Source organism: Lysinibacillus boronitolerans JCM 21713 = 10a = NBRC 103108 (assembly GCF_000772935.1).
In the GTDB taxonomy this organism is placed as follows: Bacteria; Bacillota; Bacilli; order Bacillales_A; family Planococcaceae; genus Lysinibacillus; species Lysinibacillus boronitolerans.
Window position 1 is genome coordinate 1 of sequence record NZ_JPVR01000077.1, and the last position, 115,343, is coordinate 115,343.

Genomic DNA, 115,343 nt, shown 5'->3' on the forward strand with positions numbered 1-115,343 from the left:
TTGCCTCTTGTGAAAAATCTGTGAATGGTTCGTGTTTGTATGGAATCATACTTAATCCTCCCTTGTGAGATGTGTTTGGGTATGCAAAAAACATTGACGCAAAATATCTTTGCGTATAAAATATTCTTACACTTATTATAATGCAAAATTTCGTTGCATATTTCAAGTAAAAAATTTTTGAGGTGCACATTTTTATGAAAAATTCTGAACCTTTACTACCTTTTTATGAGTTTATTGCAACAAATGTATCCGTTGGTATTCATGCAGTAGACCTATCTGGCAAAACAATTATTTACAATACGAAAATGAAAGAAATTGAAGGATTTCATTTTGATGAACTTGCAGACCGTTCCATTATTGAAATGTTTTCCTTCCGTCAACATGAAAGTACATTAATGCGTGTTTTACAAACAGGAAAGAAAGAAATTAATGTTAAACAATCCTACTGGAATAAAAATGGTCATGAAATTACAACAATTAATGATACTTTTCCACTTTTTGCTGATGGAAAACTGATTGGCGCAATCGAATTTGCACGTGATATTACCTCACTGGAAAAGCTTGTTTATCAACCCCTTCGTCGTTACGATGAACCATTAACATTTGATATGATTAAAGCTGATTCTGAATCCATGAAGCAGGTTATCGACAACGCTAAAAAAGCAGCTGCTGTAAAGTTACCAGTATTATTAATTGGCGAATCTGGCACAGGGAAAGACTTAGTAGCAGAGGGAATTCACCACGCGGCTTCACCTGATCCTGATGCCTTTGTAACACTCGTTAGTCGCCGTTCAGCTCAATCGGTGCTCGATAAACTACAGCAATTATTAGAAGAAGATAAAGACTATACCTTTTTCTTTGAACGGATAGATTTTTTAAGCTTAGACATTCAAGAGCAACTTTTAGATATACTACATTCGCTGCCACAGTCCAAATATATGCTGATTGGAAGTGTAGGCAGTGATCCTATTACATTGATTGCCGAAAAAAAGCTGTCAAAATCTCTTTATTATTTCTTTGCAACAATGGCGATTACCATTCCAAATTTAACAGATCGAAAAGAAGACATTCTTCCATTTGTTGAAGATTATTTTAGTCGACATCGAGAACGATTTGCCTCACAAGTCACTGAACTTGCACCAGATGTACAGGAATTATTTTTACAGTATGATTGGCCAGGAAATCTAAAGGAGCTTGAGCTACTACTGGATGAAATTGTTTCATTTATGACAACGGAAACCACTGTTACTTCAGATTTATTACCTTTACATTTCCGCTTCAAAGTGCAACAGCAAGATACAAATAATCGTGAGCCAGAATTTTTTATGTTCCATCAAAATCATAATGTTATGCCACTCGATGCCTATTTGCGTGAAGCCGAATCATATTATGTGCAAAATGTCTTAAATTTATATGAGGGCAATATTACAAAGGCAGCGAATGCGCTTGGTATGAGCAGACAAAACCTACAATATCGAATCCGTAAAATAAAAAAGCAATAGAAAAAAACGAGGATACCTTCATTCGAAAGCATCCTCGTTTTTTTATTGACCAGATTGTTCAATCCAGTCCTGCAATTTATCTTTTAAGGAATTAAAACCATTTGCATCCGATTCATCTACACGGTCCTGCAATGATTTACGTGGTGGTGCATCTTTTTTTCTTACTGTTGCTGGGCGATCCTGTAGCGCTCTCATCGATAAACTAATTTTTTCGGCCTCTTCATCGATTTCAAGAATTTTGACTTCTACTTCTTGCCCAACAGCTAAAAATTCACTAACGTCCTTCACAAAGCCGTATGTTATTTCCGAAATATGCACAAGGCCTTGCGTATTGTCATCTAATGCAACAAATGCACCGTATGGTTGAATACCTGTAACTTTTCCGGTCAACACGTCTCCTAATTCATATTTTTTTACCATAACCTTTGCCCACTTTCTTTTGTTTGCTACGTATATATCGCTTAAATTATAACATACGTGTAAAAACGGGGCAAAAAATCATCTCATCAATCCATGATACCAATTATACGGTAAAAACCGTCTTCATTTTGAGATAATCTAAACAAAAGTTGCTTGCCATACTCTTTTTGATGTTCTTCATCAAGTCGTACAGCCACCATTGGATAATTGCCGTTGTATTGCGCCATTTGGCTAATAATAGATAAGTTCTTCACTTTGTTTAAAAAATCCGACTCTATTTCTACATTTGATAGGATTACTTTCTCTTGCAATGATTCATCTCCAATAGAAATTGCATATAAATAAAGGGAAACCATATTTAAAGGACTAAGCTGATTAATAAATGGTTCAGGGTCACTTTTCAAATACTGATCATAAATTTTCTTAATTTGTGCAATCTCCGCATCATCGATGTCTACAATATTAAATTCTTCAACTGCCGTATCTTTCCTAATTTGCAAAATGGCCGTTGAAATATCTTGTTTGGACAGCCCTACTAACGTTGCTGAGTTGTTATATTGGTGTAATTCATTTAAAATAGTTGCCGCATTCTTTGTCATTACCTCCCCATACTTTCCATTAGCAACTTTTTGTAAAAAATTCAGGTATTCTTTATTAACGATTCCCTTGTCAGTATACACTTGATAGTTAGTGGTTCCTTTCATTAGAGCTAACCAAGTATTTTCAAATACTGCCTTTAATTCCTTATAAGTAGCATTCGCCGTATTGATATCAAACAACAATGAACGCTCCATAATTTTCAAGGATTCAGCTGTTTCTTCTCGTGTATATCTCAAGTCTTCTTCTCTTAATAAAAATCCTTTTTGTAAAAACTCAAAGTAACCAAAAATATCAGGGTGCATGTATTTTATAGGCTCAAAAGCAAATTCCCCATCGATGGGATTAGCTTTAAAATAATAAGAACCATCCGTATCCATTTGTAGTTCCATATATTGCTTGCTTGCTGTTTCAATGATTGCTTTTAAATCTGATGGATACTGACTACGATCTATCTTTTTCTTGAAAAACTGTTCATAAGGTTCAAGTAAAGAATTAAAATACACTTCTATGTCATTAAGCGGTTGCTTATATAAGCTAAAGATTCCATAAGATTCATTAAAGGATAATGGCCCATATCCTTTGATTGTCTCTAAGGCTCGTCTTGGGGTCATTAATCCGTCTAAAATTTCTTTCTCCATTATTTGCAATTCCCAATCCTCTTTTATTGGACGTTCATAACTCGTATAGAAGGCCAACAGGGAATCTGCATTTTGAATATATGAAAAAGTATTTAGTTCTTCTACTGAAACTTTCAACTCCCTGCTAATATCTTCTTTCACTCTCTTATATTTCTTGGTGATTCGCTCTACCCATTGTTCATACGTCTCTATCCTGTTGTCATCATTTTCTTGAGAAATCTGTTTATCATTACTATTGTAAGTTTCAGGTTGTCTAATCATATATGAAGTTCCTAATAAACCCACTAATAACACGCTCGCAATACTTACAAACCAAACAACCGACTTTTGCCATCTTGAGGGGCGCTGATGAACTTTATTGATATTTTCAAAAGATAATTCCTTTGATGTATCCTCTTCTTCAATTTGTTTAAAGACAGTATCAGGATCAAGCTTCGGTTCCATTCGTTCATAGGATTTTTTCAGTAGTGCCATGCGTTGGTCAAATTGCTTATCATCCATTTTCAACACTCCCATCTTGCATTAATGCTGCCTTTAGCTTTTCCTTCGCACGTAATAATCGCACTTTCACCGTCGATAACGAAATGTTTAAGACCTCAGCGATTTCTTCGTATTTTAATTCGTGGAAATAATACAACACGAGAGGATAACGGTATTTTTCATTAAGGGCCTGAATAGCACAATGTAGATGCCTGTCCTCTTCAAACAAAAGAACATCCTCTTCAGCAGATGAATGAGTCTTTTGCTGTTGGGCTTGTAACTTGTCCTCTTTTGCCTGCTGCCGTTGTTCCTTACGATAATAATCACGCGTAGCATTTAATGTGATTTTATAGAGCCATGTGGTAAATCGATCCTGTTTAAATTGGTGTAAAAAGCGATACAGTTTGACAAATACCTCCTGTGAAACATCAGCTAAATCATTTGTATGTACACCACATTGAAAGGCAAACTTTTCAACGGTTCGTTGATGTATGCGGATAAGCTCTATATAGGCATCTTTATCTCCTTGCTGCGCCCTTGCTATTAGTTCAACCTCTGTCATAGCTATCCCCCCTTTTTGATAATGAAACGAAGCATTCTACCTAATTGTTACATAATTTAGATGTCTTTCCTTATATGTTATCATTCTAGATTTTTACTCCATCAAATGTCTTCCTATCCACCATCAATTTTCTGATATTTGCTTGTTTTATGAGAAGATTGAGGTAAAATAATACTTTAGTATAAGGAGGATTTATTTTCGTGTCATCGAGGGATCAATTTACAACAAAAATTGGGTGTTATTTTCATTCAGGGGATTTTGCCTTTATTTAAATAAGTATTAGCCTCAATGATTCCATTAAAAAAGAGGTTGTCCAGTGACAACCCCTTTTTTTATAAGGAATATGCAAAATATTTTAAATAATACATTTCGCTTCAAATTTAATCGCAATTAGTTTGTAAGAAATGGCGACACAGTCTTCAAATGGTATCCATTGCTCAAACGAATGCTCATATGTTTCTTGAATAACTTTTGCAAGTGTCGATGGATCATCAATCCCTTGCAATGCTGCTACTACATCTGCTGTTTCTGTATCATAATGGTCTGGACCTAAGTGGAATGGATCCCACTCCTCTAGCAGATGGACAGCTGCTTGATTCATTTTTATATTTTCCAAAATACTCACCTATTATCCTTTGATCATACTCGTATGATACCATAGTAAAAAAAAAAGAAAAGAGTGATTTGCTTGTCTATTTTTGATCAAACTATCAAACGTCGATGTACAAACTCTGTAAAATGGGACGCAATGGAAAAGGTTTATGGCCTAAACGATGCCTCAGATATCTTACCAATGTGGGTAGCCGATATGGATTTTGCTGCTCCAGCAGCCGTTTCAAAGGCTTTACAGCAACATGCCGAACATACTATTTTTGGCTATAGTTATATGAGTGAAGAAGCGATTCAATCCATTGTAGACTGGCAAAGTAGTCGCCATGACTGGCACATTGAGAAAGAAGCCATTCTATTCTGTAATGGTGTTGTGGCTGCATTAGCTAACAGCATTGTTGCCCTAACTAACCCTGGTGACAAAGTACTCATTTCACCTCCAGTTTATCCGCCATTCTTTAACATACCAAAAAGTAATGGTCGTGAAGTTGTAAGCTGCCCATTGGTTGAAGAAGATGGAATGTTTGTCTATGATTTTGAAGCCTTTGAGCAGGCTTTAGCACAAGATGTGAAAGCCTACATACTATGTAACCCGCATAATCCAGGAGGCTATGTATGGGATGAAGCTACTTTAAAGGAAATTGTACGACTATGTGCTAAGTATGATGTCATCATTATTTCTGATGAAATCCATGCTGATTTAATGATGAATGGGGATAAACATATTCCTTTAGCTAAAGTTGCAGGTGATGAAATCAATCGCATTGTTACGTGTATGGCTCCTACTAAAACTTTTAACTTAGCAGGAATTCAAGTTTCATATATGATCGTAACAGATAAGAAAAAACGCTTGAAGCTAGAGGCCATCAATATGGCAAGTGGTCAAGGCTCATTAAATACATTTGCCTCTGTTGCCCTTCATGCTGCTTATACAGAAGGGGCTCCTTGGTTAGATGAATTACTCCCTTATATTTCTGCCAATATGGAGTATGTGAAAGCTGAGTTAGAGCAAATTCCAGGCATTCGTGTTACGATTCCTCAATCCACTTATTTAATCTGGATTGATTACCGAGAGCTGGGGCTTGAAGAGAAGGAGATCATGACTCGCTTACTTGAAATCGGAAAGCTAGCACTAGAACCAGGAACAAAATATGGAGAAGAAGGCCGTGGCTTCCTACGTATGAATGTTGCTTGTTCATTTGATACTGTGAAAGATGGCGTCGAGCGTTTTAAAAAGGTCTTTGCACAATAATAATGGTTGAAAGGATATCTCTCTTTTGGAGATATCCTTTTCCATGTTTAAAAGCTTAAATTTGTGGAAAAGGTTCTTATCAATCGGATTTATAAAGAGGTGTTTTACATGGACATTGTCCCATTAACGATTAAACGTGCCTATATGACCTTCCTTTTTCCCTTCGCCTATTCCGAAAAAAATCGTCAAAAAATCAGTGATGTACTATTAGATGAGGACTTTTCTTTTTTTACCTTGAAAAATACATCACTTGAAGACGCCTTTTATGGTGATATGACGATTATACATGAGGAGCTTGCCCAATTTTTCTATCCTTTTTTGGAGGATAAATTATTTCCAAACGAAATGAATAGCCCTGACTTTATTCGTTTTTCCAAAGCTTTTTATACACAAGGCGCCTTACACCTTCAAGAAAGTCAAATCAATTATGATTACGAAGTGATGAGTATTGATGTGACATTATGTCCTTTTGGGAATGGGATTATAACAGTAAGAGCAAATATAACCGATCAATCACATGATCTAAGTGATATATTAAATTTTATCCACTATTTTAGAGTATTAGAGGCCAAACTACGAGAGGAGAAAGGTGCCAGTCATCATTTTTCATTTGGTCATTGTTCTTCTACAAGTGAATTGTTATTTAAGTATTTTATACCTTATTTACAGCCCTTTCTATTACATCAACAAGACCATAGCTATGAAGGCTTACCGTTCTTTGAAGATGAGCGAATGTTTGCCTCAGCATATTTAATTGCTGAGGAAGAAGCTAAAATTATACCTGAGCATTTATTTCGATTGGGACAAGTAGATGGTAGGACACCTGCTGGCAAACCCTTTATTTCTAGCACTAATCCTGAATATATCTCTAATTATGTACAAGAGCATGCCCATACACGTTGGGCTCCGAACAGTTATATTATCACCTCGTCACAGGCACAAATAACGATGACAAATAGGCCGTTTGCCAAATGTACACATAGTATTCAAGAATTTATGGGTACGCACTATTACAATTTGTTCATTCATTATTTTTATAAAATGATGCTCTTAAAGCTTTCCTATGAGTATAGTGAAATAAAGTGGGGCAAAGATAAACAGGTTGTCAATGAACTAATCGAGCTCATTACAAAGTTTTCTGCACGCTATTATTTTGAAGAAGTCATCGTACGAACAGAAGGCAGAGAAATTTCTCAATTGCTACGAAAGTATTTCCGTATAAATGAACATTATGTCGAAACGAAAGAAACATTGAATAGTTTGTATCGAACACAGGAAGATCAGTCTGATAATCGAAGTAATAATTTACTATTTATTTTAACAGTCTTTACTGTAATATCAGGCATTTATGGGATGAACTTAGTCATTGAAGGTTGGAAAGATAGCAGTGATTTCGATAGCATCGGTAGTTATACACTCTTTGAATGGGTAGCCTTTATTACTGCATTGAGTGGGATTGGTTTATCCCTTGTCCTTGTTTGTGTCACTGCCTTTAAAACACTACGAAACATGGTGCGTCGTGCTAAAAAAAAATATAAATAAAAAGAATCTGTCTCCAGGGAGGCAGATTCTTTTTATTTAAATATTCTGTTGGTTATTTGTACTTTTCTTTTCTGCTAAAATCCGTGCTTCAATTTCCTTAGATTTCATTTCTTGCTTCTTAGAAATTTTTCTAAAAAGCGTAAACACGATAATACATAGAATAAGCATAATTAAAAATTCAAATGCCGCTGGAATATAACCTGATTTGTCTTCTGGGAAATATAAAAATTGATACATAAAGTTTTGCATTTCTACACGTCCTTATACGTATTATTCAAAGACTGTAATTGACTCAATTTTCACATCTTCTAATGGTTTGTCACGGAAATCTTTTTCCACATCCGCAATTTTATCCACAATGTCCATACCTTCTACTACATGACCGAATACTGTGTGTTTATGGTCTAACCAAGGTGTACCACCGTTTTGAGCGTAAGCTTCGATGATTTCTTCAGGGAAGCCTGCACCCTGTAATTGACGAAGCATATCACTTGGAAGGTGCTTCATTTGTACAATAAAGAATTGAGAACCATTTGTGTTTGGACCTGCATTTGCCATTGAAAGCGCTCCACGTAGGTTAAACAATTGCTCTGAGAACTCATCTTCAAAGGAATTACCCCAAATTGATTCTCCGCCCATACCAGTACCAGTTGGGTCGCCACCTTGAATCATGAAGTCTTGAATAACACGGTGGAAAATAATGCCGTTATAGTAGCCTGATTTAGCATGACCTAAAAAGTTCTCAACCGTTTTTGGTGCGTGCTCAGGGAATAATTTAATTTTGATAGCACCTAATGTTGTGTTCATTTCTACAAGCACTTCGCCTGCTTGTACGTCTGTTGTTAATTGTGGAAACATGGAAGTCTCTCCTTTAATGATAAATTTCAGTTTCAATGAAAAAGATGCCTGTGCACCCTTTCTGACCTCATTTTAGTCTAACATACTTCCTACCAGTTTTCTCCCTCAAAGTATTGACGATTTTTGCACTTTTACTATTCCTTTTTAAAACTATATAAATAGGTCCGAGCGAGTATTTGGAATCTATCCAAAATATGTTATTCTGATGAAGGATTTATAGTAAGAGTGGAGGCACACATGAAAAAGGCTTTTGGTTTTTTTATTATCGTTCTATCCCTTCCTGCTTTATGGTGGATTAGCACAAACATTAAAACAGAAATCCATATCGCACAAGCACATGAGGAACAAATGACTAATGCTATACATTTACCTGAGGTAGAGGCCCAGCTACCTGTTACCCTTATTGATCGAAATGGGCAAACATTTAGTGAGGAATATGTCGAATGGCGGCAGCCACTAAGTTTACAAGAAATTCCACAAATTGCCCAGGAAATATTCATTACCAGTGAGGATGCTGATTTTTATACGCATATTGGCTTTGATTTAAGTGCGATTATTCGTGCGGTTGTAGCCAATTCAAATAGCAACACAACCTCTCAAGGTGGTAGTACAATCACGCAGCAGCTTGTTCGGATGCGTTATTTATCTGAAGAAAAAACATATGAACGGAAATTAACAGAGCTTTTTTATGCATATGAATTAGAAAAGGAATTTGATAAAGAAGCCATTTTAACGATGTACCTGAATGAGTCCTATTTTAGCAATCAAGTTTATGGCATTGGCGGAGCAGCCACCTATTATTTTCAAAAGCCACTCCAAGAATTATCCATAGCTGAAATAGCCTTCATTGCGGCCATCCCAAATAACCCCTCCCTTTATAATCCTTTAAAGAATTATGATCAAACTAAAGCAAGGCAGGAGCGCTTGTTAGATACCCTTGCAGCAAATGGGGCTATTACAGAGGAAGAGGCAAAAAACTATAAGGCTGATTCCATTACACTAAATGTGAAAGATAAAATTCAAAGTTATCCAATGTATAGTACTTATGTTCTTCAAGAGTTAAAATGGCTTGTTGCAGAAAAAGAAGGCTATGCGGATCGACTAGGCTTTACAGATAATGAGGAAGAGAAGAAAAAAATTAAAGCGCAATTAGATAATCGACTCAATACATTATTTCAAAATGGACTCATCATTCACACAGCGCTTGATCCAACTAAACAGCAGCATGATGAGGAAAAAATGTCAGCTATTTTAGGAACTAGCCCATTGCAAGCAGCAGGTGCAGCTATTGAGAACCAATCAAGAGAAATAGTTAGTCTGTATGCAGGGAAGAACTATGAAAAATTTGATTTCCATCGTGCATTTCAAGGAACACGCCAACCAGGGTCAGCCTTTAAGCCTCTGGCAGTCTATGCACCGTTCTTCGAAACAACAGCTCATACACCTGATTCGATTGTCAACGGTGGTCGTTATTGTGTTGGCTCGTTTTGCCCACAAAACTATGGGGGCTATACGTATGGTGATGTGTCAATTCGTACTGCTTTTCGACACAGCTATAACACATCTGCACTTCGCCTCTTTCAAACAGTTGGGGTTGAAACAGCCTTTGATTACCTTAATCGCTTTCACTTCCGCTCGATTGTAGAGAAGGATCATAATTATGCCGCATCATTAGGAGGGCTCACCTATGGTGTAACAGCATTAGAACTCGCAGATGCTTATACTAGCTTTATTGATGGCTCTTATGTACTTGCTCATAGTATACGCAAAGTCACAGCTTTCGATGGAACAGAACTTTATAGTTGGGATACACAGCGTGAACAAATTTGGTCTCCTAAAACAGTAAAATACATGCGTGAGCTCCTTGCAGATGTTGTAGCAAACGGTACAGGTCAAGGTGTCTATAGTAACAGCAGCTATGTTGGGGCAAAAACAGGGACAACGAATGACTATCGTGACTACTGGCTTGCTGGACTCAATGACGATTATACCGCTGCCGTATGGTTAGGGTATGATAAACCTCAATCAATGCAGCAATTAGAAGAATACAAAATTCATCATCAATTATTTAATGTTTTGCTTGAGTAGTGAAACAACCAAAAGGTAGTAGTCTTAGCGACTACTACCTTTTCAAAGTGTTAAAAAACAAACCATTAATAAAATTTTTATGAAAGGTGGAAATGGTTTTCCGTTACAGGCTACTTTCTTTCCTGTGGGCGAGCCGGAGTCAAAATGTTAGCTTTTTAGCAACAGTTTTCAAATAAAGTGAAAGTTTCATTATTCTTTATGGAGGATGCTGTTAACATTTTAATAGTATGTATTAATTTGCAAACGGCAAACTTGCCAAAATGCCATTATAGAGCTTTAATACGACATAAACAACTAGTGTTAAAAGAATCGTCCACATAAAAAGCTCAAAGATTAATAGACCGATTGTGCCTCCCATTGATATAAAATGACTCATTTTATAAATCAGGTAAATAAAGTAGGTAAATATTGTGATGACAAAGATACCAATTAAAACATAAATAAATTGGATGGCAAATGCAGAACACATAGCACCTACAAATAAGATAATATAGCCACCTCGAGCCTGACTAACTGTGGCCCCTTCGTTATCCTTTGAAAAGAACAGCATTCCTACCTCATGAATGGTTTCTCCAACAAGCTTAAGGGCAGAAAATAACATAAAAAAAACAATGGCAAAAACAATGAGTAGAAATACACGTAATTCAAAATCTGATAAAAACTCTCGCATTCCCGAATACACACCGATGGCTTGAAAAATCTGTAATGATTTACCAACAGCATACATACCAAATGTCAAACTAAACAATAAAATTGTAATTAATGGTAGATAACCATAGATATATGGGTTCCTCATAAAAAATTTTTTTCCTTTATTTTTATTGATAACTTCCTATTTATAATATAACGAAAATTCTCCAACGACCGCAAGCTAAATCCCAATAGTGCATATGCATTCCCAATTAAAGTACGTTATAATTGATTTACTTACCTGCATAAAGGAGGGTTTTTTTGTTACAAGTACTTTATATTTTTATTCCAATGCTTGTTGCAATATTAGTGCCATTATTATATAAACGCATGAATAATATTCACACAGGTTGGTTTGTTCTTGCTGTACCTGTTACGCTTGCTGTTATTTATACAACATATATTGCTCAAGTTTCTAAAGGTGAAGTATTTACTGCAGAGCTACCTTGGATTCCATCTCTTGATATTTCCATCATCTCATATTTAGATGGACTTAGCTTATTATTCTCATTACTCATTACTGGAATTGGCTCGTTAGTTGTGCTTTACTCCATTTTTTACTTAGATAAACATAAAGAAAAATTACATAACTTTTATGTTTACTTACTGTTATTTATGTCAGCCATGCTGGGAGTAGTACAGTCAGATCATTTAATTACACTCTATTTCTTCTGGGAGCTAACATCCATATCATCATTTTTACTCATCGGCTATTGGTATAATCGGGATGCCTCACGCTTCGGAGCATTAAAGTCTATGATGATTACAGTTGGCGGCGGTTTAATGATGCTAGGTGGTTTCGTTCTTCTTTATTTAATGGGAGGAACCTATTCCATTCGAGAATTGATTGTTATGGCCCCAAATTTAGTAGACCAACCTTTATTCACTTGGTCACTTGTCCTATTACTCTTGGGAGCATTTACAAAATCCGCGCAATTCCCATTCTACATTTGGTTACCAGATGCCATGGAGGCGCCAACACCAGTAAGTGCATACCTTCATTCAGCTACAATGGTCAAAGCAGGTATCTATTTAGTTGCACGATTTACGCCGATATTTGCAGCCTCTGAGCTTTGGGTGTGGCTTGTAACGGGTGTAGGTATCTTAACTTTATTCTGGGGCTCCTTCTTTGCAGTGAAGCAAACTGATTTAAAAGGTATTCTAGCCTTCTCCACAGTGAGTCAGCTTGGACTTATAATGTCACTACTCGGGGCAAGTGCTGTTGCTTTTCATGCAAATGGCTCAGTCGATACCATTAAATTTGCTGCATTTGCTGCCATTTTCCACCTTATCAATCATGCAACATTTAAAGGCAGTCTCTTCATGATTGCAGGCATTGTTGATCATGAAACAGGAACTCGAGATATTCGTAAACTCGGTGGTTTAATGAGTATTATGCCAATTAGTTTTACTGTGGCTGCAATAGGAAGTTTATCAATGGCCGGTCTTCCACCATTTAATGGCTTCTTAAGTAAAGAAATGTTTTTAACAGCCATGCTTGCACTTCAAAAGTTTGAATTCTTCGGCTTTGAAACATGGGGAGCACTCTTCCCTATTGTTGCGTGGATTGCTAGTATTTTTACATTTATCTATAGTTTCTATTTTGTTTTCCGAACATTTAATGGGAATTACAAACCAGAGCAGTTAACTCATAAACCACATGAGGCGCCGATCGGTATGCTAATTTCGCCTATTCTTTTAGCGGCTTTAGTTGTGACAATCTTCTTTATTCCAAACTTTATCGGTAATACCTTTGTAAAACCAGCCGTTCAAGCGATACAGCCATTTTTGTATGATTCACCCCAAGCTGTTGATATTCATGTATCTGCTTGGCACGGCATCACCCCAGAGTTATTGATGACAGTTGGGATTATAATAGTTGGGGTATTGTTATTTGTTGCCTTACCAAAATGGCAGGGGATGTATCAACGATTCCCGCAAGCGTTAACATTAAACAATGCCTATGACAAAATCATGCAGGGATTAGATGTTGGCTTAAATCGTATTTCCCGACGCTATATGACAGGTTCTATGCGTCACTATTTACTTTATATGTTTAGCGGAATAACTATTATTGTAATCGGGTCTCTATTCGTGAAAGATGCATTTAGTATTTCATTCCAAGGAGCCTCCCCAATTAATTTGTATGAAATTATCTTGATCGTCGTTTTATTAATTGGTACGGCCATCACCATCTTGGCTAAATCACGTTTAACAGCCATTATTGGGCTTGGTACTGTAGGCTATACAGTCGCCTTATTCTTTGTCATTTTTAATGCACCTGATTTAGCGCTGACACAGCTCGTTATAGAAACGATTTCAGTAGCACTATTTTTATTAGCATTTTACCATCTACCTAAGCTTGGTAAACGCGAGGAGCGAATGAGGTTCCAGTTAAATCGTGCCATTGTTTCCATTGCAGTTGGTGTGATGGTAACACTTGTTGCGCTGTCAGCTCATTCCCAAAAATTAATTCCGTCTATTGCTAAGTACTACGAGGAAACCGTCTATTCATTAGCGGGTGGTGGAAATATTGTAAACGTAATTTTAGTAGACTATCGTGGTTTCGATACATTGTTTGAAATTACAGTACTCGGCATAGCTGGCATGGCCATCTTAGCTATGATTAAGTTACGTATGAATAGAAAGGAGAACACTCATGAAAACAAATGATGTGATCATACAATTTACAGCTAAAATTGTATTTTTCATTATTTTCTTCTTCTCCATTCATATTTTTTTAGCTGGTCACTATACGCCTGGTGGAGGCTTTGTAGGGGGTCTGTTAACATCAAGTGCACTGGTTCTTTTAGTGTTAGCCTATGATATCAACACAGTCCGTCATATTCTACCTATTAATTACACATATTTAACAGCCATTGGCTTACTATTAGCCCTTGCTACTGCGGCATACCCCATGTTTGTGGGCAAACCGTTTTTCACACATTTCTTTGATTATTTCGATTTACCGCTTCTAGGCAAACAGTCATTACACACGGCTATGCTTTTTGATAGCGGTGTCTATTTGGTTGTTGTCGGCGTTACGATGACCATTATTCAAACGATTGGAGAGGATGAATAATGGAAATAATTATGGCCTTTGTGATCGGCTTTCTTTTTATGGCAGCGGTCTATTTAATCCTATCAAAAAGTTTATTGCGCATTATTATTGGAACAGGTCTGTTAAGTCATGGTGCTCATCTACTCATCTTAACAATGGGTGGTCTTGGTGGTGAAGCTCCACCCGTCTTAAACGAAGGAGCCAAAACATTTGCTGATCCCTTACCCCAAGCACTTATTTTAACTGCGATTGTTATAAGCTTTGGGGTGACAGCATTCTTCCTTGTACTTGCCTACCGTTCCTATCAGGAGCTTAACACGGATGATATTAGCTTAATGAGAGGAAGTGATGAGGATGAATAACTTCCTACTATTACCCATTATCATCCCGTTTTTCTTCGGTATGATTTTAATGTTTGGACAAAAAAATCTAACTTATCAGCGATCATTTTCATTACTTGGGATTGGACTAGCCCTCCTCTCTGCCCTTTCACTGCTTTTAACAGTGAAAGAAGATGGTATTCAAAAGGTCACATTTGGAAATTGGCCTGTTCCTTACGGTATTACAATGGTATCTGATATGGTGTCTGCATTGCTCGTTACAACGACATTGCTTATTGCGCTATTTGTTGTTTGGTATGGCTTCGGTTCTATCACGAAGGAACGCGAACGCTTCTTTTATTACCCTGGTATTATGTTTATTTTAACTGGGGTCAATGGTGCCTTTACAACAGGCGATATTTTTAACTTATTTGTGTTCTTTGAAGTATTGCTAATGGCTTCCTATTTACTCATCGTTTTAGGTGGTGAGAAGGGGCAACTGAAAGGGTCTATTAAATATATTTTAATTAATGTTATTTCTTCGGCCTTATTTGTTATAACAGTTGCCTATTTATATTCTGTAGTAGGGACATTAAACATGGCCGATATTGCGGTAAAAATTGCAGAAATTAATCAACCAGGGATTATTACTGTTATCGCCGTCCTATTTTTAATGGTATTTGGACTAAAAGCAGCCATTTTCCCATTATACTTTTGGCTTCCTACTTCGTATGCAGCAGCCCCGATCCCTGTCTTAACACTATTTGGCGCTCTGCTCACAAAGGTTGGGGTATATGCCATTACACGTACCTACACACTATTTTTTGTACATGATTTATCCTATACGCATGATTTACTAATGGCATTAGCCATTGCAACAATTGTGGCTGGTTGTATTGGAGCACTCGCTTATTTTGATGTAAAACTCATTATTATCTATAACATTGTCATTGCAGTAGGTGTCATTTTATTTGGTGTCTCTCAAATGAATGAGACTTCATTAAAAGGAGCTATGTTTTATTTAATTCACGATATGCTCATTAAGGCAGCACTCTTTATGTTAATCGGCATTGTCATCTATATTACTGGCACATCGGATTTGCGTAAAATGGGTGGGCTTATGAAAAAATACCCTGCACTTGGTTGGTGTTATTTAATAGCAGCTTTTGGCTTAGCTGGAATTCCTCCACTTAGCGGGTTTGTTGGAAAGCTGTTAATTGTTCAGGGAGGCTTTGAGGCTGGAAGTATGTGGAGCAGTATTTTCATTTTGGCATCTTCATTGCTTGTTTTACTATCCGTGATTCGTATTTTCCTTTATGCCTTTTGGGGTGAGGAAAAAGAAACACAAGGTACAATCGACAAATCTACCTATAAAATGCTGTTTATGCCTACTGCCGTTTTAGTACTTATTACTGTCGCATATGGTGTCGGTTCTGAATGGATTACGCCATTTATGGATGATGCCGCAAAACTATTAAATGATCCATCTATCTATATAGATGCTGTCATGAAGGAGGAGTAACACTATGGCATTTCAAATGATTTTAAATTTTGTACTTGCCTTCGTCTGGATGTTCCTTTCCTCTAATTACACAGCAACTGGTTTTATCATTGGATTCATTATGGGAATACTTTTACTTATTCTCATGCGGAGGTTTTTCAAGTCTCGTCTTTATGTCTATCGATTATGGGCTCTGCTAAACTTAACGTTATTGTTCTTTAAAGAATTAATTCTAGCAAATGTTCAAGTGTTGAAAGTAGTGTTAAAGCCTAAGCTGGACATGCAACCTGCCTTTTTTGCTTATCCAACTGTTCTAACACAAGACTGGGAAATCACGTTATTGTCGAGTCTTATTACTTTAACACCAGGAACAGTCGTAGTGCATGTATCGGATGATGCGAAAACATTGTATGTACATGCAATTGATATTAACGATGTGGATGAAGCCATTGCTTCCATTCGAGATTCATTTGAAAAAGCGATTTTGGAGGTGAGTAGATCATGACAACATTTATTATTGCTGTAATCGTAGTGATTTGCTTATCGATGATAGCGGTCATTTATCGAATGGTAAAAGGTCCTTCCGCATCCGATCGTGTTGTTGCCTTGGATTCACTTGGTGTTTCACTCATTTCCCTAATCGGACTATTTTCGATTTTAGTGGAAACAAGCTTCTTTCTTGAAATCATTTTATTGCTAGCAATTTTATCGTTTATCGGTACGATGGCTTTCTCTAAATTCATAGAGAAAGGAGATATCATCAAACGTGACAATTCTCGCTAATAGTTTAGTTATCTTTTTTATTACTGTTGGGGTACTCTTTATTGTCGTGACAGCTATCGGACTTGTCCGCTTACCTGATTTGTATACACGTGCCCATGCCGCTTCAAAAAGTGCAACACTTGGCGTCATGTGTGTGCTTATCGGTGTATTCTTTCACTTTTGGCTGATTGAAGATCATTTCAACCCTCGTATTTTACTGGGAATACTCTTTCTCTTTATCACTGGTCCTGTTGGCGGACACATTATGACGCGTTCTTCCTATATTGCTGGTGTTAAGCCATGGAAAGGTACCGTACGTGATGAACTAGGTCCTGAAATTGACAGAATGAAAAAGGAACAAGGTGTAAAATAAACATAAAAATCTGCCCGATTACTAAATCGAGCAGATTTTTTTAGTTAAATATATCCTTTGGCAGTTAAAATATTTGTCAGTTGCTCCACACATTCTTCTATGGAATGCTGTTCTGTATCCAAAATAACTTCTGGGTTAATTGGTTCTTCATATGGAGCGCTAATCCCTGTAAAATTAGCAATTTCAGCATTCCTTGCTTTTTTATACAAACCTTTCGGATCTCTTTTTTCACATGTTTCTACTGAACACTTTACATAGACCTCTAAAAATTCACCATCCTCTACAAGTGCCCGAACTACCTGGCGATCTTCTCGATAAGGTGAAATAAAAGCCGTTAGCACAATTTGACCGCTCTCTATAAATAACTTTGAGACTTCACCTATTCGACGAATATTTTCCTTGCGCCCTGCCTCATCGAATCCTAAGTCACTATTTAAGCCATGGCGCACATTATCACCATCTAATACGAAGGCTTGATTGCTCCTTTCAAATAATCGACGGGCAAAAGCATTGGCCACGGATGATTTCCCTGAAGCAGATAAACCCGTAAACCATAAAATAAAGCTTTGATGTTTATTTTTTGAACGACGTTCCTCTTTTGTAATGGAGGCTTCATGCCAAACAATGTTTGAACTCATTTTACTACCTCCTTACTCATGCCTTTAATTAAAATGTCTACAACTTCTTTACGACTGAATGTACTTGGTGGTACTTCTCCATTTCGTAGCATCTCACGTACCTTCGTTCCTGATAGAATGACATGGGCAGAGCTATCATGTGGACACGTCTTTGTCGTAGCCATGCCTTCACATTGCTGACAATAAAAGCTATGCTCAAACTTTAGTGGGACAATTCCTAATTCATCTTCAGTAAACTGTTCAAAAATCTTTTGTGCATCATATGTGCCATAATAATCACCAACACCTGCATGATCACGACCAACAATAAAATGAGTACAGCCATAATTTTTTCTAACAAGTGCATGGAAAATAGCTTCCTTTGGTCCTGCATACCGCATAGCGGCTGGAAAAATACCTAATTGTACACGACTTTCAGGATAATAGTTTTTTAATAAAACCTCATAGCTCTCCATACGTATAGCAGCTGACACATCATCTGATTTTGTTTCACCAACAAGTGGATTTAGAAATAACCCATCAATCGTTTCAAGTGCTGCCTTTTGAATATATTCATGTGCCCTATGGACTGGATTACGTGTTTGGAAGCCAACAATCGTTTTCCATCCCTTGTCAGCAAATAATTGTCGCGTTTCTACTGGGTCAAATGAATAAGCAGGGAACTTTTGTGTAAGACGTTTAATCAACGTAATTTTTCCTCCGACATAAATGGCAGGTCGATCAAAGAGCTTTTGAACGCCAGGATGTGCTAAATCCTCTGTTCCATAGACAAGCAAAGCCTCTTTTCGTTTATTCGGCTCATAAATATCTGCCACTTCAATAACGCCATATACCTCATCACCATAAACAAGCTTCACCTCATCACCAGGCTGTAAGATGGACGCTTTCTCTTTTGTAACAGGTAATGTAATCGGAATACTCCATACTACGCCTGATGCTAAACGACTTTGTTCCACGACTGACTCATAGTCTACTTGTGTTAAAAAACCATCGATTGGGCTATACCCCCCTATAGCAATTAACTCTAAATCACTTAACGAAATCGCATCCAGCTCAATTTCCTTATGAATAGTAGTGATTTCCTTTTCTGGATCAAATGCTTGCACAAGTAGCCCACCATGTGGTTGTAAACTCATTAAAATCTCCTCCTAATTCTAGTTAAATACTAAGTTTTATAGTCAAAATCTAGTGATGACACGATTCAATTTAAATGCCTTCACCTGCATCATAGATAGACTGCTCTTCTTCACGCATCGTACGCATCAGACTAATGACTCCTAGCGTCCCAACGATAATACTGCCATTCAAAATAATGGTATAAAGGTCCTTTTCTAAAAATAACTGCACTAAAAAATAAGAAATGACTAACGAAAAGATGGGTGATACAATCCAAATGCGTATAATTTTTTTCACAATATGCTTATGGAAGATTTGCTTTCCGTTTTTGGCCATCCCCATCCCGATGATGGAAGAAGAAGTGACTTGTGTTAATGGGACTGGAAGCCCAAAAACTGAGCTTATGCCAACAAGCAGGGCACCTGTACTTGAAATGAGAATGCCCTCTGCCTTTTGAAAGCGCACTATTTTTTTACCGTTTGTTTCAAGCACTCGTTTACCAAGTAGTAGAGCACCTATTGCGACAAATGCACCGCCAAGCACAATGCCCGTTGTCACATCCATCATTCCTGCTCCCACCAACGGTCCAACTGCATTGGCAACATTATTCATCCCCGCTGAGAATGCTTCGAAAAATCCTGCTAATACGAGAAGAACAGTTAAAATTGGATGATCTTTCAGCAGTCCTCTGATTTGTAACTTATATAAAAATTTTCCACATACAAGAGCAATGACAAAGGCAACAAGTGGTACAATCACCCAAAATGAAATGATGACAAGCAGCGAATTAACGAATAATACTTTATAGGCAATTCCTACACCTACAACAGCTCCCACAGTTACTTCACTCGTTGATAAGGGTATGCCTAAAAGATTGGCGAAAAATAACGAGCTTGTCGCAGAAATCAAGATAATAATGACAACCTTTACCGTTATATATTCCTGGGGCATAATACCTGAGCTTATCGTTTTGACTACTTCTCCTCCGCCTAATACAGCCCCACTGTAGACGCCTATCGCGCATAAAAGCAATGCTTGCCACGCTTTTTTAATGGCACCTGCCCCATAAGCAACACCCATTGAGGCTGCTGCACCGCTTGCTCCTATGTTCATCGCAAAAAATAAACTAATAGCTATTGCAAAATATTCAAGCATGGCAGAACTCCTTTATTCATGTAACCCACACTCGGTTTTACCAGAACCTTGCCATCTACCTGAACGTAAATCCTCCATTGTAAATGCTGGTTTCGTACAATGCTCACAGCCGATGCTTGGATAGCCTTGATCGTGTAACGGATTGTATGGCAAACTGTGCTTTGAAACATAGCGCCAGACATCCTTCCAAGTCCAATGAATCAATGGACAAACTTTAATTGATTTAAATTTATCATCACGATTTAGAAAGTTTGTTTGTTGACGTGTTGGTGATTGCTCACGACGTAAGCCTGATATCCAAGCCTTTTTACCTGATAAGGCTTCGTGTAAAGGTTTTATCTTACGAATATCACAGCACTTATTTGGGTTGGACTTCCATAGTTCGTCACCATGTTGTGTAGCTTGTTGCTCTAGTGTAAGAGCTGGCTTTTTCATGACAATGTTGAGTTGTGGATATTTTTCTTTGACTTTATTAATGGTTTCATATGTTTCTTTAAAGTGTACATCTGTATCCAAAAAAACAATCGTAGCGTTAGGCTTTACCTTTGAAATGAGATCAATTAAGACAATGCCCTCAATACCAAAGCTACATGCATAGACGATTTCATCTCCATATTGCTGATAGCTCCACTGTAAAACCTCTAGTGCAGCCTTATACAAATCATCAACCTGAAAATCAATGATCGGTTCTTGCCAATTTTCATAAGTTAACATCGAATCCCCCTCATAGCAAAAAGGCGTTCTAACAAAAGACACAGAAAAAACAGGTCTTTGTTAAAACGCCTCTAGTTTGACTAGCCAGCTCTATATTTAATGATTGTTTACTAGTAGTTGCTACCTCGTTACACAATCATTCTTCTTATTACCAAATATATACTAAAGTACACCAAGCAGTCAACTAGGTTTTTGAAATATCTTTCCCATACACCCACTTGTTCCTGTTCTCTGCTGCATATGATGAGTGGTATCTAGGACACTCGCATTTAATTTTCAAAATAAATAATCTTTTTTATAATTCCTTGTTGACTAATAGGAAATATATGTTTAATGTATTACTAAAGCTTTAACCTAAATAAAAAAACGCTGATCAGAGGATCTGAAGGCCATCTCCCCATGTTGTCATTTCATTGTGGGTGATGGCTTTTTGCATTCTTAAGACAGAAAAGGGGCGAAATAATGATGAAAAAAAGGAGCTATGTTCTCCAATCATTGGCATTGTTAACTATGCTTACGCTTAGTTTAGCTGGCTGTGGAAGTGCTAACTCAGATGAAAAAGCAAGCGGTCAGGAAGATAAGAAGTCTGTAGAGCTACTAAATGTCTCCTATGATCCAACACGCGAGCTTTACGAGGAGTTCAACAAAGATTTTATAAAAAAATGGAAGGATGATACCGGCCAAGATGTCACAATCAATCAATCACATGGTGGATCTGGTAAACAGGGGCGTGCAGTTATTGATGGTCTTGAAGCCGACGTAGTGACACTTGCACTTGCTTATGATATCGATGAAATTGCTCAAACACGCGAGCTGCTGAATAAAGATTGGCAAACCGAGTTTGATCATAATTCGACTCCCTATACATCTACAATTGTGTTTTTAGTACGCAAGGGCAATCCAAAAAACATACAAGATTGGGATGATTTGATTCAAGACGACGTGTCTGTTATTACGCCTAATCCCAAAACATCTGGGGGTGCGCGTTGGAACTACTTAGCCGCTTGGGCTTATGCCGGAAAATTATATAACAATGATGAAACAAAAATAAAAGAGTTTATGAAATCACTTTACAGCAATGTAGAAGTACTTGATTCTGGCGCTCGTGGAGCTACAACAACATTCGTAGAACGTAAAATTGGAGATGTCTTAATTGCGTGGGAAAATGAAGCATACCTCTCTCTCAATGAATTAGGTAAGGATGAATTTGAAATCATCACGCCTTCATTAAGTATTTTAGCAGAGCCACCAGTTGCAGTTGTAGACAAAATCGTAGATAAAAAAGGGACACGTGAAGTCGCTGAAGCTTACTTGCAGCATTTATATAGTGATATCGGGCAAGAAATTGCGGCGAAAAATTATTATCGACCACGTAATGAAACAATTCTAGCAAAATATAAAGAGCAATTCCCTCAACTTGAACTTGTCTCAATTGATGATTTTGGTGGTTGGGCAAAAGCACAAGCAACCCATTTTAAAGATGGTGGTACCTTCGATGAAATATACGTACCACAATAAGGAGCGTTTTGATGAGTAGTTTAATCATTCCTAAAAAATCGCGGCGAATTATTCCAGGCTTTCATTTATCTCTTGGATATACAATGCTATACGTAAGTTTACTAGTGTTACTACCACTTTCAATGATTTTCATTCATACCATGTCCTTAAGCTGGTCAGCATTCATCGATATCATTACAGATCCTCGTGCTGTTGCTTCCTACAAAGTGAGCTTCAGCACTGCGCTGATCGCAGGCTTACTAAATGTGATTTTCGGTACGATTATTGCATGGGTTCTCGTCCGCTATCAATTTCCCTTTAAACGAATCATTGATGGGCTTGTAGACTTACCCTTTGCATTACCTACTGCTGTTGCTGGTATTGCTTTAACATCTCTCTATGCACCAAACGGTTGGATCGGTCAATTTTTTAATTTTAAAATTGCCTTTACACCTCTTGGCATCATTATTGCTTTAACCTTTATCGGGCTACCCTTTGTTGTACGTACAGTCCAACCCGTCTTACAAAATATTAGTGCTGAGGTGGAGGAAGCTTCGGCAAGCCTTGGAGCCAACCGTTTACAAACCTTCCGTAAAGTTATCTTACCAGAGCTAGTACCTGCTATTTTAACTGGCTTTTCCTTAGCCTTTGCGCGCGCTTTAGGTGAATATGGCTCGGTTGTTTTTATTGCAGGAAATATGCCGATGAAAACGGAAATTACGCCATTAATTATTATGACAAAGCTTGAGCAATATGATTATGCTGGGGCAACTGCCATAGCTGTTGTCATGCTTGTGACGTCCTTTATTTTGTTGTTCACCATTAACTTGATACAATGGCTAGCCAATCGTCGGTTTGTACATTAGGAGGTACGATATGGAACAATCAACTTTTATTCAGCAGGCTAGTACAAAAAAAAATAAAGCAGCCACACAGTCTGCTGCCTTACAGGAGCCTCGTATTATTCGCTATACGTTAACATGTATTGCTTTAGCTTTTTTAGCTTTCTTTATCGTACTACCTTTAGTATCTATTTTTATTACAGCTTTTCAAAAAGGAGTCGACGTTTACTTTGCTGCGATTACACATCCAGATGCATTAGCTGCTATTAAGCTCACTTTAATCGTCGTAGCTATTACTGTACCTCTCAATGCGATCTTTGGCGTAATGGCTGCATGGGCACTCACAAAATTTAATTTTAAAGGGAAAAATCTATTACTTACTATGGTAGATTTACCTTTTGCCGTTTCACCTGTTATCGCAGGTTTAGTGTTTATTTTATTATTTGGCTCACAGGGACTATTTGGTGATTGGTTGTTTGCACATGATATTAAAATTGTTTTTGCACTTCCTGGCATTGTCCTTGCCACAATTTTCGTCACATTGCCCTTTGTTGCACGTGAATTAATACCGCTGATGCAAACCCAAGGCACATCTGAGGAGGAAGCGTCTATTTCATTGGGGGCAAGTGGCTTTAAAACCTTTTGGTATGTCACGTTACCCAATATTAAATGGGGGTTGTTCTATGGTGTGATTTTATGTAATGCACGAGCCATCGGGGAATTTGGGGCTGTCTCTGTTGTATCCGGCCATATCCGTGGGATGACTAATACGATGCCCCTTCATATCGAAATTCTCTATAATGAATATCAATTTGCAGCAGCCTTTGCAGTTGCTTCCCTAATGAGCGTTATGGCCATCTTTACATTAATTGTGAAAGACATTATTGCTTGGAAATCAAAATCTAGTTAAAAGGAGATGGTCTCAATGAGTATACAAATTCAAAACGTATCCAAAAAATATGGTTCGTTTCAGGCACTAGAGGATATATCCGTACATATTCAGTCTGGGGAGCTAGTAGCGTTGCTCGGCCCTTCTGGATCAGGAAAAACCTCTTTATTACGTGTTATCGCTGGGCTTGAAACAACAGATGTCGGTAACATCTTATTTGATGGTCAATCCATCACAGATCGCCATCCAAAAGAACGCAATGTAGGCTTTGTCTTTCAGCATTATGCCCTTTTTCGTCATATGACGGTCTTTGACAATGTAGCCTATGGGCTGAAGGTGCGCCCTCGCAAAAGCAGACCTTCAAAACAGAAAATCAAAGAAAAAGTGATGGAGTTATTGCGACTCGTGAAGCTTGAAAATTTCTCTGACCGATATCCAACACAGCTTTCAGGTGGGCAGCGGCAACGTGTCGCACTGGCAAGAGCGCTTGCCGTGGAGCCCAAGGTACTGTTACTAGATGAACCATTTGGAGCTCTCGATGCAAAAGTACGCAAGGAGTTACGTCGCTGGCTCCGAAAGCTGCACGATGAGTTTCATATTACAAGTATTTTTGTGACACATGACCAGGAGGAAGCTTTGGATGTTGCAGATCGCATTGTAGTCATGAACAATGGCAAAATCGAGCAAATTGGCAGCCCAGACGAGGTCTATACAAATCCCAAAAGTCCATTTGTCTATGACTTCTTGGGCAATGTCAATCTATTTAAAGGGCGCTTACAAAATGGTAAGCTCATGCAGGGTGAAGTTGCACTTGATGTACCTGATGCCCTGACCCATTCAGATGACAATGCGATAGGCTATGTACGTCCTCATGATATTCAGATTGAGAAAACAAGTATTTCAGGTACAGTTCCTGTTAAAATCAGCCACATTCATTTGCTAGGGCCTATCGTTCAAATTGAACTACGCCGTGAGGATCTTGATGAATTTTTAGAAGCGGAGTTATCAAAGGAACAATTTCATCTTCTTCAACTGAAAGTGGGCGACCAGGTATTTGTAAAGCCGAAACAATTAAAGGTGTTTATTCCTGAGGATTATTCTATATAAAAAAACCATGTAGCAAAGAAAAGTTTGCTACATGGTTTTTATTTTTAATGAAATTCTCTTCCATCATAAACAGCTGTGACATAGCCTGCACGAATGACAAAGTCTCCAAAATGCTCGCCCTCTAAACGATCCTTGGCAAAATGCAGAAGAATTGGACGTAGCTCTGCTAAAATTTCCTCTTCACCAATATTTTCACGATAGATTTTATTTAAGCGATTGCCTGTAAAACTTGCACCAAGGTACATATTGTATTTCCCTGGTCCTTTGCCGATAAAGCCGATTTCACCCATTGCTGCACGTGAACAGCCATTTGGACAACCAGACATGCGAATAACAATTTCTGTTTCATTTAAGCCAGCCTCATCAATAATGGCATCAATTTTTGTTATAAGAGAAGGTAAATAGCGTTCTGCTTCTGCCATGGCTAAGCCACATGTCGGTAATGAGACACAGGCAATGGAATTGCGGCGTAAGGCAGAATAATGCGCACCGTCTGTTAGCTTGTATTGTTCAATAAGCGTATTTATTTTTTTCTTTTTCTGGGGTGTTACATTGCTAATCATTAGGTTTTGGTTCGGTGTTAAACGAAAATCACCCGTGTGCACCTTAGCTATTTCACGTAAGCCAGTTAACAACTGATAATCCTCAAAGTCTTTTACACGGCCATTTTGAATAAATAACGTATAATGCCAATGACCATCTGCCCCTTTAATCCAGCCAAATTCATCACCTGTACGCTCAAATGTATAGGGACGAGCCTGCTGAATTTCCCAGCCTAGACGACGTGTTAATTCCTCTTGGAACCATTCAAGTCCTCTCGCATCAATCGTGTATTTAAATCGTGCATTTTTACGGACAGAGCGATTCCCATAATCACGTTGAATCGTAATTATTTTTTCAGCTGTTTCCAGTAATTTATCTGGCGTTATAAAGCCAATTTCACGAGCAAGCTGTGGATAGGTTTCATGATCACCATGCGTCATGCCCATGCCTCCCCCAACCGCTACATTAAAGCCAACCAGCTGATTATCTTCAACGATGGCAATCAATCCGATATCTTGTGAAAAAACATCTACATCATTACTTGGTGGAATCGCAATACCAATTTTAAATTTACGAGGCAAATATTGCGCTCCGTAAATCGGTTCAATTTCTACATCCTGACTATCTACAACCTTTTCTCCATCCAACCATAATTCATGATAAGCACGTGTGCGTGGCAGTAAATGCTCACTTAGTTTTGCAGACCAATTATAAACCTCTTCATGTAATGCAGATTGGTTTGGATTAACATTACACATCACATTACGGTTCACATCTCCACAGGCCGCAAGAGAATCCAATAGCACCTCATTGATTTCCTGCATATATTTTTTAACATTCCATTTTAAAATGCCATGTACTTGGAATGCTTGACGTGTTGTTAATTTTAAAGAGCCATTGCCATACTTTCTAGCCATTTCATCCATCACAAGCCATTGTGCTGGCGTAGCTGCTCCACCTGGTGTTCGTACACGTACCATAAATTGATAGGCTGGCTCCAGCTTTTGTCGTTGACGTTCATTCCGAAGATCTCGATCATCCTGTAAGTAACTGCCATGGAATTTCATTAGACGATTATCGTCCTCTGGAATACCAGAGCTTAATGGATTGTTCATGGTACGTTCCAGTGTTCCACGTAGGTAATTACTTTCGGTCTTAATACGCTCTACATCACTTGGTTTCCCAGGCTGCGGAGGTAACACTATTTTTTCTGTCATTCTTTATCGCTCCTTTAATCCATTACACCTCAATGTATTGGCATACATGAGGGTTTGCTTGCAAGCAAAGAGATAAATTCCTTCATTAGGGATGGTTTTCGAGGTAATTTTTGTTGAATTCCATTAATAAACATCACGTTGGTAGCGTTTTTGCTGTTTTAATTCATTCACATAGGCTTTTGCTTCCTCTGGTGTTTTCTGTCCTTGCTGCTCAATGATTTGATGAATGGTTGCATCGACATCCGATGCCATTGATTTTTCGTCACCACATACATAAATGACGGCCCCCTGCTCCAGCCACTCATAAAAACATGCTGCATTTTCTAGCAATTTATGTTGAACATAGACTTTTTTATCCGTATCACGTGAAAAGGCTACATGCATGTGACTTAATGTGCCCGCAGCTAGCCAACGTTGCCAATCCGTTTGATAGAGGAAATCCGTAACAAAATGCTGATCACCAAAGATGAGCCATGCTTTCCCCTCAATCCCTAACTCTTCTCGCTCCTCTAAAAAAGCTCGATATGGTGCAACACCTGTGCCTGCACCAATCATAATAATTGGCGTTTCATTATTCTCTGGCAATCTAAAATTCGGGTTTTTATGAACATAGATTGGTAAGGTATCACCTATTTGTATTCGTTCTGCCACACTTCCAGAGCAAACACCAAGGCGTTGTCTACCTGCTGTTTCATAGCTTACCTTGCCAATCGTTAAATGAACCTCTTCGCTATTGGCCTTTTGGCTACTAGCAATAGAATAAAGTCGAGCTGGAATTTTACGTAGTAACGCTACAAACTGCTGTGCACTCCAAGTAAACGGTGTAAATTCCTCTACTAGGTCGAGCAAGTCTCTTCCTTTTGCATAGTCCTTCCATGCTTGTGGTTCTTCCAATAGCTTAGAAAATTCTTTATGCGCTGTATAAGCAGCGATTTTTTCGAGTAACGGTTTAGATAACACTGTAATTTCTAATTTTTTCTGTAGTGCATCTTTTATTGATATTGTTTCATCAAAAACAGTCACTTCCGTCTCTGAATCAAATTGAAGTGCCGTCAGCAATGCATTCACTAATTGTTCATCGTTCTCTGGCAAAATGCCAATACTATCGCCAGGTTCAAAATGGAAGTTAGCTCCCTCAATGGATAATTCAAGATGACGCGTCTCTTTATTGGAGCCACGACCATTTAGATTCAAATTTTCAAGTACTTCAGCGTAAAATGGATTTTTTCTTGAATATGTAGATTCTTCAAGTACTTGCGCTCCTTCGTTGTGTGCTGAAGTAGACGTTGCTGAAGATGTTTGCTGAAGAAATTCTTGTTGAACCGCAGCGAACCACTGTGCAGCTGCATCATCATAATCTACATCGCAATCGATTCGAGGAACCATTCTTGTTGCACCTAATTTTGCAAATTGCTCATCGAAGTCCTTACCTGTCTTACAGAAAAATTCATAGGAGCTATCCCCTAAAGCGAGGACCGAATACTGTAGATGTTCTAGCTTAGGCGCCCGCTTGCTATGCAAAAATTCATAGAATTGTATCGCTTGATCTGGTGGATCTCCCTCTCCATGTGTACTCACAATAAGTAATAGATTAGTGATCTTTTTTAAATTACTTGCTTTAAATTTTCCTAACGATGAGACAGTTACATCTACCCGCTGTTCTTTTAATGCTGCTGCATATTTTTCAGCTAATCCTTGACTATTGCCTGTTTGGGAACCATATAAAATTGTTATTGTTTTTGTAACAGGTTGGGAGGCAGTTGGTGCCTGTTCAACAATTGCTTCAAGAGTTGCTTGTGGAGCACTTAAGTAACCGTTTAGCCAAAATTTTTGTTCAATTGTTAATTTAGGGAGAAGCTCGTTTAATAACTTCACCTGCTCTTCATTAAATGGACTGTTTATTACTTGTAATTTCAATCTTTGCCACCTCACGAATTATCATCATTTCATATTTTTTAATTTATCGAAGCCTTATTTTTTCCTTTTTCTCAATCTGAACCACATAGGAATTTTGAACAATCAATGTAATTGATCCGTGGTTCACAGTATTTAACATTTGGCGGACATTATCTAATGCTAGATTTACATTTTCAGTTCTTTTATCTACCATTACGAAACACCTTCCTCTTTAAAATGTAGTAATTCATCAATACGTTCCACTAATACTTTTTTCACATTGTCGTCATAGCCTAAGCTTTCACATAACAAAATGTTTTGGCTGTCAAAGCCTTGTAATCGCTTGGCAATACTTTGTCTTAAAATGCCTGTAAATAATAAATAAGGGACAATAAAAACTTGCTGTTGCTTCCCTTTATGTTGCAGTAGCCAGTCTTCAAAGGTTGGTCCCATTCCGTATAAGAAGCATGTATCAACGGCTTTATAGTGATATTTAGTACGTAGCCTTTTGGCAATTTTGGCTAAATCCCTCTTGACGGCTGGATCACTACTCCCACGTCCTATGAGTAAAACACTCGCATTGCTGTTAGGTTGTTGTTTTTCTATTATCCTAGCTTGTAACGTGTCAATTAATCGTTCATGAATGCCAAGAGGCTCACCATATGTAAACTTTACAAATGGATATAGTTCTTGAGCTTTTGCCATTTCTTTCGGAATATCATGCTTTGCGTGTTGAGCAGCCAGTAGTAGAATAGGCATTACGGCAATCGCTGTTGCCCCTTTTCGAATACAGCTAGCAATGCCTTCTGCAATGGTTGGTTTTGCTAGCTCTAGAAAGCATATTTCTTGAATAGGTACTGTCACTTCTTGTTGAACGCCTTGAAGAAAGTTTACGGCCTGCACTACACCTTCCTTGACACGACTGCCATGTGCAATATATAAAATAGCCTGCATGATTCCACAACCTTATCCCGTTATTTGGATTGGCTGTGTTGGGCTTTGCTCAAACCACTGAATGGTTTCTCTTAGAGTCACAACCTTCCCTACTAATATGATGCTAGGGTTTTGAATATTTTCTGTACGCACAATTTCCTCAATTGTAGCTAAAGTCCCTGTAACCGTTCTTTGCTTTGTAGAAACGGTTCCCCAGTGAATAACAGCCACAGGCGTTTTTTCATCACGGCCATATTTGAGTAATTGTTGACGGATATATGGAAGATTACCAACCCCCATATAAATGGCAATCGTATCAATCCCTTTTGCAAGGCTTTCCCAACGGATAGCATCTTCTTTCCCGTCCTGCATATGCCCTGTAACCATAGCAAAGCTTGAACCTAGGTCACGATGTGTGACAGGAATACCTGCATATGCTGGGGCTGCTATACCTGACGTAATACCAGGCACAATTTCAAAGGGAATTTGATGCTTCGCTAGCACATCAGCCTCCTCTGCACCTCTACCAAAAACAAATGGGTCTCCTCCTTTTAATCTTGTGACGATATATCCTTGTTGGGCATAATCAACAAGGGTTTGGTTGATTTGCTCCTGAATCATGGCATGCTGCTGTGGTAACTTTCCGCAAAAGATTAATTTAGCGTCTTTCTTGGCATAGGCTAATAGCTCTTTATTAATGAGTCTGTCATATAAAATGACATCTGCACATTCAATGCAACGTAATCCTTTAATCGTAAGGAGGTCAACATCCCCAGGACCTGCACCAACAATATAAACTTTCCCCATTTCATCTCACTCCTTCTGTCAATTACGCCTCGCTGTCATAGCATTTCAGATTTATTCAACTGACTAATAAGGGTCCTCGAGTTTTCTATAACTGACACTTTGCTTTCGGTATAAAAACATTTACTGAATTAAGATAAAGAAAAAAGGCCAATATTATCCTTAGGCACAAAAATGCCTATGAATAATACAAGCCTCTAGTTTGCTAGTCAGCCACATATTTAATTCTTAGTAATATAATAAGAATAATAAATAATTTAGTATATTCTGTCAACACTAAATTTGATACTTCGTTAGGCGCAAAAAAAAAACCAGCTGCCGATTTCAAGATCGACAACTGGTTGATCAAATTATGTGCTTACCATGGTCTACGATAACGCGGACCTGGTCGAAAATATGGACCTGGTGGATATGGTCGATAGTTTGGATAATATGGATTGTAAGGATATTGATTAAATTGAGAGCCTAAAAAACTGCCTAAAAACCCACCAAAAAACGGTGCGCCAAATGGCCAAATAAAGCCTCCAAATCCTCCGCCTGGATAACCTCCGAAATTGCGCATATGCTACCTCCCCTTTTTACTCTATCGTATGAAGGAAGATACATCTATCATATGTAGAATGCCTATTCTATCGGGATTAGTGCATAAATCACAAAAAATCAGCGAGAATAAACTCCCGCTGATTGACACGCTTTATTATTTTTCTTCCCCTAAACGTTGGACAAAATTAGCTAGTGTACGGACCATAACACCAGTACCACCTTTAGGTCCTAAATCATGAACTGCTACTGCATCAGATGTGCCTGCTATATCCAGGTGAATCCATGGTGTATCACCAACAAATTCGCCTACAAAACCGCCGCCGAAAATCATATGACCATCACGACCAGGAGAGTTATTCAAATCAGCTACATCTGATTTTCGAATTCGTTTTTTATCATTCTCTGTTAAAGGCATGCGCCAAACAAATTCATCTGTCTCTTTGGCAGCTTCCATAAATGCTTCAAAAAATGCATCATCATTTGAAAGAGCACCTGTTTTATCCATACCTAACGCAGTAATAACGCCTCCAGTTAAAGTAGCAACATCAATTAGTGATGTAGCACCTTGCTGTTTAGCATATGTAGTTGCATCTGCCAGAACTAAACGCCCTTCTGCATCCGTATTTAATACTTCTACGGTTTTCCCACTGTACGTCGTAATCACATCATCAGGTTTAAACGCTGTATCGGACACCATATTATCTGTAGAACCGATAACGGCTACAACATTTTTATTTGGACGTAATTCACCGATAATTTTCATTGCACCAAGTACAGCAGCAGCACCGCCCATATCACCTTTCATACCAACCATAGAATCCTTTGGTTTTAAAGAATAGCCGCCTGTATCATACGTTACGCCCTTACCAACAAGGCCAATTGGATCTTCAAAATCTTCAGTCGCTTTATATTTTAAGGTAATTAATCGTGGTTCTTCATAAGAGCCTTGGTTAACGCTTAATATACCACCCATACCTAGTTCCTCTAATTGTGCTTTATCTAAAATCTCTACTTCCAAATTGTATTCCACTGCTAGAGATTGTGCATAGTTAGCTAAATCCGTTGCTGTTAGTAGATTTGGAGGTAAATTTATTAGGCTACGAGCTTCATTAACAGCATCTGCATAAATCACACCTACCTCAAAGCTTGCCACCACTTCATCTAAATCCTCTGCTGTAGTCACAAGGTGAACAGCATCAATACGTTTATCTACCTCGTTCGAAGTGGTTTTATAATGTGGAATAGCATAATAGCCAAGGCCAATTCCTTCACCCGCTAAAAATGCTACATCTGCTGTTGAAATTGACTCTGTTGTAAATGATTCAAGCCAGATGGAATACTCTTTTACTTTTAAAGATCTTAATTCTTTCCCTACTAAACCAAATGCTGCGCGAATATCACCTTCTGTTAGGTTTTTACGCTCATCTAAGCCTACAAATACAATACGTTTGAGGCTGGCATGGTCTTTCACAAATGGTAATTTCGTTAGTTTCTTTAATTCAGTTGAGACGTCCCCTGCACTAATCCATGTATCGAGGGCTTCACCGTAAAAAGATGAAAAGCTTGCCCAGTCCTGCATTTGTTCACGATGTTTTGTGACTCCTACCACTAATAGTTCAGTAGAAATCGTTTCAAATGTTTTTGCTTCTTTTACAATATGCATGTAAACTCCTCCATTCCATATACTATTATAACGAAGTTTCTGAAAATGGCGTAATATTTGCCTATATCTTCTTTTAGAAAATAATGAATGTTATAATAAAAGCAATTATTTGCGAAGGTTGTGATGAAATTGAGTTTACTCCAAAATACCCCATTACTAATTGCCCTCTTTGCGGTTCTCTTTGCACAGTTTGTTAAAATCCCCATCCATTTTTTAATGACCAGACAAGTAAAATGGGGACTTTTTACCTCAACGGGCGGAATGCCTAGTTCTCACTCCGCTTCTGTCACTGGATTGGCAACCTCAATTGCCTATGAGACGGGTTTGGAATCCCCCATTTTTGCGGTAGCCGCCATGTTTTCCATCATCGTGATGTACGATGCCAGTGGTGTTCGTTACCAGGCAGGGCAGCATGCCGCTATATTAAATAAACTACGTAAGGATTTTCAAACATTGGTTCATGATTTAAAAAAGTGGCCACAGATGGACGGACAAGAGAAAATGGAGGAATTAAAAACACTATTAGGCCATAAACGAAGTGAAGTATTTTTTGGGGCTCTCACGGGTATTTTTATCGCCATCATAACCTACGAGTTTTTCATCTAACAGACATAAACACATCCTCAAGAGGGAGGCTGTGTTTTTTTTGTACAAAAAAAGTATCCCCTCTTCAATTGAAGAAAGAATACTAAGCACGTTAGAACATTCTGTATCCACTTTTACGTAAATAAATCATCACGATACCCGCCACAATAGATCCTGCAAAGCCACCTGATAAAATAGCAATATCTACAAACTGAAGAGCCTGTAATTTATCAATTAGTGCTGGGAAGGCAGAGCCTGGCTTAAAAATATAATCTAAGAAGCTTACTTCATCTACAATAAAGATGACAACAATTGGATACACAATTGCCATTAACCATGTCATCCGTAACAGCATATTTAACAAGAATCCGATACCAAAGAACATGACGAAAAATAACAATATAGAAATGATTAACTGTACTAATGAAACTGGACCATCCATGTATGTATAACCTCCGTTTTCCTCTCATTAGTTTACATGATTACGACACCGCTTTCAATGAACATATCCTTGTTTTCGCTTGTTCGTCATATTTAGGAAAATCATTCAATTGATCACCTGTGGTTGCTCTTTGAAGTTAGGGGTATTCTCCCACCTTCCGCGGGTAAACTATAGCTTCAAGTTAGATAAATGCTTTTTTTATCAAAAAAACTATTGAAGACGAATGCTTATCTTCAATAGTTTCTATGATTTTATGAAGTTGATTGAGCTACTAAAAACTTTGGTGATTTCCAAAGCTGTGCCCACTTTTTAAAGGCTGTCAGCACAATTAAGAAGCCAAGCATTAGCATGATAACAGATAAAATCCCATTTAACATATTAAAGCCTGGAGCTGCTGGATTCCAGTATACATTTTTAATCATCCAATAGCCTGCAACATTGACCGTAATGTATAAATAAGCCAATGGGATAAAGCATGTCAATGCATAGATGCGTTTATCTGCTACCTTCAATACCATCGTCACTCCACATACTAGACCAATGGCTGCCATTAGCTGATTGGATACACCAAATAATACCCAGATTGAGCTTATATCCCCTGAATACAATAAATAGCCCCACATAAAGCAGGCAAGTGCACTAGCAAAAATTGTACCTGGTACCCAATTGGTACGCTTCAGTGGTTTATAAACATTGCCACCAAAATCTTGTATTAAATAACGAGCTACCCTTGTTCCAGCATCAATGGCTGTAAGAATGAAAACCGCCTCAAACATAATGACAAATTGATAGAAGTACGAAGATAACTCTGCGAACCAAGGAATACCTGTAAAGATATCTGTCATACCAACTGCTAGCGTTACAGCACCTCCTGTTCGTCCTTCCAAGTCCATGCCGATACTTTGAGACAATGCTTGTAGATGAACGGGCTCCATTCCTAATGTAGCAAACACAGCTGGTGCTGAGTTAATCGCAAAATAGTCGGCTGGATGAAGAGCAGTAGCTGCGATTAAAGCCATCACACCTACTAGTGACTCTACTAGCATAGCACCAAAGCCTACAATACGGATGTCCTCCCAACGATCAATCATCTTAGGCGTTGTTCCTGAGCCTACAAAAGCATGGAAGCCAGAAATGGCACCACAGGCAATTGTAATAGAAACAAACGGCCACACAGGACCGGCAATTACTGGTCCACCACCATGAATAAACTCTGTCAATGGTGGGAATTGAATAGCAGGATTAACAAAGAAAACGCCAATAATTAGTGCAATAAATACCCCAATCTTCATGAAACTACTTAAATAATCACGAGGTGCTAATAAAAGCCACACAGGTAATGCAGCGGCGAAAAAGGCATAGATCGGTAAGATGATAGCTAATGTATCCCGATCAAATGTTAAAAAATCACCGAATGCTGTGCCTTGAATAAGCGGTCCGATAAATACCCCAATCATTAATAAAATAAAGCCTATCGTAGATGTAACAATTAAATTGCCTGTTTTACGATAGGCAATACCCACAAGCATGGCGATTGGTATCGTAATACCTACCGCAAACGTTCCCCATGGATTGCGCTCTAAAGCGCCTAACACCACCATCGAGAGACCTGCCATTGTAATCGTAATAATGAATAGCATCGCAAGGCCTGTACAGAAACCTGCGATAGGGCCTAACTCCTCCTTCATCACTTCCGATAGGGATTTACCACCATGACGCATGGATGCAAATAAAACAACAGCATCATGAACTGCCCCACCAATTACTGCTCCGATTAATAGCCATAGAAGTCCAGGTAAATACCCAAACTGTGCAGCTAGGATTGGTCCCACTAAGGGTCCTGCTGCTGCAATCGCTGCAAAATGATGCCCAAAGGTTACCCATTTATTCGTCGGAACATAGTCTTTACCATCTTCCAAAGCGTGGGCTGGGGTGGGCGTATCATCTTTTATTTTAAGTACCTTCTTTGTAAAGAAAATGCCATACAAACGATAGCTGATCATCAAAATACAAATAGACCCTATCACTATTGTAATCGCATTCATGCAAACACCCCTTTTACTTTTTCCACATCATAGCAAAGGAATGTCCTTAATATTCCTAAAATAACTGAAATGTCAGAAATTAAAGCTGAGCGGTAGTATTTGTTCATTGAAATGCAACTACTTCGATAGGTCAAAAATTTTCCTTACATCCTTCATATACAGTCTGCTAACAGGAATGGAATGTCTGTTGTGCACGATTAAATTAAATTTAGAACTACTCCAGGGCTCAAGTTCCACAATATGCTCTAAATTGACAATATACGCACGATGGACACGTACAAAGCCTTTTAAAGTAAGCTTTTTTTCTAACGCAGCCAATGACTCGGAAGCAAAAAAACGTCCCTGCTCTGTCACAACAACCGTTTTACTATCCTCAGAGGTACAATACAAAATATCCTGTATTTTCAGCAGTAAAATTCGATCGTTTGCATAAACCGTTAATTTATCGAGCTTGTCTAGCTGTGAAACTTTTAACTCCTCCATCGTTTTTGCCTGAGCAGCTCTTTTTTTAGCTAAAAGCTTTTCCACAGCGGTTTGTACCCTTTCTGCCTCAAAAGGTTTCAATATATAATCAAATGCATTGACTTCAAATGCCTGCAAAGCATAGTCATCGTAGGCTGTAGCAAAAATAATTTCAGGTCTCTGTGCATTCAGTAATAATTGTTTAGCTAAGTCAAGTCCATTGTTTATGCCTAATTCAATATCTAGAAATATACAATCGACTTCTTCAAGCTGTGACGCTTTGCACAACTCCTCAAGATTTTCAGCTTCACCACAAACATTCACTAATGCTGTTTGCTCTAATAAATATCGCAGTTCCGCGCGTGCTAAGGGTTCATCATCCACAATATATACATTCAATTTCTTCTACTCCCATCTAGTCGCCTTTAACGGCAGTTGAATCATAATTTTTGTTCCTACATCTAACGTACTTGTTATATGAAAATCCGCCTCAGATCCATAAATTTCATGAATTCGCTGATAAATATTCCATAGAGCAGTTCCTGTCCCCTGTTCGGATTGCATAATACGCTTGCCAAGTTGTTTTACCTGCTCCTTCCTCATACCACAGCCGTTATCTTCCGTTAACAGGACCAGCTTATCATTCACACGTTGTACTTTGACATAGATTTTGCCTTCATTACGATTTTTAAAGGCATGATAAATAGCATTCTCGACAAGTGGTTGCAAGGTAAATGGAGGAATTTGCACATCAAAAAGTGTTTCATCCATGATAAATTCAACTTCGTACCGATTAGGAAACCGTGTTTGCTCAATAGACAAGTAAGCTTCAACATGATCTATTTCATTTTTCAATGGAATAAGCATTTGCCGTGCGCCCTGCAAATTGCTTCTAAAAAATGTACTAAGCTTGATTAATAACGCTCTTGCCTCATCTGCATCTGTCCTTATCAAGCTTGAAATTGTATTCAGACTATTAAAGAAGAAATGTGGATGGACTTGTGCTTGTAATGCCTTAATTTCAGCATCCTTTAATAATTTCCGCTGTTGCTCAATTTCAGCAAATTCAAGCTGTGAGGAAAATAGTCTACTCAAACCCTCTGCTAGCTCCTTCTTCACCCCTGTCATAGAATCCGCTTTAGTGAAATAAAGCTTTAAGCTTCCAACTGTTCGATGCTGTACCTTCAAGGGCAAGACAATGGCAGCACTTAATGGGCAGCTAGCGTGTGGACATTGAATTTCCTTTTGAGATGTAGCCATTAAAATTTTGCCTTCCTCTAATACTCGTTTTGTCAAAGCTGTCATGATTTCTCGATGAATTAAATGATGATCCTCACCAACGCCAACATGTGCTAACACCCCATTTTTATCGGTAATAGCGACCGCATCTACTTTTATTTCTCTTTTAATAATTTCTGCAACCGTTTGGCATGATTCTTCATTCAAGCCCTTACGAAAATGCTCAATTGTTTGTTGGGCAATTGAAAAAGCTTGATGGGTTTGTAATGCCTTTGTGCGCTCCTCTTCATCAATAAACGTTTTAATAATCATGAAAAATAAAAATATCCCAAAGGCATTCATTAAAATCATTGGCATGGCAATTAATGAGACTAGCTGCAAAGCCTGCTCAAATGGCTTCGCGACTACTAAAATCACCAGCATTTGAATCGTTTCCGCACAGATGCCAATGATGACCGCTTTCTTATAGGAAAACGTTTGACGGATTTTGAAGCGTTTACTTAAACCACCTGTAATAAAGCCAGCAAGAATCGTTGAAACACCGCAGGCTATTGCTGTAAAACCACCCAGTGTAATTCGGTGAATACCTGCAATAATACCTACACACACGCCAACGAGAGGTCCACCAAAAATTCCTGCAATAGCCACACCAATTAGCCTTGTATTGGCGATCGCCTCTTCTGCATTGATTGTACTATGTATCATCTGATTTAAAGGATGGATTGTCCCACTTTCAATTTTAATCCCTGTATAGCTGCTGATAATACATAGGCTACTAAAAATAATGATGAGCCATATTTTCTCTTTCGTTCCTTGCTCCTGAAACAGCTTTTCACGAAAGAGTCGCCATCTTGACATTAAAAAGGCAAACACAATGATCAGCCCAACTCGCTCTAACATAAATAAAAACAGCTCCATCAAAGGTCACCTCCTAAAAGTCATGTCATTTTTTAAAGAATAAACGATAAGAGGTATAGCCAAAAATATCACCTGGATTAATCCCTTCTATCGCCTCTAATTGATGTCTTTCAAATTGATTGGAGGCCATTTCCTTTAACATCACTGAGGTCGTTTCATCTTGTGCTAGTTCCTGTGGATACAGCCATTTCGCTTCTAAAATTTCTTTTTCTTGAATGGAAACCTGCTGCTGCTCATCTAGCATACGACAATAAAAGATGGCCATATTATCACTGATATCATCACGGATGACACCTGTTCTAAACCCAATTAAGCCTGAGACTCTACAATCGATGCCTGTTTCTTCTTTGATTTCACGAATGACCGCCTCATCCACCGTTTCTCCTGCATTAACAAAACCTGCTGGCAATGACCAACGTCCTTTCAATCCGCTATAAGCCTTTTTCACAACTAACCATTGGCCAAGCTCATTGACCGTAACACCTGATACACCCAACCATATTTTCCCTCGATCTTTTCTCATAACCTTCACCTCTATATAACTATTATACCTGCTCGCTTTCAGTGGAATGAAGCTTTTATTCAGAATTTTAAGACCAATCTTTGCAAATCATATAAATGCATAGACAATCCTCATTTGTAAATATGTTACACTTATTGTACCTATTCAATTAAATAAGAAAGGAAATTTTACAAAATAGGTACGTTTGGAACCAATTACTTTCAAATTAAAAGCAATGAACACCTTGTCATTGAAGAAAATGGACAATTTGGTCTTGATGAAAAGAGGGTCATATATAAGCTAGCAGTTTTAAATGGGGTAAAGTTTATGGAGCTTGAAAAGTCTGATTAACCCAATGCTAAAAGGCGTCTTTCATCATCATCGAAAGAAGCCATTTTCATATTTTCACTTTGTTTCAATATCAGCAACCGGGAGAGAAGATATGTTTTTCAGAAAATAAAAGCCATCCACCCCACCACATGGTTGAATACAGAAAGGGAGAGAGTAAAATGATCATTAAAATGACGCCATCTAATATGAAGGATTTTAATAAATCAAATGACGGTTTTATAGTCTCGGGGAAAATTATACCGACATTCAAAGATAAAGTTTGGACATTTACAGAGGAAAAATGTTCAGAGCCTTACTTCAAAAAATATGAAGAGGATGAAATTGATCTGAGTTACATTGAAGATATCGAGAAAGCTGTATTTTTTTATTATATTGACAACAACTGTGTAGGACAGATTAAGATGTGCTCTAACTGGAACGGATATGCACTTATTGAAGACATAGCTGTCGCAAAAGATTATAGAAAAAATGGCGTTGGCTCTGCCTTAATAAATAAAGCCATTGCTTGGGCAAAAGAAAGGAACTGCTGTGGTCTCATGCTTGAAACACAAGATATCAATGTTTCAGCTTGTCATTTTTATGCCAAAAATCAATTTGTAATAGGTGGAGTGGATACAATGCTATATTCAAATTTTCCAACAGCAAATGAAATAGCAATTTTTTGGTATTATAAATTTTAAAATCTAAACAAGGCTTTTCTTTAAGCCTTTTATGTTTTCAAAGCACAATAAAAGCCTCTTCAATTTGTTGTTTTCAAAACATACAAATCAAAAAGGCTTGGTATTCACAACCTAATTCAGATTGTGTTTACATATTATCAGGTTTGTCTTCTACATTTATATCACGTTTAATTATTCACAAATCTCAGGCGTACCTTCACGCTTTGCTGTTCTGAAAGACGTACCGCAGCCACATGATGCAATGGCATTTGGATTATCGATTGTGAAGCCACCGCCCATTAGCGATTGTTTATAGTCAATTTTTGTTCCCATCAAAATCGGCGCATCTTCACGGGAAACAAGAATTGTTAAACCATGCTGTACATCTTCAAAATCATCATCTTTTTTCTCTTTATCAAAATGCATGCCATAGGATAGCCCGCTACAGCCGCCACCATTCACCACTACACGTAAAAAAGAACCTTGTTCTTCATTATGCTCCATCATTTCATTAATATGAAAGCCAGCAGCCTGTGTCACTTCAATAATTTGTTTTGTACTTGTCATCCCAATCACCTTCCTTCATACGTTTATCATAACAATTTTGACCATTGTATGACAAACATTCAGCTTCAAGTCGATTTTAAGTTATAATTCTCATATTTTTCACATTAATAGTATTTTTTATTCATGTTAATAAAAACATCATTGGTATAATAGTTACAACGAATTCTTGGCAGGGGGTAATATATATGGAGATTTCACCATATTACGAGAAAAAAATTCAATGTTTAAATTGCAAAAAAGAATTTCCAACATTAAAAGTGCGTTCAAAATTTATTAAAGTAGATCATACAGAAACAGATTTTCAACCTATTTATGCAGATGAAGTGAATGCTCTCTATTATAATGTCTTTGTTTGTGAGCATTGCGGCTTTTCCTTTACAGAAGACTTTACAAAATATTTTGCACCAGGTATTCAAGATCATATACGCACACAAATTACAGAAAAATGGGTACACCATGATTTCAAGGGGGAGCGTACTGTATTTCAAGCCATTCAAGCCTATAAATTAGCTTTTCTTTGTGGCACAATTAAAAAGGAAAAAAATGTAGCGATTGCTGGACTAACTTTACGTCTTGCCTGGCTCTATCGTTCGTTGAACAATAGTGGACAAGAGGAACGCTTCATGAAATTAGCACGTGATTATTATATGGAATCTTATTCAACCGAGGATTACAGCTCCACCCAAATGTCAGCTGTCCGAATTATGTATATGATTGCTGAATTATCTAGACGCATTGGAGATATTGAAAATGCGACACGCTTCTTTTCTAGGGTTATTGAAAAACAAAGTGTCGGTGGCGAAGCAAAAATTATAGATATGGCGAAAGAACAGTGGGCTATTATTCGAGAAGAAAAAGAACATGCGCGTCATGTATAGGTATATAAAAAAGTTCTAGCTTGAAATCAGCTAGAACTTTTTATAAAGGCTTAGAATACTTGCTCTACTTCTACAATTCCTGGTACTTCTTCTAATAATGCTCGTTCAATACCAGCTTTTAATGTAATCGTAGAACTTGGGCAACTGCCACAAGCACCTAATAAACGTAATTTAACAACGCCATCCTCAACATCTACTAATTCACAGTCTCCACCGTCACGTAGTAAGAATGGACGTAATTTATCTAATACCTCTTGAACTTGGTCGTTAATTGTTGCTTCTGCCATTTATCTCGACTCCTTTCCTTATAATGATTATAATGTTAGCAACAGAAAAAATCCAATATTGAATCACAAGGAGAGAAAATACTATGCCATCTACAAAACCTATGATTGAAATTTATGGAACAGCTGTCATCTGTGCTAGCTGTGTCAATGCTCCATCTTCCAAGGATACATATGAGTGGCTACAAGCAGCCATCGATCGCAAATATCCAGATCAAGCATACGATATTCGCTATATCGATATTGAAGGTCCAATTGAGAATGAACGCGATCAAGAATATGCGTCACGTATTCAAGATGATGAATTTTTCTACCCTCTTGTCCTTATTAACAATGAGGTTGTTGGAGAAGGCTATGTCCAATTAAAGCCTGTATTTACGGCGCTTGAAAATTTAGGGTTTGTCCCGGACGAAACGGTATAACAAAATGAAAGGGATTGTTTCAAAGTAATTTTTAAAACAATCCCTTTCAGCTAATTAATCATTTTGACGTTTGTAATACCATAATAACCCTGATTTCATTAAGCGAGCGATACGCCCAGTTACTGTTGTATCAGCTAAGTATACAAAGCCTTGTTTTTTACCAAGAGCCCCCATGAAGCCCTTTAATTTAATCTCTGGCATCTTCTCTGGTAAATGTTCACCTTTCCAACGCATACGAAGTACTTTCACAATTTGCTCCGCTTGTTCCTCTGCTAACTGTGCTGTTGGAGCTAAATCTGATGAAGCACAATCCCCTACAACATAGACATGTTCATCCTCAAGTAAATTAAAATACTGTGTGACAAGTGGACGGTCATGTTTATCTTTCTCGACATCCATATCACGAACAATTTTTACTGGCTGAACACCCGCAGTCCAAACCACTGCATCAAGTAAAATTTCATCATCATGATTAAAAATTTTACCCGGCTCTACTCTTGTAATATTTGAATTGGCAACGACATCAACGTTATGCTTAACAAACCAATCCTTTACATACTTACTTAGTTTTTCTGGAAAATCTTTCAATATACGTTGACCACGGTCAAAAAGCTTTATTTTTAAATCTGAGCGACTTTCACGTAGCTCACTTGCAAGCTCAATTCCACTTAAGCCAGCTCCTATAATTCCAACTGTAGACCCAGCTGGTAAACCACAAAGTGCTTGGAATGTTGCACGTGATTTGCCCATTGTCTGAATGCTGTACGTATACTCTTCCGCACCTGGTACACCATGATATTTATCTTCACAGCCAAGCCCAATGACTAAATCATCATATTCTATACGTTGTCCGTCTTCAAGAATGACTACTTTTTCCGCACGATTAATTTCAACGACTTCTCCATATACGGCTGTTAAACGTTCATGCTCTGGGAAGCTTACACGAATTTCTTTATCTGTTGCAGTCCCTGCCGCCAATGCATAAAACTCTGTTTTTAAACTATGGAAAGGGGCTCTATCTACTATAACTACCTCTCTGTCTAATGGTAGGCTGTTTAATAGACGAAGCATGACACGCATATTGCCGTAGCCGCCACCTAAAAGTACTAATTTTCCCATAATAGTCTCCTTTTATATCTCTTTTAATAATTGTTCACAAAGTATCCACAAACGAGTATAACCGATTGTGAGAAGTTTCACAATATCAGAATGAAATTTTGTGAAAGATTTCACAAAACAAACGAGAACTTGTTCAATTCAATTGATTTTTAAGCCATTAATAACGAATTCCCTTTATCTTTTATTAAAAAACGTCTCTTTTCTCTTAATCATAAATAATTGACGAAAATCGTAAAACCGAGTAGCATTACTTTGGTGAGGTGACATGGATGAATCCAATGGTTGAATTTTGTATAAGTAATTTAGCAAATGGCTCTCAAGCAACTTATGAAGTACTCGAACGCGATCCGAACATCGACGTTTTGGAATATGGCTGCCTCAGTTATTGTACAAAGTGCTCAGAATCCTTTTATGCAATAGTAAACGGTGAATTAGTAGAAGCTGATTCTCCTGATGAATTAACGAAAGCCATTTATCAATTTATTGAAGAAAATCCATTATGGTAGTTTTCTAAAATGCCTGTATGAATAAATGTGAACAAATAAAAAGGATGTTATGCTAAAAATCAGCATAAACATCCTTTTATTACTTTAGTTCGTCCACTACATATGTAGGTTGGCATTCTTTTTCGAGGACAGCCTTTGTAGGCGTAACGCCAGTATTCACATGAATGGTGTCACAGCCAAAACGAATGCCACACATAATGTCCGTATCATAATTATCACCGATCATTACCATGTCTTCTTTCGCAATCCCATGTTCAGTCGCAATTACTTCCAGCATGGCTGGCGATGGCTTACCAATGTAGATTGGTTCAACATCTGCAACCTCTCCTACTAAGCGAGCAAAAGAACCATTGCCTGGTAAGAACCCGTATTCTGTTGGGAATTTAATATCCTGATTCGTGGCAATAAAGGTCGCTCCTTGCTGGACAAAAACCGTAGCCCTGGCAAGTGCCATATAATCAAGCGTACGATCAATCCCCATAACAAATACATCAGGCTCATCCTCAACAGGTACAATATTTTCATTGAGTAGTGCCTGACGAATGCCATCTGTCCCCATCATCGCTACTTTTTTTCCTGGGAAATGGAGAGCTACATACTTTGCGGTTACCAATGCACTTGAATAAATATGCTCTAATGGCGCGTCCACGCCAATAGAAAGTAAAGCTTCTTGCAGTTGTTCTCGCGTCTTTGAAGAATTATTCGTTACATAGAATGGCTCAATTCCTGCTTGCTGTAAACGATGAATAAAAGCTACCGCAGAAGGAATACCTTCCTTTCCACGGTAGACAGTGCCATCTAAATCAAAGCAATAGGCCTTATATTGTTTCATTGATGATCCTCTGGTAAAAATGCAGAAACAGGTCCTAATTCATTTGTTAAATAATTATGAACTGCTGGCGAGAACTGCTTTAAAGCTGTTAAATTAGCTGTTAATACATGGATAACCTCTTGGATATCTACTTCTATAAACTCACGCACAAGCATTTTACGTAAGCCAACAACTGCTTTGTATGGTGCTTCCAAATCGGCAGCTACAACTTTTTCATCGACTAAAATATCAATAATATCCTCGTAGCTTCCTGGATCGCGCATAATGAAACCGTCAATCATTAAATTTCCTACATCCATCATTGACTCCATAATGTTGTGTCCAATTCGCTCGATAGCTAATTTCTTTATATCATTCTGAAGCCAGTTATCCTCTGTCTCCAAAATTGCTAATAGCCCATCTAAGTACTGTAAATTTTTTGTGATTTTATTACGATCTACAAAATACACAAGGAAAGCCCCCATTCAAATCTTTAAAAGTTGATAGTCTTTTCTCTTCTATAGTACCATAACTATAGGATTGGAAGGAGATTAAAAGATGGAACGTTTTTTTTTATATGATGATGTAGAAGATACGAAAACAAGATTTGTTAGTTTTGCTGGTCAAAAGCTACGTTATGATTTAGCTATATTACAATCTGGCCGCTTCTTTGGAAAAGTGCTTGTCATGGATATCCAGTTCGGTCGCTTTGCTATTATTGGCCCTGATGATGTTGAAGAGCCCGGTTACTTAGAACATGTGTACAATCGCACAGAGGAAGAAACAATCGAATTACGGGAATACTTGCGTGAATTATTGAACTAACACCCATTTTATTGGGTGTTTTTTTATATAACATAAAAAAATTTCGCTAGCCATAGGCAATTGCGAAATCTTTTTACGTATTGTTATTTATTTAAAGTGGATGGATTATCTTTATTATGGGGCTTGTCTTTATTTTCATTATCATTTTGCTTTTTCGCTTGCTGATTTTGACCAATCACAGCTAAATCGTCTACACTAATATCAAAACCATAACCATATTCCTCACGATCTAATGGCTTTTTATTGCGTTTTTCTTTTGCCAACATCATCACCTCCATTCATAAATTATCCCTTTTTTAATGATTTATACTCCCTTTTTCTCAATACGTTTAAGCTGTTGCGTCCTTAATAATCCACTGGGCAGCGCTTATTAAATCTGGAAAGACAGCATCTGCTAATGGATCTTGTTCCCCTAGAAAAACGCCCTTTGTTCCTGCCCGTTTTCCTGCAATAATATCCGTATCCGTATCGCCTACCATATAGGATTTTGATAAATCAATGTTATATTTCTTTGCTAAATCCACAATTAATTTGCTATTGGGCTTTCGACAGGCACAACCTGACTTTGGCTTGTGTGGACAATAAACGACTTCATGAATCGTTGCCCCTTTTTTCTTTAGCTCCTTCACCATATGTTCATGTATTTTCTGTAAGCCACTTTCCTTCATAAAGCCTAAACCAACCCCACCTTGATTTGTCACGACAAACACATAATCAAAATGCTTATTTAGCTTTCTGATTGCCTCAGGCACTTGCGGTAAAAAATACAAATCCTTAGGCTTATTCACAAACTTCACACGATTTGTTAGTACTTCATTGATAACACCATCACGATCTAAAAATACGGCTCTTTTCATTTGCAACACACCTTCGATAAGCTGTTTTGTGCTTTAGTTTTCCCAAATTCCGAAAAAGCTAACAATGACGAAGAAAAAACCTGATGCCTATCACATCAGGTTTTTGTATGCTTATTTATTCTGCTAAAGGTTCATGGTCTGTTGGCTTTGTTTCTTCACTCATATCCACTACTTCTGGCTGTTTCATGACTTTCCCCAGTTTACGCAATACGAAATAAGCACAGCCGAAATTACAGTATTCATATAAATAATCTTGAAGCGTACTTATTTTTGTATCAAAAGTGGATTTTTGATTTTTATCATCAAAAAAGCCCTTTAAACGTAACTGATTATAGCCCCAATCACCTACAATATAATCGTATCTGGCTAAGATATCTGAGTACCTTTCCTGAAAAACTTCCTCCTGAAAGGCCTCGCGATAATCTTCTATTAGTTCATATTCTAATCCTTCAACTATGATCAAAGTGACACCACCCTTTTCGTTCAGCCTTGACGTTTACACTTCTGCTTGTAACTGACGTTCTTTCGTTGCAGCATTTACTTGTTCGTCTGCATGGTAACTACTACGTACAAGTGGGCCAGCCTCACAATGCTTAAAGCCTTTCTCCATGGCAATTTTACGCAATTTACCAAATTCTATTGGTGAATAGTATTTTTTAACTGGTAAATGCTTTTTCGTTGGCTGTAAATATTGACCAATCGTCATAATATCTACATTATTTGCACGTAAATCGTCCATTACTTCTAAAATTTCTTCATGTGTCTCGCCTAAACCAATCATTAGTGATGATTTCGTTGGAATTTCAGGCTGCATTTCTTTAGCTAGACGTAGAAACTCTAAAGAGCGTTCGTATTTTGCACGAGCGCGCACTCTTGGTGTTAAACGACGAACTGTTTCAATATTATGATTTAAAATATCTGGTTTTGCATCCATTAACATTTGAAGGTTCTCCTTCATCCCACCTAAATCTGATGGCAATACCTCAACAGATGTGAAAGGACTTTTACGACGAATAGCACGTACTGTTTCTGCTAAAACTTGCGCACCGCCATCCTTTAAATCGTCTCGTGCTACCATTGTAATAACAACGTGCTTTAAATTCATAATGGCTACGGAATCAGCAACGCGCTCTGGCTCTGCCAAATCTAGTTCATTTGGTAAACCTGTTTTTACTGCACAGAAACGACAAGCACGTGTACAAACGGAACCAAGAATCATCATGGTAGCAGTACGTCTTTCTCCCCAGCATTCATGGATATTTGGACAACGCGCTTCTTCACATACTGTATGCAGATTTTTCTCACGCATCAGCTTTTTAAGCCCTTTATATTCATCATTCGTGTTTAGTTTTATTTTTAGCCAATCTGGTTTTCTTACATGTTCTTCTTTACTTGTAGGTTTACAAGATGTCATACGAATATCGCCCCTATCAAAAATATACATTTTTTAATATTAACTATCTTCACTGTTGTCAATGTAACATATTAAAGGCACTCCAACAACTATCACAACAAACATTTCTATTTATAAGGGACAGGTATTTCTATGGACGGTTGAGGGGCATCACTACTATTGGTATAAATGTTTGGAACAGGTCCCCTTGTGAGGCCCATCGCTACAGGTATATCCTGCGCAACGGTAGAAGACTTACTAGCGAATGGGACAATAATCTGAACATTTACCTCTAAATGAATCCCTACCTCCACATAAGCACTGTTGATTCCAAATTCTTGAATAGAGGATGTCACATTACTATGAACATTCCCAATCACATGGAAGCGAATCGGAATCTTTGGCCCTAAATTTCCAAGCAACGGAATATTGGCTGCTTGACCAAGCGGCACAAAAAAGACAATGCCATCACCATCTTGGATCCTGTTAATATCATATTCAACATTATCTAATTCAGGTAAATGGGATAGCTCCCCCTGTTCAGCTTGCTCCAAATACATTTTAACAAGCTCTAATGTCTCTGCTCGAACACGATTAATGATTTCTGTATTAAACTTAGTCGTCATCATTTCAGACGTACCTGGAGGAATATCTTCAATGATATCATTTACATCTAATACATTCGAGGTACGCGAATTAATGGCTTTACTCACAACGTAAGATGCAATCTTCGTGGTTTGTACTTCCGCATATTGCAAATAGGTTGGCATGAGCCGTTCATTTAAATAATAAATAAATAATATAAGGCAAACAACGACACTAACAATTAAAATCGTCAATTTATTAAGACGCATTCCCCTTTTACCATATGAGCGTAATTTCATTCTTTTTCGAGGGAAAAACAAAAAAATCTCCTCCTGTTCCATAACGTATGAACAGAAGGAGCAATTTATTCTACTTTTGCAGGAACCACATAATCCGTCTCAACATTTTCAATTGTTACCGCAGGATAATCCACTAAATTAATTTCATATGTAGCTGTAAGCAATTGATCTTGTTCTTCAAAAATACGAATCCATGGTAATGCCGCATCCAATGTGTTTTGTCTAGATACAATCCCACGGCGTCCATCAGATAATTTTAAAATAACACCATTTGGATAATGAACGACAGCTCTTTTTAAAGCTTTTACAATTCGAGCATCATAAAGAGTGCCAGAGCCAGCTTCAACAATAGCTAGTCCTTGTGAAGGGAGCATCTTCTCCCGGTATACACGATTCGTCGTCACTGCATCAAAAACATCTGCAACGCCAATAATCTTGGCAAATGGATGAATTTCAAAGTCAACAAGCCCTCTTGGATAGCCACTCCCATCAATACGCTCATGATGCTGGAAAGCACAGTGCGCCACAAGCAGAGAGATTGAATGTAAATTCCGCAATAAATCAAAGCCGTAACGAGCATGCATCTTCATCATTTCAAACTCATCATTCGTTAAACGTCCTGGCTTTGTTAAAATATCCTTCGGTACCATTAGTTTGCCGACATCGTGTAATAATGCACCGATCCCGATTAAGCGTAAATCTTCAGCAGAGTAGCCAAGTTCTTTGGCAATGGCAATAGAATACAAAGTGACTTGGAAAGAGTGTTGATATAAATATTCATCAAATAAGTAAGCATCTGTTAAAATGGTTAGAATTTCATTATTTCCAGTAACTGCAGAAAGTAATTCATCTACAATCGAAACGATTGTCTTTGATTGCTGATCTAATATATAAGAAGCATTTACTGGATTCAAACCATCAATGGACTGAAACGAATCCTTTATAGTTTTGATGACTTTATTTCGCATAGCAGGTGGAACAGTCTCCTCTACTTCTATGCCCTCAGAAATCTCATCGTCAATATATAAATAATGTGTATTTAACTGTTGAAGTCTTTGAATAATACGGTCATTAATGACAACATCTTTCTTTAAAAGCGGATGACCTGCCTCATTCCAAATGGTTCTTCCTAATACCATTCCTTCTTTTAATACATCGATTGAAATTAATCGCATTGACTTCTTCCCCATTCCATTCTTTAAACTCTCTCTATTGTTTAAAGAATCTTTGACCATAATCTATCATAATGTTTCGTAAAAATTCAGGTAAAATATATTGTTTTTTTGCATATTTAAAACTTGGATAAAAATAACCAAATGTAAACAGATCCAATGTGACAAGTTTATAAATGTGATTTTGATCTGCTAGCTTACCATTAATCATTAATTGCCGATTTTCATTCATGGAAAATCCATATGTCAATATTTTTCCAAAAATGACGCCTCTAAACCCTAATCCTTTTAGCTCGATATAGGGCCATTCTTCATTTTTGGATTGCATATAAATCTCTTTCATTTCAGGGACGGATAATTCAATTGTACATAAATTAATTGGATGTGGAAAAATCCGGTGCAAATCTAGGGCAGTCACTATTCCTTTAGGAAGACCATCTAAAAATATCCCTGCATTGAATAATGCACAGTCGGCTCCGCTCTTTTCCAAAATTGCATGTGCAAATAAATCAGATAGCTGTGAATAATGGAACCATTCCTTGTTGTAGGCTTTCTTTGTAGTAAAAACTGGAGTATCCAATATTCTGTTTCCTTCATCCTCCAAAAGCTGTACCATTTTCTGTTCATTTTTAACAATTGGCAAATCCTTATTATGAATTAAAGTATCCTTTTTTTCAACAATTTTCCTCAATTTTTTATCATATTCTATGATAAGATGTCCAGTATATTGGCCAAACTTACCTCCACCTGTCAGTAAAACCCCATTCATCACTTTGCCCTCAGGTAGGACATGATGCGTATGAGAGCCGAATATTACATCAATTTCTGGACATTCATCCGCTAAGAGCTCATCCTCTGTAATGCCTAAATGGGATAAGCATACAACAATGTCTACTTCTTCACGTAGTTGATGTGCTAAACGTAGCAGTGTACTTCGAGCGTCGTCCATATGCCAACTTAATTCTTCATAATATACTTCAAACATGGCCGTGGCTGCAATGACGCCAATTTTCGTACCCGTTGCTGTTGTTAAGATTACATAAGGCTTCATCCATGCTGGCTTTTTCCCATTAGAGGCATATACATTTGCCACAACAACATCAAAGTTAGCATTGTCATACAAGTGAAAGAGCTCTTCATGGGATAATGTAATACCTTCATTGTTGCCGATGGTCACCACATCATAACCCGCTTCATTGAGCAATCGCACATTGCCTTTCCCAACGGTTGCTTCTGTATAAATGTTGGAACGATCTAAATGATCTCCCACATCAAACAGAAAGCTTGTTTCCCCGATATTCGCCAGATTATTTCTTATCTCTTTCACATAGCTTTGCATTCGTGGCCAATACTTAAAATGACTATGCAAATCATTTGTGTGAAAAATATGGATCTTTTCAAGCATTAAAGCCACCTCACTTCAAATTAAGCTAATATGCCTTCTATAATAGATCGAATTCCTAATAATAATAGAATAATCCTTAAAGCTAGTACAAGTGTATCGGATTTAATTCTTTTATTTAACGCAGCACCGAGCTTTGCTCCAACATAAGCTCCAGGAATAACTGGAATAGTATAAAGCCATGGTACATGACCGAAATAAACATGGCTTGCGGAATTAACGATGGACGTTAAAAATACCATAAACATCGATGTTGCCACCGCGACATGTGGTGGGAATAAGAATAAAATAATCATTGCTGGCACAATCATGGAGCCGCCGCCTATTCCAAATAAACCAGAAGCAAAGCCAATACCAAATGTTAATGTAATAGCAAACCAAATGGGATAGCCATATACATAGGTTTTTCCCTCAGAGTCAGTAAATTCTTGCTGTATACCATTTTTTACAAACCATTTTACAGGCTTCAGTTTGTCCCGCACAAGCAAAATAATCGATAAAATAATAAGTAAAATACCAAAATATAAATTAAAGGATGGTAAATCTAACCCTTTATTGACCCATGCGCCAAGGATTGTTCCTGGAATACTTCCAATAAAGAATATAAAACCACTTTTATAATCCACCGTTTTAGATTTCATATAGCTTAGCGTGGAGGCAAGTCCCGTGAAAATCATCATCACCACTGATAAACCGACTACTTTTTGCGGCGTAATATCTGGAATCATTCCTAAATTTAAGCCAATGTATAATGTTGCTGGTACTAATACTACACCACCACCTAGCCCAACTAATGAGCCAATTAGACCAGCAAGCAATGCAATGATGACTAATAAAATAAACTCCATTATAGTTCCCCTTCAAACATGTTTAATTGTTTAGGTGCCAACCCGACATCGTTAATATTCAACATACCTTGTAGCTCCTTTGCGTTTTTCGCTGCATGATTACCTGAATTATTATTAAATAAAACGAAGAGTTCATTGACCTCGGGTTCAAGCTTTTTCATACTATCCCCAAGCTGCTGTAATTCCTCTTTATTATAATCATATAAGAAGCGAACTTTACGCCAATTTTCTGCATTTCCTGTGTTGCGCCAACCGTGTATATTGCGACCATGGAGACGAATCAACGCTTTATTTGCAGTCACTACCGGATAAAAAGGAACAGATCCAACACCAGCCTGTGGTTCGTCACAAATCGTATGGATAAATTGATGTTCTCGTAAAAAATCTATCGTCTGCTGGACAACATTTTCTGCGTACCATGTTTGATTTCGAAACTCAATCGCCACTTCAAAATCCTTGAGCTGTTGTCGGATATACAATAAATATTGCACATTTTTTCCTTGGCAATCAAACCATGGTGGAAATTGTGCTAATACCATGGCTAGCTTTCCATAACGTTTAAATTCATTGGCACATTCAATAAAAGCATTGAACATATCATTTTTTGATTCAAAGGGAATCTCTCCACGTAAATGACCCGTCATGCCTTGGTAAGCTTTCACAACAAAACGGAAGTTTTCAGGTGTATCCTCACACCATTTCCGAACATGCTCTTTGGCTGGTATGGCATAAAAGGAAGTATCTACTTCTACCGTTAAAAAATGACCTGTGTAATCAAATAATTTATCCTTTGAGGGAGTCACTCCACTATAAAGTGAAGGGTGATCGCCCCAACCAGTTAATCCTACTACAATCATGTGACATCCTCCTCTATGTACATAATCATAGCACACAGTATGTCACTACAAATAAACATCATGTAAAAAATATAGCTTTCTTTTGTCCATTCAAATAGAAAGCTGTCACTAACTTTTGGGAACTATACAAAAGAAAAAGCATGAGTCCATATTCCATTGAACTCACGCTACTTTAACGGACTACCATTTATTTCACAAGGTTTTGCTGAATAGCCTCTAAAAACTTAATCCGGCTGTATGCAGGGCCGCCTTCCATTAATGGATCTAGTACATTAACAAATACTTGGTCATTGTTAAATGCATTAATATTTTGGATGATTGGATTCTTTTTAAAGTCTTCTAAAGCATTCGGCGCGTCCGCATTTTCATCTGTTGAAAACTGCACAAATAAATAATCAGGATTCATATCTGCAAGCTGCTCAACAGAAATGGCCTCTTGAGATTTAGCTTTAGCAACTTCATCTGGTACTGCTAAACCAAGCTCTCCATAAAGGACAGCATTTAAAAATACTTCTTTTGGATAAACATACGCTTGTCCTCCACGAATACGAATAGCCGCTACTTTTTGATCTTGTAGTTTCTCAGTTAACGTAGCTTTAGCAGTTTCTATATCAGCCTTATATGTAGATAATATCTTCTCAGCATCTGCTTGCTTACCAGTTAGTTCAGCTAATAACTTCAAATTAGATTCCCAGTTCGTCGAAATATGTGAAACCAAAATTGTAGGAGCAATTTTCTCTAATTTACTTTGTACCTCTTCTGGGAACTTTGTTGAACCTAAAATGACATCAGGATCTAATTCTAATATTTTTTCAAAGTTTGGTTTAATTTTCTCACCAATTGATTCTGCTTTGTCTGTTACAGAAGCATATAGCTCAGGGAACTTGCCACCAACAACAATAGCCCCAACTGGATGAACATCCAGCACAACCATATCCTCCATCGCTTCCATAGCACCTGTTACAACAATTCTTTCAACCTTTTCTGGCACTTCATAGCGTTCACCAAGATATTCAAGCGTTCTCGTGCCATTTTCATTTGTCGATTCTTCTTTTGTTTGTGTCACTTCTTCTTTTGTTGTATCAGCGGATAATTCCTCTTCTACTGCCTTCTTCTCTCCACATGCGGCGAGAAGGAGCATAAATAATGCTATGAAACTAATAAATAAAAACTTCTTTTTCATTTACATATTCTCCTTTTAAAGATGATTAACTATCTCATCTGGCTTATTGAAGTACTGAACATCTTCTAGATTTATCAACCCCTCCCTAATTGATATTGATTCTCATTTTCATTTTAGTGTGTAATCTTAAAAAAATCCAGTACTATTTCTCTCCATTTTTATTCGCAACATAAAAACACAAAAAACCCCTAGTCACAATTTATGTTGTGACTAGGGGTGGCTAATAAATTAACCGATAGAACCTTCCATCTCGAATTTAATCAGACGGTTCATTTCTACTGCGTATTCCATTGGTAGTTCTTTTGTGAATGGCTCGATGAAGCCCATTACGATCATTTCTGTCGCTTCTTCTTCGGAAATTCCGCGAGACATTAAATAGAATAATTGTTCTTCAGATACTTTTGAAACTTTTGCTTCGTGCTCTAAAGATACATTATCATTAAAAATCTCGTTATAAGGAATTGTATCAGAAGTCGATTGATTATCCATAATCAGCGTATCACATTCGATGTTAGCACGTGCACCACTTGCTTTAGGACCGAAACGAACTTGTCCCATATACGTTACCTTACCACCTTGTTTAGCAATCGATTTAGAAACGATTGTTGAAGATGTGTTTGGTGCCATATGGATCATTTTTGCGCCAGCATGTTGATGTTGTCCTTTACCTGCTAATGCAATCGATAATGTCATACCACGAGCACCTTCACCTTTTAGGATACATGCTGGGTATTTCATTGTTAATTTAGAACCGATGTTACCATCAATCCATTCCATTGTACCGTTTTCTTCTACAACTGTACGTTTCGTTACAAGATTGTAAACATTGTTCGCCCAGTTTTGAATTGTTGTATAACGGCAATAGGCATCTTTACGTACAACGATTTCAACAACTGCTGAGTGTAAAGAGTTTGTTGTGTAAACAGGAGCTGTACAACCTTCAACATAGTGTACGTGAGCGCCTTCATCTACAATAATAAGTGTACGTTCGAATTGACCCATATTTTCTGAGTTAATACGGAAGTAAGCTTGTAACGGTGTTTCTACTTTAACACCTGGTGGCACATAAATAAATGATCCACCTGACCATACTGCTGAGTTTAAAGCAGCAAATTTATTGTCTGTGTAAGGAATCACTTTGCCCCAATATTGTTTGAAAATATCTTCGTTTTCACGTAGAGCAGAGTCAGTATCTTTGAACACAATACCAAGATCTTCAAGGTCTTTTTTCATGTTGTGATAAACTACCTCAGACTCATATTGTGCAGATACACCTGCAAGATATTTTTGCTCTGCTTCTGGGATACCTAATTTATCAAAAGTTGCTTTGATTTCATCAGGTACTTCATCCCATGATTTTTGAGTAGCTTCTGATGGTTTTACATAGTACGTAATTTCATCAAAATCTAAATCTCCAAGATCGCCACCCCATTGTGGCATCGGTTTTGTATAAAATGTTTCAAGAGCTTTTAAACGGTATTCTAGCATCCATTCTGGCTCTTGTTTCATATTTGAAATTTCACGGACGATTTCTTCAGTTAAACCGCGTTTTGAACGGAAAATTGATACGTCCTTGTCATGGAAACCGTATTTGTAATCGCCGATATCAGGCATTTTTTTAGCCATCGTTTCTCCTCCGTTCATTGAGATGTATTTTTCTGGGTAATCATCCCTTGCTTTGAGTGAAGCCATAGTAGCTTTCACTCAAGAACAAGGAAGTAAGATTTATTTCACACCTTTTTCCATTGCTTTCCAAGCCAATGTTGCACACTTAATTCGTGCTGGGAATTGTGAAACACCTTGCAGTGCCTCAACATCCTCAAGGTCATATTTATCGCTGTACTCCTCACCCATCATCATTTTAGAAAAAATATCAGAAAGCTCAATAGCTTCCTCTACTTTTTTTCCTTTGATGAGCTGTGTCATCATTGATGCAGAGGACATAGAAATAGAACAGCCTTCACCATCAAATTTCGCATCCTCTACGACACCGTCAGTAACTTTTAATGTTAAATGAATACGATCACCGCATGTAGGATTGTTCATATCAATCGTTACAGCATCCTCTTCTAAAGAGCCTTTGTTACGAGGATTTTTATAGTGATCCATAATGACTGAACGATATAGTTGATCTAAATTATTAAAAGACATCGCCAAAATACTCCTTCGCAGAACGTAACCCTGCAACTAAACGGTCAATATCCTCCTCTGTATTGTACAGATAGAAGCTTGCACGTGCTGTCGCAACTTGCTGAAGACATTTCATTAGTGGCTGTGCACAATGATGTCCTGCACGAACAGCAATACCGTTCATGTCAAGCACCGTTGCCACGTCATGTGGATGTACATCATCTAGATTAAATGTTACTAATCCACAACGCTTCATAGGGTCACGTGGGCCGAAAATTTTCAAACCGTCAATTGTCTCAAGTTGATCCATTGCGTAGCCTGCAAGCTTATGCTCATGCTCTAGAATGTTATCTAACCCGATATCAGTTAAGAAATCAATAGCGGCACCTAATCCTATTGCACCTGCAATAATAGGCGTTCCACCTTCAAATTTCCACGGTAATTCCTTCCACGTTGAATCATATAACCCAACAAAATCGATCATTTCGCCACCAAATTCAATTGGCTCCATCTTTTCAAGGTGTTCCTTTTTACCATATAGTACACCTATTCCAGTAGGACCGCACATTTTATGCCCTGAGAAACCTAAGAAATCTACATCCAGATCTTGCACATCAATTTTCATATGTGGCGCAGCTTGTGCACCATCGGCTACCATGACAGCACCATTAGCATGTGCAATTTGAGCAATTTCTTTAATTGGATTTATTGTGCCAAGTACGTTTGAAGCCATAGATACTGAAACAATTTTTGTTTTAGGTGTGACTGTCGCACGTACTTTCTCTAAGCTAAGAGTGCCGTCTGCTTCAAGCTCAATGTATTTTAAAGTTGCATTTTTTTCTTTTGCTAATTGTTGCCAAGGAATAATATTGGAATGATGCTCCATATGAGTAATGACTATTTCATCACCCTCGCCAACATTTGCACGTCCATAACTTGTCGCAACTGTATTTAAAGCAGTTGTTGTACCACGCGTAAAAATAATTTCCTGTGTTGCTTGAGCATTAATAAACTTACGAACCTTTTCACGAGCACCCTCATATTTATCTGTTGCACGGTTTCCTAATGTATGGACCCCACGGTGAACATTGGAATTATCAAATTCATAATAAGCCTTAATGGCTTCAATCACTTGAACAGGCTTCTGAGACGTCGCTGCACTATCAAGATATACAAGTCTATGACCATTTACATCCTGATTTAAAATTGGGAAATAGCTTTTAATGTCTTTATTCATCATTAGCGAACTTTCCTTTCAATAACCTCCGTCAGTTGCTTTTGAACGCCTTCAATTGGTAATTGCGTAACAACTGGCGCAAGGAATCCATGGATAACAAGGCGCTCTGCTTCTGTTTTCGAGATACCACGGCTCATTAAATAGTAAAGCTGTAATGGATCTACTCGACCAACAGATGCTGCGTGTCCTGCTGTTACATCATCTTCGTCAATTAATAAAATTGGGTTTGCATCCCCACGAGCTTTTTCTGACAGCATTAATACACGTGATTCTTGTTGTGCATCAGCTTTTGTCGCACCATGCTCGATATAGCCAATACCGTTAAAGATTGATTGAGCTGCATCTTTCATTACACCATGCTTTAAAATATGCCCGTTAGAGTTTTTACCCCAGTGACGAACCTCAGTAGTGAAGTTAAGTTTTTGTTCTCCACGACCAACTACGACTGTTTTTGTATCTGCATGAGAACCGTCACCAATCAAATGCGTGATGTTTTCAGAGATTGTATCAGAATCATTCATTAGACCAAGAGCCCAGTCAACTTTTGCGTCACGCGCTAAACGTGCACGACGATTAACATATGTCGTAAATCCTTTTGCAAGGACATCTACTGCACCATAGGTTACCTGTGCATTATCTTGAACAACGACTTCCGCAATAATATTTGCTTGCCCTTTTGCCTCTTCTACAGTTGAAACATATGTTTCCACATATGTTACAGCTGAATTCGCTTCTGCTACTACTAAAACATGGTTATATAATGAAGCTTCCGCATTGTCATTAAGGAAAACAACTTGAAGTGGTTGTTCAATAATCACGTTTTTTGGTACGTATACAAACACACCACCATTAACAAGTGCTGTATGAAGTGCTGTTAATTTATGCTCATCTACTTTAACTGCTTCAGTCATAAAGTATTTTTGAACAAGTTCGCCATGTTCACGAACTGCTGTGAAAATATCAGTAAAAATAACACCTTTATCAGCAAGTTCTTGTGATGCCTTAATATATGCTGGTGTATTATTACGTTGAATATATAGGTTTTCTTGTGCTTCAAGGTCAATTAAACCTTTTGCTTCTTCAGGTAGAGCATCCAATGAAGGGAATGCCTCACTATGAACTGCCAACGCTGGAAAGTTCATGAAATCCCATTTTGTGATATTCGTTCTATCTGGTTTTGGCAAATCTAAACCAGTTACTTTGTCTAGTGCTGCCGCGCGAAGTTCTGTAAACCAAGTTGGTTCACCATTTGCTTCTGAGAACGAGCGCACGTCCTGTACTGTTACAGGCAAGTTAATTTCCACTGTCATGCTAGTTCGTCCTCCTTCTTATGCTTCTTGTTCTTCTGTTTCTTCTTCGATTCCTAATTCTTTTTTAATCCAGTCATAGCCTTCTGCTTCTAAGCGTTGTGCAAGCTCCGCACCACCTGATTTTACAACACGTCCTTGCATCATTACGTGTACATGGTCTGGAGTAATGTAGTTTAATAGGCGTTGGTAGTGTGTAATCATTAAGCAGCCAAAGCCTTCACCACGCATTGCGTTGATACCTTTTGACACAACTTTCAATGCATCGATATCAAGACCAGAGTCAATTTCATCTAAGATTGCAAATGTTGGTTTGATCATCATTAATTGAAGAATCTCATTACGTTTTTTCTCACCGCCAGAGAAACCTTCATTTAAATAACGTTGAGCCATATCTTCATTCATTTCAAGGAATTCCATGTTTTTATCTAATTCGCGGATAAATTTCATTAACGAAATTTCATCGCCTTCTTCACGACGTGCGTTAATTGCTGAACGTAAGAAATCAGCATTTGTAACACCAGCAATTTCAGATGGATATTGCATAGCTAGGAATAAACCAGCTTGAGCACGTTCGTCCACTTCCATTTCAAGCACATCTTCGCCATCAAGCTCAACAGTACCTGAAGTTACTTCATATTTTGGATGACCCATAATAGCAGAAGCTAGTGTTGATTTACCAGTTCCGTTTGGTCCCATGATTGCGTGAATTTCGTTTGTATTAATTGTAAGATTTACGCCTTTTAAAATCTCTTTCCCGTCGATAGCAACGTGAAGATCTTTAATAACTAAAGTTGACATGAAAATACCTCCATAGTGTTCAGTGAATGGGTCAACCATTCCTTAATTATCATCATTCTAATCTTAACTGAAAATCGTTCTCTATGCAAACCATTTCAATTACTTTCCCATTCCTTAAATAAAATCTTGAAAAATAAAGACTTTGTAAGCATTTTCAGATTATTACTCCTTCACCTAAACAATGAGAATTGACTTTCTTCATTTTCAATAAAATCTCCCTAATTGAGAATCGATTTCATCTAGCTACATAGTGAAAACCTCGAGAAAAGTGCTAATTGTAGCGGTTTTGTGACAAATTAGCATAAACAACATATCTATACTATAACCTATTTCATTAAAATGGAATCAATTTAAGTTCATATTGTAAGAAAGAAATTTTGCTATAATAATGGATGGATTATATCCTCAAAAGGATGATATTGTATATATATTAAAAGACAGAAACGTAGGTTGTATCTAGCATTTCTGCCAATTTCCCATTAGCTTAGATGAAATGCCCATAAATCTCCTTTTGATTCTAGTAAAAAAACATCTGACAGCTGATACTTTTTATTTTGACATTAACAGTCATTTTTCATCTTAAATAATATATAATTAAGGTATAATCAATCTTATTTTTAGATTAATAGAGGTGAAATGTTAGTGGAGTTACGTCAATTACGCTATTTTGTAGAGGTTGCTGAACGTGAGCATATTTCAGAGGCTGCTGAGCATCTTCATGTAGCCCAATCTGCCATTAGTCGGCAAATCGCAAATCTTGAAGATGAGTTAGGCACTCCGTTATTTGAGCGAGTTGGACGAAATGTCAAATTAACACCAATAGGGAAGACATTTCTTGAGCATACCATTACGGCATTAAAAGCCATCGATTTTGCAGCAAAGCAAGTAGAAGAATATCTTGATCCTGCAAAGGGCTCAATTAAAATCGGCTTTCCAACAAGTTTAGCTAGCTATGTTCTGCCAACCGTTATTTCAGCCTTTAAACGCGAATATCCTGATTTACAATTTCAACTACGTCAAGGATCTTATCGATTTTTGATAGATGCAGTCAAAAATCGGGAGTTGAACCTCGCCTTTTTGGGACCCCTGCCACCGAAGGACGAATCCATTCAATCAACCATTCTGTTTACTGAAAATATTGCTGCACTCCTACCAGCCAATCATCCATTAGCTAAAAGAGAAAGCATACAGCTTGCAGAGTTGAGAAATGATCTATTCGTATTATTTCCAGATGGTTACATTTTGCACAAGGTAGCGATGGATGCTTGTCGAGCTGCAGGCTTTTTACCAAATGTCATTTCAGAGGGGGAAGACTTAGATGCACTAAAGGGCTTAGTCGCCGCTGGCATTGGTGTGAGCCTATTACCAGAAAGCTCTCTTTATGATTCAGCAGCACGCTTTACCATAAAGGTACCAATTGAATCACCTACGATCCCTAGAACTGTTGGCATTATTTCTCCTGTAAATCGCGAAATTGCACCATCTGAAATCATTTTCTTAGACTTTGTGAAAAACTTCTTTTCTCGTCTTTCTCAATTCCAATAAAAAAGAGCTAAGGGCAGAACAATCTACCCTTAGCTCCTTTAATATGCTTTAAATAATTTTTGTAAAATATAATAGGATTGTTTTAAGCGCTCTTCATATTTTGGAACTTGCCATGTTTCCCATGTATAAGCAGACAGTGGTGGTAAAATACCATTAGTAGCTGCTGGCATAGATTGAACAACGTTGTTCTCTTTATCTACAAATAAAGCACCAATATAAATATTGTCTACTTTAACGGCAGCTTTATCGCCATTTGTATACAGGTTACCTATAAACTCACGCTGACTCGGATCTTTAGCTTGAATCAATAACCAAGGGATGCGAAGTTCGATAACATTGTCATCGGTCCAAGTATAATCAACTAAAGAATCATAATCTTTTGCTTCTGGATTAGCATTTCCTTGAAGTAATTTTCCTGTTTCGTAGATACTAAAATCAGTCGTTCTATTTTGCTCAGGTAAAAATAGTTGTTTATTTAACACATAGTAAATAGGGGCGAACTTTCCACTATTTTCTATGGCATTAGCCATTCGGGGAGCAACTAAATTTAAACGGTGGCCATATAAATAATCAAAGAAATCGTAGTATTCATCAATAACAACCCTAGATTGACCATTTTTATTGAGCTCAACTATAAAATCAACACCATTTGAAAACGTCATATTTTTTATAGATGTAGCAGACGTATTTCCTTGACCTGGTACAACATCTAATAAAATACGAGGGGAGGTATTGGCTAACTCCTCACTTTTTAATTTAATGTACAAATAGCGCTCATCATAGTCTACTGCAAAATCTGTTGGAGTGTTTGGTGCAGTATCATATAGCTGTTTACCCGTCCATTCCGTTGTCTCTCCATCTACTTTTACCTTAAGTCTATCAAAGCTTAATAATCCAAACTGTTGCTCATTTGTTTGAGCATTGGACCAATATGGTCGACGATTCGGATCATCATAATCCATCGTATTCCATGTTCGTTTAAACCACTCATCTTGCCATGTAAAAACAAGTCCTCCCATGAGCCCTTCATGCATAATATCTTCAAATAAATGTTGAAGTGTTTCTCCCTGTGCTTGTTCTGACATTTGCCCCTGATTCCAACCATATACATTATCATGTGTTTTACCACGTGATGCTGGGATACCAAATTCCGCAATAAGAACAGGCATAGTATGAGCTTCATGGAGCTCTTTTAAATAACCTGCATAGCTATTTTTGTTCCCTCGGAAATCGACATAATTTAAATAATCTTTATCGAAATTAAAGAAGTTAGGGTAGTAAGGATACACATGATAGGAAGCAAATTGTCCCGGCGCAGTCATTTCTCCTTTCGTAAAAATAACATTTGGATTGACCCCTACTAAATCTTCCTCCTCTGATGGCTCTGACGGATGTTCAAGAATGTCAGTTGTGACCCAGTTCGTGAAACTCATTGGACGTAGCCAGTTATATTTTTCCTTTTCATAAACTGACACCACATCCATTTGTTCTGCTAGCCAATGCTCAAACGGAGATGCACCCTTTGTTTCAAAAAAAGTACCGTTGTATTGACCAATATTTGCATGTTTTTCATTCGTTCCCACAACCATGTGTGGATACCATTCAATTCCTAGTACCCATCCTATAACATATTTTGATACGTCTACATCATACAAGCCAGATGCATGTCCTGGGCGAGGCTCCACATAGATATTTCCATGAATGACATCTACCATTTGTTTCATTTCTAATTGGAAATCTTCTAACGTATCTTTATCATAGGCGTCCAATGAATCTGCTAAGCCCTCTTCATTAATCCAAACCCCATGTAAAACATATAATGGATTTTTTGGATGTTCTTCATTATATTTAGCAAGTGCTCTATAAAAGCCAGGTGGATGTAATGTATAGACTCGTATCGTATTGGCATTCATTTCTGCTATTTGTTTAAACCATCGATAATATTCCTCTTCTGTAATGGCTGCTTCTCCAGGAAAGGCGCCAGGTTTCCCCATTCCGATATTGACACCCTTAAATACGATTGGTTCCCATTTTCCATCTCTTAGCACCTCAAAAGATTGTCCCTGAATTCGTGCATTATAGTTTAATTTCTCATGATTCACAGTGTCCTGAACCTCTTTGTGCTCAAATGAATCAACTATTTTATGCATTACTGGGATGTAAATGGACCAATAAAACGAACTGTCCGCATACTTCTCAGCATATTTATAGATTGTAGGTAACCCTTTTATTTTATAAATATTAGGTACCCGTGCGATATCATTAAAATCTCCCGCAAAATAATAACTAGATGTGTAGCGCTTATCTTGACCTACAATTGCTGCAAATTGTTCTGGAATACCATTAGCCTTTAACAGCTCTGTTCCCTTTTTCGTTAAATCCCATTTATAATTTGCAAGAGCATCTTCAGCATATTTAGGTGTAATAATATCAAACCAATAATCGTATTGTGCCCTTGCAGATGAATGAAAGAATTTTTTACCATTTTCAGTAAACTGCACTTGAATACCTGCAGATTTAACATGCTTGTCCAATTCAAGTACAAGTAGCTCTTCTGTTATTTCATTAAATAGTAAAAATCCTCCACCCTTATATGACCAATTATCGCCATGTTCATCGATCACCCATTGCGGTATTTCTAAGTTTTTATGATAATCAAGCTCATCGAAATAACGCCCGATCCAGCCAGACCATGTGATTCCTAAATAATCCTGTAATTCTTTACGAACTTCCCCTGATGTTGGTGAAGCAAACGTGTTATACTCAGCAATTAACATACTCTTTTTTTTGCTGGCTAAGCGTTCGACGATTGCCTGCCATTCTTTTTGTTCAAGTCCCCCAACAATTTTTTCAGAACGTTCACCTAAACGTTTTGTTTGTTGTAAATCATCTTTATAAACTCCGTACGTATCTGCCAAATAAATGACATCATAGTCACTATAATCCTTTGGCAAATTCTTTTCTACAACACTTTTAGTTTCATCATTTGGAACCGTACCATAGTAATCGCGTTCTACGTCATAAGGTTCATTATTTAATCTATATTTATAATGGTTTAAAAACCAATTCACCCCTAAATGCTCTCGGTAAGACTCATTCGGAACGGTTTTATCTATAATGGCCACATTAAGCTGTTTTTCATCTTCTAAGTACCACCATGTAATAGGGATTATCATGAGGACTAGTACGACCATAACCCCTATATAGATTCGTTTCATACACTTTTCTCCTTTTCAGCAATGCCGACACGTTTCATATTACCCCAGTCACTTTTTCTTAAGACAAAACGAACTAATCCCTCACAGCGCCAGAATAATGTTAGTGGGCGATACCAAAAAATTTCTGTAAACGCTAAAAGAATCATGCGTAACAATTCTCTTTTTTTCGGATACGTATTCATACTCCACGATTCAAACAATACTGCCGCTATTGAAAAAATAACACCATAAATAACGAATAGTAGTAGCAGCATGAGTGCAACCTCATAATAAATTTTCCCTAAGAAAAAGGCTATGACAATATAAATATAACCTCCTAACTCCACAAGAGGCCCTAGACATTCTACTAGCCAAAAATACGGGAACGAAAGAAATCCAATCATGCCATATCTAGGATTCAAGGTCATTTTTTTGTGCTTCCATAGACTTTCAAATAACCCTTGATGCCACCTTCTTCGTTGATTGCGCAGTACCCCTAATGTTTGAGGTGCTTCCGTCCAGCAAACTGGGTCGGGTACAAATTCAATACGTTTATTTTCTTTTTTTTCTTTTATAAGTCGATGAATATTCACTACAAGTTCCATATCTTCGCCAATAATATTGGTTGAATATCCACCTGATTCAACAGCCCATTTTTTAGAGAAAACACTAAATGCTCCTGAAATAATAAGGACTAAATTGAATTTACTTAAGGCTATTCTCCCCATTAAAAATGCCCGCAAGTATTCGATTACTTGCATGATTACTAAGTAATTACTAGGTAATTGAGTCTCATAAATAGAGCCAAACTGCATCTTTGCGCCATTTGCAATACGAATATTACCACCTGCTGCAATGACCTCACCATCAGATAAAATGATAGGCTTCATCACCCGCAGCAAGGATTTTTCATCTAAAATGGAATCCCCGTCAATGGAGCAAAAATACGGATATTGAGAGACATTAATACCCACATTTAACGCATCAGCCTTACCACCATTTTCTTTATCAACTAAAATACAATTTTTATAGATTTCAGATTCATATATTTGCTTAATATCTTTTGTAGGGATGTTAGTTCGGACAATTTTGTTGATTGGCTTCATTTGAAAATGTTCGATGACCGTTTGAAGGGTTAGATCTGTAGACCCATCGTTAATAATGATAATTTCAGTTTGAGGATAACGTAAATTCAATAATGAATAAACTGTATCTACAACCCCTACTTCTTCATTGTAAGCAGGAACAAGTAACGACACGGGTTTTGAATAAAAAGCATCTATATGTGCATCATCATACTCTGATAGATCGAGACGATAGCGTTTTCTTAAATCCAGCATAGCAATGATGAACATTGTACAATATGAAACGATAACGAACAGCATATAAAATAAAATAATGCCCCCAAAAAACATCATGCAATAGTCAATTATTTTCATTTACTTCCCCTCTTTTCTCGCTGCAATTTCCTGGGCCATTTCAATTGCATATTGGTCATTTGAGGATTCAATGAATTGCTGTAATTTAGCTATACCTTGTCGATCTTCTACAATCGTTTTTGCCGCTTGAGAACGTACCCACCAATTCTCATCTTGAAGAAGTTGCTCTAAATAACTATAAGTGTAAGTAAGCGGTACATGCCTGAAAATTTTAGCAACCATTAACCTTGCTTCCCACATTTCTGAGGTCACAAAAGGGATAAAGGGATCCATCTCATCAATAATACCTATTTCATAAAAGCCTTTTAATGCTCTGATGTTTATTTCCGTCGTATCATGGTCTAATAATTTTTTTAACTCCTCCAAATACTCCATCTTTCTTTTTACAGCAGCAGTATCAATAACAGCAAATTGCATATTAGCTGGCAAGCTATTAAAATCATGGAAAAATTGAATAAATACATTATCATCTAATAATACAAACAGTCTTCTATATTCACTTTCAGCGTAATTTACATTGGAATTTTTTATTTTCTCCATAAATAAATCTGGTTGGAAAAGGGAGTATATTTTTAATAACTGGAAATGTTCTTCATCAGTAATGTTATTTTTTTCGAATTCTTGGCACTTCGTTAGCAATTGATCTATTTGTAAGTCTGCAATTCGATAGAGGGCATTCATTCGAATACTCCATCGTCTACTTGATAAATCTTTTTCGTAGAATGCTTTTAAATATTGATTGGAGAATTGTTTAATTTTTAGTTCCACCTGTTCATTCCTTATATTCTTTAAATAGGATGAAAAAATTCTTTCAATAGCTTCTACTTGCGCCCTTCCTCGAGGTACCAATACGATACTAAATAGTGCGTTATTGAATAAGTAATCATACCAAAGTTGAGAATAATTTTGTAAATAACGGTCACGAACTTTTTCAAAATAGCTTTCACGCTGTCGCTGAACAAGTAAATACATTAAAAAGATAAAGAGCACAACAAATAAAAGGAGGATTATTATAAAAAGCGAAAAAATAGACAGCACGATCATAGCCAAAACCTCGTAAACGTTCTTTTAATTTTGGCTTCTAGCAAACGTAAATTAAATGGTTTGACAATATATTCATCAACACCGCCTTCATAAGCATTTAGTGCGGCTCCTTCAGAATTGCGTTCTGACATCATATAAATAATAAATTTCTTTTCATTTGGCATATGTCGCAAGATATGCAATATTTCTAAGCCATTTTTTAGAGGTAAAATATCATTCATAAGAATTAGATGCATATGCCCTGATTTATAATCATCCGATTGCAAAAAGCTATAGCCATCCTCATAAACCTTTACATCTAAAGAAAAATAAGGGATATTTATTTGGTTAAGCGTTGACTCTAATACTTGTCTAAAAATTGCGTTTTGCTCAATAATACTAACTTTCACTAATTCAGTTGGTTGCTCACAGTAATCCTTTACCTCTGCTATACTCCATGTCAATTGCTCATCCCCTGATAACATCTGTTTATTTTTATTTATCAGCTCTTCAAAAATAACGTTATTACTTCTTATTTCTGTTATAGAGGCTTTTAATGCAATTTGTTGGAACTTCCGTTCTGCTTTTAAGATGGCAAATATTCGTTTTAAAAACGCCCTAGCCTCTAAATCACTACTTTGTAAAAAGAAGATGCCCCAATGATCCCCATCGGATAATTGAAAAAGCAAATCTGTCTTGCGTATTTTTGATTGTAAAAACGAGGTAACTTGATCTTTTACATTTTCATTTAGTTGTGTAGAATTAGCTGTTTTTAAAAAGACTACTGTTATAGTAAGGCGTGATCTAATAACACTTTCTCGCCATATTTTAAAGTAGCGTTCTACTTCATGTTCTTGCATGATGTCATGGGTGAATTTTATATCATTCATTAGAATCACTCCATCTAGTTTTTTCTATTATTACTTTCTATCATTTATTTCGTAGATTAACAACACTACTATAGTAATAAATGTGACTAAACAATATCTGAACATAAATAGACATCACAATATAACTACAAAAAAAAGGGTACATAAGTCGTAAACTTATGTACCCTTTTTTAAAATTTTTAATTCTTATTTTACTGGTACTACTGCACCTTTCCACTCTTCTAAAATGAAGTCTTGGATTTCTTTAGATGTTAATACTTCTAATAATTTTTTAATTTCAGGTTTTGTTTCATCACCTGCACGTACAGCGATGATGTTAACATATGGAGATTCTTTATCTTCAAGAGAAATAGCATCTTCGATTGGGTTTAGACCGTTATCGATGGCAAAGTTAGAGTTGATAAGTACTGCATCGCCTTCATCATTTTCGTACATTTGTACAAGCATTTCTGGTGCAGTATTTGCATCGAATTTAAAGTTTTTAGGATTTTCTTCAATATCCTTTAATTCTGCTGCTGTTTTATCAATGCCTTCTTTTAATTTAATTAAGCCTTTAGCCTCTAACAATGATAGCATACGACCATGGTCAGATACTGAGTTAGAAAGCAAAATTGTTGCGCCTTCAGGCAGGTCTTCTAACTTTTTATATTTTTTTGAGTAAATACCGATTGGTTCAATATGAACGCCACCTGCATTGACGAAATCATAGCCATTGTCTTTAATTTGTAGCTCTAAGTAAGGTATGTGCTGGAAATAGTTTGCGTCAATATCTTTTGACTCTAAATCTTGGTTTGGTAGAACATAATCTGTATAAGTTTCAATTTCTAGGTCTACGCCTTCTTTAGCTAAGATCGGTTTTGCTTTTTCTAAAATAACTGCGTGTGGTGTGTTAGAAGCACCTACTTTTAATGTTACGCTTTCTTTGCTATCTGTTTGATCGCCAGATGCTGATTTTTCATCTTCTTTTTTATCTGTACCGCAAGCTGCTAATGCTAGTACAAGTATTGATAAAAATAATCCTGCTAATAACTTTTTCATTTATGACACTCCCTTTTATTTGTTTAAAATATGTTAGCGGTAAAAACCGGAATAACCTCATTTCCGTGCTAGCGTTTATCAATTTTCTCGGTAATTAAATCACCAATCCATTGAATAATAAATACGACTACTAAGATCAAAATAGTTGCCATTAATGTCACATCTTGGCGATTTCGCTGGAAGCCGTCTAAGAAGGCTAAGTTACCAAGACCACCTGCACCGATAATTCCTGCCATCGCAGTATAACCTACAAGAGCAACAGCCGTTACCGTGATACCAGAAATCAAAGCAGGTAATGATTCAGGGACCAATACTTTCCAAATAATTGTAGAAGTTTTTGCTCCCATTGAACGGGCTGCTTCAATAACACCTTTATCAATTTCACGTAACGCAATTAATACCATACGAGCATAAAACGGTGCTGCACCGATAATTAAAGCAGGTAACGCCGCATTGGCACCTCGAATTGTACCTAGTAAAAACTTCGTAAATGGAATTAATAAAATAATTAATACAATAAATGGAATGGAACGGAAAATATTAACGAGTGATCCTGTTAAAAAGTTAACGATTTTATTTGCCCATAACTGATTGGGACTTGTTAAAAATAGAACAATACCAATGACTAACCCAAGAATAAATGTCACAACCGTTGATATCGCTGTCATGTATAAAGTTTCATACGTAGCTTGCCACATATTTTCCCAGTCTACATTCGGAAAGAGATTAGTTAGCATTTGCAATCACCTCCGTTTGTACTTCGACTGTATTTAAATAACGAAGGGCTTCTGCCACGTTTGTCTTTGAGCCATCAATTTGTACAATCAATGTACCATATGCACCATTTTTTGTTTGCGAAATATTTCCGTGAACAATACTTACTTCTACATCAAATTGTTTCACAAGATGTGAGATAACAGGCTGTTCTGTTTTTTCACCAACAAAAATTAATTTGACAAGTTGTCCAGTTGGATAGTTTGTTTTAATTTGTGCTACCGTATCCTGTGTTTCCTTAGTGTCTGTAATTTGAGAGACAAACTTTTTGGTAATGGCTGCTTGTGGTGCTTGGAAGACTTGTAATACCTCACCACGTTCCACAATTTCGCCTGCCTCCATCACCGCTACACGATGACAAATTTTGCGGATGACATGCATTTCGTGGGTAATCAGGACGATTGTTAAGCCTAAGCGTTCATTTATATCTACGAGTAAATCAAGAATGGCATCCGTTGTTTCAGGATCAAGTGCTGATGTCGCCTCATCACATAGTAAAACCTCTGGATTATTCGCTAATGCACGTGCAATCCCTACACGCTGCTTTTGTCCACCAGAAAGCTGGGATGGATATGCCTTATCGCGTCCTTCTAAGCCTACAAGGGCTATTAATTCCTTCACACGTGCTTCACGTTTAGCCTTTGGAAAGCCTGCGATTTCTAAAGGGAAAGCTATATTTTCGGCAACTGTTCTCGACCAAAGTAAATTGAAATGCTGGAAAATCATACTTACCTTTTGTCTAGCTGCTCTAAGCTTTTGTCCTTTTATCGATGAAAATTCCTGATTGTTCACCGTTACTGTTCCTGCTGTTGGTTTCTCTAAACCGTTTAGTAAACGAATCATGGTACTTTTACCTGCGCCACTATAGCCGATAATGCCAAAAATTTCACCTTTATTAATAGTAAGGTTGACGTCTTTGACTGCCGTTAATTCGCCATTTGCTGTTTTGTATTTCTTTGTAATATTTTGAAGCTGGATCATAGCGAATACTCCTTTTCTCATATAGAAAACCCCTTCACTCACAGACAAGTAGAAGGGGTCACGTATTATACGTTAAACCGTTCTCTCATCTTTCAAAGAAAAATCTTTGGGTGATTTGGCACCTTTTCACATTGTGATGGTTGCCGGGCTTCATAGGGCACTTCCCTCCGCCACTCTTCATAAGAGTTCGATATATTTAATGTTTTAGTAATATATTTGATACTTTACCACGCTAGTAAAGTTCAGTCAATTGATTTTTTTAACAATTCATATAAAAATGGTACGGATTGAAAGGCATAAATCTTTTCTGTCACTTTTCCGCCATCACTGATGAGTAGACATGGAACACTTTCAATCTGATGCTCATAGGCAATGTGTTCCAAAAAGTTGATATTTGCTTTACCTATTTGTAGCTGTGGCAGTAATTGTTCAATAATGGACATCATTTTAGATGCCACTGCACACGTTCCACACATCGGTGTATATAAATAAAATGCAGTTTTCTCTCCCGACTGTTTAGCCGCTTCCCACTGCTCTGTTGACCATTCTTCCATTTACTCACGCAACCTTACAAAATATATTCATTATGGATTGAAAAATGTGCACGCAGTAAAATCATCGCTAGCACTTTTCTTGGTGTTGTTTCTACTTCCTTGTACGTTGGCATTGTGCGCAGATGTTCAGCTTCTGGATAATGTCTGTCCATTAATGCACGTAGCTTATCGCCTGAAGTATCTGCATCAAAAAAAGTAAATAGCTCACAGCCCTCATAGGGATCCAGTAGTTCTTCTAATTGATGCACACCAATTGTACCATTCGTACATAGTATTGTAACATTCTCATTCAAAATAGGCTCAATTTGTAGCTTATCTGAGCGCCCTTCTACTATCAAGCATTTTCCCTCGAACATTACGCCACCTCCATTTAGAGATCCCTACTTATAAGTCATTATATAACAAAAAACGCCGGTAGTTGCCGACGTTTTTCGATTATGGCTTGTCTTATTCAGCGATCATTTCTTCGTATTGCTCTGCTGTCATTAGTTTTTCGACTTCTGATGCATCAGCAGGCTCAACAACGATCATCCATGCTTTTTCATATGGTGATTCATTAACGAATTCTGGGCTATCTTCTAAATCTGCATTTACTTCCACTACAGTACCTGAGATGGGTGCATATAATTCAGAAACAGTTTTTACTGATTCTACGCTACCGAATGGATCATCTGTTTTGATTTCGTCGCCAACTTGTGGAAGCTCAACGAATACGATATCTCCTAATTCAGATTGTGCGAAGTGAGTAATACCGATACGTACTTTTCCATCTTCTACTTTTACCCATTCATGTTCTTCAGAGTATCGTAAGTCTTTAGGTGTGCTCATGCAAAAAACCCCTCCATAAATATGTAATATATTCACTTTCAGTGTGCCATACTTCTCCTATAAATACAAGGTTTAATACGGTTATTTCCAAGCTTGCTCAAAATCTACTTCTTTAAAACCTAAAGTAACTTTTTTTCCATCTGTGACGATGGGGCGTTTAATTAACATACCATCTGAAGCTAGTAGCTCAAGCTGCTCATCCTCCGTCATTTCTGCTAACTTGTCCTTTAAGCCAAGCTCACGATATTTCATACCTGAGGTATTAAAAAATTTCTTCAAAGGTTGTCCACTAGCTTGCCAAATAGCTGTTAATTCTTCCTTAGTTGGCGGTTGCTCTGCGATATGTACCTCTTCATAGGAAACCTCATGCTCATTTAACCACTTCTGTGCCTTTTTACATGTTGTACATTTCGGATAATGGAAAAATTGAATCGTCATTACAATGCTCCTCTTCTGTCTTTTTCTGTAGTATACCATCATAGTTGTTTTCAATGGTGAACTTCACTCTTTTTTGTAAGTTTATCCATCCGTTGTGCAAATTTATCCATTGCTTTTACGATTATCCATCTCATATAAAAAACCTAGCTATCTTTTGCAGATAGCTAGGTTAAATTTGCACTATTAAACAATATATTTTTCAGCATCAATTAATTTAACTGAAGCCTCACGCTTCTTCGCAATTAAATTGTATGGATTATTGCGAGTTAGCTTACGCAGTGCAGATAATGTCATACGAGCTGCATCGCCATCTGCGGAAGCAAGAATTGTGTCTTTTGCTTCTTTTTCGATCTCTGCGAATGCTTCCTGACAGAAGATTTGCGTATAGAGCAATTTTTGATGTGCTTTTTCAGCACCATCACGAGCAATTGCCTTTTCTGTACGTAAGACAGCTGATTCCATTGCAAATAATTGGTTTGCGATATTTGCAATGTTCACTAATACTTCTTGCTCTTGATCAAGTTTTGCTCCAAAACGTTGTGCTGCTAAACCTGCAGCTAATACAGCAATTTTCTTCGCATTTTTCACTAAATATTTTTCTTGTGCTAGAGGCTCTGTACCGATGTCCTCTGGCATTAGCATAAGCAGCTCTTGCTGTAAATTTTGAGCAACTTGTAATAATGGTAACTCACCTTTTAGCGCCTTTTTCATAAATGTGCCAGGTACAATCATGCGGTTAATTTCATTTGTACCTTCAAAAATTCGATTGATACGAGAATCACGGTAAATACGCTCAACCTCGTATTCAGCCATAAAGCCATAGCCTCCATGTAGCTGTACTGCTTCATCTGCAATGTAATCTAATGTTTCTGATCCAAAGACTTTTGCAATGGAGCATTCAATGGCATATTCAGCGATAGCGCCTGCAATTACTTTTCCTTGCTTTTGCTCTTCAGGGCTTAACTGACTTAAGCGGTCCTCAAATAGACCAACCGTACGATAGTTTAATGATTCTGATGCATACAGTTGAGAAGCCATTGTAGATAATTTCTCTTTTGTCAGATTGAAATCAGAAAGCTTTGTTTTAAATTGCTGACGTTGGTTTGTATACTGAATAGCTAACTCCAATGCACGCTTCGATCCGCCAATTGTGCCCACGCCTAGTTTATAACGACCAATGTTTAAAATATTGAACGCAATGATATGACCACGACCAATTTCGCCTAATAGATTTTCTACAGGTACTTCCGCATCTTCCAATACTAATGTACGAGTTGATGATGATTTAATCCCCATTTTCTTTTCTTCAGGGCCAACTGAAACACCATTGTAGGCACGTTCTACGATAAAGGCAGAGAATTTATCGCCATCAATTTTTGCGTAGACAACAAATACATCAGCAAAGCCTGCATTCGTAATCCACTGTTTTTCCCCATTTAAAATATAATGTGTGCCAGCTTCATTTAATTTGGCAGTCGTTTTTGCACCTAGAGCATCCGAACCTGAACCTGGCTCTGTTAATGCATAGGCAGCGATTAATTCACCTGAAGCAAGCTTAGGTAAGTATTTTTTCTTTTGATCTTCATTACCGAATAAAACAATTGGTAATGACCCAATTCCAACGTGAGCACCATGTGTGATAGAGAAACCACCTGCAACAGACATTTTTTCAGCGATTAAAGCTGAAGAAACTTTGTCTAATCCTAGCCCATCGTATTCTTCAGGCACGTCTGCTCCAAGTAAGCCTAATTCGCCTGCACTTTTTAGGAGACGCACTGAATGCTCAAATTCATGGTGCTCTAAATTTTCAACTACTGGTAAAACTTCATTTGCTACGTATTCCTCTGTTGTTTTAGCAATCATTTTATGCTCGTCAGTGAAATCTTCCGGTGTAAATACACGATCTAATTCCACATCTTCAATAAGAAATCCGCCGCCTTTAATGAAATCAGTTGTTTTTTCAGTCATGATTAATTCCTCCCAATATATCTTTTTGTTAGTTGATTCCCCTAATGATCATATATAGAAAAGCTTGATGTATACAATGTTCGGAGGCAACCGTAAACAGTACACCTCAAGCTGATCTAGCAAAATTTATAGAATTTCAAATACGCCAGCAGCACCCATGCCGCCACCAATACACATTGTCACGACGCCATATTTCTTCCCTTGACGCTTCAATTCATGAATTAGCTTTAAAGTTAAAATAGCTCCCGTTGCGCCTAATGGATGACCTAATGCAATCGCTCCACCATTGACATTGACTTTCTCTTGGTCGATGCCTAAATGACGTACCACCTGTAATGACTGTGAAGCAAACGCTTCATTAATTTCCCATAAATCAATATCATCGATGGATAAGCCTGCAATTTCCAACGCTTTTGGCACTGCCACGATAGGCCCGATACCCATTACTTCAGGGGGTACACCGCCTACTGCAAAGCCTAGGAATTTTGCCATTGGTGTCAGTCCTTGCTTGTCAGCTTCTTCACGATCCATTACTAGTACAGCTGCTGCACCATCGGAAGTTTGAGAGGCATTCCCCGCCGTTACACTGCCTTTTACATGGAAAGCTGGACGCAATTTTGCTAAACCTTCAACTGATGTACCTGGACGTACACCTTCATCCATACTGAATGTGAATTTTTTTACTTGTGGTTTATTGTTATCGTCTACGTAATGCTGTTCCACTTCGATTGGTACAATTTCATCATTGAATTTACCTTCTTTAATTGCCTTTTCAGCAAGCGTGTGCGAGCGAACAGCAAAAGCATCTTGATCTTCACGACTAACATTATATTGACGAGCTACTTCCTCAGCTGTATGTCCCATGCCCATATAATATTGTGGAGCCGTTTCCGCTAAAGTCGGATTTAAACGTGGTGTATTCCCTACCATCGGCACCATACTCATGGATTCTACACCACCAGCAAGAATGGCCTTTGAGTGTCCTAGCATAATTCGCTCTGCTGCATAGGCAATCGCCTGTAAACCTGATGAGCAAAATCTATTAATCGTCAGAGCAGGGGTTGTATCTGGTAATCCAGCAAGTGCCCCAATACTACGTGCTACATTCATTCCTTGCTCTGCTTCTGGCATCGCACAGCCTAAAATTAAATCATCAATCGGCCCTTCATAGCCTGCTCTTTTCAGTGTTTCTTTGACTACGACAGCACCAAAATCGTCTGGTCTTACTGTTGCTAAAGAACCTTTTTTTGCTTTTCCAATTGGAGTTCGTGCTCCTGCTACAATAACGGCTTCACGCATCGTATTAATCCCCCTTTGTTTCATGTGCAAGATTGGTTTATTTCGTCAATTTAGTTACGAAGTGGTTTACCTTTTAACAGCATGTGTTGCATTCTCTGCTGTGATAGCGGATCAGCAACAAGGCTAAGGAATGCCTCACGCTCTAAGTTCAATAAATATTGCTCATCGACTAATGTGCCGTACGGAACCTTTCCACCTGCAATAACATAAGCTAATTTTTTAGCAATTTTTAAATCATGTTCGCTAATAAAGCCTGACTCAAACATCCCTTGCGCACCGATGAGTAATGTACCATAGCCTGATGCACCGACCACTGGTACTTTTGTTGGTACAGGTGGTTGATAGCCCGCTTCGTAAAGCGCTAATGCCGCCTGCTTCGCATCATACAATTGATGATCTGGATTAACTGAAATACCATCCGCAAAGTTTAGGAAATTATTTTCACGTGCTTCCTCACCAGATGTTGAAACCTTCGCCATCGCAATTGTTTCAAATACTTTATTAGCAATATGTTGATAATCTACCTCTACACCGTTTGGTAAGCCCTTTAGGAATTTTTGATAGAGCGCTTTATTTCCGCCACCACCTGGGATTAATCCAACCCCTACTTCCACCAAGCCCATATATGTTTCCATTGTTGCTTGAATATGTGCAGCTGGTAAGCAAACCTCTGCTCCTCCACCTAATGTCATAGCAAATGGTGCTGCTACAACAGGCTTACGTGAATATTTAATTTTCTGCATGGCATCTTGGAATGCCTTAATGACGAAATCTAGCTCAAATATATTATCATCCTGTGCTTCTACTAAAATCATTCCTAGATTTGCGCCAACACAGAAGTTTTTCCCCTGATTGCCGATGACTAAGCCCTTATAGTTAGCCTCTACTTCATCTACTGCAAAGTTAATCATCTGGATAATATCCAAACCGATCGCATTGGATTGCGAATGGAACTCAAGTAATGCAATTCCATCACCTAAGTCTATTAAACTGGCACCTGTGTTTGATTTAATCACACCATGCTTTTTCTTATAGCGTTTTAAATTAATCTCTTTTTCATTCACTGGCACTTTCACATATTGTGAACCATCATAGTATGCTAAATCACCGTCTAATTCTGTATAGAATGTCTCAAACCCATTTGCTAACATCTCTTTGACAAATGCAGGTACCTCTCGGCCTTCAGCCTCCATTTTCGCCACAGAATCTTTTACGCCTATAGCATCCCAAATTTCAAATGGCCCTTGTTGCCAGCCGAAGCCCCATTTCATCGCGTTATCAATGGCTACGATATCATCGGCAATCTCACCATGTAGCTGTGCAGAATAAAGTAGCGTTGGTGCAAAAATACCCCATAATAGCTCACCTGTACGATCCTTCGCATAGGTTAACGCCTTCACTTTATTGGCTAATCCACGAGTTTGTTTTGCCATTTCAATAGAAGGTGTTTTTAATTTTTTGGCTGGACTATACGTTAAGGTTGCTGGATCAATCTCATGTATCTCTTTTCCTTGTTTTAAGAAGAAACCTTGACCCGATTTTGCTCCTAGCCAACCGTTCGTGACCATTTTTTGTAAAAATTCAGGTACTGCAAATACTTGCTGCTCGTCACCTGTTGTTTGATCGTAAACATTTTTCGCTACATGAATGAATGTATCTAAACCAACTACATCTAGCGTACGGAAAGTTGCAGACTTTGGACGGCCAATAAGCGGCCCTGTTACAGAGTCTACCTCACCAACAGAGTAACCACCTTTTAACATTTCCTGTAAAGTGACTAGTAAACCATATGTTCCAATGCGGTTGGCAATAAAGTTTGGTGTATCTTTTGCAAGTACAACTCCTTTACCAAGCACATCTTCCCCAAACGTTTTCATGAAGCTAACTACTTCAGGTGCAGTTGTATTGGCAGGAATCACTTCTAATAATTTTAAATAGCGAGGTGGGTTGAAAAAGTGTGTGCCAAGAAAATGTTTTTGGAAATCATCTGAACGCCCCTCTGCCATCGCATTAATGCTAATACCTGATGTATTTGAACTAATGATTGTTCCTGGTGTACGAACAGCATCAATTTTTTCGTAAAGACTTTGTTTAATTGATAAATTTTCTACAACAACTTCAATAATCCAATCTACGTCTTTTAGTTTCCCTAGATCGTCTTCAAAGTTGCCAACCGTTAGTAGTGATAAATTTTTCTTAGAAGTAAGTGGTGCTGGCTTTTGCTTTAATAACTTTTGCAAAGCTCCGTTTACAATACGATTTCTTACAGCTGGATGCTCTAAAGAAAGACCCTTTGCCTCTTCCTCTTGCGTCAGTTCCTTTGGTGCAATGTCCAATAGTAATGTTGGTATACCGATATTTGCTAAATGTGCTGCAATTCCAGAGCCCATCACCCCAGAACCTAGAACAGCTGCTTTTTTAATGTTGTAAGTCACAAGCAATTCCCCCTTATTCTCCCATTGAATGAATAGCCATTCATTTTTTGGCCAAAAAAATATCAAGTGTACCTTAGTAAATTTTTTGTCCTTTTGTTGAATGAGATTCCCTCCACTCAACCAAGCACGACTAAGGTTTATCTTCGTTCCAAAACGACACTTCTCAATGAATGAAGATAAAACTACTTTTCTGTTTTTAGTGTAGATTATTTTGTCTAATTTAGCAATCTTTTTTCAAGAATTATTTTTGCAGTATACATCTTTTTTTGTTTTTAACGAGCTAAAAGAGGACAAGAAGTAGCGATCGAAACGGCCAAACAGAAAACTTTCAGATTGCAAGAAAAATGTGTAGAATGGAAAGCAAGGAGAGTGAATACTTAATGAAAACTATTACTACTGCAGAACAATTTAACGAATTAATCGCTGGCGATCAAAAAGTTTTAGTGAAATTTTATGCTGGCTGGTGCCCTGATTGCACACGTATGAATATGTTTATCGATCCAATCATTGAAGAGTACAACCAATATGACTGGTATGAGCTAAACCGTGACGAGCTTCCAGAAATCGCTGATAAGTACGATGTTATGGGAATTCCAAGTCTATTGATTTTCCAAAATGGTGAAAAGCTTGCACACTTACATAGTGCAAATGCAAAAACACCTCAGCAAGTAACAGAATTTTTATCTGCTCAACAATAATGGCGAGAGAGCTGCATTTCTTCTTGAAATGCAGCTCTTTTTGAAAGGAGATTCCATTATGCGTCAACAATTAATACTACTTGGAAAATCACAATACGATGAATCGATTGCGCCAAACTATCGCAATTCTGCCTGTGGACCTACTACGATTCATGTCATCTTAAAATTTTTAAACGAGTCAACTCCTTCTATTAATGAGCTATATAAACTGCTTGGTGGTACAAAAATTGGCTTATTCAAATGGAGACTGATTCACAATCTTCGTCAACTGCTTCCAACCTGGGATATTCGAACTTGTTCATTAAAGGAAGCTTTACAGGAAATTGACGCAGGCCGACCAGTTGCTATGCGTTTTGATCGCTATTTTAGCCTTCAGTGGCGAGATAAAAAATCAACCTTTGCTTATCATTGGGTACCGCTTATTGGCTATGAGATAAAAAATGATGAACTATGGCTAATATTCCATGATAATGGTGGTCCACAACGTGATAGCCAAATTCGACAGGCTCTCTATAAAGATAACGAAAAGGTATTATCCTTTGTTAAATTAGCACCTTACTAGGGCAAACTACAGACTATTAATTGCTCTTTTTTAAGGTGTCTTTAATTACCTCTGCAAAAATATCAGCAGTTCGATAGGTTTCTTCCAGATTATTTTCCGCCCCTCCAATATTTAGTAACAATGAATTTCCATGCAGGTCTTGATTATAGGTATTGGCTGGTCTCTCTCCCTTTTCTATAACTCCTCTCGATAGCCCAGGGTATCGTTGCTCCAATTGTTCATGAAGCTGTACAGCAAATTGTTTATTCTGCTCATAATTAATACTGATTTTCGAAACAATAAATTGGATCTTTGCATATGATTTACCATTTATTTCGATCGTTGAATCACTTCTACTACTGGAATCTCGGTGAATGTCAAACACCATCTGAATACTGTCATTGTCTTCTAACGCTTTTTTTAAATAGTAACCAGAAAATAAATAGGCTTCTGTGTATTGCTTATTATATTTTTCTAAGACGCCAAAGATATCTGAATTATCATGAATGGCATTAATTTGCATATCATTTAATGCTTTACTTAACCTTTTCCCAACAAGCGTAACATTTTTCGTTTCACTCACTGCCGTCCTCTTTTCCTTTTGTACGTCAAGTTCGGGAAAATAAGATTCCCGATTATGCGTGTGATAAATGTAAACTAGAGGCTTTGCTAACGTTTGTGCAGATTGTCCAAATGTATGGTTGACCCCATCTCTTTCAAGAATTAGCAAACAAAAAACGAAAATAGATACGAAAACGCCGCTTGAAATAATCGTCGTAAATCTTATAAATTTCCTTTTTTTCTCTAAGTCCCTCGCCTTCATTCGAAGCATCTTTTCCGTTGTGCTTTTAAACTCTTTTGATGGATGCTGAGGGTACAATTCTTTTAGCTCATCCATTAATTCCTGCTCATTTTGCATTTGGCAAAGCCCCCTCTACATCTATATTTAGTTTGTTTTTCAGAATCTTCAAAGCTCGATGGTAATCCACTTTAACTTTCGCCATACTGCATTGTAAAACGGCTGCAGTTTCACTTACTGAAAATTCATTAATACCTCTGAGAATGACAACAGCTCGGAAATTGGGCTTTAATGTTGCAATAGCCTCATGGATTAATCTTTTCGTTTCTGCTATTTCAAATTCTTCATCTGGTTTCTTATCGCTTGATGCTAACTGTTTAAAAAATCCCTCTTTAAATAAGGTCGTAAATCTCTTTTTTCGATAATGATCGATTGCTACATGTTTTGCTATTGATAATATCCAAGTATTTAAAGGATAGTTACTATTAAATTTTGGTAAACTTTTCAAAACTCGAATAAATACTTCTTGTGTTAAATCCTCTGCATCATTTCGATTACCCATAAAATAAATCAAAAACCGATATACATCCAAATAATACAAATTGTAAATTTCTACTATTTTTGATTCTAAATTAGGCGAATCAAACAAGCTCTCCCCTCCTCCATGTATTGTCACTTATAATTCGTTTGAAAGTGAAAAAAGGTTACAAAAAATTTCAATAAAAAAAGCAGAGCATATGACTATACTCTGCGATGATCAACTAAATAAGGGTATACAAAGATCGGGCGTGCTTGGCAATTAGCGTGTAGCCATGCTCTTCTATTTCTTTAAAAATATGTGGTTCATACGTCGGTACCACAAGACTCGTAAAATCCGCATCAATTGGTACATTGGTTTGAATTGTTGCAAGCTCATGTGATAGCTGCAACATTTCTAAATTATCCTGGATTTTTGTTCTTTGGCCTGGCTTCAATTCACCAAGTGATGCCAGTATTTTGTCTATCGAGCCATATGTTTGAATAAGCGTTAACGCTTGTTTAGGGCCAATCCCTTTCACACCTGGATAGCCATCACTTGAATCACCCATAAAGGCTTTCACCTGTGCAAACTGTGAAGGTTCAATACAATATTCTTCTTTAAAGCGAGCATGTGTATAAATATCGTATTCTGTATAGCCCTTTTTCATAAACGCAATTTCTGTAGATGGTCTTAAAAGCTGAAGTAAATCCTTATCTCCACTAATGACCGTAATGTCTGCCTCGTCCTGCCATTTTGTAATCATGGAGCCAATTAAATCATCCGCTTCCATGCCCTTCACGCCGAAATTTTGCCAGCCCATTTGCTGCGATAAATTTTTCGCCATATCAAATTGTGGTAGCATCTCCTCTGGTGGTGCTGGGCGATTCGCTTTATAGCCATCAAATAAATCATTGCGGAATGTATGTGCCCCCATATCCCAGCAAACCGCCATATGTGTTGGCTTCATAATAGTTTGTGCTGTTAGAACATGGCGCACAAATCCTTGGGCTCCATTCGTTGGTGTTCCATCTGCCAAGCGAATAAAATGCCCCATGGCAGCCGAAGCGAAAAAAGAACGGAATAACAGTGCCATACCGTCGACAATCAATAATTTTGGTTTTGTTGTCATAATAAATTTCCTCTCTATTACAATACAAAGTTTGTATTAATTTATTGTTTTCTACTTAAACATTATAGCAAACTTTCAAAAATCAGCATTGTTAATACTCGGAAATACGCTTGCTCTACAACATAACCTTCCCTTTTTTCGAAATACGATTGCGATGATCTAGCTGAATGCCTGTTAACCATTGCAAAAATGCCGTCACACCGATTTTAACAGTTTCTGGACGCAGTATGCCTTCTTTAGGATCAGCATAAACAAAGTCAATATGACGAACACCCTCATTTTCTCCAATAAGCTTGAGGATATCAAACAACTCATAAGCAGTTAAACCACCTGGCGAGGCTGCAGGAACATCACAGGCAAATACAATATCAAGTGCATCTAAATCCACTGACACATAAATACGATCTACTTCATACATAAGCTGACGTAGCATTTCACGTATTGTGAGCTGAATACCATCACGTCGCATTTGCTTTAACGTAATCATATGGATGCCTTGTTCTTTAGCATAATGTATCATTTCAGGTGAATTGAAAAATCCATGCAAACCGACATTATAGACATGTCTCCCCTCAACAACCCCTGCTGCAATTAACTGATGAATTGGAGAATCTTGCGCTAAACCAATTTCCTCTTGGTTTCTTGCATCTAAATGCGTATCAATCTGAATGATGCCAATCCGATCCTGTGGGAAGGCATTTTTTATACCCTTTATGGAGTGCGCGGTAATTGTATGATCTCCCCCAATTAAACAAGTAAAGCTTCTTTGATAGGCTATACTTAAATTTTCTGCAGCGGCCTCAATGGCAGATTCCGAAAGCATTCTATCCTTTTCTAGAATCGCCACATCCCCGATATCCACAACTGAAAGGGCACGCAAATTCACCTGCTCATCTAGATTATACGATTGAAAACCTGGCCAAGCCTTTCGAAACGCTGTTGGGTACTGTGCTTTTGATGACGCACCATTGGCATACGATAAAAGAGCACCATATACAACAATATCTACCTCATTTGGATTCGGATTTGCTTGCTGCTTTATCCACTGATGCATAGCTGATCCATTTTCCTGCTTCCATTGGCATTCTGATTGTATAAACATATTCATCTACCACCTTCTTCTCTATTCCACTCAAGTTAAATTGACCTACACTAATTGTTGCTCTCCTATAAATGTCCTAACATATTTTCTCTATAGTAATAGTACCATTCGTACAATGATTTTCGTCAAAGATTTTCTTTTTTCCTTTTATATTGAAAATATTCTTTTGATCAAACAAAAAAAGCAAACTTGAAATCAGTTTGCTCAGAAATTGCATGTATTTAAGTTAGGGTTATGCCAATTCTCTGCTTTGTGAGCGGGTTTCAACCTGCTTTTATCAAATACTCTTCAAATAGCCACCCTTATTTTTGCCAATACTTAGGTCAACTCTTCGTCGAGAAATCCCTCTTATCAAGCAGAGTCCCCCTCCATTTCGACTACTTTTGCTGTTTCGAATGGCTTTCGCAAAGTTCTGCTACCTCATACATGGAATAGCTTTGGAAATCATATTGGCTACGCAGCTCTTGATGATAACTTAATAGCTCTTCTAGCATCGCCAAATTCTTATCAGTATGCTTGCCAAAATTATGAGGGTGCCACCATAAATGATAAAAGGCTTGTGCCTGTGCAGCCTTGAGCATGCCTTCCTTTATTCGCTTTACTTTTAAATTTTCGAATATCCGCAATGGACTACAGTATGGCCTTAAAAAAGCACTTGATCGAATATTAATCAGTTGCTCCTCTTGCATTTCTTCCAAGGTGGCTATATGATGGCCAGTTATATTCCAATAGCTATCTATCCACTTCTTAGCACCTAAAAGTCTTCCCTTTTTCGTAAACTTTTGTGCGTCATATAGTACATGATTTTCGGTGCCTCTATAGCAAACATATCCCGCTTCTAAACAAGCTGTAAAATAGTCTTTGTTTATTTGATTACGAGGAAACACAATGGACTTCATGGGCGCAGTATAGCCGTCACTGATTGTTTTAGTTGCATGTAAATCAGCACAAAAGGCAGCTTTCGTTTGGCCCTTCTCCAAGCAATAAAAATGAGAAAAGGTATGACTTCCTATTTCCTGATGTGGTGTACGTTTAATTTCCTCAATTAATGATTTACCAAAATGCAGGAGATCCTCTTGTTCATTGTCGCCTACTTTTGCTAGCTGTGTATGTGCTGCAAAGCGCATATTTTCATATTTCACAGGGATACCTCGTAAATAATGAGCCATTTCTGCCTTTGATTCAGCAAATAATAATCCAACGGTAGCCCAAGTTGCATGGATGTCATATTGCTCAAATAACGCTAGTATCCTGGGCAAGGCTTTACGTACACCATATAGGTTTTTATTGTATTGTCCATAACGAAATACGTCATGGACACCCCAATTTAGCTCAAAATCTAATGAAATAACGAGACCCCCACCATTCATGTTGCTACTTCCTCCATTTTTGCACACCTAGTAGTAGTGCACGTATTTTTGATTGGATAATGTAGCCTGAGTAAACATGAACAACCTGGCCACCAAAGCTCAATTTAAAGGCTCGTACATTTCGATTGTCCGTTAATTCCCCCATATCATATAAGACAAAACCTTGCTCCTTTAGATGTAGCAGGTTATGCCAAATCAAAAACCGATTTGCATACCGGAAAGGACGTTTTAATTGGGCAGGCAAAGCTGTTGCATGACATGTTGCCTCGTAATAAGACATCGCTTTTTTCTCATGCACAATATCTAATCGATAACATAATGTCTGTCCACAAAAACTCTGGATCTCCGATAATAATAATGCGCCCTGCTGATTGAGAAGCAGGATGGTTTCCATTTGCGACTTGCCGATGGTTTCAATTTTCTTCCTTTTGGCAAACTGATTGTAAAATTGCTGAAAAGCTCTCAAGTTTTCTATGGATGGCTCTTTATACAAAATGACTTGATACGATTCTTTTTGGGCACGTCGTAAGATTTTACGATTACCTTCAGACAGTGCTAAATACAATGAAAGCTCATGCTCTTGTAAATGAATATGAATTGTTTCGCTTTTCACAAGCTTCCGACTTGGTACTAGTGAATGCGTATAGCCTACAACTTTCATAGACTTTCGAAAATTGGCTGGCTTTTCGAGAAAATAAAAATGCTGCATTGCGATATTCCATCGCTTACTTTTAATGGACAGAATGTACATCGCCCCCACTCTCTGTATATTTTTCTACATGGTGTCGCTCAAAACGAGCAATTTTATAATGTTTCATTCGAGAAATAGGTTTATAGCCTAGCTGTACTAAACGCTTGCGCTTGCGCCATTGCCAAAAACTTACCGTTACCCACAATGTTTGTGCTGGTTTTATTTTTCGGAAAAAAGCTGTAATAATATCGATTTGTTTGAAAACATCATAGGCTAAAAAATAGGTTTGCTTCGGTAAGGCTTCTACAATTTGCATTGAATCCACTCGCCAATTTGCGGCATGTAATGCAAACGCTGGCTTATTCGTTTCTGCAAAGGAGTCTTTATAGATTGTATAGCCCTTATAAAAGAGGGCCATGACTTCTTCCTGATCAAGCTGCATCGCTTCCTGAATCGACATTTCTTCAAATAAATTCCCGACAGGTTGCTGTGGTGATACGTCCTCTGATGGGGATAACTCATACAGCTCCACTTGTTTCAACCGAATAAATTTTTCTACGAATTGTTGTCCATATTCTAGCCAATCTTTTACCTTTCCATACTTTACTAAATAACGTAAATGGCCCAGTGTGTTACGCTTCCAATCTACGACTCGATGGTTCCCTTTCATATATTCCTTAAGTCGTTGCTTTAACGATAAAAACCCTGCCAGTAAATTTGTACGTTTCGTACCGCTGCTAGCAAGCATCTGTCTTGTAAAATCAATGTCGGAGCGCCAGTCAAATTTATATTGCTCATAGCCTATACTCATATCAAATAAGCGATAGTTAGCAGCAAACGTTCGCTGGATGGTTTCCTGATTGATTATCCGACCAGCGCCAAATAAATTAAAGGTTGGCTCATGCGCAAGAGCATATGTCACATAGCGACCACGACAACATAATCCATAGGTGAAAGCAATCCACTGGTTTTCAAAGACAAGTGCATCGACCTCTACCTGTAATGCCTCACCTTTAAGCATCGTTAAACGCTCAAAAAAATCTCTCTTCTTGCCTTTTGTAAAGCCACTTGTATCCAGTTTTTTTGCCCATCGACGATCAAATAATCGAAACATTTGCCAAAGCTCGTCCTGTGAAGGTTCGCGCCTTGCTAAGGAGCCTAAATTTTTTAGTTTTCGTTCTCGTCGATCAACGCCATGCATTTTTCGACGTTGGTTGAAATGGTGCTGAAAATCTATTTCTGAAAAGGCAAGATAGGGTGTCACAACTCGGAAAAGACTTGTACGTAATTGTCTTTCTACAAAGTATTGCTCTAAGATTTTAGTAGACATCTTACTTTCTAATAAACCATGCAAAGAAAAAAGAATATGTCGATGCTTTTTAATAAGCTCATCAAAAACAAAAGTTGTAGCTTGCTGTAACCATTCCTTTTTAGACACAACCCCTGTATAATTGGCGATGTTTTCTCCTGCAAAAGCATACACCCTTACCCCTAAGCGAATAGACACTGTAAAGGGGAAAAAAGCCATAATCGTACCCTCATGTTCAATGGCGTAAAGCTCTACACGCTCTTTCCGACCTACAATTTGCCACCAATTATAAAACCAAGCAAATTCTATAAACGGATTATCATTGTCCTCTTCTTCTAAAATGGCATCCCAAATTTCCTTGTACCACATAAGCTCATCATCAGTTCTAATGCGAATTAATTGCAATTTAATCCCCTTTCTTCACTAGTTCTGAAACAGCCTGTTGATAAACAGCCAATGTTTTTTGATACATGGGGTTAAAGGTGAAATATTGTAAATAACGGTGTTCACTTGCCGTCCCCATTTGCTTTCTTAAAGTAGCATCCATTAATAATTGACGCAGCCTCTTCTGCAATAATTCGTTATTCTCTCGTTCCACTAAAAATCCGTTGTCATAATCAAAAATAAGCTCTTTCACACCACCTACATTTGTTGCAATAATAGGAAGACCTACACGCATCGCTTCAATAATCGAAATCGGCAAGCCTTCCCAATCTGATAACAGAACAAACAGGTGGCATTTCTCTAGATAAGAATGAACGTCTAATTGATTACCTAAAAATGTTACACGATTCGACAAACCATTTTGTTCAACGAAATGTTCTAGAGCTGGACGCAGAGAACCATCCCCAATCAATTGAAGGTGCCAGGGGATATCCGTCAGTTCCGCTAAAGTCTTTAACAAAATATCTTGTCTTTTAGGCACTTCAAAACGAGCAACCATGACAATGACTGGCTGCTCCTCCATGCATATCTTTTCAGTTGTCTCACTTCTCTCTATAGGGTCAATGCCATTATGAATCGTCAGTAATTTATGAGCAGGAGCAACCTTTTTCAGTAGTGCTAGTTCCCGATCATATTCAGACACCGTAATAATTTTTGTCGTGAATGGCTGAATTGATTTTTCCAACCGATGATAGAACAGCTTTTTCTTTTGAGGAACACCTTCTGTAAAGCTCCAGCTGTGTGCCGTAAAAATAGTAGGAATTCGTAACAAACTACCGACTACGCGACCAATCACACCAGCCTTGGATGAATGGGTGGCTATAACGTCTGGTTGTAGGTGTTTGAAAACGGCTCTTAATTGCCAAAATGCTTGAAAATCTTTCGTTATATGAATAGCCCGTTGAAGAGCAGGCACACTGATAACAGGAATTTTATGCGCTTGTAAGTGCCACAGTGATGGTTGATAGGAGCCCGTCACTACTGTGACATCATGCCCATCCTGTTTTAAGTGGATAGCAAGTGCCTCCACATGCTTTTGTGCACCTCCAACTTTATCCATTCGTGTAATAAGCTGAACGATCTTCAGTATGGCCACTCCTTATTTTTTAATAAGCACCTGTGCGTGCAACGACAACATAAATTGTCTTAAACAAAATTTGGACATCCAACCATAAGGAATAATGATCAACGTATTCAATGTCATATGATATTTTTTGTCCATGTGAAATATTCGACCTACCGTTAATTTGAGCTAGGCCTGTTAATCCTGGCTTTACCTCCAAACGTCGAGCCTGTAAGGAATTATATGCATTCGTAATCGTTGGTACCTCAGGACGTGGACCTACAATGCTCATATCACCCTTTAACACATTTAAAAGTTGTGGGATTTCATCTATACTGAGCTTTCGTAGGATAGCGCCTACTTTTGTGATGCGTGTATCTTGCTCTGTTTTAAAATAATAATCATCAGGGATACCATCAGCACAAATAGTTGGCATATTAACTGGAACGGCCTGAATACACATTGTCCGTAGCTTCCAAATCACAAAGCGGTGATGATCGAGGCCAGTTCGGATTTGTTTAAAAAATATGGGGCGACCTGTCGTGATGAGTAAAATGAGGAATACAGCTAGCATTAGAGGAATCGTTATAAAAAGCAAAAATAATGCCCCAATAATATCAAATATTCTTTTGCCGTACTGACCATAGAATGTGAGATTCTGAGCTGTCTGAACGTGCAATACATCATCCTTTGCATTTTTTTAGCACTTAACTCTATATATTCATTTTGAACATTTCTAGAACTATTTTAGAAAAAGTGCTTATTTTATGAAAAAAGGAGTTATATCAGCGACACTTGCTGAATAACTCCTGCTGTCTTATTATATGCTTGCTTCTAAAATTTGAACATCACATTCAATCACAACATTACCTTTTAACGCTTTACTAATCATACATGTTTGTTCTGCCTTGTATGCTAAGCGTAGCAGTCTTTTTTCAAGATGTTCTGTTAGCTCTTGCACAATAATCGTCGGTTTATGTACAATTTTTTCATACGTAAAAATGCCATTTTCTACACTAACAAATCCTTGTGCCTGCATGGATAACTCCAGCACATCTATTTCTGATCTTTCGAATAAAGCAGCTAGTGTAATCAAATAACAGGTTGCGGCTGCCCCTAAAAGCATTTCATCTGGATTTGTACCAATGCCTGGCCCATTCATTTCCTGAGGAATAGAAATTTGTGTTTGCAAATTACTTGCTTGGATATTTCCTGTACCGTTTCTTCCCTCCGACCAAGTTAAGTCCATTGTGAATTTATGCTGAACCATTCTAACTCCTCCTTTATTTATGAAGCGAAGAAAAATGCCCGCTTACAAATGTAAGACGAGCATTCCTTTTATTCAACTGTAGCTGTATTTTTTTCTGTCTCAATATGACGCCCTTTTTTAGTCATGGTTTGGTACTCAGCAAGACGAGCCGTTGTACGCCAATAGTGATAGACAAGTCGATCAATCCACAGCAAAGCCTCCACTTTCGATACGGCTGTCTCTAACTCTACCACATTTTCAACTGTATGCTCAAAATATGCGTTTCGTTTATCACGTCGCACCGCAGCCATTTCGGAAGAAGTGACTTCAAGCAAGGTTGCAATCTCAGGTAGACGTTCATCCTCATCAATGATCAGTAGTACTTTTTCCAATACCTCTAACCATTTTTGGGTTAATGTCTCCTGTAATTGAAAGGCATTTGGATGTTGCTCGCGTAATGCCTTTGACAAACGATAGAGGTGGTCTAAAGCATGCAAAAGGGCAATATGCTTAAAACGTTCTTTTTGAGAGGAAGATTGGATAGCATCCATAAATAAACGTGTTTTTTCAATCGCCTCATCCATTTGAGCCAATCTACTGTCTGTTTCAGCTGTGCGTTTTTTTCCTTGAATAAGAGAAACGAGTACAGTCGTCATTTCCTTAGTAATATCTTGTAATGTATTAAAGGATACCTCTACTGCAACCCCAGGTAATTTGGCAACACTATTATCTAAATTACGAGTTAAATAATTTCCTTTTTCAGGTATCATTTTTTCAATGGCCTTTGCAAAAGGACGAACAAATGGCACAAAGAGTACCGCGCCAATCACACTAAACAATGTATGAAAAACAGCAATGCCTAGTGTTTCATCAAAGCTACCATTGATGGATTTCGTGACGAACTCTGTAAGAGCAAACATAAACCTTGCACCGAATGTCACGAGTATAGCAGTGACTACATTGAACATCACATGTGTCACAGCTGTTCGTTTCGCAGCTGTTGATGCACCAATCGCAGCAAATAATGCCGTAGCAGTTGTCCCGATATTTTGACCAATGACTAAATAAGCAGCCTGTTCAAAATCAATGGCACCTGCATATAAAGCTGTTAAAGTGGCTGCTATTGCGGCACTAGAAGCCTGCATAATAACCGTCATGATAAGACCCAAAACAATTAAAATGAGTTTTCCACTAATAGAATTAGCACTAAATGCGTCGAATGGAATTTTATCTTGTACAGCAGCCATTCCTCCCTGAAGAACATCAATGCCTAAAAATAATAAGCCAAAACCAGTCACTAGTCCTCCAATTGCTTTGTAATCACGTGGTGCGAGCAATTGGACAAATACTCCAAGAGCAATAAAAGGCAGTGACATTGTCTGCATATTTATCTTGAAGCCAATTAAGGAAATAATCCAGCCAGTACTTGTACTCCCGATATTCGCGCCAATAATGACTCCTATCGATTGGACAAATGTGAGGAGACCAGCACTGACAAAACCAATCGTAATCAAGGTTGTGGCCGTGGAGGATTGTACAAGCATTGTCATGAATGTACCAGATAATACCGAGCTAATGGTCCCACCTGTAAAACGATTGAGCCATTTTTTCAAGGCATCTCCTGCCAATTCCTTTAAACCGTTCGTTAGCATCGTCATTCCAAGTAAGAATAAACCGATGCCCCCTAGCACATTGATCAACCTATCAACACTCCCCGCTAAAATTGTATCTATATTATGAAAGACTCCTTTTTTATAGGAGTTTTATTCCTCAAACATTCTTAATCGTACCATTAATAAATTTGAGAAAATAGGGATATTTCCCTGCATTGTACAAAATCAACCATTATTTTACGAAAAACAATGTGATAATTTTTATGGTAGAATAGAATAAATAATTCTTTAGGAGATTTTCAAAATGATTTTAACAAAGCAAGAAGCAATACAAGCACTTAAAAAGAACAAGTTCATCGGTTTTACTATTACAACAGGCAATATTATTATGAAAAAGATTAATAAAACCGAGTATAATATTTTTGTTTTTGAAGAAGGAAGAGAAAAACCATTACGCTATGTAGGCTCTATTATGAACGTAATGGCGACAATGAGCGATAAAGCTTCTAAAAAGGATTTTGTGATTGTTGAACAACTACCAGCTGGAAACAGTGCTGAAGAATCTCAATCTACTGAACAGGAAGCAGTAATAGAAGAGAAAGTCGAACCAATTGAGGAAAAGCCTTTAGTTGAAGGTCAAGAAGAAAGCCGTGCGATCGCTGGCTATGAAGGATTGTACGAAATGACGACAAGTGGTCGAATTATCACGGTAAGAGAAAACCGCCCATTGGCTCGTTGTAATGATGAGTATGGGTTCCATATTGCGCGACTAACAAAGGATGGGAAGGCATCTAGCCATAATGTCTTTGAACTTTGGAAACAGACATTCCCAGAGCTGGAGCACACTCTTTTCAAAGGGGCCTTAAAAGCCAAGTATGGTACAGGCTGTAAGCTAATTGATAAACCCGGTATCCATTTTTAATGAAACACCCTCAGCAAATAAGCTGAGGGTGTTGTTGTTTAGATATGATATATTTTTTGCCATTTGAAAATCTTTATTATATTGATTTTAGCTGCTTTATGAAAGCCAGCCTGCATGAGCTTTCTCCGTCTGTATCTCTTATACCAGGGGGCTATTGTACAGACTGTTCTCCCTTCCCGTTGCACATCTGCAACGATCTCAACTAGTCGCTGGCTGTCATATTCTTTTATAAACGACATATTCTCTGACAGCTCATAGGAATAGTTAACCGTTTCTTCCACTGCCGTTTGATCGTGTCGCTTATAGATGACATGATCGCTCTCTGCAAATAGCCGATAGCCCTTATAGAAGTCTGCAACATTTGTCGCTTGCTCCTTCACCGTCATGAGGTCCTTCATTGATAATTCTTGAAATCTCACATTTCCGTTATCCTGTTGTTGCTCTGCAATATAAACGTCTAAACTATGAATTGCTAGCATTCGTTGGAATATTTTTGTAACAGCTCTTAGCCACTCCTTCGTGCTTGCATGCTTCAGAAAATAACGCAGTTCTCCTAATCGGTCTCGCTTTAATTTTACTAGCTGATGATTATTCGTTAATAGCCCTTTTAGTCGGTCACGTAAGACCATCCATAAACGAATAATACGCTCTGTAACTCCTTTTGTACTCATCACAAATTTCCTAGTAAAATCAATATGTGTATACCATTCAAACTTATATGGCTCATAGCCACTTCCTAAGTCATAATAACGATAGCCAGCTTGATGTGCTTTTAGCATATTTTCTTTCTCAATGAGGCGTCCTGGACCAAATAGATTAAAATCTGGTTCATGGCCCATTGCCAGACAAAAATTACGCTCTCTACAGCATAGATCAATTGTAAATGCAATCCATTGACCTTCAAATTGTAAACTATCGACTTCTACCCGAAGCACCTTGCTGTTTGTTTTTGCTAGCCGCTCATAAAATAGGCGTGTTTGCTTTTCTGTAAAGCCACTTTTATCAATTTTCTTTTGCCATCTTCTCTTGAATAACGTAAACATGTCTTGGAGATGATTGTGATTTACTTCCTGAAAGACGACATGACCAAGTGACTTTAATTTGTTTTCACGTCGTTTAAGGCTTTTGAATTTCTTGCGATGCTTTTGTAGAAATGTATCCATTGGAATGGTTTGAAAATCGATATAGGATGTGACAGTTCGAAAAATTGAATGAGGCATCTGATATTCAATCGCATACTTTTCTAATTCTTGAGAGGTATTTTTACTTTCTAATAATCCATGTAACACGATTAAATAACGCTTATATTTTCGTGAAAACTCCTTCAAGAGAAATGTGATAGAAGGTTCTAGCCACTCCTTGTCAGCGATCACTTCCATATAGGTCGCAAAACCTTGTCCTAAAAAGCTAAAATAATGGATTGTACTAAATCGTACAGAATGCACTAACGGAAAAAAAGCCACTGCTACACCTTGATGCTCCACTATGTAAATCTCTACATTGTCATGAACCCCAAGCGTTGTCCACCAAGTTGAAATCCATTCGTACTCAATAAAAGGGTTATTATTATACTCTTTTTCAAGTATCTCTGACCAAGTGCTCCGATAGGGCTCTAACTCTTTGATAGTCGTAATGAGTTTATAAGCTAGCAATGAACTAAATCGCTCCTTTTCCCGTGATCATCGCCATACATTTAGTAGCCACTATATTCCTAGCAAGAAAGTATTAGAACATTACACCAACGTAAAAACCCCTCCTTATTAGAAAGGAAGGGCTATGTTTCATTTATACGTTTACAAGAGATACCTCATCTTTTGTCACTGCATTGGCCATATGTGCTGTCGCCACATAGCTTAAAGTCATACCAGGTCCAATGGTTGCGCCAGGGCCTGGATATGTTTCCCCCATGATAGACGCTGAACAATTGCCAGAAGCATACAATCCCTCAATGGGTTCACCATTCTCCTTTATTACCCGAGCATATTCGTCTACTACGAGGCCACCTTTCGTGCCGATGTCTCCAGGATAAAGACGTAATGCGTAGAATGGCGCTTTCTTGATTTCTGCTAAATTTGGATTTGGCAGTGTCGGATCCCCGTAGTAATTATCATAGGCACTATCTCCTCGATAAAAATCATCATCATGTCCGTTCCGCGCAAAGTCATTAAAACGATTCACCGTCGCGACTAGGCTCTCCGTTGGCACATCCATTTGTCTAGCAAGCTCTTCAATCGTTTTCGCACTTTTTGCGACTCCCTGCTCAAACCAACTTTTCGGGAAGGCCTGTCCTGGGAACAATCCCGTAAAAATATAACGGCTTTTAGCTGAAGCATCAATCAATATCCAGGAAGGAACCGCCTGCTTTGTGGTCTCTTGATGCTTATACATCGTATCCACGAATTCATGATAGGGAGCCGCTTCATTGACAAAACGTTGCCCTGTGCTATCCACTACAATCATATTGGGCACGCCTCGATCTGCCACAAGGAAGAATGGATGTCCTTTTGGATCAATAACAGAAGGTGCTCCCCACACTTTATCCATTAAATCCAACGTAGCACCAATTTTTAAGCCAGGTTCAATGATGTCACCTGTTTGTCCTTCTGGAGAAGAAGTCCATGCAGCATTCGTAGGGCTTGGTAAATACTTTTCACGAAGTGTTTGATTATGTGAGAAGCCACCTGATGACAGTACAACACCTTTCTTTGCCTCAATTTTAAGCTCTTGCCCATCTCGTTCCACAATTATTCCAATTACTCTTCCCTTGTCCATAATGAAATCTTTAAATGCAGTTGATAGCCAAAGCTCACCATTTGCTTCTGCAAGGGAGAGGCGTAAACGTGCGATTAAAGCTTCTCCTAATGCTACCGGATCGCTCTTAGTCACCTTTGACTTGACTAAGCGCGCTCCTAATTTCAGTGCTGTAGTTTTACCTTTTAGCGTCCGTGTAATCATATTCACCTTATGAAACTCGTAGCTATTCATCGTGAAGCCTTTTGTTGATAGAGTTGCACGACGCATCGAATTTGCCAAAGAGCCCATTTTTGTTAAATCGAAAATAAGTGGTTCAATGGCGCGTCCCTGTGATAAGCCACCAGGTTTTTCTGGATAATAATCCGAGTAGCCTTTTGCATATTGGAAGCGCATATGCTTTGTTTTATTGTATAAAAAGCGCAACATTTCAGGTCCTCTCGTAATATAAGCTTCCTTTAGCCCTTCTGGCACACGATCACCGATTGTAGAATCTAGATATTGGCGTGCAAGTTCATGTGTATCTGGGACACCTGCACCTTTAATGATATGATTATTAGGAATCCATAAGGCACCGCCTGAAATAGCAGAAGCACCACCATAGCGATCTGTTTTTTCAATCACTAATGATTTCATTCCTTGTAACTTTGCTGTTAAACCTGCTGTCAATCCCGCTGCACCAGAGCCTACTACTACTACATCATAACTAGCATCCCATTTCATTCAACCATTCCTCCCTATATGAGCTAAATCGATGAATCTGGCCTTTCTATTAAAAAGTATAGAATTAAACCAATATTCAGTCAATTTAAACCATTCCCTATTTTTCCACAAAAAAAGGAGCCTAGATGCTCCGTTTAAGGTTTTAGAATCACCTTTATACAGTTATCTTCCCGTCCACTAAATATTTTATAGGCTTTACTTGCTTCTTCTAATGGCAATTGATGTGTAATGGTACGATACATTAAAAGGCAAGATGACACGGTCACCCTCACATCAGTTCTTACCTATTACATAATCCTTCTGTGAAGGAATAGCGCCTTGGTAAATATGCAAATCAGATCTCCAAATAGCAGTAGAAGTGATTTGCACAATAATATCGTTCTTCTCTTTAATAGTTGGACCCTCTACATTTTAACTTGGATATCTTTAATTCCCTGATATGTTACAGCCTTCACGACAACACTCCCATTGCATAGTATCATCACAAAAAGCATAGATTTTCGACTCTATTCTTTCCTTCTCTAACCTGCAGTATGCACATCTTTGTCATTATCGTTTTTATGCAGGCAAATCAATGTCAAGCATATTCATTTCTACTTAGCATATAGTTTGAAAAAGACATTAAGTTGATGATAGGGCGGAGGAATTTTACAGGTGAGTGCAATGATACTTGGCGGTTTTCTATTTTTCAGTGTGAGCATTGGGGGCGCAATTGCCTGGATCTTCTCTAAGCTATTTCAGCATACGACACAGGGATTATCATTATTGTGCGGAGGTTTTTTAGTAGGCTTACTTGTGCTAGATATCATCCCTTCTTCCTTTCAAATCTATCAATCTTTCGGAGTTATATTAGGTATTTTTGTTGGTTATTTCATCTTTCAACTACTAGATACCTTATTTCATGCTTCTCATGCACAAAATCCCTCGGTCTCTCTATTAACACTAGCTATGATTATCCATACAATACCTATTAGTCTCACTGTTGGAAATTTACTTGGAAATGCTGCATTAAGTATTTCTCTCACCGCCTCCATTATTCTTCACCATGTTCCAGAGGGATTTGCTTTATCTACTGCACTCATCTCTCAAGGTGAAAGGCTTTGGAGACTTTTCATTTATTTCTTCATCTTCTCCATTTTCTTTAGTATTTTCATCTGGTTTGGTCAGTATTGGGCTTTACCAGATAAAGCACAAGGGATTTTAATGGGCATTTCGATAGGATTGATTGCTACAGCTAGTATTTCTGAATTCATTTTGCATCAGCTACAGAAAGTCTCATTTAAAGCATTTTTTATGTATCTCTTTCTAGGTTATTTCCTAAGCTATATTTTCCATATACTTGTTGAATAATAAAGGGATGTCTCTGCACATGAGACATCCCTTTCCTCTTTTATTCTTCTTCACTTACTAGCATTAAGGTAAGGGTTAAAATTTTTGAAACCTCTGCCCGAGTAAGATTGCCTTTCGGGTTAAACTTACCATTCGTACCATTTAAAATACCTAGATGTTGTAATAGACCAATTGCCTCTACTGTTTCTTGACGCATTTGATTTTTATCAGTGAATGAATTGTTTTTGCTCACTTGCGCAACATCCACTTCCATACCTTCTAAATACCTAGCAGTGATATAGGCCATTTCCTCTCTTGTAACGGGCTTTTTCGGCTCAAATTTTTCACCATTGAAAATATCGATTAAGCCATACTCTTCAAGAATCGCTACTTCCTTAGCTCCCCAGAAACCATTAAGATCAGTATAAGAAGCAGGACCCTCATAATCTTCATTGACATTTAAACCAGATGCACGGAAAATAATAGCCGCTAGTTCTCCTCGCGTCACTTGTCCATTTGGATTAAACGTAGTAGCCGTTGTCCCATTAATGATAGCTGTTTGATATAAAAACTGAATATAGCTTTCAGCCCAATGACCAATAGCATCCTTGAAATATCCACCTGCTTTTAACTCAACGTCGGCACGAGCAAATACCTGTACCATATCATTTAAATCTTCTGCACTAACTGCTTCCCATTTGCCAGCTGTATATACCTCACTCTTGTAGCCATTACTAGTTTGTGTAATTTTTATTTGAATCGCATGCCCAAATAACTTCTTCAGTTCTTCATAGTTTTCCTTAAACTCTTTTTCTCCCTCTGGATAGAGGTTTGTACCATCTTTGTATGATTGAAGGATCGCCTCTAATGAAATTTTTACTGTAATACTATTTTTTGTTGTAACAATCGACACTTCGTTATTTTCAAAGCCTATTTTAGATAACAAAAGCAATTTATAAATATCTTGATAGGGCATGGCTTGTAACTGACTAGTGGCTGCAACATTCTGCTTTGGATGAATTATATTTGCCACATTTACTACATCCTGTGCATATGCCTGTCCACCAAACCCTCCTGTAAAACATGTAATACTCAGTGCACCAGCTAACATTATTTTCTTCACTTTTTTTCCCCCTTCGATTCATAGATTCAGTGTACTAAAACAACAGTTTATAAATCTATAAAAATATGGGAATTATACAATAATTATATAAAAGACCTATTTTTAACACATTATAATTTTCCTATTTTACTTTTGATTTTGAAACTAGTTTAACAGAAGAACAAATTCCTCAATGTCATCTACCACAATTACATATGTAATTAGATATAAAGTCAAACATTGTCTAACGAGGCCCCTGATGTTGGGAACATGTTTACCATGGAAAACTATCTCTAAAATAAGGGCAGCTTAAAGGCTGTTCTTTGTTATATTTCTGTAAGGGTGGGTACATACTTGAAAAGAAACTTCTTTCAGATAACTTTATATTTATATAATATCAGAGGCTTTCATTTGATTTTTATTCGTAGGTAGAAGTAGTATGGGATTGTAACGAAGGATTATCTACATATCCACACTATTATATTAATGTAACAATTTCAAAGGAGGAATTTCGATGAATTATCAAAACATTACAGTTGCAGGTAGTGGTGTATTAGGGAGTCAAATTGCTTATCAATCTGCTTTCAAAGGTTTTAATGTAACAGTGTATGACATAAACGACGAGGCGTTAAAAAATGCACAGGATCGTATTACAAAATTAAAACCATTGTATCAACAAGATTTAGGTGCGACACAAGAAGAAGTGGATGCAGCCTATGCACGTCTTTCATTTAACAGTGACCTGGCTCAAGCCGTTGCCAATGCTGATCTTGTTATAGAAGCAATCCCTGAAGTTGTGAGTATTAAAACAGAATTTTACACGAATCTTGGAAAAGTAGCACCAGCAAAAACAATTTTTGCAACAAACTCGTCTACTTTACTACCAAGCCAATTTGCTGAAGCAACTGGCCGTCCTGAGAAATTTTTAGCTCTTCACTTTGCTAATACGATCTGGAAAAACAATACTGCGGAAATTATGAAACACCCTGGTACAGATATGAAAGTGTTTGATGAAGTTGTTGAATTTGCGCGCGCTATCGGCATGGTACCACTACCATTGCATAAAGAGCAACCTGGCTATATTTTAAACTCATTACTAGTTCCGTTTTTAGATGCAGCTGAATCTTTACTTGTAAAAGAAGTGGCTGATCCAGAAACAATCGATAAAACATGGATGATTGGTACAGGCGCTCCACTTGGACCATTTGCTATTCTAGACATCGTTGGCATTAACACTGCCTATAATATTGTGGAAGCGAAAGCAACTGCCACTGGCGATGAAAACATGAAAAAATTAGCTAACCTCTTAAAAACAGAGTACATCGAAAAAGGTAAACTTGGCCGTGCAACAGGGGAAGGCTTTTACACATATCCAAACCCAAGCTTCGCAAAACCAGACTTCCTAAAAGGCTAATCAATAAAAAGATGTACATAGTACCTTTTACTATGTGCATCTTTTTTTCTTTCCCAATGTTCGTAGTGACAATCCGAACTTTAGATAAGACTCGTAATTTATTCCATCACGCATGTAGGAACGAGCTCTGTTAACAATATGTAATCTGGCGCTACTCGAAATGCTCAGTTTTACAAAAGAAGTTCATCAGATTTCCGACTCGAACACCAGAATAGAAAAATCGACTGGTAGCTTTCACAGGAAGAAGTCCCAAAAACTAGGGGCGTCTTGAAATTTTACTGTTGCAAGCTTTTCTATAATTTTTAATTTAATTTCTTGTTCTAGGTCTTCCCTTTCATGATAGTCCGTATTGTGTAAACAATGTTTAATTTTTGGGATGAAATTCTCAATTATTGTTAGAGTCTCTTCGTTATTTTTATTTTCTAAATTTCCCATAATTTATTCCTCCTTTTTTCTGAGTGAATGATTGAGTTTATTTAAAGCCTTTCTATGATGATTAGATATATTCTGGGGAGTTGTTTTTAATATTTGAGCTATCTCTTTTATAGTAAGCTCTTTTACATAAATCATCTCTAAAATTTGAAGCTGTTTTACCGTTAGTTTTTGTAAGGACTTTAAGAGCTGTACATCTTCTATATTGTCCAATAAACCTCCACCAATTAAATGATCTAGACCATTTTCATTGCGTGTATCTTCTATTAGCTCTTTTAGGGTCGTCTCCCCTTCCTCTGATAATCCCTTATCTAAAATTAATAAAGATCGCTTTTGCAGTCTTCTTCTTTTTTTATCAAAATCTAAACTAAAGAAATAAATTAAATTACTAACATATTTGATCTTCCTAACATTTATATAGTGAGATTGAAAAGATTCATCAACGAGCTTCTTATTCAAATCAGTTGGATATAAGATCGCTTTTTGCACTAAATAAAGATTTTGGGGATCTGACAAAAAGCTTTTAACAATCGGATTGTTAACCTGTTCATTATTTCTATAGAAAAATTCCTCTATTTTTTGTTTATCATTCTTCATTTAATAATCCCTCCTATTATCCGCCTTCTTTCTATATAAAGTGAATGTTGTATCTACATTATAAACCAAAATAAGAACAAACGTTCTTAAAAAGGGTGAAAAAAATCACCTTTTATACAAAAAAGGTGATTTTATCCATATCTCTTAACTATCTAAAATGGCTTTTATTTTTCCAGGCTGATATCCGATAATTCTCTCTACTTTATTATCAGTGACTACTAAAGTAAATGGGATAGCATGAATATTAAACTGCTTAAACTCCTTTAATGCGTGCTCTTCATTAATATCCTTATTGATATAAGTAATATTATTTTCTTCTAACCACTCCTTTAACCTAACGCAATATTGACAACCATTACTTGAATATACCGTTATATCATACTTCACCTTATAGACCTCCTTTTTTCTATAAAGAGGATTTAAACATAAGAAATGAAACCATGACAAAATAATATTTTTTACAGGAAAGTTGTTTTTATTACAGAAGAATCCTCTTTACATAGTACAGTTACAATTTTGGTGATATAGCCAAGCGGTAAGGCAAGGGTCTGCAAAACCTGGATCCTCGGTTCGAATCCGAGTATCACCTTATATTACTAATTTGGAGTAAGAGGGAGGTAATTTACATTATGACACCAGAAAATGTTCCAATTTGGATTAGCCTAATAGGAAATTTTGGATTCCCTATTGCCATAACAGTCTACCTGTTCATTCGCTTTGAAAGGAAAATAGATAAATTAGAGGCTGTCATCATGGAGTTATCTGAAGTTATAAAATCTCTTAATTACAAGAAAGGAGGGTAAGCCACATGGAAATTGAAAAATTAATGGCCTGTTACTGTAAAGCAAGAGAAGTTCAATCATTTTATACAAATTGTTTAGCGGGTGATAGTCTGTCCCCAAAAGAACGCGATTTACTAATAAATCTTATTCAAAATGCCAGTATTTCTTCTAATTTATTGTGGGAATATTGTCAGATTCATGCTAATGAAATATGATCTATTAACAAAAATAAACCCATCAAATAATTTAGGTTAAGAACTACCTAATTTTATTTGATGGGTTTTAATTTTTAATAAGTGATTTAAGCTTCTTTAAATCCAAACGTTCCTATTAAAAATGCTATTAGAAATATTATTAGCAAAATGGAATTGAGGATAATTAAAAGTAATTCTACTACCGCATCTCATACCATACCACTTTTTATACAGTCGAATAACAAGAAATCAACATTTATGGAGCAACTTTTATATTATTATGTAATGTCGATAATAAGGTTTTTTCATAATCTTTAAGTACTGACTATTATAAATAAAAAAAGGCAAAGTTGATTTCAGGCAAGGAATGGTTTATTCGATGTGATGAAAACTGTAAATAACACGTGTGGTATAATTGTAATAAAGTCAAACCTTCATTTACATACAAAGGGGCGGTGCTATTTGCAAAGAAAAATTTTTACGTATTTATCAATAATTTTCTTGTTTTTAACATTTCTTATTGGATTGGCTCCTCAATATATTCTGGGAATTGGCATAACAATTCCATTTATTTTAGGAATTTCAGGACTAATATTTGCTATTTTAGGGATAAAGGGACCCACTCGTATGATTTTAGTTGTCCTTAATTCGTTTATATTAGTAGTGTTTATCGGGATTTATCTAATGGCTTTTTATGGATTTAATAAACCTTAAAAGAAGCAAAGTTTATCTTTAAAAGTCAGAATGATAGGAATTTTATGATAGTCTACAAAGAATAGCTATACTAAATAGCATATAATTTCGTTTTATAGGTTTAATTTATATTTCCTGAAAAAAATTTAAAAATGCAGTTTAAATCTCCAGTTGTATTTCACTTTACATAGTAATGAAGCACATCATACTAAATGTTGCTTCAAATACTTTAAAAGGGAGAGAAAACAATGACTGAAAAACAAACTAAATCAGGAATTAAAGAGTTATCGAAAAATGAGGTTAACAATTTAGTTGAAAAAGCATTGGCAAATGAAAGTGTGCAGACGCTTATCAACAACTCACTAAATCATTACCCTGCTATTAAAGCTAAGTATACTGATCTTCGAGCTTTAATAACACAATCATTAGGCGGAGAATTTACTAAAGGAACTACCCCTGTACAAGTTCTTACTTTAGTTATGGAAGAACTTCAGACAGTAATTACTTTTACTGTCGAAAACGCAGAATTTAAAGCTGTTTCGCATTTCCATGGTCATTCAAGTGTTATCGAAGTTACACAATCTGTTGGAGTAAATTTATTCCCAATTGTAACTATTAAGATTAATGGAGAGTATTTCGATTATGAATGGCACACAAACCCATTATATGATGTCAATGAATTACGTTCTTCTACACAAAATAATGAACTTAATCTAATGTGGTCAAATTGTACTATCTGTACTACTGTTTGTGACACTATCCAAGGTTTAGGATGTACCTTAGCTGGTACAGCAGCTTGTATGGTAGCTTGTGCTCCAATCGGTACTGTAGCGTGTCCATTTATTTGTGCAGCTGTTTTTGGATTAGTGTGCCTTAGCGAAAATAAGATCACATGTGGACCAGGTTGTAAATCATTAGGGTTTTGCTAAATAGAAATAACAAGTTATAAAGTTAATATCTCCCCACCAATAATGTTATAATTAAAATAGGAGGGGAGATTCTTGTTAGCCTATAAGAGAATAATTATAATACATTTACTTATTATGTTTTCTAGCATTTTTATTAGTTTTCAGATAAAAGGTATATGGATAGGATTACTTATATTTTTATTGGTGTATGCTTCTCTTTTTTGGTTGTTTATTGGACTACCTTATGCATTTCAAACAAAGTCGAAGTTTTTCGAAAGGTATTGGAATTGGTTAGTAAAAGGTGGGAAAATTGGTCCAAAAAGCTAAAGATTTATTCTTTAATATTGCTTAATAATAGTAACAGAATACTCAATTTTATAAGAGAAATATTAAATTTAATCTACTTCCGAAAATGTTAGACTTTTACTAACATTTCAGGGGTAGATTTTTGTTTAATATTGAGCGAATTTCTCCTTTTTATTTATTATCATCTTCCTTCTAACACTTTATTATTTAAAAGGAGATGACAAAATGAAATATGAAATCATTTTAGAGCGGGTAAAAGTGGTCAAGTTGTTTAAAGTTTTAAATGCAGTTCCTGATAATTTAGATAAGATTCGAGCAAGGGAATTGTGGCAAGAAACAGATCAAGGTTCAGGATCTGTTATTGCTGTATTAGATAGTGGTGTTCAGGTTGACCACCCGAGTTTAAAGGACAATATTATTGATGGCTATAATTTCACAGATGATGATGAAGGTAATCCTTCAATATTTAAAGATTATCTTGGACATGGTACACATGTATCTGGAATTCTAGCTGCTGTTGATAATGGCAAGGGAATCACAGGTATTGCGCCAAAAAGTAAACTTCTTATATTAAAAGTAATAAATCGCAAAGGAAGAGGAAGCTTTGAGAGTTTGATTAAGGCAATTATGTATGCCGTTACTTGGACTGGACCTAATGGAGAAAAAGTAAACATTATTAATATGTCACTCGGCAGCCCAGAACCAAATGAAGAATTGCATAAAGCCATAAAATATGCCCGTTCAAAAGGTATCGTATTAGTAGCCGCTGCTGGTAATCAAGGCGATGGAGAAAGCGCAACTATCGAAATATCATACCCTGGTTTTTACAAGGAAGTAATTCAAGTCGGCTCTATCTCTGAAACAGACACGCCTTCAAAATTTTCTAATACGAATGTTAATTTAGATTTTGTAGGGCCTGGTGAAAATATATTATCTACGCATTTAAACAGTGATTATGTAGAATTGACAGGAACCTCTATGGCAGCTCCATTTGTTGCCGGTGCAGCTGCACTTATCATAAAAATAATCAAACATTGTGAACCCCATTTGATTCCAATGTATGTATATGACTACTTATTAACTCATGCTCTTTCATTGGACCGTTTCTCCATTAATCAGGTAGGAAATGGTTTTATTCAATTGAAATAAATTTGTGGAGGCATCCATCATTGTAACAATGGCAATTTAATTACTTCCATAACCCTCACAACATGCTAAATTAACTGTAATTTGTATATGTAAGGCACTGAATATTTGTTGGTAAGAGCATTAATCCGAAATGACGGCAGCACTCTTTTTAAAAAGTGCTGCCGTGTGACTTACCTGTTTATCTGCATACCATATATGTAAGAACAAATATGCAGATGGGGGGATTTTATGGAGCTTATATTGACCATTTTTCTTATGCTAGATATTCCATACAATTATTTTCACCATTCATTCCCCATTATGATTGAATACTTGGGGAATCTTGGATTTTGGCTGGCAGTCCCATTATCGGTACTTACTATCTTGCTAAGTCTATGGTTACTTATAAAAAAAGTAGGCATTGTTAGCTCTTTACTTATTCTTTTTATTACAGGGATTCTTTTATTCCTTGCTTTATTTTCATTATTCCATTGCTACTTATCATAATAAATTGAAGCCTTTGAAGGTGGATACTTCAAAGGCTTTTTAGTTTCTTTAGAAGTACAGCACCATATAATCCTCATCAAAATATTGCTGTCCTATTTTTAAGGCATTTCGCTCTGTTCCAAAAACGTGAAAGCCTAACGATGTATATAATCCTTTTGCTGATACATTGGAAGAAACTACTGTTAAATTAATTTGCTCGACGTCTACGAGTGTCTTTGCTTGATTGATGATCTCTATCATTAGTTGTTTTCCTATGCCCAATCCTCGTTTTTTTGAAGAAACATAAACGGCAAAAATGCTCGCTTTATGCTTTAGCTTCACTTTATTTGCTTGCACCAATGTTGCCACACCGAGTAAATCCTCCTGGTTAAATGCCCCAAATGTAAATGTTCCCTGTCCTTCGAGCCTACTTGCAAACGACTCAATTGACAAATCCATTTCTTCCTCGAAGCTAGCGCCAAAAGCTTCCGGATTTGTTTGCAATCCCTCTAATCTTAAATCTCTATACACCTCAGCATCTGCTGCTGTTAATTGTCTAATTTCCATGCCTTTCCCTCCTATCGACTTTTCCTATTTATCGACCATAACGATTAGCATTTGATGTACTTTTTCCACAACAATCCTTAAAATGGAAATAAAGGAGCTAAAAATCTATGAAATCTACTAGCATGGCAAAACATTTTCTTACGTTACAGGTGCAACGACAACATTATCTACCAGCTATTCATTCACTTTCACAGGAAGAATTTTGGCGAGTAACACGTGAGGGAAAATGGTCCATAGGTGACCACTTTTATCACCTTTATTTGATTCTCAAAATGCTCCACACAGTAACCAAATATTCTTTATACCTATCGCCTATCGCTAAAATCCGAAGAAACAAGCCATTCTCTACTGAAATACATGATATTTATGAAGAATATCAATCCAAAAAAGGACAAGGAATGCGAGCACCAGGTATTTTAGTTCCACCTAAGAAAATAAGCTTTGTATTAAACAGTTATGCTATCGAGCAATTACTTATCAACGAGACACTTGCTTTGCAAAAGTTAGTACAAAATATAGACGAGGATGTTGCTGGGCACATTGTTTTTCCCGATCCCATTGCACATTATCCTAATCTTATTCAAGCTATTCATTTGTTGGCTATTCATGAGAGGCATCACTTTAAGATGATGGAAGGACTTTTAGGAGGAAAGAATTTGAACGGTACAATTAAGGAAATCAAATAGAGCCAATTTGATTTTATGCCCATCAAAACTGGCTCTGGATTTTTCAGTATAGCAACTTTGTCATGGAAAAATTTCATTAGGAAACGCTACGAGCTCTTTGTTCTAGAACTACACTTAAAATTCCAAACAATAACAGTAATAGGACACCCATTAATGTAATAGTTGACCATTGTAGTCTTGTATCGAATAGCTGAAAAAAGAAGGTAAATACAGGAATAAAGCACAATGACATCATGACTAAAAATACTTCACAATATTGAATACCCTTCTGTAATAAATACATTGGTATCAATACACCGATGACTGTCATCAATAAAATCCAACCAATGTTTTCAAGCAAATAAGTAAATATGACATCGTATGTAGCGATAAATGATAGCAAAATGATCCCATAAAATCTTTTCGATAAAATCATCGAGCTTGTCCATCCTAATTGACTGAGCTGCTTAGAATAGACTGTACATAATACTGCACCAAGTCCACACAATATGCTCGCTCCGACACCTAAAATACTTGATTGGTCCCATGTTTGTACAGCCGATTTCCCTGTAAAAATAGCACCAATCAGTAATAGACTAGCTACAAATATGCCAATTGCAATACCCCACTGTGCATTTATCACTCGTTTTTTCTGCTGTATGGCAAGTAGCAATGCAAACAATGGGCCTAGTCCCATTTCAAGAGAGCTCACTATCGCTGGTTCAATATATTTTAATGCAAAGTAAAACCCCATAAAGGCTAATATGGAAGCACCGTTTAACTTCCATAAGGATGATCGTGCCTCTTTCCAGCAGGGCTCTACCTTTTGCTTACTCGTGATTAATTGAAAAAAGACAGTCGTGAGAAAAAAACTAATACCTGTGAAAAGAAATGGATGCACCCCTTGTACACGGTTCGAGTAATACACTTGGCTAATAGATGTTAAAATGGCTGACAATAGTAAACTTATTACCCCTATTGCATATAGATTACGTTTATTTTCAACTATAACTCCCATAAATTCCCCACCTGACAGCATGTCTACTCATATGCTTACTATTGCGCTGCTAGAGTAAACTTTTTTACTAGTTTCTCCAAACTGTCCTCTACACGGTGACAGTCGACAAAAAACACCCTCACTTCGGCACTTTGTTCCCCTTCATTTGTGTTAAAATAAATTTCTTTCATTTGTTCAACTTCCGTATTCAATGGATAAAGAAGATATATTTCTTTCGCGTGATATTTTTTAGCATAAGCATACATTTGATACATATCTGCCTGTGAAATGCCGTAGTTATTGTGTGGCGTGTTACTTAGCATTTTCCACTTTGTATCTAAAATAATTTTACTAGTGTCATTAGTTAACACAATATCTGGTCGTAGTGCAAATTTCCCTTGAAATAAATGATAGCCTTTATCCTGTAATTGCACCTGCCATGCTGAATCACTTAGTAGCTTTTTCAGATGAAAGCCAATATAAGACTCAAAAACTTTTTCCATGGGAAATAATAAGGCTTTAGTAAATGAATTTCCTGAAAAAGTTGTAAAGCTTTCATTATTTAAAAAAATTTTAGACCATTGCATAATCGTTTGATAATCTTTTGAGTTACGATCAATCTTTACTTGGGAAAAATCTTTACTGTAGTTTTTTGATTGCTCAATGAGTTCAAAGTGTATGAGTTGCTTACGAATTTCGTTTATATTGTCATTGCTAGTAGATTGTTTTAACAAATAAAGCAATGTAGCCTTGATTAACCGATTTTCTGCTCGATTCATTCCAAACTCATCATAGCGTGTATAGAAACGTTGACGATGAACAAGGTTATATTTTAATTGCTGTGAGAATACCATTTTTCCTTTGTATGCATTTAAGTTATCCTCCGTCGCATAATACGATGATTTAAGTCCTTTTTTAATCAGTTTTTGTACTTCTTCAATGTACAATCGAATGAAAATTTCCAATAACGTCATATGATCTGTACGAAGATTAGTCTCATTAAAGGTTTTGCTAGGAAATTCTTGTAATGACTTAAGCATTTTCAAAAATGTTTTTTTAGGGTCAATGGCTGTTTTCCCATGTATTTTGGGCAAAATTTGAATTTGTGTACCATTTTTCAATTGCACAATCCCAACATAATTTTTTGCACGAATGACCTTCCATACATGTCGCTTTGTGGAAACAGAGAAAAAATCGTATGCCTCAACATCTTCCATTTCATTACAGTGCAAAATCATATTTTCAAGCTGCTCGAAAGAATCATTGTCTAAGTATACATACTCATCTTTAAAAGCTATATTGCATGTCAGAATATCGTATTCCTTGATTTCAATTAGCCTCTTCATTCTCGACCCTTCCATATATCCCGATATAGCTTGATGGTTCCTCGAATGCACTTGCTTGAAGATGGTATTTCGTTTCTGGGAGGTCTATATCGATGTCTCGACCAAATAATCCTTTTATGCTTAATTTCTCATCCAAAATAAATCGATATTGCTGGGGTTTTAAATGATCTCCTAACACTAACTGAATCTTACTATAATCTTCATAAAAATATTCTTGGAGAAGTGGAATAATCGCATTCTTAAAAATATTAGCTAGATTTTCTAATGAACTGTCTTCTTTTAAGCTCATAAAATAGGCATGACCAATAGTATGTTCACGATCATACAGTGCTTCAATACGAGCGTTCATAACTTCCATTAGACGTTGAATATGGATATTCCCAACTTTTATATCAGCTACTGCATTCAAATTTGGCAGCATTTCAATAAAGTCAAAGCGTCTTCTAAGTGCTGTATCCATCAGTGCAATCGAACGATCTGCTGTATTCATAGTTCCCAGCAAATAGACATTTTGAGGGACACCAAAATCCTTTTTAGAATATGGAAGCTTCACATGCATTTCTTCTAGTGCTCCAATTCGTTTTGTCGGTTCAATTAGTGTAATAAGTTCACCAAAAATCTTCGATATATTGCCTCGATTAATTTCATCGATAATAAAGACATAGTTATTAGTGTTTTCTTCCACATCGATTTGATCATTTTGCGAGTATTTTAAAATTAAATTATTCACATCATTGATAGATAGTCTCCAAAGCTCATAAATTGTTTGCTGCACTAAGTTCGTCTTGCCATTTAGCTCATAAATATTTTCATAGATATCTGTGGCAATCCATTCTACTTCACGACTTCTTTTAAAATCTTCCTCTGCCTCTAACCATTCAGCCTCTCCTGTGATAATGCCGATTGCATCAATATGCTTTTGATCTCCTAAAGAAAAGACAATATCTCCAACACTCATTCCCTCATAGAAATAGTACAAGGTATCTGAAGGATATTCCCCATCCTCAATAAAATCAGTACCTTCCTCATCCCATCCTATACGTATTTGATTGTCCTTAAAGCATTCTTCCTTCAGCCAATTCTTGCCACTGCCTCCTAAAGAAATCTTCCAAACTTTTTTATTTCCTTCCATCACCTGATTATGGGCAGTTAATTTTAATTGCTGCGCTTGCTCACAAAATTCTTTAAACACGCCTGATTCAATTTTATATTGAATGCTCTCTTCTGCTTCATCGTTTAAAACAGGCTTAATTCCCTCGATAAACTCTTCATATCCATATGATTGATGAAAAGTAACGAATCGAATCTGACCTTGCTTTTTATACGCAAGATAACGTTCAAAAACATCTTGATATTCTTCTGCACATATTACCATAAATTCTTTATTTTCAATAATACTAACCGCGTAGTTCACCGTATTATAAGTTTTCCCTGTTCCTGGTGGACCGTATAGGATGGTATTGATATTACATTGACTCATTTCTGGGGAATCCTCCTCTAAACTTCATATTTCTAGCAACCTTGATTGGCAAACTATTGCTGAGGTGCCTTCTTTCAAGGAATTTATTCCCATCATAATACCATAAAATCATTCTAATTTTACTAGTTTTTTTATAATATCACCCTATTTATCTAATAAGATCATCCTAGTTTATTTAATTTTCCTTCAAAAAAAATCCGTAAAGGCCAATATGAATCTGACATTTACGAATTTTTTATCACTATTACTTATTATGGGCTTATTAACGTTTACATCAGCATGCGTAAAAACTTTTCAAAATGTACGCCTGCCTCACGAGGTACTTGCTCCTTCGAAGTAGCTTCAATTGCAGCGGCTAAAAATGTTTCTGCTAGTGTCATTGATTCCATTAAATCTTGTCCGCGCATCATGCCGCCCATTATGATGGATGCGAAGAGGTCGCCTGTGCCTGAATAGCTCTCACCATTATAGTTGCGGATATTATGAAAAGACCGCTCAGAATCGACAAACATATTCCCAACATAACGCTTGTCCGTATCCCCTACTGGTGGATTCAAACCCGTAATAATGACGTTTGCTCCAGTTGCTTGCTGTAGCTGCTGACCTGCCTCCTTAAGGGCATGAATATAATCTGTATCATTTTGATAGCTCAGTAGCCTTTCATATGATAAACCTGTAAGCAAGCAACATTCCGTAACATTTGGCGTAATAATATCAGCACACTTTACTAACGCTTTCATACGATCAAGCAATTCACCAGTAAACATTTTATAAACCTCACCATGATCACCCATTACTGGATCGACAAGCAACGTCGTCTTATTTGAGTGAAACACGTCTAAAAAGCGAAATATATTATCGATTTGCTCCTTACCTGTAACAAAGCCTGTGTGAATACCATCAAAAGTAGCTCCAAGCTTACTCCACTCATCTATGAAAGAGTCCATCTTTGATGTTAAATCTTCACAATAAAAGCTTGAATATCCTGTTTGAGCCGTTAAAATAGCTGTTGGTAGTGGGACTGCTTGCACACCCATCACAGAGAGTACAGGCATCGCAGCCGTTAACGAGCACTTTCCAAAGGACGACATATCTTGAATTACAGCAACTTTTTTCATCATACATTCCACCTAACTCATCCTGCTTTTACTCTCCTCATCGTATCACAATTAGAAAGTTGCGAAAATAACCTTAAACTGACCCTTAACTTTTTTATGAAATTGACACTTTTACAATAGTCAGTCCTTTGTTAAAGTAAAAATCATCAAAATATTCATCATAGTGAGGAAGAGACAAATGCAAAATATACAAAGGCCAACATCCTATACAAAATCACGTACAAAAACATTTGATTTAGTCATTACAGCCATTTTAGCAGCACTTGTTTTCGTTGCTACAATGTTTATCAATCTGAAGCTACCGATTGGGCAAGGGGGTCTTATCCACTTAGGAACATCTATGCTGTTTATCTCCGCTATTTTATTCGGGCCAAAAAAAGGAGCACTTGCTGGAGCTATTGGAATGGGCTTATTCGATATCGTAGGTGGCTGGTTAATTTGGGCACCCACAACCATTATTTCACGCGCATTACAAGGCTTCATTGTTGGTAAAATTGCTTGGTCAAAAGGGCATAAAGGTGATAATCTTGGGCTGAATATTTTAGGAGCAGTAGTATCAATGCCCGTGATGATTGCCGTTTACTATGTTGGGCAGGCCATTATGTTCAACAGCTGGATTGCCCCGATGGCATCCATTCCTGGAGACGTCATTCAAAACATCGTAGGCTTAGTTATCGCCATCCCAGTATGTGTTGTACTGAAGAAAACGCCATACTTCAAAAAGAATTTTTAATGAGAATACGCCATCTTGCTGTTCAATACAGTAAAGATGGCGTTTTTATGGTGTGAGATGTAGAAACAATGAATTTCAAGATAACGTGAAACTAGCTTTGATTTTTTTCATACTATAAGGTGGAGGTGGAAAAATGCCAAGAGTAAAATACCGTGATGCAGACGTTGCTTTAATGGCAAGGATGATGAGGGCAGAAGCTGAGGGTGAAGGTCAACAAGGTATGCTTTATGTGGGCAATGTCATTGTAAATCGTGCAGTGGCGTCCTGTTTAGACTTCAATGATGTAAGAACGATTGAGCAGGTTATTTACCAGGTACAAGGTGGAAACTATTCTTTTGAAGCTGTTCAAAAAGGCAATATGTTTTACCAACGAGCGAGAGAAACGGAAAAAAGATTGGCGAAACAAAACTTAGATTTTTGGCGAGAGCATCCAGCAAAATACGCACTCTGGTACTTCAATCCATATGCACCATGTCCCCCAACATGGTATGGTCAGCCGTTTACAGGACAATTTAAGAATCATTGCTTTTATGAACCTGCTCCAGATACTTGTGCCAGTGTATATATGGGATAAGGTTTTTTGACTTTTAATAACCTACATTCACAAGTTTAATAACGCACTACTACAATTCAAAGCCAAACGTGTTAATTGACTATAAATCGCCAGATGTAAAAAGGCTGAAGGAATAGATGCGAATCTAGTTCCTTCAGCCTTATGCTAGCTCTTATTTTTTAATCGTTACATATTTGCTATAAACATACCCCGACTTATTATTATAAGATATCTTATACCAGCCTTGTATTTCCTCTAAAATTGTAATTTCGGTATTCTTTGAAATTGTCCCATATACTTTTCCTGAGTTCGATGGCTTTGAACGAACATTTAAGTGATAAGCCGTAACAATCCCTTTAAGTGATTCTGGCTGAGTAATTGTTGGCTTCGATTTGTCTGGTGCTGTCTTACTTGGATTCACCGGTTTTTCTACTGGCTCATCTTTAGGTTTATTCAATGCTTTTACCAGCTTTTGATAAAATTCACCTGACGTTTTTACTCCAGTAAATTGGCTAGCATCTACTTTTGCTTTTGTTGCTAGCATTTTTATTTCTTCTTCTGTAATCAAAGCTTTGACATTAATCGATGCTATATTTGTATATTTACCATCTTCCGTTGTAGGAATGGCTAAAATATCTTTATTGATTAATTCAACAACAGCAGCACGGGCAGGCGATTTCATATCGACACCAACGATTTTCCAGTTATGTTGGATCACTGGCTCATACACACCGTTCATCTCTTCTTTTAGATATCGAATAGCTAGATTACGGATTGTACCGCCTGTTTCTCCATAGGCACTTTCTTCTTTAGAGGACCAAATCATATTAAACTTACGCCCTTCAAGTGCCTGACCTTTTGATACAAGAAAATCCATACGATAAGAGTTCATACCAAGCTTTAAATTGTCTTCCAGCTTAATTGGGGTATCATCTAATTTGCGTAGATTTTTTATTCTGTTACCTGGCTGCTCAGTTAAATCGATGTCATATTTTACATTTCCGAAATAATCATTCGTACTATATTTAGAGGAACGACGCGTTTTATCAAAACTAATCGTCACATCTCCATCTCGTGTGCTATTAAAATAGCCAACTGCCCATTCCATATAATCTTTTAAATCTTTGCCCGTTACTTCATAAACTGATACTTCTCCACCAGCAAATTGATAATTATAGGCGATATCCTTTTTCTTAATAGGACCTACATCCAATGAAGCTTTGTCATTATCAATCTGATGTGCTACCACATCTGCCTTACTATAATGCAGCATGACCTCATGGAAAAAATCTGATAAAGGTGTTTCTTGGATGTGTACAGCTGGTATACCCTTAATTTCATTTTTGGGAACAAGATTTGTTCCTTTAAGCTGTGCTACTTCGATATTAGCATCTTCACGTGCATAATCATGGTATGGCTTCAACGTTTTTTCTAGGTCTTTATCCGATTCAACAAAGGTCCCGTCTTCATTCTTTACTGGAATAGTTGAAGCATCTTTTTCTTTATGCAACAATTTCTCACCTTGGCGAGTAAATGTTAAATCAATTCGTGAAATATGTGTTCCATATTTATTAGGCTCTGTTATAAAAACACCGTTCACTTCTTCTTTATTTATCAGTACATGATTGTGTCCTGCAAAAATAGCAGCTAGTTCTGGTACGGCATTAGCCATTTCCTTCACACCCGTTCCTGGAACACCATTTTCATTTTCCAATCCCATATGCATAAGGCCAATCATGACATCTACTTTACCCTCTAATTCCTTAACTGCCTTTTTAGTCTCTTCTATCGGGTTTTTGACAACTAAACCATCAAGATGATTTGTCCCCTTCTCATACTCTGTAATCAAAGGTGTAACCATGCCAATAACCCCGATTTTAACCCCTTCACGCTCAATAATTGTATATGCAGGTAAATAGCGTTCGCCATTTTCTTTATAAACGTTCCCAGCAAGTCTTGCTCCATTAAATTGACTGGAAACTTTATCTAATACATCCAAACCAAAATTAAACTCGTGATTACCATATGTCCAAGCTTCATAGCCCATTTCATTAACAGCAACCATCATCGGTGACTGCGGCTGGTCATTAAACAATTCTGCAGAATTATCCTGTATTAAATCTCCATTTTCCAATAGGATGGTATTCGGATGATCTTTACGGATATCTTTAATAATTGTATATAATTGCGTTAAACTTCCTGTGAGATTTGGTCCATCCACTGCGTAATCCCAAGGCATAGAGCGGCCATGAATATCTGACGTAGCCAGGAGTGTAATATGAATATCTTTCTCTTCCTCTTGTGCATTGACAGGCGTTTGTGTAAAGACAATTCCTGTTGCCAGAATCAATACAGCCATACTTAGTATTGTTATAACTTGTTTCAATTGATTCATTTCCTAGTTTTCTCCCTTTTTATTCTGAATTTTAAGATTCCTAATCAGTGTAGCATTTATGGAGATGTCTAACCAGGTAAAATCTATCATAAAAGTAATATAATTTCATAAATTTAACAGATATTAGCGTGATTAAAGAGGAAAAAGCAATAGAAAATCGATATTCAACAAAAGTTTCACTCCCGTCCAATATCCCTATTTTAATAGGATTTATTTGATTCATCTGGATATGCTACAGCCACTCTCACACGTTTTTCCTTTAATAACAGGACTCCCATCAAACCAATGAAGGAGAATATAACAGGCGAAATGAAGCCATAGTAGTACCCATCACTTACATTGCCTGTGGCAGCTTGAAAGTAATCTAAAATATACCCAAAAATAATGGGTAGCAATGCGGCACTTAGAAAGCCCCCTGTATTGGCAAACCCAGAAACAATGCCTGATTCATTTAAAGGGAAAGTTTGACGAACTGCCGCAAAGGTTAAAGCACTTGCACCATAGCCAAAGCCGATGATAAAGAACAGGACAATAAGCATGAAAATGGACGGATGCCCTTTCAATAAAAGAAAGGCAAACCAACTCGCTAAAACTGCAATATGCACAACAATATAGGGTCTCTTAATCGTACCTAAACAGCCAGCAATCCAGCTCATTAAAGGTGCTCCTAGTAGTGCTCCGACTAGACCAATCATAATTAGCTGACTAGCCTCTGACCGTGACATCTCATACATATTGATCCCATATGGTACTGCCCACGAGCTAATAAAGCCAACATACCCGCCAACAACGCCAAAATGACAAAAAAATAAAGCCCATGCTTGCCTGCTTGAAAATATTCTTCGTAATAATCTGGAGCTTTTTTCACGTTGTATTTCTTCAGTTTTGAAGACTGGTTCCTTTGAAAAGATGCGTTTTGTGTTTTGTACGAGCACAAAATAAAGAAGTACACCACATAAGCATAGTAAAAGTCCTGTAGAGAAAAAGGTGATTCGCCAACCTAATAAAAGAATCAATGTAGCAAAAGGCACTGTTGCCAATAAGAAGCCTAAGCTCCCTGTCATACCTGCAAAGCCAATTAATCGTACAAACTCCTTTTTATGAAACCATTGTGCCAAAATAAGCACCATATTCACCCATATGGTGGCATCTCCTACACCAGTAAGTATTCTAGAAAAGAATAGAATGAATTCATGTGTACCTAGACTGTAAAGAATCGTTCCTATACCTGTAAGGGTGGCACCAATGATGAGGAAAAGGTTTGGCCCAAATCGGTCAGCTAGA

The 115,343-nt window shown here is 37.3% G+C and carries 117 protein-coding genes, 1 tRNA gene, 1 pseudogene and 1 riboswitch (1 of these 120 running past the window's edge); of the genes and pseudogenes, 37 read left to right on the plus strand and 82 right to left on the minus strand.

Features of this window, described 5'->3' with window-relative positions:
- Window positions 1-194 precede the first annotated feature (194 nt).
- A complete protein-coding gene (locus CD31_RS14380) occupies window positions 195-1,502 on the plus strand; it encodes a sigma-54-dependent Fis family transcriptional regulator (protein ID WP_016995156.1) in 1,308 nt (435 codons plus the stop codon).
- Window positions 1,503-1,544: 42 nt separating this feature from the next.
- On the opposite strand, the gene yugI is transcribed toward CD31_RS14380, so the two are convergent.
- The 4 genes from yugI to CD31_RS14400 all read right to left on the minus strand — a co-directional run bounded on the left by yugI (window position 1,545) and on the right by CD31_RS14400 (window position 4,818).
- Window positions 1,545-1,922: a S1 domain-containing post-transcriptional regulator GSP13 gene (gene yugI / locus CD31_RS14385; protein WP_004228409.1), complete on the minus strand. Its 378-nt coding sequence runs from the start codon at window positions 1,920-1,922 to the stop codon at window positions 1,545-1,547.
- 86 nt (window positions 1,923-2,008) lie between these two features.
- Window positions 2,009-3,661, minus strand: a complete 1,653-nt coding sequence (locus CD31_RS14390; protein WP_036078543.1) for a hypothetical protein — start codon at window positions 3,659-3,661, stop codon at window positions 2,009-2,011.
- Window positions 3,654-4,202 (minus strand): RNA polymerase sigma factor, encoded by a 549-nt coding sequence (locus tag CD31_RS14395; protein WP_036078546.1) that lies wholly within the window; start codon window positions 4,200-4,202, stop codon window positions 3,654-3,656. The genes CD31_RS14390 and CD31_RS14395 overlap by 8 nt, the downstream gene beginning before the upstream one ends.
- A 355-nt stretch (window positions 4,203-4,557) precedes the next feature.
- Complete coding sequence (locus tag CD31_RS14400) at window positions 4,558-4,818, minus strand: DUF1871 family protein (RefSeq protein ID WP_004228396.1); 261 nt, start codon at window positions 4,816-4,818, stop codon at window positions 4,558-4,560.
- A 72-nt stretch (window positions 4,819-4,890) separates the two neighbouring features.
- Between CD31_RS14400 and CD31_RS14405 the strand changes: the two genes are divergently transcribed.
- A complete protein-coding gene (locus CD31_RS14405; protein WP_036078551.1) occupies window positions 4,891-6,063 on the plus strand; it encodes a MalY/PatB family protein in 1,173 nt (390 codons plus the stop codon).
- Window positions 6,064-6,171: 108 nt separating this feature from the next.
- Window positions 6,172-7,605, plus strand: coding sequence for a magnesium transporter CorA family protein (locus tag CD31_RS14410; protein WP_036078553.1), 1,434 nt, complete (start codon window positions 6,172-6,174; stop codon window positions 7,603-7,605).
- A gap of 36 nt (window positions 7,606-7,641) precedes the next feature.
- On the opposite strand, the gene CD31_RS14415 is transcribed toward CD31_RS14410, so the two are convergent.
- Both CD31_RS14415 and CD31_RS14420 read right to left on the minus strand, forming a co-directional pair.
- Window positions 7,642-7,854, minus strand: a complete 213-nt coding sequence (locus CD31_RS14415; RefSeq protein ID WP_016995163.1) for a hypothetical protein — start codon at window positions 7,852-7,854, stop codon at window positions 7,642-7,644.
- Between the two features lie 21 nt (window positions 7,855-7,875).
- The gene (locus CD31_RS14420; RefSeq protein ID WP_004228389.1) at window positions 7,876-8,463 is read right to left on the minus strand and encodes a peptidylprolyl isomerase; all 588 of its coding nucleotides are present in this window, start codon (window positions 8,461-8,463) and stop codon (window positions 7,876-7,878) included.
- A gap of 237 nt (window positions 8,464-8,700) precedes the next feature.
- On the opposite strand from CD31_RS14420, the gene CD31_RS14425 reads away from it, so the two are divergent.
- Complete coding sequence (locus CD31_RS14425; RefSeq protein WP_036078554.1) at window positions 8,701-10,551, plus strand: transglycosylase domain-containing protein; 1,851 nt, start codon at window positions 8,701-8,703, stop codon at window positions 10,549-10,551.
- A gap of 232 nt (window positions 10,552-10,783) precedes the next feature.
- Here CD31_RS14425 and CD31_RS14430 read toward each other — a convergent pair whose 3' ends face one another.
- A complete protein-coding gene (locus tag CD31_RS14430) occupies window positions 10,784-11,347 on the minus strand; it encodes a DUF5366 family protein (protein ID WP_036078555.1) in 564 nt (187 codons plus the stop codon).
- A 155-nt stretch (window positions 11,348-11,502) separates the two neighbouring features.
- Here CD31_RS14430 and CD31_RS14435 point away from each other — a divergent pair, with 155 nt between their 5' ends.
- From CD31_RS14435 to mnhG, 7 genes are read left to right on the plus strand one after another with little or no spacing between them, the layout of a single operon-like run.
- Window positions 11,503-13,914 carry a Na+/H+ antiporter subunit A gene (locus CD31_RS14435; protein WP_081977503.1) on the plus strand — a complete coding sequence of 804 codons (2,412 nt, stop codon included), beginning with the start codon at window positions 11,503-11,505 and terminating at the stop codon, window positions 13,912-13,914.
- Window positions 13,901-14,323: a Na(+)/H(+) antiporter subunit B gene (locus CD31_RS14440; protein WP_004228380.1), complete on the plus strand. Its 423-nt coding sequence runs from the start codon at window positions 13,901-13,903 to the stop codon at window positions 14,321-14,323. Before CD31_RS14435 ends, CD31_RS14440 begins: the two co-directional genes overlap by 14 nt.
- Window positions 14,323-14,664 carry a Na(+)/H(+) antiporter subunit C gene (locus tag CD31_RS14445; protein ID WP_004228379.1) on the plus strand — a complete coding sequence of 114 codons (342 nt, stop codon included), beginning with the start codon at window positions 14,323-14,325 and terminating at the stop codon, window positions 14,662-14,664. The genes CD31_RS14440 and CD31_RS14445 overlap by 1 nt, the downstream gene beginning before the upstream one ends.
- Window positions 14,657-16,144, plus strand: a complete 1,488-nt coding sequence (locus tag CD31_RS14450) for a Na+/H+ antiporter subunit D (protein ID WP_036078556.1) — start codon at window positions 14,657-14,659, stop codon at window positions 16,142-16,144. Before CD31_RS14445 ends, CD31_RS14450 begins: the two co-directional genes overlap by 8 nt.
- A 4-nt stretch (window positions 16,145-16,148) precedes the next feature.
- Window positions 16,149-16,628, plus strand: a complete 480-nt coding sequence (locus tag CD31_RS14455; RefSeq protein ID WP_016995166.1) for a Na+/H+ antiporter subunit E — start codon at window positions 16,149-16,151, stop codon at window positions 16,626-16,628.
- Window positions 16,625-16,906 (plus strand): Na(+)/H(+) antiporter subunit F1, encoded by a 282-nt coding sequence (locus CD31_RS14460; protein WP_004228375.1) that lies wholly within the window; start codon window positions 16,625-16,627, stop codon window positions 16,904-16,906. Before CD31_RS14455 ends, CD31_RS14460 begins: the two co-directional genes overlap by 4 nt.
- Window positions 16,890-17,258, plus strand: a complete 369-nt coding sequence (gene mnhG, locus CD31_RS14465) for a monovalent cation/H(+) antiporter subunit G (RefSeq protein WP_004228373.1) — start codon at window positions 16,890-16,892, stop codon at window positions 17,256-17,258. Before CD31_RS14460 ends, mnhG begins: the two co-directional genes overlap by 17 nt.
- Before the next feature lie 44 nt (window positions 17,259-17,302).
- On the opposite strand, the gene cysC is transcribed toward mnhG, so the two are convergent.
- The 4 genes from cysC to CD31_RS14485 form a co-directional block, all read right to left on the minus strand.
- A complete protein-coding gene (gene cysC / locus CD31_RS14470) occupies window positions 17,303-17,896 on the minus strand; it encodes an adenylyl-sulfate kinase (RefSeq protein WP_036078557.1) in 594 nt (197 codons plus the stop codon).
- Window positions 17,893-19,032 (minus strand): sulfate adenylyltransferase, encoded by a 1,140-nt coding sequence (gene sat, locus CD31_RS14475; protein WP_036078558.1) that lies wholly within the window; start codon window positions 19,030-19,032, stop codon window positions 17,893-17,895. Before sat ends, cysC begins: the two co-directional genes overlap by 4 nt.
- Before the next feature lie 70 nt (window positions 19,033-19,102).
- On the minus strand, window positions 19,103-20,167 hold the full coding sequence (locus CD31_RS14480; RefSeq protein WP_036078559.1) for a sulfate permease: 1,065 nt from the start codon (window positions 20,165-20,167) through the stop codon (window positions 19,103-19,105).
- Window positions 20,168-20,179: 12 nt separating this feature from the next.
- The gene (locus CD31_RS14485) at window positions 20,180-20,881 is read right to left on the minus strand and encodes a phosphoadenylyl-sulfate reductase (protein WP_036078561.1); all 702 of its coding nucleotides are present in this window, start codon (window positions 20,879-20,881) and stop codon (window positions 20,180-20,182) included.
- Window positions 20,882-21,346: 465 nt separating this feature from the next.
- On the opposite strand from CD31_RS14485, the gene CD31_RS14490 reads away from it, so the two are divergent.
- From CD31_RS14490 to CD31_RS14505, 4 genes are read left to right on the plus strand one after another with little or no spacing between them, the layout of a single operon-like run.
- Window positions 21,347-22,399, plus strand: coding sequence for a sulfate ABC transporter substrate-binding protein (locus CD31_RS14490; RefSeq protein WP_036078862.1), 1,053 nt, complete (start codon window positions 21,347-21,349; stop codon window positions 22,397-22,399).
- A gap of 11 nt (window positions 22,400-22,410) precedes the next feature.
- Window positions 22,411-23,244 (plus strand): sulfate ABC transporter permease subunit CysT, encoded by an 834-nt coding sequence (gene cysT / locus CD31_RS14495; RefSeq protein WP_036078563.1) that lies wholly within the window; start codon window positions 22,411-22,413, stop codon window positions 23,242-23,244.
- 10 nt (window positions 23,245-23,254) lie between these two features.
- A complete protein-coding gene (gene cysW / locus CD31_RS14500; protein ID WP_036078566.1) occupies window positions 23,255-24,130 on the plus strand; it encodes a sulfate ABC transporter permease subunit CysW in 876 nt (291 codons plus the stop codon).
- Window positions 24,131-24,145: 15 nt separating this feature from the next.
- Entirely contained in the window at window positions 24,146-25,216 is a 1,071-nt protein-coding gene (locus tag CD31_RS14505; protein WP_036078567.1) for a sulfate/molybdate ABC transporter ATP-binding protein, read from the plus strand.
- A 44-nt stretch (window positions 25,217-25,260) separates the two neighbouring features.
- On the opposite strand, the gene cysI is transcribed toward CD31_RS14505, so the two are convergent.
- From cysI to CD31_RS14535, 7 genes are all read right to left on the minus strand, one after another.
- On the minus strand, window positions 25,261-26,976 hold the full coding sequence (gene cysI / locus CD31_RS14510) for an assimilatory sulfite reductase (NADPH) hemoprotein subunit (RefSeq protein ID WP_036078570.1): 1,716 nt from the start codon (window positions 26,974-26,976) through the stop codon (window positions 25,261-25,263).
- A gap of 123 nt (window positions 26,977-27,099) precedes the next feature.
- A complete protein-coding gene (locus CD31_RS14515) occupies window positions 27,100-28,893 on the minus strand; it encodes an assimilatory sulfite reductase (NADPH) flavoprotein subunit (RefSeq protein WP_036078572.1) in 1,794 nt (597 codons plus the stop codon).
- 43 nt (window positions 28,894-28,936) lie between these two features.
- The gene (locus tag CD31_RS23015; RefSeq protein ID WP_004228347.1) at window positions 28,937-29,086 is read right to left on the minus strand and encodes a YezD family protein; all 150 of its coding nucleotides are present in this window, start codon (window positions 29,084-29,086) and stop codon (window positions 28,937-28,939) included.
- A complete protein-coding gene (locus CD31_RS14520; RefSeq protein ID WP_036078574.1) occupies window positions 29,086-29,826 on the minus strand; it encodes a sirohydrochlorin chelatase in 741 nt (246 codons plus the stop codon). Before CD31_RS14520 ends, CD31_RS23015 begins: the two co-directional genes overlap by 1 nt.
- 12 nt (window positions 29,827-29,838) lie before the next feature.
- Window positions 29,839-30,612: a uroporphyrinogen-III C-methyltransferase gene (gene cobA / locus CD31_RS14525; RefSeq protein WP_016991508.1), complete on the minus strand. Its 774-nt coding sequence runs from the start codon at window positions 30,610-30,612 to the stop codon at window positions 29,839-29,841.
- A gap of 355 nt (window positions 30,613-30,967) precedes the next feature.
- On the minus strand, window positions 30,968-31,171 hold the full coding sequence (locus tag CD31_RS14530) for a hypothetical protein (RefSeq protein ID WP_016991509.1): 204 nt from the start codon (window positions 31,169-31,171) through the stop codon (window positions 30,968-30,970).
- Between the two features lie 135 nt (window positions 31,172-31,306).
- Complete coding sequence (locus CD31_RS14535) at window positions 31,307-32,815, minus strand: leucyl aminopeptidase (protein ID WP_016991510.1); 1,509 nt, start codon at window positions 32,813-32,815, stop codon at window positions 31,307-31,309.
- Window positions 32,816-32,938: 123 nt separating this feature from the next.
- Between CD31_RS14535 and CD31_RS14540 the strand changes: the two genes are divergently transcribed.
- Window positions 32,939-33,421 (plus strand): divergent PAP2 family protein, encoded by a 483-nt coding sequence (locus CD31_RS14540; RefSeq protein WP_036078577.1) that lies wholly within the window; start codon window positions 32,939-32,941, stop codon window positions 33,419-33,421.
- A gap of 91 nt (window positions 33,422-33,512) precedes the next feature.
- On the opposite strand, the gene CD31_RS14545 is transcribed toward CD31_RS14540, so the two are convergent.
- From CD31_RS14545 to CD31_RS14565, 5 genes are all read right to left on the minus strand, one after another.
- A complete protein-coding gene (locus CD31_RS14545) occupies window positions 33,513-33,842 on the minus strand; it encodes a YuiB family protein (RefSeq protein WP_004228336.1) in 330 nt (109 codons plus the stop codon).
- A gap of 251 nt (window positions 33,843-34,093) precedes the next feature.
- Window positions 34,094-35,887, minus strand: a complete 1,794-nt coding sequence (locus CD31_RS14550; protein ID WP_036078579.1) for a carbon starvation CstA family protein — start codon at window positions 35,885-35,887, stop codon at window positions 34,094-34,096.
- Between the two features lie 117 nt (window positions 35,888-36,004).
- The gene (locus CD31_RS14555; protein ID WP_036078581.1) at window positions 36,005-36,748 is read right to left on the minus strand and encodes a LytR/AlgR family response regulator transcription factor; all 744 of its coding nucleotides are present in this window, start codon (window positions 36,746-36,748) and stop codon (window positions 36,005-36,007) included.
- A gap of 6 nt (window positions 36,749-36,754) precedes the next feature.
- Window positions 36,755-38,506 carry a sensor histidine kinase gene (locus tag CD31_RS14560; protein WP_036078584.1) on the minus strand — a complete coding sequence of 584 codons (1,752 nt, stop codon included), beginning with the start codon at window positions 38,504-38,506 and terminating at the stop codon, window positions 36,755-36,757.
- A gap of 25 nt (window positions 38,507-38,531) precedes the next feature.
- The gene (locus CD31_RS14565) at window positions 38,532-39,029 is read right to left on the minus strand and encodes an NUDIX hydrolase (RefSeq protein ID WP_036078588.1); all 498 of its coding nucleotides are present in this window, start codon (window positions 39,027-39,029) and stop codon (window positions 38,532-38,534) included.
- Window positions 39,030-39,517: 488 nt separating this feature from the next.
- On the opposite strand from CD31_RS14565, the gene CD31_RS14570 reads away from it, so the two are divergent.
- Window positions 39,518-40,039: a GNAT family N-acetyltransferase gene (locus CD31_RS14570; protein ID WP_036078590.1), complete on the plus strand. Its 522-nt coding sequence runs from the start codon at window positions 39,518-39,520 to the stop codon at window positions 40,037-40,039.
- A 171-nt stretch (window positions 40,040-40,210) separates the two neighbouring features.
- On the opposite strand, the gene CD31_RS14575 is transcribed toward CD31_RS14570, so the two are convergent.
- Window positions 40,211-40,585: a HesB/IscA family protein gene (locus CD31_RS14575; protein WP_016991513.1), complete on the minus strand. Its 375-nt coding sequence runs from the start codon at window positions 40,583-40,585 to the stop codon at window positions 40,211-40,213.
- Window positions 40,586-40,770: 185 nt separating this feature from the next.
- Here CD31_RS14575 and CD31_RS14580 point away from each other — a divergent pair, with 185 nt between their 5' ends.
- Window positions 40,771-41,463 (plus strand): DUF2225 domain-containing protein, encoded by a 693-nt coding sequence (locus CD31_RS14580; RefSeq protein ID WP_036078592.1) that lies wholly within the window; start codon window positions 40,771-40,773, stop codon window positions 41,461-41,463.
- A 50-nt stretch (window positions 41,464-41,513) separates the two neighbouring features.
- On the opposite strand, the gene CD31_RS14585 is transcribed toward CD31_RS14580, so the two are convergent.
- Complete coding sequence (locus CD31_RS14585; protein ID WP_004228295.1) at window positions 41,514-41,750, minus strand: NifU family protein; 237 nt, start codon at window positions 41,748-41,750, stop codon at window positions 41,514-41,516.
- An 83-nt stretch (window positions 41,751-41,833) separates the two neighbouring features.
- On the opposite strand from CD31_RS14585, the gene CD31_RS14590 reads away from it, so the two are divergent.
- Window positions 41,834-42,169: a YuzD family protein gene (locus tag CD31_RS14590; RefSeq protein ID WP_016991516.1), complete on the plus strand. Its 336-nt coding sequence runs from the start codon at window positions 41,834-41,836 to the stop codon at window positions 42,167-42,169.
- Window positions 42,170-42,223: 54 nt separating this feature from the next.
- Here CD31_RS14590 and CD31_RS14595 read toward each other — a convergent pair whose 3' ends face one another.
- Window positions 42,224-43,288 (minus strand): NAD(P)/FAD-dependent oxidoreductase, encoded by a 1,065-nt coding sequence (locus CD31_RS14595; protein WP_036078594.1) that lies wholly within the window; start codon window positions 43,286-43,288, stop codon window positions 42,224-42,226.
- A 269-nt stretch (window positions 43,289-43,557) separates the two neighbouring features.
- Here CD31_RS14595 and CD31_RS14600 point away from each other — a divergent pair, with 269 nt between their 5' ends.
- Complete coding sequence (locus CD31_RS14600) at window positions 43,558-43,794, plus strand: YuzB family protein (protein ID WP_004228286.1); 237 nt, start codon at window positions 43,558-43,560, stop codon at window positions 43,792-43,794.
- A gap of 79 nt (window positions 43,795-43,873) precedes the next feature.
- Here the strand turns inward: CD31_RS14600 and CD31_RS14605 are convergent, their stop codons facing one another.
- The gene (locus CD31_RS14605) at window positions 43,874-44,626 is read right to left on the minus strand and encodes a TIGR01457 family HAD-type hydrolase (RefSeq protein WP_036078596.1); all 753 of its coding nucleotides are present in this window, start codon (window positions 44,624-44,626) and stop codon (window positions 43,874-43,876) included.
- Window positions 44,623-45,075 carry a DUF86 domain-containing protein gene (locus tag CD31_RS14610; RefSeq protein ID WP_036078599.1) on the minus strand — a complete coding sequence of 151 codons (453 nt, stop codon included), beginning with the start codon at window positions 45,073-45,075 and terminating at the stop codon, window positions 44,623-44,625. Before CD31_RS14610 ends, CD31_RS14605 begins: the two co-directional genes overlap by 4 nt.
- Window positions 45,076-45,163: 88 nt before the next feature.
- On the opposite strand from CD31_RS14610, the gene CD31_RS14615 reads away from it, so the two are divergent.
- Window positions 45,164-45,430 (plus strand): DUF3055 domain-containing protein, encoded by a 267-nt coding sequence (locus CD31_RS14615; protein WP_009371988.1) that lies wholly within the window; start codon window positions 45,164-45,166, stop codon window positions 45,428-45,430.
- An 83-nt stretch (window positions 45,431-45,513) separates the two neighbouring features.
- Here CD31_RS14615 and CD31_RS14620 read toward each other — a convergent pair whose 3' ends face one another.
- The 15 genes from CD31_RS14620 to sufC form a co-directional block, all read right to left on the minus strand.
- Window positions 45,514-45,708 (minus strand): hypothetical protein, encoded by a 195-nt coding sequence (locus CD31_RS14620; protein ID WP_175400780.1) that lies wholly within the window; start codon window positions 45,706-45,708, stop codon window positions 45,514-45,516.
- A 51-nt stretch (window positions 45,709-45,759) separates the two neighbouring features.
- Window positions 45,760-46,287, minus strand: coding sequence for a D-glycero-alpha-D-manno-heptose-1,7-bisphosphate 7-phosphatase (locus tag CD31_RS14625; protein WP_036078602.1), 528 nt, complete (start codon window positions 46,285-46,287; stop codon window positions 45,760-45,762).
- Window positions 46,288-46,402: 115 nt separating this feature from the next.
- Window positions 46,403-46,750 (minus strand): YutD family protein, encoded by a 348-nt coding sequence (locus tag CD31_RS14630; RefSeq protein ID WP_036078605.1) that lies wholly within the window; start codon window positions 46,748-46,750, stop codon window positions 46,403-46,405.
- 33 nt (window positions 46,751-46,783) lie between these two features.
- On the minus strand, window positions 46,784-47,701 hold the full coding sequence (gene lipA, locus CD31_RS14635) for a lipoyl synthase (RefSeq protein WP_004228269.1): 918 nt from the start codon (window positions 47,699-47,701) through the stop codon (window positions 46,784-46,786).
- A gap of 107 nt (window positions 47,702-47,808) precedes the next feature.
- A complete protein-coding gene (gene yunB, locus CD31_RS14640) occupies window positions 47,809-48,606 on the minus strand; it encodes a sporulation protein YunB (RefSeq protein ID WP_052125384.1) in 798 nt (265 codons plus the stop codon).
- A 23-nt stretch (window positions 48,607-48,629) separates the two neighbouring features.
- A complete protein-coding gene (locus tag CD31_RS14645) occupies window positions 48,630-49,739 on the minus strand; it encodes an HD-GYP domain-containing protein (RefSeq protein ID WP_036078607.1) in 1,110 nt (369 codons plus the stop codon).
- A gap of 34 nt (window positions 49,740-49,773) precedes the next feature.
- Window positions 49,774-51,141, minus strand: a complete 1,368-nt coding sequence (locus tag CD31_RS14650; RefSeq protein ID WP_036078609.1) for a bifunctional metallophosphatase/5'-nucleotidase — start codon at window positions 51,139-51,141, stop codon at window positions 49,774-49,776.
- 20 nt (window positions 51,142-51,161) lie between these two features.
- Complete coding sequence (locus tag CD31_RS14655) at window positions 51,162-51,986, minus strand: sulfite exporter TauE/SafE family protein (RefSeq protein ID WP_036078612.1); 825 nt, start codon at window positions 51,984-51,986, stop codon at window positions 51,162-51,164.
- The gene (locus CD31_RS14660) at window positions 51,986-52,843 is read right to left on the minus strand and encodes a DUF72 domain-containing protein (RefSeq protein WP_036078614.1); all 858 of its coding nucleotides are present in this window, start codon (window positions 52,841-52,843) and stop codon (window positions 51,986-51,988) included. Before CD31_RS14660 ends, CD31_RS14655 begins: the two co-directional genes overlap by 1 nt.
- A gap of 187 nt (window positions 52,844-53,030) precedes the next feature.
- Window positions 53,031-54,026, minus strand: a complete 996-nt coding sequence (locus CD31_RS14665) for an ABC transporter substrate-binding protein (RefSeq protein ID WP_036078616.1) — start codon at window positions 54,024-54,026, stop codon at window positions 53,031-53,033.
- Between the two features lie 228 nt (window positions 54,027-54,254).
- Window positions 54,255-55,652, minus strand: coding sequence for a Fe-S cluster assembly protein SufB (gene sufB, locus CD31_RS14670; RefSeq protein ID WP_016993620.1), 1,398 nt, complete (start codon window positions 55,650-55,652; stop codon window positions 54,255-54,257).
- A 99-nt stretch (window positions 55,653-55,751) separates the two neighbouring features.
- Window positions 55,752-56,177: a Fe-S cluster assembly sulfur transfer protein SufU gene (sufU, locus tag CD31_RS14675; RefSeq protein ID WP_036078619.1), complete on the minus strand. Its 426-nt coding sequence runs from the start codon at window positions 56,175-56,177 to the stop codon at window positions 55,752-55,754.
- Complete coding sequence (locus CD31_RS14680; RefSeq protein ID WP_036078621.1) at window positions 56,167-57,396, minus strand: cysteine desulfurase; 1,230 nt, start codon at window positions 57,394-57,396, stop codon at window positions 56,167-56,169. The genes sufU and CD31_RS14680 overlap by 11 nt, the downstream gene beginning before the upstream one ends.
- Window positions 57,396-58,703, minus strand: coding sequence for a Fe-S cluster assembly protein SufD (sufD, locus tag CD31_RS14685; RefSeq protein WP_036078624.1), 1,308 nt, complete (start codon window positions 58,701-58,703; stop codon window positions 57,396-57,398). Before sufD ends, CD31_RS14680 begins: the two co-directional genes overlap by 1 nt.
- A gap of 18 nt (window positions 58,704-58,721) precedes the next feature.
- The gene (gene sufC, locus CD31_RS14690; protein WP_016994918.1) at window positions 58,722-59,501 is read right to left on the minus strand and encodes a Fe-S cluster assembly ATPase SufC; all 780 of its coding nucleotides are present in this window, start codon (window positions 59,499-59,501) and stop codon (window positions 58,722-58,724) included.
- A 642-nt stretch (window positions 59,502-60,143) separates the two neighbouring features.
- On the opposite strand from sufC, the gene gltC reads away from it, so the two are divergent.
- Window positions 60,144-61,046 carry a glutamate biosynthesis transcriptional regulator GltC gene (gene gltC, locus CD31_RS14695; protein WP_036078627.1) on the plus strand — a complete coding sequence of 301 codons (903 nt, stop codon included), beginning with the start codon at window positions 60,144-60,146 and terminating at the stop codon, window positions 61,044-61,046.
- A 38-nt stretch (window positions 61,047-61,084) separates the two neighbouring features.
- Here the strand turns inward: gltC and CD31_RS14700 are convergent, their stop codons facing one another.
- The 14 genes from CD31_RS14700 to CD31_RS14765 all read right to left on the minus strand — a co-directional run bounded on the left by CD31_RS14700 (window position 61,085) and on the right by CD31_RS14765 (window position 77,910).
- A complete protein-coding gene (locus tag CD31_RS14700; RefSeq protein ID WP_036078629.1) occupies window positions 61,085-64,264 on the minus strand; it encodes a hypothetical protein in 3,180 nt (1,059 codons plus the stop codon).
- Entirely contained in the window at window positions 64,261-65,682 is a 1,422-nt protein-coding gene (locus CD31_RS14705; RefSeq protein ID WP_036078631.1) for a glycosyltransferase family 2 protein, read from the minus strand. Before CD31_RS14705 ends, CD31_RS14700 begins: the two co-directional genes overlap by 4 nt.
- Window positions 65,683-66,726: a HEAT repeat domain-containing protein gene (locus tag CD31_RS14710; RefSeq protein ID WP_036078634.1), complete on the minus strand. Its 1,044-nt coding sequence runs from the start codon at window positions 66,724-66,726 to the stop codon at window positions 65,683-65,685. It abuts the gene before it with no gap.
- Window positions 66,723-67,595, minus strand: a complete 873-nt coding sequence (locus CD31_RS14715; protein WP_036078636.1) for a response regulator — start codon at window positions 67,593-67,595, stop codon at window positions 66,723-66,725. Before CD31_RS14715 ends, CD31_RS14710 begins: the two co-directional genes overlap by 4 nt.
- 186 nt (window positions 67,596-67,781) lie before the next feature.
- Window positions 67,782-68,633, minus strand: a complete 852-nt coding sequence (locus CD31_RS14720) for a MetQ/NlpA family ABC transporter substrate-binding protein (protein ID WP_016993956.1) — start codon at window positions 68,631-68,633, stop codon at window positions 67,782-67,784.
- Window positions 68,634-68,701: 68 nt separating this feature from the next.
- A complete protein-coding gene (locus CD31_RS14725) occupies window positions 68,702-69,370 on the minus strand; it encodes a methionine ABC transporter permease (RefSeq protein WP_004228234.1) in 669 nt (222 codons plus the stop codon).
- Window positions 69,360-70,388, minus strand: a complete 1,029-nt coding sequence (locus tag CD31_RS14730) for a methionine ABC transporter ATP-binding protein (RefSeq protein WP_036078638.1) — start codon at window positions 70,386-70,388, stop codon at window positions 69,360-69,362. The genes CD31_RS14725 and CD31_RS14730 overlap by 11 nt, the downstream gene beginning before the upstream one ends.
- An 82-nt stretch (window positions 70,389-70,470) precedes the next feature.
- A riboswitch (SAM riboswitch) is annotated at window positions 70,471-70,574 on the minus strand.
- Window positions 70,575-70,630: 56 nt separating this feature from the next.
- Window positions 70,631-70,942: a thioredoxin family protein gene (locus CD31_RS14735; protein WP_036078640.1), complete on the minus strand. Its 312-nt coding sequence runs from the start codon at window positions 70,940-70,942 to the stop codon at window positions 70,631-70,633.
- 14 nt (window positions 70,943-70,956) lie between these two features.
- Window positions 70,957-71,298 (minus strand): toprim domain-containing protein, encoded by a 342-nt coding sequence (locus CD31_RS14740; protein ID WP_004228229.1) that lies wholly within the window; start codon window positions 71,296-71,298, stop codon window positions 70,957-70,959.
- A 91-nt stretch (window positions 71,299-71,389) separates the two neighbouring features.
- Window positions 71,390-71,770, minus strand: coding sequence for a glycine cleavage system protein GcvH (gcvH, locus tag CD31_RS14745; protein WP_004228227.1), 381 nt, complete (start codon window positions 71,768-71,770; stop codon window positions 71,390-71,392).
- An 81-nt stretch (window positions 71,771-71,851) separates the two neighbouring features.
- Window positions 71,852-72,208, minus strand: coding sequence for an arsenate reductase family protein (locus tag CD31_RS14750; protein WP_004228225.1), 357 nt, complete (start codon window positions 72,206-72,208; stop codon window positions 71,852-71,854).
- Window positions 72,209-72,391: 183 nt separating this feature from the next.
- The gene (locus tag CD31_RS14755; RefSeq protein WP_016993952.1) at window positions 72,392-74,176 is read right to left on the minus strand and encodes an acyl-CoA dehydrogenase family protein; all 1,785 of its coding nucleotides are present in this window, start codon (window positions 74,174-74,176) and stop codon (window positions 72,392-72,394) included.
- Between the two features lie 126 nt (window positions 74,177-74,302).
- Window positions 74,303-75,475 carry an acetyl-CoA C-acetyltransferase gene (locus CD31_RS14760; RefSeq protein ID WP_036078642.1) on the minus strand — a complete coding sequence of 391 codons (1,173 nt, stop codon included), beginning with the start codon at window positions 75,473-75,475 and terminating at the stop codon, window positions 74,303-74,305.
- 50 nt (window positions 75,476-75,525) lie between these two features.
- On the minus strand, window positions 75,526-77,910 hold the full coding sequence (locus tag CD31_RS14765) for a 3-hydroxyacyl-CoA dehydrogenase/enoyl-CoA hydratase family protein (protein ID WP_036078644.1): 2,385 nt from the start codon (window positions 77,908-77,910) through the stop codon (window positions 75,526-75,528).
- 353 nt (window positions 77,911-78,263) lie between these two features.
- On the opposite strand from CD31_RS14765, the gene CD31_RS14770 reads away from it, so the two are divergent.
- Complete coding sequence (locus CD31_RS14770) at window positions 78,264-78,608, plus strand: thioredoxin family protein (protein WP_081010969.1); 345 nt, start codon at window positions 78,264-78,266, stop codon at window positions 78,606-78,608.
- Between the two features lie 58 nt (window positions 78,609-78,666).
- Window positions 78,667-79,170, plus strand: coding sequence for a C39 family peptidase (locus CD31_RS14775; RefSeq protein ID WP_036078648.1), 504 nt, complete (start codon window positions 78,667-78,669; stop codon window positions 79,168-79,170).
- Between the two features lie 16 nt (window positions 79,171-79,186).
- Here CD31_RS14775 and spoIIP read toward each other — a convergent pair whose 3' ends face one another.
- The 11 genes from spoIIP to CD31_RS14830 form a co-directional block, all read right to left on the minus strand.
- Window positions 79,187-80,068, minus strand: coding sequence for a stage II sporulation protein P (gene spoIIP / locus CD31_RS14780; protein WP_036078649.1), 882 nt, complete (start codon window positions 80,066-80,068; stop codon window positions 79,187-79,189).
- On the minus strand, window positions 80,058-80,597 hold the full coding sequence (locus CD31_RS14785) for an RNA polymerase sigma factor (protein ID WP_036078650.1): 540 nt from the start codon (window positions 80,595-80,597) through the stop codon (window positions 80,058-80,060). Before CD31_RS14785 ends, spoIIP begins: the two co-directional genes overlap by 11 nt.
- 112 nt (window positions 80,598-80,709) lie before the next feature.
- Window positions 80,710-81,597 carry a 5'-3' exonuclease gene (locus CD31_RS14790; protein WP_036078653.1) on the minus strand — a complete coding sequence of 296 codons (888 nt, stop codon included), beginning with the start codon at window positions 81,595-81,597 and terminating at the stop codon, window positions 80,710-80,712.
- A 115-nt stretch (window positions 81,598-81,712) separates the two neighbouring features.
- Window positions 81,713-82,699: an agmatinase family protein gene (locus tag CD31_RS14795; RefSeq protein ID WP_016992339.1), complete on the minus strand. Its 987-nt coding sequence runs from the start codon at window positions 82,697-82,699 to the stop codon at window positions 81,713-81,715.
- A gap of 377 nt (window positions 82,700-83,076) precedes the next feature.
- A complete protein-coding gene (locus tag CD31_RS14800; protein WP_036078656.1) occupies window positions 83,077-84,069 on the minus strand; it encodes a polysaccharide deacetylase family protein in 993 nt (330 codons plus the stop codon).
- 4 nt (window positions 84,070-84,073) lie between these two features.
- Window positions 84,074-84,820: a hypothetical protein gene (locus CD31_RS14805; RefSeq protein WP_244905034.1), complete on the minus strand. Its 747-nt coding sequence runs from the start codon at window positions 84,818-84,820 to the stop codon at window positions 84,074-84,076.
- Entirely contained in the window at window positions 84,801-86,474 is a 1,674-nt protein-coding gene (locus tag CD31_RS14810; RefSeq protein WP_036078657.1) for a GNAT family N-acetyltransferase, read from the minus strand. The genes CD31_RS14805 and CD31_RS14810 overlap by 20 nt, the downstream gene beginning before the upstream one ends.
- 1 nt (window position 86,475) lies before the next feature.
- Window positions 86,476-87,609 (minus strand): glycosyltransferase family 4 protein, encoded by a 1,134-nt coding sequence (locus tag CD31_RS14815; protein WP_176408498.1) that lies wholly within the window; start codon window positions 87,607-87,609, stop codon window positions 86,476-86,478.
- Window positions 87,610-87,619: 10 nt separating this feature from the next.
- Window positions 87,620-88,255: a sugar transferase gene (locus CD31_RS14820; RefSeq protein ID WP_016992335.1), complete on the minus strand. Its 636-nt coding sequence runs from the start codon at window positions 88,253-88,255 to the stop codon at window positions 87,620-87,622.
- A gap of 141 nt (window positions 88,256-88,396) precedes the next feature.
- A complete protein-coding gene (locus CD31_RS14825) occupies window positions 88,397-88,846 on the minus strand; it encodes an SACOL1771 family peroxiredoxin (protein ID WP_016992334.1) in 450 nt (149 codons plus the stop codon).
- 68 nt (window positions 88,847-88,914) lie between these two features.
- Window positions 88,915-90,516 (minus strand): Na/Pi cotransporter family protein, encoded by a 1,602-nt coding sequence (locus CD31_RS14830; protein ID WP_244905037.1) that lies wholly within the window; start codon window positions 90,514-90,516, stop codon window positions 88,915-88,917.
- A 226-nt stretch (window positions 90,517-90,742) separates the two neighbouring features.
- On the opposite strand from CD31_RS14830, the gene CD31_RS14835 reads away from it, so the two are divergent.
- Window positions 90,743-91,360, plus strand: coding sequence for a 3-ketosteroid-delta-1-dehydrogenase (locus CD31_RS14835; RefSeq protein ID WP_036078664.1), 618 nt, complete (start codon window positions 90,743-90,745; stop codon window positions 91,358-91,360).
- A gap of 38 nt (window positions 91,361-91,398) precedes the next feature.
- Here the strand turns inward: CD31_RS14835 and CD31_RS14840 are convergent, their stop codons facing one another.
- From CD31_RS14840 to CD31_RS23855, 3 genes and pseudogenes are all read right to left on the minus strand, one after another.
- Entirely contained in the window at window positions 91,399-93,012 is a 1,614-nt protein-coding gene (locus tag CD31_RS14840; RefSeq protein ID WP_036078667.1) for a GNAT family N-acetyltransferase, read from the minus strand.
- Between the two features lie 133 nt (window positions 93,013-93,145).
- A complete protein-coding gene (locus CD31_RS14845; RefSeq protein ID WP_036078669.1) occupies window positions 93,146-94,834 on the minus strand; it encodes an FAD-dependent oxidoreductase in 1,689 nt (562 codons plus the stop codon).
- Between the two features lie 305 nt (window positions 94,835-95,139).
- Window positions 95,140-95,289, minus strand: a pseudogene (locus CD31_RS23855) (glutathione-dependent formaldehyde dehydrogenase); the annotation flags it as partial.
- 208 nt (window positions 95,290-95,497) lie between these two features.
- On the opposite strand from CD31_RS23855, the gene CD31_RS14850 reads away from it, so the two are divergent.
- Window positions 95,498-96,184 (plus strand): ZIP family metal transporter, encoded by a 687-nt coding sequence (locus CD31_RS14850; RefSeq protein WP_244905038.1) that lies wholly within the window; start codon window positions 95,498-95,500, stop codon window positions 96,182-96,184.
- Between the two features lie 40 nt (window positions 96,185-96,224).
- Here the strand turns inward: CD31_RS14850 and CD31_RS14855 are convergent, their stop codons facing one another.
- On the minus strand, window positions 96,225-97,286 hold the full coding sequence (locus CD31_RS14855) for an S-layer homology domain-containing protein (RefSeq protein WP_036078673.1): 1,062 nt from the start codon (window positions 97,284-97,286) through the stop codon (window positions 96,225-96,227).
- A gap of 493 nt (window positions 97,287-97,779) precedes the next feature.
- Between CD31_RS14855 and CD31_RS14860 the strand changes: the two genes are divergently transcribed.
- A complete protein-coding gene (locus CD31_RS14860; protein WP_036078675.1) occupies window positions 97,780-98,679 on the plus strand; it encodes a 3-hydroxyacyl-CoA dehydrogenase in 900 nt (299 codons plus the stop codon).
- Window positions 98,680-98,913: 234 nt separating this feature from the next.
- On the opposite strand, the gene CD31_RS14865 is transcribed toward CD31_RS14860, so the two are convergent.
- The 3 genes from CD31_RS14865 to CD31_RS14875 form a co-directional block, all read right to left on the minus strand.
- Entirely contained in the window at window positions 98,914-99,114 is a 201-nt protein-coding gene (locus tag CD31_RS14865; RefSeq protein ID WP_036078677.1) for a hypothetical protein, read from the minus strand.
- A 3-nt stretch (window positions 99,115-99,117) separates the two neighbouring features.
- Entirely contained in the window at window positions 99,118-99,708 is a 591-nt protein-coding gene (locus CD31_RS14870; protein WP_036078680.1) for an RNA polymerase sigma factor, read from the minus strand.
- Between the two features lie 144 nt (window positions 99,709-99,852).
- Window positions 99,853-100,095 (minus strand): glutaredoxin family protein, encoded by a 243-nt coding sequence (locus tag CD31_RS14875; RefSeq protein ID WP_036078682.1) that lies wholly within the window; start codon window positions 100,093-100,095, stop codon window positions 99,853-99,855.
- A 131-nt stretch (window positions 100,096-100,226) separates the two neighbouring features.
- Here CD31_RS14875 and CD31_RS14880 point away from each other — a divergent pair.
- The 7 genes from CD31_RS14880 to CD31_RS14910 all read left to right on the plus strand — a co-directional run bounded on the left by CD31_RS14880 (window position 100,227) and on the right by CD31_RS14910 (window position 104,226).
- Window positions 100,227-100,297, plus strand: a tRNA-Cys gene (locus CD31_RS14880).
- 40 nt (window positions 100,298-100,337) lie between these two features.
- Entirely contained in the window at window positions 100,338-100,511 is a 174-nt protein-coding gene (locus CD31_RS23020) for a YvrJ family protein (protein ID WP_016993736.1), read from the plus strand.
- 5 nt (window positions 100,512-100,516) lie between these two features.
- Complete coding sequence (locus CD31_RS14885) at window positions 100,517-100,705, plus strand: hypothetical protein (RefSeq protein WP_036078684.1); 189 nt, start codon at window positions 100,517-100,519, stop codon at window positions 100,703-100,705.
- A gap of 441 nt (window positions 100,706-101,146) precedes the next feature.
- A complete protein-coding gene (locus CD31_RS14890) occupies window positions 101,147-101,398 on the plus strand; it encodes a hypothetical protein (RefSeq protein ID WP_016993735.1) in 252 nt (83 codons plus the stop codon).
- A 227-nt stretch (window positions 101,399-101,625) separates the two neighbouring features.
- Window positions 101,626-102,306, plus strand: a complete 681-nt coding sequence (locus CD31_RS14895) for a hypothetical protein (RefSeq protein ID WP_016993734.1) — start codon at window positions 101,626-101,628, stop codon at window positions 102,304-102,306.
- A gap of 510 nt (window positions 102,307-102,816) precedes the next feature.
- Window positions 102,817-103,740 carry a S8 family peptidase gene (locus tag CD31_RS14905; RefSeq protein WP_016993732.1) on the plus strand — a complete coding sequence of 308 codons (924 nt, stop codon included), beginning with the start codon at window positions 102,817-102,819 and terminating at the stop codon, window positions 103,738-103,740.
- Window positions 103,741-103,968: 228 nt separating this feature from the next.
- Complete coding sequence (locus CD31_RS14910; protein ID WP_036078686.1) at window positions 103,969-104,226, plus strand: hypothetical protein; 258 nt, start codon at window positions 103,969-103,971, stop codon at window positions 104,224-104,226.
- 48 nt (window positions 104,227-104,274) lie between these two features.
- Here the strand turns inward: CD31_RS14910 and CD31_RS14915 are convergent, their stop codons facing one another.
- Window positions 104,275-104,772, minus strand: coding sequence for a GNAT family N-acetyltransferase (locus CD31_RS14915; protein WP_036078688.1), 498 nt, complete (start codon window positions 104,770-104,772; stop codon window positions 104,275-104,277).
- Between the two features lie 107 nt (window positions 104,773-104,879).
- Here CD31_RS14915 and CD31_RS14920 point away from each other — a divergent pair, with 107 nt between their 5' ends.
- Window positions 104,880-105,458, plus strand: coding sequence for a DinB family protein (locus CD31_RS14920; protein ID WP_036078689.1), 579 nt, complete (start codon window positions 104,880-104,882; stop codon window positions 105,456-105,458).
- Window positions 105,459-105,534: 76 nt separating this feature from the next.
- Here CD31_RS14920 and CD31_RS14925 read toward each other — a convergent pair whose 3' ends face one another.
- The 4 genes from CD31_RS14925 to CD31_RS14940 form a co-directional block, all read right to left on the minus strand.
- Window positions 105,535-106,455: a DMT family transporter gene (locus CD31_RS14925; RefSeq protein WP_036078692.1), complete on the minus strand. Its 921-nt coding sequence runs from the start codon at window positions 106,453-106,455 to the stop codon at window positions 105,535-105,537.
- A gap of 38 nt (window positions 106,456-106,493) precedes the next feature.
- Window positions 106,494-107,780, minus strand: a complete 1,287-nt coding sequence (locus tag CD31_RS14930) for an McrC family protein (RefSeq protein ID WP_036078694.1) — start codon at window positions 107,778-107,780, stop codon at window positions 106,494-106,496.
- Window positions 107,764-109,260 (minus strand): McrB family protein, encoded by a 1,497-nt coding sequence (locus CD31_RS24040; RefSeq protein ID WP_052125385.1) that lies wholly within the window; start codon window positions 109,258-109,260, stop codon window positions 107,764-107,766. Before CD31_RS24040 ends, CD31_RS14930 begins: the two co-directional genes overlap by 17 nt.
- Before the next feature lie 269 nt (window positions 109,261-109,529).
- The gene (locus tag CD31_RS14940) at window positions 109,530-110,378 is read right to left on the minus strand and encodes a pyridoxamine kinase (protein WP_036078696.1); all 849 of its coding nucleotides are present in this window, start codon (window positions 110,376-110,378) and stop codon (window positions 109,530-109,532) included.
- A 178-nt stretch (window positions 110,379-110,556) separates the two neighbouring features.
- Here CD31_RS14940 and CD31_RS14945 point away from each other — a divergent pair, with 178 nt between their 5' ends.
- Together CD31_RS14945 and CD31_RS14950 are read left to right on the plus strand one after the other, a co-directional pair.
- Window positions 110,557-111,111 carry an ECF transporter S component gene (locus CD31_RS14945; protein WP_036078698.1) on the plus strand — a complete coding sequence of 185 codons (555 nt, stop codon included), beginning with the start codon at window positions 110,557-110,559 and terminating at the stop codon, window positions 111,109-111,111.
- Window positions 111,112-111,244: 133 nt separating this feature from the next.
- Window positions 111,245-111,685, plus strand: coding sequence for a cell wall hydrolase (locus tag CD31_RS14950; RefSeq protein ID WP_004228176.1), 441 nt, complete (start codon window positions 111,245-111,247; stop codon window positions 111,683-111,685).
- 151 nt (window positions 111,686-111,836) lie between these two features.
- On the opposite strand, the gene CD31_RS14955 is transcribed toward CD31_RS14950, so the two are convergent.
- Both CD31_RS14955 and CD31_RS14960 read right to left on the minus strand, forming a co-directional pair.
- Complete coding sequence (locus CD31_RS14955) at window positions 111,837-114,059, minus strand: 5'-nucleotidase C-terminal domain-containing protein (protein WP_036078701.1); 2,223 nt, start codon at window positions 114,057-114,059, stop codon at window positions 111,837-111,839.
- 200 nt (window positions 114,060-114,259) lie between these two features.
- A protein-coding gene (locus CD31_RS14960; protein ID WP_036078703.1) for an MFS transporter crosses the window boundary here: on the minus strand, window positions 114,260-115,343 show its 3' portion. Its footprint extends 203 nt past the window's final position; the window shows 1,084 of its 1,287 coding nt (coding positions 204-1,287); its start codon lies off the right edge, out of view; the stop codon is at window positions 114,260-114,262.

Excerpts from the sequence above, each read along its gene's own strand:
- CD31_RS14380 (WP_016995156.1), top strand. The coding sequence starts at position 195 with ATGAAAAATTCTGAACCTTTACTACCTTTTTATGAGTTTATTGCAACA.
- yugI (WP_004228409.1), bottom strand. The coding sequence starts at position 1,922 with ATGGTAAAAAAATATGAATTAGGAGACGTGTTGACCGGAAAAGTTACA.
- CD31_RS14390 (WP_036078543.1), bottom strand. The coding sequence starts at position 3,661 with ATGGATGATAAGCAATTTGACCAACGCATGGCACTACTGAAAAAATCC.
- CD31_RS14395 (WP_036078546.1), bottom strand. The coding sequence starts at position 4,202 with ATGACAGAGGTTGAACTAATAGCAAGGGCGCAGCAAGGAGATAAAGAT.
- CD31_RS14410 (WP_036078553.1), top strand. The coding sequence starts at position 6,172 with ATGGACATTGTCCCATTAACGATTAAACGTGCCTATATGACCTTCCTT.
- CD31_RS14415 (WP_016995163.1), bottom strand. The coding sequence starts at position 7,854 with ATGCAAAACTTTATGTATCAATTTTTATATTTCCCAGAAGACAAATCA.
- CD31_RS14420 (WP_004228389.1), bottom strand. The coding sequence starts at position 8,463 with ATGTTTCCACAATTAACAACAGACGTACAAGCAGGCGAAGTGCTTGTA.
- CD31_RS14425 (WP_036078554.1), top strand. The coding sequence starts at position 8,701 with ATGAAAAAGGCTTTTGGTTTTTTTATTATCGTTCTATCCCTTCCTGCT.
- CD31_RS14430 (WP_036078555.1), bottom strand. The coding sequence starts at position 11,347 with ATGAGGAACCCATATATCTATGGTTATCTACCATTAATTACAATTTTA.
- CD31_RS14440 (WP_004228380.1), top strand. The coding sequence starts at position 13,901 with ATGAAAACAAATGATGTGATCATACAATTTACAGCTAAAATTGTATTT.
- CD31_RS14445 (WP_004228379.1), top strand. The coding sequence starts at position 14,323 with ATGGAAATAATTATGGCCTTTGTGATCGGCTTTCTTTTTATGGCAGCG.
- CD31_RS14450 (WP_036078556.1), top strand. The coding sequence starts at position 14,657 with ATGAATAACTTCCTACTATTACCCATTATCATCCCGTTTTTCTTCGGT.
- CD31_RS14455 (WP_016995166.1), top strand. The coding sequence starts at position 16,149 with ATGGCATTTCAAATGATTTTAAATTTTGTACTTGCCTTCGTCTGGATG.
- CD31_RS14460 (WP_004228375.1), top strand. The coding sequence starts at position 16,625 with ATGACAACATTTATTATTGCTGTAATCGTAGTGATTTGCTTATCGATG.
- cysC (WP_036078557.1), bottom strand. The coding sequence starts at position 17,896 with ATGAGTTCAAACATTGTTTGGCATGAAGCCTCCATTACAAAAGAGGAA.
- sat (WP_036078558.1), bottom strand. The coding sequence starts at position 19,032 with ATGAGTTTACAACCACATGGTGGGCTACTTGTGCAAGCATTTGATCCA.
- CD31_RS14480 (WP_036078559.1), bottom strand. The coding sequence starts at position 20,167 with ATGCTTGAATATTTTGCAATAGCTATTAGTTTATTTTTTGCGATGAAC.
- CD31_RS14485 (WP_036078561.1), bottom strand. The coding sequence starts at position 20,881 with ATGTTAACTTATGAAAATTGGCAAGAACCGATCATTGATTTTCAGGTT.
- CD31_RS14490 (WP_036078862.1), top strand. The coding sequence starts at position 21,347 with ATGAAAAAAAGGAGCTATGTTCTCCAATCATTGGCATTGTTAACTATG.
- cysT (WP_036078563.1), top strand. The coding sequence starts at position 22,411 with ATGAGTAGTTTAATCATTCCTAAAAAATCGCGGCGAATTATTCCAGGC.
- cysW (WP_036078566.1), top strand. The coding sequence starts at position 23,255 with ATGGAACAATCAACTTTTATTCAGCAGGCTAGTACAAAAAAAAATAAA.
- CD31_RS14505 (WP_036078567.1), top strand. The coding sequence starts at position 24,146 with ATGAGTATACAAATTCAAAACGTATCCAAAAAATATGGTTCGTTTCAG.
- cysI (WP_036078570.1), bottom strand. The coding sequence starts at position 26,976 with ATGACAGAAAAAATAGTGTTACCTCCGCAGCCTGGGAAACCAAGTGAT.
- CD31_RS23015 (WP_004228347.1), bottom strand. The coding sequence starts at position 29,086 with ATGGTAGATAAAAGAACTGAAAATGTAAATCTAGCATTAGATAATGTC.
- CD31_RS14520 (WP_036078574.1), bottom strand. The coding sequence starts at position 29,826 with ATGCAGGCTATTTTATATATTGCACATGGCAGTCGTGTCAAGGAAGGT.
- cobA (WP_016991508.1), bottom strand. The coding sequence starts at position 30,612 with ATGGGGAAAGTTTATATTGTTGGTGCAGGTCCTGGGGATGTTGACCTC.
- CD31_RS14530 (WP_016991509.1), bottom strand. The coding sequence starts at position 31,171 with ATGCGCAATTTCGGAGGTTATCCAGGCGGAGGATTTGGAGGCTTTATT.
- CD31_RS14535 (WP_016991510.1), bottom strand. The coding sequence starts at position 32,815 with ATGCATATTGTAAAAGAAGCAAAAACATTTGAAACGATTTCTACTGAA.
- CD31_RS14540 (WP_036078577.1), top strand. The coding sequence starts at position 32,939 with ATGAAATTGAGTTTACTCCAAAATACCCCATTACTAATTGCCCTCTTT.
- CD31_RS14545 (WP_004228336.1), bottom strand. The coding sequence starts at position 33,842 with ATGGATGGTCCAGTTTCATTAGTACAGTTAATCATTTCTATATTGTTA.
- CD31_RS14550 (WP_036078579.1), bottom strand. The coding sequence starts at position 35,887 with ATGAATGCGATTACAATAGTGATAGGGTCTATTTGTATTTTGATGATC.
- CD31_RS14560 (WP_036078584.1), bottom strand. The coding sequence starts at position 38,506 with ATGGAGCTGTTTTTATTTATGTTAGAGCGAGTTGGGCTGATCATTGTG.
- CD31_RS14565 (WP_036078588.1), bottom strand. The coding sequence starts at position 39,029 with ATGAGAAAAGATCGAGGGAAAATATGGTTGGGTGTATCAGGTGTTACG.
- CD31_RS14570 (WP_036078590.1), top strand. The coding sequence starts at position 39,518 with ATGATCATTAAAATGACGCCATCTAATATGAAGGATTTTAATAAATCA.
- CD31_RS14575 (WP_016991513.1), bottom strand. The coding sequence starts at position 40,585 with ATGACAAGTACAAAACAAATTATTGAAGTGACACAGGCTGCTGGCTTT.
- CD31_RS14580 (WP_036078592.1), top strand. The coding sequence starts at position 40,771 with ATGGAGATTTCACCATATTACGAGAAAAAAATTCAATGTTTAAATTGC.
- CD31_RS14585 (WP_004228295.1), bottom strand. The coding sequence starts at position 41,750 with ATGGCAGAAGCAACAATTAACGACCAAGTTCAAGAGGTATTAGATAAA.
- CD31_RS14590 (WP_016991516.1), top strand. The coding sequence starts at position 41,834 with ATGCCATCTACAAAACCTATGATTGAAATTTATGGAACAGCTGTCATC.
- CD31_RS14595 (WP_036078594.1), bottom strand. The coding sequence starts at position 43,288 with ATGGGAAAATTAGTACTTTTAGGTGGCGGCTACGGCAATATGCGTGTC.
- CD31_RS14600 (WP_004228286.1), top strand. The coding sequence starts at position 43,558 with ATGAATCCAATGGTTGAATTTTGTATAAGTAATTTAGCAAATGGCTCT.
- CD31_RS14605 (WP_036078596.1), bottom strand. The coding sequence starts at position 44,626 with ATGAAACAATATAAGGCCTATTGCTTTGATTTAGATGGCACTGTCTAC.
- CD31_RS14615 (WP_009371988.1), top strand. The coding sequence starts at position 45,164 with ATGGAACGTTTTTTTTTATATGATGATGTAGAAGATACGAAAACAAGA.
- CD31_RS14620 (WP_175400780.1), bottom strand. The coding sequence starts at position 45,708 with ATGGAGGTGATGATGTTGGCAAAAGAAAAACGCAATAAAAAGCCATTA.
- CD31_RS14625 (WP_036078602.1), bottom strand. The coding sequence starts at position 46,287 with ATGAAAAGAGCCGTATTTTTAGATCGTGATGGTGTTATCAATGAAGTA.
- lipA (WP_004228269.1), bottom strand. The coding sequence starts at position 47,701 with ATGACATCTTGTAAACCTACAAGTAAAGAAGAACATGTAAGAAAACCA.
- yunB (WP_052125384.1), bottom strand. The coding sequence starts at position 48,606 with ATGGAACAGGAGGAGATTTTTTTGTTTTTCCCTCGAAAAAGAATGAAA.
- CD31_RS14645 (WP_036078607.1), bottom strand. The coding sequence starts at position 49,739 with ATGCGATTAATTTCAATCGATGTATTAAAAGAAGGAATGGTATTAGGA.
- CD31_RS14650 (WP_036078609.1), bottom strand. The coding sequence starts at position 51,141 with ATGCTTGAAAAGATCCATATTTTTCACACAAATGATTTGCATAGTCAT.
- CD31_RS14655 (WP_036078612.1), bottom strand. The coding sequence starts at position 51,986 with ATGGAGTTTATTTTATTAGTCATCATTGCATTGCTTGCTGGTCTAATT.
- CD31_RS14660 (WP_036078614.1), bottom strand. The coding sequence starts at position 52,843 with ATGATTGTAGTAGGATTAACTGGTTGGGGCGATCACCCTTCACTTTAT.
- CD31_RS14665 (WP_036078616.1), bottom strand. The coding sequence starts at position 54,026 with ATGAAAAAGAAGTTTTTATTTATTAGTTTCATAGCATTATTTATGCTC.
- sufB (WP_016993620.1), bottom strand. The coding sequence starts at position 55,652 with ATGGCTAAAAAAATGCCTGATATCGGCGATTACAAATACGGTTTCCAT.
- sufU (WP_036078619.1), bottom strand. The coding sequence starts at position 56,177 with ATGTCTTTTAATAATTTAGATCAACTATATCGTTCAGTCATTATGGAT.
- CD31_RS14680 (WP_036078621.1), bottom strand. The coding sequence starts at position 57,396 with ATGATGAATAAAGACATTAAAAGCTATTTCCCAATTTTAAATCAGGAT.
- sufD (WP_036078624.1), bottom strand. The coding sequence starts at position 58,703 with ATGACAGTGGAAATTAACTTGCCTGTAACAGTACAGGACGTGCGCTCG.
- sufC (WP_016994918.1), bottom strand. The coding sequence starts at position 59,501 with ATGTCAACTTTAGTTATTAAAGATCTTCACGTTGCTATCGACGGGAAA.
- CD31_RS14700 (WP_036078629.1), bottom strand. The coding sequence starts at position 64,264 with ATGAAACGAATCTATATAGGGGTTATGGTCGTACTAGTCCTCATGATA.
- CD31_RS14705 (WP_036078631.1), bottom strand. The coding sequence starts at position 65,682 with ATGAAAATAATTGACTATTGCATGATGTTTTTTGGGGGCATTATTTTA.
- CD31_RS14710 (WP_036078634.1), bottom strand. The coding sequence starts at position 66,726 with ATGATCGTGCTGTCTATTTTTTCGCTTTTTATAATAATCCTCCTTTTA.
- CD31_RS14715 (WP_036078636.1), bottom strand. The coding sequence starts at position 67,595 with ATGAATGATATAAAATTCACCCATGACATCATGCAAGAACATGAAGTA.
- CD31_RS14720 (WP_016993956.1), bottom strand. The coding sequence starts at position 68,633 with ATGAAAAAGTTATTAGCAGGATTATTTTTATCAATACTTGTACTAGCA.
- CD31_RS14725 (WP_004228234.1), bottom strand. The coding sequence starts at position 69,370 with ATGCTAACTAATCTCTTTCCGAATGTAGACTGGGAAAATATGTGGCAA.
- CD31_RS14730 (WP_036078638.1), bottom strand. The coding sequence starts at position 70,388 with ATGATCCAGCTTCAAAATATTACAAAGAAATACAAAACAGCAAATGGC.
- CD31_RS14735 (WP_036078640.1), bottom strand. The coding sequence starts at position 70,942 with ATGGAAGAATGGTCAACAGAGCAGTGGGAAGCGGCTAAACAGTCGGGA.
- CD31_RS14740 (WP_004228229.1), bottom strand. The coding sequence starts at position 71,298 with ATGTTCGAGGGAAAATGCTTGATAGTAGAAGGGCGCTCAGATAAGCTA.
- gcvH (WP_004228227.1), bottom strand. The coding sequence starts at position 71,770 with ATGAGCACACCTAAAGACTTACGATACTCTGAAGAACATGAATGGGTA.
- CD31_RS14750 (WP_004228225.1), bottom strand. The coding sequence starts at position 72,208 with ATGACGATTCAATTTTTCCATTATCCGAAATGTACAACATGTAAAAAG.
- CD31_RS14755 (WP_016993952.1), bottom strand. The coding sequence starts at position 74,176 with ATGACTGAAAAAACAACTGATTTCATTAAAGGCGGCGGATTTCTTATT.
- CD31_RS14760 (WP_036078642.1), bottom strand. The coding sequence starts at position 75,475 with ATGCGTGAAGCCGTTATTGTAGCAGGAGCACGAACTCCAATTGGAAAA.
- CD31_RS14770 (WP_081010969.1), top strand. The coding sequence starts at position 78,264 with ATGGAAAGCAAGGAGAGTGAATACTTAATGAAAACTATTACTACTGCA.
- CD31_RS14775 (WP_036078648.1), top strand. The coding sequence starts at position 78,667 with ATGCGTCAACAATTAATACTACTTGGAAAATCACAATACGATGAATCG.
- spoIIP (WP_036078649.1), bottom strand. The coding sequence starts at position 80,068 with ATGCAAAATGAGCAGGAATTAATGGATGAGCTAAAAGAATTGTACCCT.
- CD31_RS14790 (WP_036078653.1), bottom strand. The coding sequence starts at position 81,597 with ATGACAACAAAACCAAAATTATTGATTGTCGACGGTATGGCACTGTTA.
- CD31_RS14795 (WP_016992339.1), bottom strand. The coding sequence starts at position 82,699 with ATGTTTATACAATCAGAATGCCAATGGAAGCAGGAAAATGGATCAGCT.
- CD31_RS14800 (WP_036078656.1), bottom strand. The coding sequence starts at position 84,069 with ATGAATGGTGGGGGTCTCGTTATTTCATTAGATTTTGAGCTAAATTGG.
- CD31_RS14805 (WP_244905034.1), bottom strand. The coding sequence starts at position 84,820 with ATGTACATTCTGTCCATTAAAAGTAAGCGATGGAATATCGCAATGCAG.
- CD31_RS14825 (WP_016992334.1), bottom strand. The coding sequence starts at position 88,846 with ATGGTTCAGCATAAATTCACAATGGACTTAACTTGGTCGGAGGGAAGA.
- CD31_RS14835 (WP_036078664.1), top strand. The coding sequence starts at position 90,743 with ATGATTTTAACAAAGCAAGAAGCAATACAAGCACTTAAAAAGAACAAG.
- CD31_RS14845 (WP_036078669.1), bottom strand. The coding sequence starts at position 94,834 with ATGAAATGGGATGCTAGTTATGATGTAGTAGTAGTAGGCTCTGGTGCA.
- CD31_RS14850 (WP_244905038.1), top strand. The coding sequence starts at position 95,498 with ATGATACTTGGCGGTTTTCTATTTTTCAGTGTGAGCATTGGGGGCGCA.
- CD31_RS14860 (WP_036078675.1), top strand. The coding sequence starts at position 97,780 with ATGAATTATCAAAACATTACAGTTGCAGGTAGTGGTGTATTAGGGAGT.
- CD31_RS14865 (WP_036078677.1), bottom strand. The coding sequence starts at position 99,114 with ATGGGAAATTTAGAAAATAAAAATAACGAAGAGACTCTAACAATAATT.
- CD31_RS14870 (WP_036078680.1), bottom strand. The coding sequence starts at position 99,708 with ATGAAGAATGATAAACAAAAAATAGAGGAATTTTTCTATAGAAATAAT.
- CD31_RS23020 (WP_016993736.1), top strand. The coding sequence starts at position 100,338 with ATGACACCAGAAAATGTTCCAATTTGGATTAGCCTAATAGGAAATTTT.
- CD31_RS14885 (WP_036078684.1), top strand. The coding sequence starts at position 100,517 with ATGGAAATTGAAAAATTAATGGCCTGTTACTGTAAAGCAAGAGAAGTT.
- CD31_RS14895 (WP_016993734.1), top strand. The coding sequence starts at position 101,626 with ATGACTGAAAAACAAACTAAATCAGGAATTAAAGAGTTATCGAAAAAT.
- CD31_RS14905 (WP_016993732.1), top strand. The coding sequence starts at position 102,817 with ATGAAATATGAAATCATTTTAGAGCGGGTAAAAGTGGTCAAGTTGTTT.
- CD31_RS14910 (WP_036078686.1), top strand. The coding sequence starts at position 103,969 with ATGGAGCTTATATTGACCATTTTTCTTATGCTAGATATTCCATACAAT.
- CD31_RS14915 (WP_036078688.1), bottom strand. The coding sequence starts at position 104,772 with ATGGAAATTAGACAATTAACAGCAGCAGATGCTGAGGTGTATAGAGAT.
- CD31_RS14920 (WP_036078689.1), top strand. The coding sequence starts at position 104,880 with ATGAAATCTACTAGCATGGCAAAACATTTTCTTACGTTACAGGTGCAA.
- CD31_RS14925 (WP_036078692.1), bottom strand. The coding sequence starts at position 106,455 with ATGGGAGTTATAGTTGAAAATAAACGTAATCTATATGCAATAGGGGTA.
- CD31_RS14930 (WP_036078694.1), bottom strand. The coding sequence starts at position 107,780 with ATGAAGAGGCTAATTGAAATCAAGGAATACGATATTCTGACATGCAAT.
- CD31_RS24040 (WP_052125385.1), bottom strand. The coding sequence starts at position 109,260 with ATGAGTCAATGTAATATCAATACCATCCTATACGGTCCACCAGGAACA.
- CD31_RS14940 (WP_036078696.1), bottom strand. The coding sequence starts at position 110,378 with ATGAAAAAAGTTGCTGTAATTCAAGATATGTCGTCCTTTGGAAAGTGC.
- CD31_RS14945 (WP_036078698.1), top strand. The coding sequence starts at position 110,557 with ATGCAAAATATACAAAGGCCAACATCCTATACAAAATCACGTACAAAA.
- CD31_RS14950 (WP_004228176.1), top strand. The coding sequence starts at position 111,245 with ATGCCAAGAGTAAAATACCGTGATGCAGACGTTGCTTTAATGGCAAGG.
- CD31_RS14955 (WP_036078701.1), bottom strand. The coding sequence starts at position 114,059 with ATGAATCAATTGAAACAAGTTATAACAATACTAAGTATGGCTGTATTG.